This window comes from Citrobacter sp. wls711 (assembly GCF_005281055.1).
Taxonomy (GTDB): Bacteria; Pseudomonadota; Gammaproteobacteria; order Enterobacterales; family Enterobacteriaceae; genus Citrobacter; species Citrobacter gillenii.
Genome location: NZ_SZXC01000079.1, coordinates 114,689 through 230,031 on the forward strand (window position 1 = coordinate 114,689; position 115,343 = coordinate 230,031).

The 115,343-nt window shown below is 52.9% G+C and carries 108 protein-coding genes (2 of these 108 running past the window's edge); 54 read left to right on the forward strand and 54 right to left on the reverse strand.

What is annotated here, in order from left to right; all coding sequences use genetic code 11:
- The 8 genes from yicI to FDW98_RS22150 form a co-directional block, all read left to right on the forward strand.
- Positions 1-2,062: the 3' portion of an alpha-xylosidase gene (gene yicI, locus FDW98_RS22115; protein ID WP_096759053.1), read on the forward strand. The gene continues 257 nt to the left of window position 1, outside the view; 2,062 of the gene's 2,319 nt are visible here — the last part of the coding sequence; its start codon lies beyond the left edge, outside the window; the stop codon is at positions 2,060-2,062.
- Positions 2,063-2,397: 335 nt separating this feature from the next.
- Positions 2,398-3,951: a transcription antiterminator gene (locus tag FDW98_RS22120; protein ID WP_096759054.1), complete on the forward strand. Its 1,554-nt coding sequence runs from the start codon at positions 2,398-2,400 to the stop codon at positions 3,949-3,951.
- A 26-nt stretch (positions 3,952-3,977) separates the two neighbouring features.
- Positions 3,978-4,448 (forward strand): PTS sugar transporter subunit IIA, encoded by a 471-nt coding sequence (locus FDW98_RS22125; RefSeq protein WP_096759055.1) that lies wholly within the window; start codon positions 3,978-3,980, stop codon positions 4,446-4,448.
- A gap of 19 nt (positions 4,449-4,467) precedes the next feature.
- Positions 4,468-4,788 carry a PTS fructose transporter subunit IIB gene (locus FDW98_RS22130; protein ID WP_096759056.1) on the forward strand — a complete coding sequence of 107 codons (321 nt, stop codon included), beginning with the start codon at positions 4,468-4,470 and terminating at the stop codon, positions 4,786-4,788.
- 26 nt (positions 4,789-4,814) lie between these two features.
- Positions 4,815-5,906 (forward strand): PTS fructose transporter subunit IIC, encoded by a 1,092-nt coding sequence (locus FDW98_RS22135; RefSeq protein WP_096759057.1) that lies wholly within the window; start codon positions 4,815-4,817, stop codon positions 5,904-5,906.
- Between the two features lie 11 nt (positions 5,907-5,917).
- Entirely contained in the window at positions 5,918-6,769 is an 852-nt protein-coding gene (locus FDW98_RS22140; RefSeq protein ID WP_096759058.1) for a class II fructose-bisphosphate aldolase, read from the forward strand.
- 80 nt (positions 6,770-6,849) lie between these two features.
- Positions 6,850-7,710 (forward strand): ketose-bisphosphate aldolase, encoded by an 861-nt coding sequence (locus tag FDW98_RS22145; RefSeq protein WP_096759059.1) that lies wholly within the window; start codon positions 6,850-6,852, stop codon positions 7,708-7,710.
- Positions 7,711-7,759: 49 nt separating this feature from the next.
- The gene (locus FDW98_RS22150) at positions 7,760-8,452 is read left to right on the forward strand and encodes a D-lyxose/D-mannose family sugar isomerase (protein WP_096759060.1); all 693 of its coding nucleotides are present in this window, start codon (positions 7,760-7,762) and stop codon (positions 8,450-8,452) included.
- 47 nt (positions 8,453-8,499) lie between these two features.
- Here FDW98_RS22150 and FDW98_RS22155 read toward each other — a convergent pair whose 3' ends face one another.
- Both FDW98_RS22155 and xanP read right to left on the reverse strand, forming a co-directional pair.
- Positions 8,500-10,209 (reverse strand): AsmA family protein, encoded by a 1,710-nt coding sequence (locus tag FDW98_RS22155; protein WP_096759061.1) that lies wholly within the window; start codon positions 10,207-10,209, stop codon positions 8,500-8,502.
- A gap of 121 nt (positions 10,210-10,330) precedes the next feature.
- On the reverse strand, positions 10,331-11,722 hold the full coding sequence (gene xanP / locus FDW98_RS22160) for a xanthine/proton symporter XanP (protein WP_096759062.1): 1,392 nt from the start codon (positions 11,720-11,722) through the stop codon (positions 10,331-10,333).
- A 225-nt stretch (positions 11,723-11,947) separates the two neighbouring features.
- Between xanP and gltS the strand changes: the two genes are divergently transcribed.
- Positions 11,948-13,153: a sodium/glutamate symporter gene (gltS, locus tag FDW98_RS22165; protein ID WP_096759063.1), complete on the forward strand. Its 1,206-nt coding sequence runs from the start codon at positions 11,948-11,950 to the stop codon at positions 13,151-13,153.
- Between the two features lie 42 nt (positions 13,154-13,195).
- Here the strand turns inward: gltS and recG are convergent, their stop codons facing one another.
- The 5 genes from recG to gmk form a co-directional block, all read right to left on the reverse strand.
- Positions 13,196-15,277, reverse strand: a complete 2,082-nt coding sequence (gene recG, locus FDW98_RS22170; protein WP_096759064.1) for an ATP-dependent DNA helicase RecG — start codon at positions 15,275-15,277, stop codon at positions 13,196-13,198.
- Positions 15,278-15,282: 5 nt separating this feature from the next.
- Positions 15,283-15,972: a tRNA (guanosine(18)-2'-O)-methyltransferase TrmH gene (gene trmH / locus FDW98_RS22175; protein ID WP_096759065.1), complete on the reverse strand. Its 690-nt coding sequence runs from the start codon at positions 15,970-15,972 to the stop codon at positions 15,283-15,285.
- Between the two features lie 127 nt (positions 15,973-16,099).
- Complete coding sequence (spoT, locus tag FDW98_RS22180) at positions 16,100-18,214, reverse strand: bifunctional GTP diphosphokinase/guanosine-3',5'-bis pyrophosphate 3'-pyrophosphohydrolase (protein WP_096759066.1); 2,115 nt, start codon at positions 18,212-18,214, stop codon at positions 16,100-16,102.
- A gap of 18 nt (positions 18,215-18,232) precedes the next feature.
- Complete coding sequence (gene rpoZ / locus FDW98_RS22185; protein ID WP_002442542.1) at positions 18,233-18,508, reverse strand: DNA-directed RNA polymerase subunit omega; 276 nt, start codon at positions 18,506-18,508, stop codon at positions 18,233-18,235.
- A gap of 54 nt (positions 18,509-18,562) precedes the next feature.
- Entirely contained in the window at positions 18,563-19,186 is a 624-nt protein-coding gene (gmk, locus tag FDW98_RS22190; protein ID WP_005122601.1) for a guanylate kinase, read from the reverse strand.
- Positions 19,187-19,447: 261 nt separating this feature from the next.
- Here gmk and ligB point away from each other — a divergent pair, with 261 nt between their 5' ends.
- Positions 19,448-21,127: an NAD-dependent DNA ligase LigB gene (gene ligB / locus FDW98_RS22195; protein ID WP_096759067.1), complete on the forward strand. Its 1,680-nt coding sequence runs from the start codon at positions 19,448-19,450 to the stop codon at positions 21,125-21,127.
- On the opposite strand, the gene FDW98_RS22200 is transcribed toward ligB, so the two are convergent.
- A complete protein-coding gene (locus tag FDW98_RS22200) occupies positions 21,124-21,741 on the reverse strand; it encodes a trimeric intracellular cation channel family protein (protein WP_096759068.1) in 618 nt (205 codons plus the stop codon). The two genes, ligB and FDW98_RS22200, sit on opposite strands and share 4 nt — an antisense overlap.
- Before the next feature lie 547 nt (positions 21,742-22,288).
- On the opposite strand from FDW98_RS22200, the gene FDW98_RS22205 reads away from it, so the two are divergent.
- Both FDW98_RS22205 and FDW98_RS22210 read left to right on the forward strand, forming a co-directional pair.
- Entirely contained in the window at positions 22,289-22,960 is a 672-nt protein-coding gene (locus FDW98_RS22205; protein ID WP_096759069.1) for a hypothetical protein, read from the forward strand.
- Positions 22,961-22,973: 13 nt separating this feature from the next.
- Positions 22,974-23,414 (forward strand): hypothetical protein, encoded by a 441-nt coding sequence (locus FDW98_RS22210; RefSeq protein ID WP_096759070.1) that lies wholly within the window; start codon positions 22,974-22,976, stop codon positions 23,412-23,414.
- Between the two features lie 102 nt (positions 23,415-23,516).
- Here the strand turns inward: FDW98_RS22210 and FDW98_RS22215 are convergent, their stop codons facing one another.
- A complete protein-coding gene (locus tag FDW98_RS22215) occupies positions 23,517-24,380 on the reverse strand; it encodes a YicC/YloC family endoribonuclease (protein ID WP_096759071.1) in 864 nt (287 codons plus the stop codon).
- Positions 24,381-24,505: 125 nt separating this feature from the next.
- On the opposite strand from FDW98_RS22215, the gene rph reads away from it, so the two are divergent.
- A complete protein-coding gene (gene rph, locus FDW98_RS22220) occupies positions 24,506-25,222 on the forward strand; it encodes a ribonuclease PH (RefSeq protein WP_096759072.1) in 717 nt (238 codons plus the stop codon).
- Between the two features lie 65 nt (positions 25,223-25,287).
- Entirely contained in the window at positions 25,288-25,929 is a 642-nt protein-coding gene (pyrE, locus tag FDW98_RS22225) for an orotate phosphoribosyltransferase (protein ID WP_096759073.1), read from the forward strand.
- 88 nt (positions 25,930-26,017) lie between these two features.
- Here the strand turns inward: pyrE and slmA are convergent, their stop codons facing one another.
- The 3 genes from slmA to coaBC all read right to left on the reverse strand — a co-directional run bounded on the left by slmA (position 26,018) and on the right by coaBC (position 28,387).
- Positions 26,018-26,614: a nucleoid occlusion factor SlmA gene (slmA, locus tag FDW98_RS22230; RefSeq protein WP_096759074.1), complete on the reverse strand. Its 597-nt coding sequence runs from the start codon at positions 26,612-26,614 to the stop codon at positions 26,018-26,020.
- Positions 26,615-26,730: 116 nt separating this feature from the next.
- Positions 26,731-27,189 carry a dUTP diphosphatase gene (gene dut, locus FDW98_RS22235; protein WP_003827259.1) on the reverse strand — a complete coding sequence of 153 codons (459 nt, stop codon included), beginning with the start codon at positions 27,187-27,189 and terminating at the stop codon, positions 26,731-26,733.
- Positions 27,167-28,387 (reverse strand): bifunctional phosphopantothenoylcysteine decarboxylase/phosphopantothenate--cysteine ligase CoaBC, encoded by a 1,221-nt coding sequence (gene coaBC / locus FDW98_RS22240; protein WP_096759497.1) that lies wholly within the window; start codon positions 28,385-28,387, stop codon positions 27,167-27,169. Before coaBC ends, dut begins: the two co-directional genes overlap by 23 nt.
- A gap of 169 nt (positions 28,388-28,556) precedes the next feature.
- Here coaBC and radC point away from each other — a divergent pair, with 169 nt between their 5' ends.
- From radC to mutM, 4 genes are all read left to right on the forward strand, one after another.
- On the forward strand, positions 28,557-29,222 hold the full coding sequence (radC, locus tag FDW98_RS22245; RefSeq protein WP_096759076.1) for a DNA repair protein RadC: 666 nt from the start codon (positions 28,557-28,559) through the stop codon (positions 29,220-29,222).
- A 275-nt stretch (positions 29,223-29,497) separates the two neighbouring features.
- A complete protein-coding gene (rpmB, locus tag FDW98_RS22250) occupies positions 29,498-29,734 on the forward strand; it encodes a 50S ribosomal protein L28 (RefSeq protein WP_003024071.1) in 237 nt (78 codons plus the stop codon).
- 20 nt (positions 29,735-29,754) lie between these two features.
- The gene (gene rpmG / locus FDW98_RS22255) at positions 29,755-29,922 is read left to right on the forward strand and encodes a 50S ribosomal protein L33 (protein ID WP_003024094.1); all 168 of its coding nucleotides are present in this window, start codon (positions 29,755-29,757) and stop codon (positions 29,920-29,922) included.
- Between the two features lie 98 nt (positions 29,923-30,020).
- Entirely contained in the window at positions 30,021-30,830 is an 810-nt protein-coding gene (gene mutM / locus FDW98_RS22260) for a bifunctional DNA-formamidopyrimidine glycosylase/DNA-(apurinic or apyrimidinic site) lyase (protein WP_096759077.1), read from the forward strand.
- Between the two features lie 14 nt (positions 30,831-30,844).
- Here the strand turns inward: mutM and coaD are convergent, their stop codons facing one another.
- Both coaD and waaA read right to left on the reverse strand, forming a co-directional pair.
- Positions 30,845-31,324, reverse strand: coding sequence for a pantetheine-phosphate adenylyltransferase (gene coaD / locus FDW98_RS22265; RefSeq protein WP_096759078.1), 480 nt, complete (start codon positions 31,322-31,324; stop codon positions 30,845-30,847).
- An 8-nt stretch (positions 31,325-31,332) separates the two neighbouring features.
- On the reverse strand, positions 31,333-32,610 hold the full coding sequence (waaA, locus tag FDW98_RS22270; RefSeq protein ID WP_096759079.1) for a lipid IV(A) 3-deoxy-D-manno-octulosonic acid transferase: 1,278 nt from the start codon (positions 32,608-32,610) through the stop codon (positions 31,333-31,335).
- A 405-nt stretch (positions 32,611-33,015) separates the two neighbouring features.
- On the opposite strand from waaA, the gene rfaQ reads away from it, so the two are divergent.
- The 6 genes from rfaQ to FDW98_RS22300 all read left to right on the forward strand — a co-directional run bounded on the left by rfaQ (position 33,016) and on the right by FDW98_RS22300 (position 39,716).
- On the forward strand, positions 33,016-34,083 hold the full coding sequence (rfaQ, locus tag FDW98_RS22275; RefSeq protein ID WP_096759080.1) for a lipopolysaccharide core heptosyltransferase RfaQ: 1,068 nt from the start codon (positions 33,016-33,018) through the stop codon (positions 34,081-34,083).
- Entirely contained in the window at positions 34,080-35,204 is a 1,125-nt protein-coding gene (locus tag FDW98_RS22280; protein ID WP_096759081.1) for a glycosyltransferase family 4 protein, read from the forward strand. Before rfaQ ends, FDW98_RS22280 begins: the two co-directional genes overlap by 4 nt.
- The gene (gene rfaP, locus FDW98_RS22285; protein WP_096759082.1) at positions 35,197-35,997 is read left to right on the forward strand and encodes a lipopolysaccharide core heptose(I) kinase RfaP; all 801 of its coding nucleotides are present in this window, start codon (positions 35,197-35,199) and stop codon (positions 35,995-35,997) included. Before FDW98_RS22280 ends, rfaP begins: the two co-directional genes overlap by 8 nt.
- A gap of 121 nt (positions 35,998-36,118) precedes the next feature.
- On the forward strand, positions 36,119-37,504 hold the full coding sequence (locus tag FDW98_RS22290) for an O-antigen ligase family protein (RefSeq protein WP_096759083.1): 1,386 nt from the start codon (positions 36,119-36,121) through the stop codon (positions 37,502-37,504).
- Positions 37,501-38,538, forward strand: a complete 1,038-nt coding sequence (locus FDW98_RS22295; RefSeq protein ID WP_096759084.1) for a glycosyltransferase family 9 protein — start codon at positions 37,501-37,503, stop codon at positions 38,536-38,538. The genes FDW98_RS22290 and FDW98_RS22295 overlap by 4 nt, the downstream gene beginning before the upstream one ends.
- A gap of 71 nt (positions 38,539-38,609) precedes the next feature.
- Complete coding sequence (locus FDW98_RS22300) at positions 38,610-39,716, forward strand: glycosyltransferase family 9 protein (RefSeq protein ID WP_096759085.1); 1,107 nt, start codon at positions 38,610-38,612, stop codon at positions 39,714-39,716.
- Positions 39,717-39,755: 39 nt separating this feature from the next.
- On the opposite strand, the gene rfaC is transcribed toward FDW98_RS22300, so the two are convergent.
- Genes rfaC through rfaD form a run of 3 tightly spaced genes read right to left on the reverse strand, consistent with a single transcriptional unit; the run spans position 39,756 to position 42,703 of the window.
- Positions 39,756-40,718, reverse strand: a complete 963-nt coding sequence (gene rfaC, locus FDW98_RS22305; protein WP_096759086.1) for a lipopolysaccharide heptosyltransferase RfaC — start codon at positions 40,716-40,718, stop codon at positions 39,756-39,758.
- A 3-nt stretch (positions 40,719-40,721) separates the two neighbouring features.
- A complete protein-coding gene (rfaF, locus tag FDW98_RS22310; protein WP_096759087.1) occupies positions 40,722-41,768 on the reverse strand; it encodes an ADP-heptose--LPS heptosyltransferase RfaF in 1,047 nt (348 codons plus the stop codon).
- 2 nt (positions 41,769-41,770) lie between these two features.
- A complete protein-coding gene (gene rfaD, locus FDW98_RS22315) occupies positions 41,771-42,703 on the reverse strand; it encodes an ADP-glyceromanno-heptose 6-epimerase (protein WP_096759088.1) in 933 nt (310 codons plus the stop codon).
- Positions 42,704-42,917: 214 nt separating this feature from the next.
- Here rfaD and kbl point away from each other — a divergent pair, with 214 nt between their 5' ends.
- Positions 42,918-44,114, forward strand: coding sequence for a glycine C-acetyltransferase (gene kbl / locus FDW98_RS22320; RefSeq protein WP_096759089.1), 1,197 nt, complete (start codon positions 42,918-42,920; stop codon positions 44,112-44,114).
- 9 nt (positions 44,115-44,123) lie between these two features.
- A complete protein-coding gene (gene tdh, locus FDW98_RS22325) occupies positions 44,124-45,149 on the forward strand; it encodes an L-threonine 3-dehydrogenase (RefSeq protein ID WP_096759090.1) in 1,026 nt (341 codons plus the stop codon).
- Between the two features lie 58 nt (positions 45,150-45,207).
- On the opposite strand, the gene FDW98_RS22330 is transcribed toward tdh, so the two are convergent.
- Positions 45,208-45,894, reverse strand: coding sequence for a lipopolysaccharide core heptose(II) kinase RfaY (locus tag FDW98_RS22330; protein WP_096759091.1), 687 nt, complete (start codon positions 45,892-45,894; stop codon positions 45,208-45,210).
- 485 nt (positions 45,895-46,379) lie between these two features.
- Here FDW98_RS22330 and FDW98_RS22335 point away from each other — a divergent pair, with 485 nt between their 5' ends.
- Entirely contained in the window at positions 46,380-47,414 is a 1,035-nt protein-coding gene (locus tag FDW98_RS22335; RefSeq protein WP_096759092.1) for a glycosyltransferase, read from the forward strand.
- Here the strand turns inward: FDW98_RS22335 and FDW98_RS22340 are convergent, their stop codons facing one another.
- Genes FDW98_RS22340 through gpmM form a run of 3 tightly spaced genes read right to left on the reverse strand, consistent with a single transcriptional unit; the run spans position 47,415 to position 51,188 of the window.
- Positions 47,415-48,347, reverse strand: coding sequence for a divergent polysaccharide deacetylase family protein (locus FDW98_RS22340; RefSeq protein WP_096759093.1), 933 nt, complete (start codon positions 48,345-48,347; stop codon positions 47,415-47,417). It lies immediately after the preceding gene.
- 3 nt (positions 48,348-48,350) lie between these two features.
- Positions 48,351-49,610, reverse strand: coding sequence for a murein hydrolase activator EnvC (envC, locus tag FDW98_RS22345; protein WP_232058724.1), 1,260 nt, complete (start codon positions 49,608-49,610; stop codon positions 48,351-48,353).
- 33 nt (positions 49,611-49,643) lie between these two features.
- Positions 49,644-51,188 carry a 2,3-bisphosphoglycerate-independent phosphoglycerate mutase gene (gpmM, locus tag FDW98_RS22350; RefSeq protein ID WP_096759095.1) on the reverse strand — a complete coding sequence of 515 codons (1,545 nt, stop codon included), beginning with the start codon at positions 51,186-51,188 and terminating at the stop codon, positions 49,644-49,646.
- Between the two features lie 248 nt (positions 51,189-51,436).
- Between gpmM and FDW98_RS22355 the strand changes: the two genes are divergently transcribed.
- The 5 genes from FDW98_RS22355 to cysE all read left to right on the forward strand — a co-directional run bounded on the left by FDW98_RS22355 (position 51,437) and on the right by cysE (position 54,584).
- Positions 51,437-51,868 (forward strand): rhodanese-like domain-containing protein, encoded by a 432-nt coding sequence (locus FDW98_RS22355; RefSeq protein WP_096759096.1) that lies wholly within the window; start codon positions 51,437-51,439, stop codon positions 51,866-51,868.
- 28 nt (positions 51,869-51,896) lie between these two features.
- Positions 51,897-52,148, forward strand: coding sequence for a glutaredoxin 3 (gene grxC / locus FDW98_RS22360; RefSeq protein WP_003024152.1), 252 nt, complete (start codon positions 51,897-51,899; stop codon positions 52,146-52,148).
- A 47-nt stretch (positions 52,149-52,195) separates the two neighbouring features.
- Positions 52,196-52,663, forward strand: a complete 468-nt coding sequence (secB, locus tag FDW98_RS22365) for a protein-export chaperone SecB (protein ID WP_096759097.1) — start codon at positions 52,196-52,198, stop codon at positions 52,661-52,663.
- Positions 52,663-53,682, forward strand: a complete 1,020-nt coding sequence (gene gpsA, locus FDW98_RS22370; RefSeq protein ID WP_096759098.1) for an NAD(P)H-dependent glycerol-3-phosphate dehydrogenase — start codon at positions 52,663-52,665, stop codon at positions 53,680-53,682. Before secB ends, gpsA begins: the two co-directional genes overlap by 1 nt.
- An 80-nt stretch (positions 53,683-53,762) precedes the next feature.
- The gene (gene cysE, locus FDW98_RS22375; RefSeq protein WP_096759099.1) at positions 53,763-54,584 is read left to right on the forward strand and encodes a serine O-acetyltransferase; all 822 of its coding nucleotides are present in this window, start codon (positions 53,763-53,765) and stop codon (positions 54,582-54,584) included.
- Between the two features lie 180 nt (positions 54,585-54,764).
- Here cysE and trmL read toward each other — a convergent pair whose 3' ends face one another.
- From trmL to FDW98_RS22405, 6 genes are all read right to left on the reverse strand, one after another.
- Positions 54,765-55,238, reverse strand: coding sequence for a tRNA (uridine(34)/cytosine(34)/5-carboxymethylaminomethyluridine(34)-2'-O)-methyltransferase TrmL (gene trmL / locus FDW98_RS22380; protein ID WP_003827329.1), 474 nt, complete (start codon positions 55,236-55,238; stop codon positions 54,765-54,767).
- Between the two features lie 46 nt (positions 55,239-55,284).
- Complete coding sequence (locus FDW98_RS22385) at positions 55,285-56,625, reverse strand: aromatic acid/H+ symport family MFS transporter (RefSeq protein WP_096759101.1); 1,341 nt, start codon at positions 56,623-56,625, stop codon at positions 55,285-55,287.
- 211 nt (positions 56,626-56,836) lie between these two features.
- Positions 56,837-58,027: an FMN-dependent L-lactate dehydrogenase LldD gene (lldD, locus tag FDW98_RS22390; RefSeq protein ID WP_096759102.1), complete on the reverse strand. Its 1,191-nt coding sequence runs from the start codon at positions 58,025-58,027 to the stop codon at positions 56,837-56,839.
- Positions 58,024-58,800, reverse strand: a complete 777-nt coding sequence (lldR, locus tag FDW98_RS22395; protein ID WP_096759103.1) for a transcriptional regulator LldR — start codon at positions 58,798-58,800, stop codon at positions 58,024-58,026. The genes lldD and lldR overlap by 4 nt, the downstream gene beginning before the upstream one ends.
- Complete coding sequence (gene lldP, locus FDW98_RS22400) at positions 58,797-60,452, reverse strand: L-lactate permease (RefSeq protein ID WP_096759104.1); 1,656 nt, start codon at positions 60,450-60,452, stop codon at positions 58,797-58,799. Before lldP ends, lldR begins: the two co-directional genes overlap by 4 nt.
- Positions 60,453-60,713: 261 nt before the next feature.
- On the reverse strand, positions 60,714-61,076 hold the full coding sequence (locus FDW98_RS22405) for a YibL family ribosome-associated protein (protein WP_096759105.1): 363 nt from the start codon (positions 61,074-61,076) through the stop codon (positions 60,714-60,716).
- Between the two features lie 292 nt (positions 61,077-61,368).
- Here FDW98_RS22405 and FDW98_RS22410 point away from each other — a divergent pair, with 292 nt between their 5' ends.
- Positions 61,369-61,575 carry a hypothetical protein gene (locus FDW98_RS22410; protein ID WP_096759106.1) on the forward strand — a complete coding sequence of 69 codons (207 nt, stop codon included), beginning with the start codon at positions 61,369-61,371 and terminating at the stop codon, positions 61,573-61,575.
- 12 nt (positions 61,576-61,587) lie between these two features.
- Here the strand turns inward: FDW98_RS22410 and mtlR are convergent, their stop codons facing one another.
- The 3 genes from mtlR to mtlA all read right to left on the reverse strand — a co-directional run bounded on the left by mtlR (position 61,588) and on the right by mtlA (position 65,365).
- On the reverse strand, positions 61,588-62,178 hold the full coding sequence (gene mtlR, locus FDW98_RS22415; RefSeq protein WP_096759107.1) for a mannitol operon repressor MtlR: 591 nt from the start codon (positions 62,176-62,178) through the stop codon (positions 61,588-61,590).
- Complete coding sequence (gene mtlD, locus FDW98_RS22420; protein ID WP_096759108.1) at positions 62,175-63,323, reverse strand: mannitol-1-phosphate 5-dehydrogenase; 1,149 nt, start codon at positions 63,321-63,323, stop codon at positions 62,175-62,177. Before mtlD ends, mtlR begins: the two co-directional genes overlap by 4 nt.
- A 128-nt stretch (positions 63,324-63,451) precedes the next feature.
- A complete protein-coding gene (mtlA, locus tag FDW98_RS22425) occupies positions 63,452-65,365 on the reverse strand; it encodes a PTS mannitol transporter subunit IICBA (protein ID WP_096759109.1) in 1,914 nt (637 codons plus the stop codon).
- Between the two features lie 531 nt (positions 65,366-65,896).
- On the opposite strand from mtlA, the gene FDW98_RS22435 reads away from it, so the two are divergent.
- From FDW98_RS22435 to FDW98_RS22475, 9 genes are all read left to right on the forward strand, one after another.
- The gene (locus tag FDW98_RS22435; protein ID WP_096759110.1) at positions 65,897-66,253 is read left to right on the forward strand and encodes a DUF3302 domain-containing protein; all 357 of its coding nucleotides are present in this window, start codon (positions 65,897-65,899) and stop codon (positions 66,251-66,253) included.
- Positions 66,254-66,255: 2 nt separating this feature from the next.
- Positions 66,256-67,392, forward strand: a complete 1,137-nt coding sequence (locus FDW98_RS22440) for an HlyD family secretion protein (RefSeq protein ID WP_096759111.1) — start codon at positions 66,256-66,258, stop codon at positions 67,390-67,392.
- Between the two features lie 70 nt (positions 67,393-67,462).
- Positions 67,463-68,071, forward strand: coding sequence for a glutathione S-transferase (locus FDW98_RS22445; RefSeq protein WP_096759112.1), 609 nt, complete (start codon positions 67,463-67,465; stop codon positions 68,069-68,071).
- 97 nt (positions 68,072-68,168) lie between these two features.
- Positions 68,169-69,560 (forward strand): L-seryl-tRNA(Sec) selenium transferase, encoded by a 1,392-nt coding sequence (gene selA / locus FDW98_RS22450; protein WP_096759113.1) that lies wholly within the window; start codon positions 68,169-68,171, stop codon positions 69,558-69,560.
- Positions 69,557-71,401, forward strand: coding sequence for a selenocysteine-specific translation elongation factor (selB, locus tag FDW98_RS22455; protein ID WP_096759114.1), 1,845 nt, complete (start codon positions 69,557-69,559; stop codon positions 71,399-71,401). Before selA ends, selB begins: the two co-directional genes overlap by 4 nt.
- A gap of 190 nt (positions 71,402-71,591) precedes the next feature.
- Positions 71,592-72,440, forward strand: coding sequence for an iron-containing alcohol dehydrogenase (locus tag FDW98_RS22460; RefSeq protein ID WP_096759115.1), 849 nt, complete (start codon positions 71,592-71,594; stop codon positions 72,438-72,440).
- A 92-nt stretch (positions 72,441-72,532) separates the two neighbouring features.
- On the forward strand, positions 72,533-74,071 hold the full coding sequence (gene aldB, locus FDW98_RS22465) for an aldehyde dehydrogenase AldB (RefSeq protein ID WP_096759116.1): 1,539 nt from the start codon (positions 72,533-72,535) through the stop codon (positions 74,069-74,071).
- A gap of 249 nt (positions 74,072-74,320) precedes the next feature.
- Complete coding sequence (locus FDW98_RS22470) at positions 74,321-74,644, forward strand: DUF3302 domain-containing protein (protein WP_096759117.1); 324 nt, start codon at positions 74,321-74,323, stop codon at positions 74,642-74,644.
- 5 nt (positions 74,645-74,649) lie between these two features.
- Entirely contained in the window at positions 74,650-75,786 is a 1,137-nt protein-coding gene (locus tag FDW98_RS22475; protein ID WP_096759118.1) for an HlyD family secretion protein, read from the forward strand.
- A 16-nt stretch (positions 75,787-75,802) separates the two neighbouring features.
- Here FDW98_RS22475 and FDW98_RS22480 read toward each other — a convergent pair whose 3' ends face one another.
- The gene (locus FDW98_RS22480; RefSeq protein ID WP_096759119.1) at positions 75,803-76,756 is read right to left on the reverse strand and encodes a LysR family transcriptional regulator; all 954 of its coding nucleotides are present in this window, start codon (positions 76,754-76,756) and stop codon (positions 75,803-75,805) included.
- Between the two features lie 121 nt (positions 76,757-76,877).
- Here FDW98_RS22480 and FDW98_RS22485 point away from each other — a divergent pair, with 121 nt between their 5' ends.
- Positions 76,878-77,618: a MipA/OmpV family protein gene (locus FDW98_RS22485; protein ID WP_096759120.1), complete on the forward strand. Its 741-nt coding sequence runs from the start codon at positions 76,878-76,880 to the stop codon at positions 77,616-77,618.
- 100 nt (positions 77,619-77,718) lie between these two features.
- Here the strand turns inward: FDW98_RS22485 and FDW98_RS22490 are convergent, their stop codons facing one another.
- A complete protein-coding gene (locus tag FDW98_RS22490) occupies positions 77,719-79,674 on the reverse strand; it encodes a glycoside hydrolase family 127 protein (RefSeq protein ID WP_137398957.1) in 1,956 nt (651 codons plus the stop codon).
- Between the two features lie 10 nt (positions 79,675-79,684).
- Complete coding sequence (locus FDW98_RS22495; protein WP_096759122.1) at positions 79,685-81,085, reverse strand: MFS transporter; 1,401 nt, start codon at positions 81,083-81,085, stop codon at positions 79,685-79,687.
- Positions 81,086-81,337: 252 nt separating this feature from the next.
- On the opposite strand from FDW98_RS22495, the gene FDW98_RS22500 reads away from it, so the two are divergent.
- Positions 81,338-82,153 (forward strand): helix-turn-helix domain-containing protein, encoded by an 816-nt coding sequence (locus FDW98_RS22500; protein ID WP_096759124.1) that lies wholly within the window; start codon positions 81,338-81,340, stop codon positions 82,151-82,153.
- A gap of 39 nt (positions 82,154-82,192) precedes the next feature.
- Here the strand turns inward: FDW98_RS22500 and araD are convergent, their stop codons facing one another.
- The 8 genes from araD to yiaK form a co-directional block, all read right to left on the reverse strand.
- A complete protein-coding gene (araD, locus tag FDW98_RS22505) occupies positions 82,193-82,891 on the reverse strand; it encodes an L-ribulose-5-phosphate 4-epimerase (RefSeq protein ID WP_096759125.1) in 699 nt (232 codons plus the stop codon).
- Positions 82,885-83,745 carry an L-ribulose-5-phosphate 3-epimerase gene (locus FDW98_RS22510; protein ID WP_096759126.1) on the reverse strand — a complete coding sequence of 287 codons (861 nt, stop codon included), beginning with the start codon at positions 83,743-83,745 and terminating at the stop codon, positions 82,885-82,887. Before FDW98_RS22510 ends, araD begins: the two co-directional genes overlap by 7 nt.
- Entirely contained in the window at positions 83,738-84,400 is a 663-nt protein-coding gene (ulaD, locus tag FDW98_RS22515; RefSeq protein WP_096759127.1) for a 3-keto-L-gulonate-6-phosphate decarboxylase UlaD, read from the reverse strand. The genes FDW98_RS22510 and ulaD overlap by 8 nt, the downstream gene beginning before the upstream one ends.
- Positions 84,397-85,902, reverse strand: coding sequence for an FGGY-family carbohydrate kinase (locus FDW98_RS22520; protein WP_096759128.1), 1,506 nt, complete (start codon positions 85,900-85,902; stop codon positions 84,397-84,399). Before FDW98_RS22520 ends, ulaD begins: the two co-directional genes overlap by 4 nt.
- A gap of 101 nt (positions 85,903-86,003) precedes the next feature.
- Positions 86,004-87,323, reverse strand: a complete 1,320-nt coding sequence (locus FDW98_RS22525; protein ID WP_096759129.1) for an MFS transporter — start codon at positions 87,321-87,323, stop codon at positions 86,004-86,006.
- A 31-nt stretch (positions 87,324-87,354) separates the two neighbouring features.
- A complete protein-coding gene (locus FDW98_RS22530) occupies positions 87,355-88,287 on the reverse strand; it encodes a DUF4862 family protein (RefSeq protein WP_096759130.1) in 933 nt (310 codons plus the stop codon).
- A gap of 23 nt (positions 88,288-88,310) precedes the next feature.
- Positions 88,311-88,775 carry a YhcH/YjgK/YiaL family protein gene (locus FDW98_RS22535; protein ID WP_096759131.1) on the reverse strand — a complete coding sequence of 155 codons (465 nt, stop codon included), beginning with the start codon at positions 88,773-88,775 and terminating at the stop codon, positions 88,311-88,313.
- A gap of 11 nt (positions 88,776-88,786) precedes the next feature.
- Entirely contained in the window at positions 88,787-89,785 is a 999-nt protein-coding gene (gene yiaK / locus FDW98_RS22540) for a 3-dehydro-L-gulonate 2-dehydrogenase (protein ID WP_096759132.1), read from the reverse strand.
- A gap of 217 nt (positions 89,786-90,002) precedes the next feature.
- On the opposite strand from yiaK, the gene yiaJ reads away from it, so the two are divergent.
- Positions 90,003-90,818 carry an IclR family transcriptional regulator YiaJ gene (gene yiaJ / locus FDW98_RS22545; protein WP_096759133.1) on the forward strand — a complete coding sequence of 272 codons (816 nt, stop codon included), beginning with the start codon at positions 90,003-90,005 and terminating at the stop codon, positions 90,816-90,818.
- 34 nt (positions 90,819-90,852) lie between these two features.
- On the opposite strand, the gene avtA is transcribed toward yiaJ, so the two are convergent.
- Both avtA and malS read right to left on the reverse strand, forming a co-directional pair.
- Positions 90,853-92,103: a valine--pyruvate transaminase gene (avtA, locus tag FDW98_RS22550; protein WP_096759134.1), complete on the reverse strand. Its 1,251-nt coding sequence runs from the start codon at positions 92,101-92,103 to the stop codon at positions 90,853-90,855.
- A 176-nt stretch (positions 92,104-92,279) separates the two neighbouring features.
- Positions 92,280-94,310 (reverse strand): alpha-amylase, encoded by a 2,031-nt coding sequence (malS, locus tag FDW98_RS22555; protein ID WP_096759135.1) that lies wholly within the window; start codon positions 94,308-94,310, stop codon positions 92,280-92,282.
- Between the two features lie 316 nt (positions 94,311-94,626).
- On the opposite strand from malS, the gene FDW98_RS22560 reads away from it, so the two are divergent.
- Positions 94,627-95,451 (forward strand): protein bax, encoded by an 825-nt coding sequence (locus FDW98_RS22560; protein ID WP_096759137.1) that lies wholly within the window; start codon positions 94,627-94,629, stop codon positions 95,449-95,451.
- Between the two features lie 85 nt (positions 95,452-95,536).
- On the opposite strand, the gene xylR is transcribed toward FDW98_RS22560, so the two are convergent.
- Positions 95,537-96,715 carry a D-xylose utilization transcriptional activator XylR gene (xylR, locus tag FDW98_RS22565; RefSeq protein ID WP_096759138.1) on the reverse strand — a complete coding sequence of 393 codons (1,179 nt, stop codon included), beginning with the start codon at positions 96,713-96,715 and terminating at the stop codon, positions 95,537-95,539.
- A 362-nt stretch (positions 96,716-97,077) separates the two neighbouring features.
- Between xylR and xylA the strand changes: the two genes are divergently transcribed.
- The 3 genes from xylA to yiaB all read left to right on the forward strand — a co-directional run bounded on the left by xylA (position 97,078) and on the right by yiaB (position 100,443).
- A complete protein-coding gene (gene xylA / locus FDW98_RS22570; RefSeq protein WP_096759139.1) occupies positions 97,078-98,400 on the forward strand; it encodes a xylose isomerase in 1,323 nt (440 codons plus the stop codon).
- Positions 98,401-98,472: 72 nt separating this feature from the next.
- The gene (gene xylB, locus FDW98_RS22575; protein WP_096759140.1) at positions 98,473-99,927 is read left to right on the forward strand and encodes a xylulokinase; all 1,455 of its coding nucleotides are present in this window, start codon (positions 98,473-98,475) and stop codon (positions 99,925-99,927) included.
- Between the two features lie 168 nt (positions 99,928-100,095).
- The gene (yiaB, locus tag FDW98_RS22580) at positions 100,096-100,443 is read left to right on the forward strand and encodes an inner membrane protein YiaB (protein WP_096759141.1); all 348 of its coding nucleotides are present in this window, start codon (positions 100,096-100,098) and stop codon (positions 100,441-100,443) included.
- Between the two features lie 13 nt (positions 100,444-100,456).
- Here the strand turns inward: yiaB and FDW98_RS22585 are convergent, their stop codons facing one another.
- Positions 100,457-101,452 carry an acyltransferase gene (locus FDW98_RS22585; protein WP_096759498.1) on the reverse strand — a complete coding sequence of 332 codons (996 nt, stop codon included), beginning with the start codon at positions 101,450-101,452 and terminating at the stop codon, positions 100,457-100,459.
- A 175-nt stretch (positions 101,453-101,627) separates the two neighbouring features.
- Here FDW98_RS22585 and FDW98_RS22590 point away from each other — a divergent pair, with 175 nt between their 5' ends.
- From FDW98_RS22590 to glyS, 3 genes are all read left to right on the forward strand, one after another.
- Positions 101,628-101,936, forward strand: coding sequence for a YsaB family lipoprotein (locus FDW98_RS22590; protein WP_096759142.1), 309 nt, complete (start codon positions 101,628-101,630; stop codon positions 101,934-101,936).
- A 95-nt stretch (positions 101,937-102,031) separates the two neighbouring features.
- A complete protein-coding gene (gene glyQ, locus FDW98_RS22595; protein WP_001168551.1) occupies positions 102,032-102,943 on the forward strand; it encodes a glycine--tRNA ligase subunit alpha in 912 nt (303 codons plus the stop codon).
- 9 nt (positions 102,944-102,952) lie between these two features.
- Positions 102,953-105,022: a glycine--tRNA ligase subunit beta gene (gene glyS / locus FDW98_RS22600; protein WP_096759143.1), complete on the forward strand. Its 2,070-nt coding sequence runs from the start codon at positions 102,953-102,955 to the stop codon at positions 105,020-105,022.
- Between the two features lie 63 nt (positions 105,023-105,085).
- Here glyS and cueP read toward each other — a convergent pair whose 3' ends face one another.
- The 3 genes from cueP to FDW98_RS22615 form a co-directional block, all read right to left on the reverse strand.
- Positions 105,086-105,625 carry a copper-binding periplasmic metallochaperone CueP gene (gene cueP / locus FDW98_RS22605; RefSeq protein ID WP_096759144.1) on the reverse strand — a complete coding sequence of 180 codons (540 nt, stop codon included), beginning with the start codon at positions 105,623-105,625 and terminating at the stop codon, positions 105,086-105,088.
- Positions 105,626-105,811: 186 nt separating this feature from the next.
- The gene (gene cspA, locus FDW98_RS22610; RefSeq protein ID WP_004126446.1) at positions 105,812-106,024 is read right to left on the reverse strand and encodes an RNA chaperone/antiterminator CspA; all 213 of its coding nucleotides are present in this window, start codon (positions 106,022-106,024) and stop codon (positions 105,812-105,814) included.
- Positions 106,025-106,305: 281 nt separating this feature from the next.
- Positions 106,306-106,596 carry an HTH-type transcriptional regulator gene (locus FDW98_RS22615; RefSeq protein WP_096759145.1) on the reverse strand — a complete coding sequence of 97 codons (291 nt, stop codon included), beginning with the start codon at positions 106,594-106,596 and terminating at the stop codon, positions 106,306-106,308.
- A 378-nt stretch (positions 106,597-106,974) separates the two neighbouring features.
- Between FDW98_RS22615 and FDW98_RS22620 the strand changes: the two genes are divergently transcribed.
- Entirely contained in the window at positions 106,975-107,685 is a 711-nt protein-coding gene (locus FDW98_RS22620; RefSeq protein WP_096759146.1) for a DUF3053 domain-containing protein, read from the forward strand.
- A 58-nt stretch (positions 107,686-107,743) separates the two neighbouring features.
- Here the strand turns inward: FDW98_RS22620 and ghrB are convergent, their stop codons facing one another.
- The 6 genes from ghrB to FDW98_RS22650 form a co-directional block, all read right to left on the reverse strand.
- A complete protein-coding gene (ghrB, locus tag FDW98_RS22625) occupies positions 107,744-108,718 on the reverse strand; it encodes a glyoxylate/hydroxypyruvate reductase GhrB (RefSeq protein WP_096759147.1) in 975 nt (324 codons plus the stop codon).
- 22 nt (positions 108,719-108,740) lie between these two features.
- On the reverse strand, positions 108,741-110,021 hold the full coding sequence (locus FDW98_RS22630) for an MFS transporter (RefSeq protein WP_096759148.1): 1,281 nt from the start codon (positions 110,019-110,021) through the stop codon (positions 108,741-108,743).
- A 64-nt stretch (positions 110,022-110,085) separates the two neighbouring features.
- A complete protein-coding gene (locus tag FDW98_RS22635; protein ID WP_096759149.1) occupies positions 110,086-111,024 on the reverse strand; it encodes a sugar kinase in 939 nt (312 codons plus the stop codon).
- A 3-nt stretch (positions 111,025-111,027) separates the two neighbouring features.
- Positions 111,028-111,777, reverse strand: coding sequence for a sugar phosphate isomerase/epimerase (locus FDW98_RS22640; RefSeq protein WP_096759150.1), 750 nt, complete (start codon positions 111,775-111,777; stop codon positions 111,028-111,030).
- A 100-nt stretch (positions 111,778-111,877) separates the two neighbouring features.
- On the reverse strand, positions 111,878-112,894 hold the full coding sequence (locus tag FDW98_RS22645; RefSeq protein WP_096759151.1) for a LacI family DNA-binding transcriptional regulator: 1,017 nt from the start codon (positions 112,892-112,894) through the stop codon (positions 111,878-111,880).
- A gap of 101 nt (positions 112,895-112,995) precedes the next feature.
- Positions 112,996-113,658, reverse strand: a complete 663-nt coding sequence (locus tag FDW98_RS22650) for an OmpA family lipoprotein (protein ID WP_096759152.1) — start codon at positions 113,656-113,658, stop codon at positions 112,996-112,998.
- Positions 113,659-113,818: 160 nt separating this feature from the next.
- Between FDW98_RS22650 and FDW98_RS22655 the strand changes: the two genes are divergently transcribed.
- On the forward strand, positions 113,819-115,343 hold the 5' portion of the coding sequence (locus FDW98_RS22655; RefSeq protein ID WP_096759153.1) for a molybdopterin guanine dinucleotide-containing S/N-oxide reductase. 809 nt of this gene lie beyond the right edge of the window; the window shows 1,525 of its 2,334 coding nt (coding positions 1-1,525); it begins with the start codon at positions 113,819-113,821; the stop codon falls past the right edge of the window.

Genomic DNA, 115,343 nt, shown 5'->3' on the forward strand with positions numbered 1-115,343 from the left:
GCTGCAGGACGTGAAGGTTGAGATGTGCGATAACGCCGACTTTGCCGAATTGAAGAGCGGTAATTTAAGTGTGCGCGTAACCAAAGGCGAATTCTGGGCCCTCGATTTTTTACGCAACGGGGAGCGCATTACCGGTAGCCAGTTGAAAAATAATGGCTACGTGCAGGATGCTAACAGCGATCGCAACTATATGTTCGAGCGCCTGGATCTGGGTGTCGGCGAAACGGTGTACGGGCTTGGCGAACGCTTTACGTCGTTGGTGCGTAATGGTCAGACGGTCGAGACCTGGAACTGCGATGGCGGCACCAGTACCGAGCAGTCTTACAAGAACATCCCGTTCTATGTCACCAATCGTGGTTACGGCGTGCTGGTGAACCATCCGCAGTGTGTGTCGTTTGAAATTGGCTCCGAGAAGGTGTCAAAGGTGCAGTTCAGCGTGGAAAGCGAGTATCTGGAATACTTCGTGATCGACGGCCCGACCCCGAAAGCGGTGCTGGATCGCTATACCCAGTTTACCGGTCGCCCGGCACTGCCGCCTGCGTGGTCGTTCGGTCTGTGGCTCACCACCTCGTTCACCACCAACTACGATGAAGCGACGGTGAACAGCTTTATCGACGGCATGGCCGAGCGCAATCTGCCGCTGCACGTTTTCCATTTCGACTGCTTCTGGATGAAGGCCTTCCAGTGGTGTGATTTTGAGTGGGACCCGGTGACGTTCCCGGACCCGGAAGGCATGATCCGCCGTCTGAAGGAGAAAGGCCTGAAGGTCTGCGTGTGGATCAACCCGTACATCGGGCAGAAATCGCCGCTATTCAACGAACTGAAAGAAAAAGGCTATCTGCTTAAGCGGCCGGACGGATCGGTGTGGCAGTGGGATAAATGGCAGCCGGGGCTGGCGATTTATGACTTTACCAATCCAGAGGCCTGCGAGTGGTATGCCAACAAGCTGAAAGGCCTGGTAGATATCGGCGTGGACTGCTTCAAGACCGATTTTGGCGAGCGTATCCCGACGGATGTGCAGTGGTTTGACGGCGCTGACCCGCAGAAAATGCACAACCATTATGCGTTCATCTACAACGAACTGGTGTGGAACGTGCTGAAAGAGACCGTGGGGGAAGAAGAGGCGGTGCTGTTCGCCCGTTCTGCTTCCGTGGGCGCGCAGCAGTTTCCGGTGCACTGGGGCGGCGACTGCTACGCCAACTACGAATCAATGGCAGAAAGCTTGCGCGGTGGCTTATCCATCGGCTTGTCCGGCTTTGGCTTCTGGAGTCACGACATCGGCGGCTTCGAGAATACCGCCCCGGCGCACGTCTACAAACGCTGGAGTGCGTTTGGGCTGCTCTCCAGCCACAGTCGTCTGCACGGCAGCAAATCCTACCGCGTACCATGGGCGTACGACGACGAGTCCTGCGATGTGGTGCGTTACTTCACCGAGCAGAAATGCCGCATGATGCCGTATCTGTATCGCGAAGCTGTGCGCGCCAGCGAGTATGGCACGCCGATGATGCGTGCGATGATGCTCGAATTCCCGGACGATCCGGCGTGTGATTACCTCGACCGTCAGTACATGCTGGGCGACAGCGTGATGGTGGCCCCGGTGTTCTCTGAAGCGGGAGATGTGCAGTTCTACCTGCCGGAAGGTCGCTGGACGCACCTGTGGTGTAACGACGAGATTGTGGGCAGCCGCTGGCATAAACAGCAGCATGACTTCCTGAGCCTGCCGGTCTACGTGCGTGACAACACCCTGCTGGCGCTGGGCAGCAATAACCAGAAGCCGGATTACGCCTGGCATGAAGGCACTGCGTTCCAGCTGTTCCATCTGGAGGAGGGTCGTGAAGCCGTCTGTGACGTGCCGGCCGCTGACGGCTCGGTTATCTTCACGCTGAGGGCGAAACGTGTGGATAACACCATCACCGTGACGGGGGAGGGCGAGGCGCGCAACTGGACGCTGTGTCTGCGTAACATCCCGCAAATTGGCGGCGTGAAGGGCGGTTCATCTACAGGGAGCGAGTGGGGTGTGGTGATTGCAGCAGAAGGCAATGTGTTGACCATTACCCTGTAAGTGCATGTGAACGTGGTGCCGGATGGCGATGCAGTGCGTCTTATCCGGCACCACGGTGCGTGCAGCGTTCCAGAACTGAAAATTAAAAACATCCTGACTTAATCTTTTTACCTGTCCATATTTGCGAGCGCAATCACTCTACTTCCCACGAAAAATGTGATCTGCGCCGTAAATATCTCACTATTTCCCTTTTTTGTCTTATTTCTGTCCGGAATACAGGACACGATTTAGTATTGTTGCCGCATCGTAGTCCTTTTATATTTATCATCACGGATTACACGTGGCGCGTAAGCGCTTCTTTCGATATTTAATCTGGTGTGTGATAAGGGTAAATAATGCAAATGATTACCTCGCGACAAAACAGATTATTAAAATTCCTTCTGTCCCGGAAAGAATATGTCACGCTGCTGAAAATCGCCGAACATTTAACGGTTTCAGAGAAGACTGTGCAGCGCGATCTACGGCTACTGGAACAGTGGTTATCGGAATGGAAAATAACTATTGATAAACGCGCCGGGGCTGGCGTGATGCTAAGTGTTGATAATATTACCGATCTTTTATCGCTGGATCAGTTATTGGGCGCAGAGGGTGATGACGCTGATGGTATGATGAATAATTCACGGCGCGTAAAAATAGCATCGCAATTATTAAGTGAAACGCCGCACGAAACGTCCATCAGCAAATTATCTGAGCGCTATTTTATCAGCAGCGCATCGATTGTGAACGACCTGAAAGTGATTGAATCATGGATAACCCCGCTGGGATTATCTCTGATCCGTAGCCAGAGCGGGACGCACATTGAAGGCAGTGAGAGCGGTGTACGTCAGGCCATGGCTTCACTGATTAACGGTGTAATTAACCATAATGAACCCGGTGGCGTCGTTTATTCACGCCTTGATCCTGGCAGCTATAAAGCGTTAGTACATTACTTTGGTGAAGAAGACGTTTTATTTGTGCAAACGCTGCTACAGGAAATGGAGAACGATTTGTGCTGGTCGCTGGGCGAGCCTTATTACGTCAATATCTTTACCCATATATTGATCATGATGTATCGCATCACCCGGGGCAATGCGTTGCCGAGAAAAGAGGAAAATATAAACTCCTTTGATGAAAGCATCTTTTCTATTGCGAACCGAATGATTCAGCGTATCGAAAAACGCATTGTACATCCGCTACCGAAAGATGAAGTCTGGTTTATTTATCAATATATTATCTCCTCTGGCGTAATGATAGAAGAGCATAACGACGTCAGCGCTATCGGTCATATGCACTCCAGCGATGAAGCGCGGCTGATTACCCATCGGCTGATCGCGATTTTTGCCGAGATGGTCGACAGTGACCTCAGCGAGGATACCGCGCTGTATGACGGATTACTGATTCATATTAAGCCGCTGATTAACCGGCTGAACTATCAGATCCGTATTCGTAACCCGCTACTGGACGATATTAAAGGCGAACTGCAGGACGTCTGGCGTTTAACGCTTTGCGCGGTTAATCGGGTGTTTAGCGGCTGGGGCGAGCGTGCCGTGTCGGAAGATGAGGTCGGGTACCTAACCGTGCATTTTCAGGCCGCTATGGAGCGGCAGATTGCCCGCAAGCGCGTGCTGCTGGTTTGCTCAACCGGTATTGGTACGTCTCATTTACTTAAAAGTCGCATTCTGCGCGCCTTCCCGGACTGGACCATCGTGGGTGTGGTATCAGCGGGCAGTTTACCCTCCATACTGACGGACGATATTGAACTGGTGGTGTCGACAATCAATCTACCTACTATTGCGATGCCCGTCGTGTATGTCACCGCCTTCTTCAATGATGCGGATATTAAAAGGGTAACAGAAACGGTTATCACCGAAAAATTACATCGAGCGACGTCGCTGGTCGTCGAAAATTAATGTCTGAACTCCATGAGGTATGATTGATGGACATCACGAAAATACTCAATACAAATCGCGTTATTTTAGATATGAAGGCTACAAGTAAAACGGAGGTTATTGAGGAACTGACAGATATTCTGCAAAAGGATGGCGCAATTAGCTGTCGGGAAACGTTTATTCAGGATGTCTGGCAGCGTGAGTCAGAGGGTTCAACCGGCTTTGAAAATCATATTGCGATTCCACACGGAAAATCTTCGGCGGTGGTGAATACCACGCTGGCCATCGGCCGTACGCGCCAGGATATTCCCTGGGAAACTCTGGACGGTAGCAATGTACGGTGCATTATATTGTTTGCCGTCCGCCTTGAAGATCAAAACACTACGCATATTCGCCTGCTCTCGCAGGTTGCCGGAGCGCTGGCGGATGATGAAATTATTGAACAATTATTGGTTGAGAGTAGTCCACAGAAAATTATTGAGCTGTTTAGTCAATATGCTGAATCCAATGTTTGCTAAATAAAATATGGAGCATGCTATGAATATTGTTTGTGTTGCCGCCTGTACGGCGGGTATTGCGCACACCTATATTGCCCGCGAGAAGCTAATTAAAGGGGCAAAGGCGCTTGGTCATAATATTAAGGTTGAAACGCAGGGTACCATCGGAACGGAAAACGAATTACTGATGGCGGATATTTCTGCCGCTGACGTCGTGATTCTGGCGGTGGATGTGAAAATAAAAGGAGAAGAACGCTTTTCTAATAAACGCATTGTGCGGGTGAAAACAGAAATTGTTATTAAATCGCCTATTCAGTTTCTTGAAAAGGTTGAAAAATCGCTGGTTACGACAAACCAGTAGCGATCCTCATTCTGGAGGGAACTCACATGAGTGAAAATACAGTTCCACTATCACAGGAAATAAAAAGACATTTATTAACGGGGATTTCGTGGATGATCCCGTTAATCGTTGCCGCAGGGATTTGTATTGCCCTCGGGCAAATACTCGGTGGCACTAACGTCGGTGAGAAAACCGGAACCATACCCTGGATGCTCAACCAGATTGGCGGTTGGGGAATGGGGCTAATTGTTCCGTTAATCAGTGCGGCGATTGCCTATTCCATTGCCGATCGCCCCGGCTTTGCGCCAGGTCTGATTGTTGGTTATGTCTGCGGCGAAATTCATACCGGTTTCATTGGCGGGATGCTGGGCGGATTTCTGGTGGGTTACACCGTGTTGCTGCTGAAACGCTACATCCGTTTGCCGCAGTCGATGCAGGGGTTGATGCCCATCATGGTGCTGCCGGTGCTGAGCACGGTGATTGGCGGCCTGTTGATGATGACGTTAATTGGCAAGCCGATTGCTTGGCTGCAGGACGCGTTAATTCATCTGCTGGAGTCCATGCAGGGTGGGTCACGCTTTCTGATGGGCGCGATCCTCGGCGCGATGGCGACGTTCGATTTCGGCGGGCCGGTGAATAAAACCATGTCGCTGTTTGCGGACGGTATGCTGGTCAGCGGCGTGTACGGCCCGGAGGCGGTGAAATTTGTCGGTTCGATTATCCCGCCGTTTGGCATCACGCTCTCCTTCCTGCTGACGAGGCATAAGTACACCCGTGCTGAACGCGAAGCGCTGAAGGCGGCATTCCCGATGGGGATTTGCATGATAACCGAAGGGGTTATTCCAATTGCTGCACGCGACCTGCTGCGCGTGGTGGGCTCCTGCGTGGTGGCCTCTGCAGTAGCGGGTGGATTGATTATGGTGTGGGGCGTCGAAAGCCCGGTCCCGCACGGCGGCATGTTTGTCGTCCCACTCTTTACCCATCCGCTGTTGTTTTGCCTGGCACTGGGCATTGGCACGGCGATCTGCGGGGTCATGCTGTCGCTGTGGAAGAAACCGGTGACCGAGCGAGACGAAGAGTTTGACGAGCTCAGCGATCAAAAGCTGAAAGACGAAGAGATCACCTTCACCCTCGAATAACCGGAGGCCGTATGTTTGCCGATATGAAAAGCATGCTGACGAAAGCCTGGCGTGAACAATACGCGCTGCTGGCGATCAACTGTATGAACCTGGAAAGCGCCCGGGCGGCGGTACGGGTAGCAGAGAAACACCGTGCACCGATCATTCTGAATCTGTATCAGGGGCATCTGGAGCATTTCCCTGCATCAATAGCGGCAGCGGTGGTGAAAACTCTGGCGGAAGGCGCCTCCGTACCGGTTGCTCTGGCGCTGGACCACGGCAAAGATCCGGCACGCATTCGCCAGGCGTTCCGCGCTGGATTCAGTGGCTTGATGATCGACGCCTCCGCGTTTGCGCTGGAAGAGAATATCCGTCAGACCCGCGCGGTGGTGGAACTTGCCGCCAGCGTGCAGCTGTGTGTGGAAGGGGAACTGGGCCACCTCGCGGATGCGCCGTGCTATGACCATGCTGCTAACGTTGACTTGATGACCCAGACCGCCGACGTGGTGCCATTTATCCAGCAGACCGGGATCGACTTGCTGGCCGTTTCGGTGGGGACGGCGCACGGCATGTATGCCCCGGGAGTGACCCCGGCCATCGATTTTCAGCGTCTGGAGGCGATAGCGCATTTATCGACGGTGCCACTGGCGCTGCATGGCGGTAGCGGTACGCCGTTCGATCAGCTCCGACGCTGTCCGACGTTTGGCGTCGCCAAGATTAACGTAGGCGCGGCGGTCTTCGAAGCTGGAAAGGCTGCATTGCTACATACCCTTTGTCGGGACCAATCCTGTGAGCTCGTTGCTGCCCTGGCGGTGATGGAACAAGCCTGCGAGGAAGCCATTATTCCTTACCTACAGGCAAGCGGCGCTATCGACAAAGCCTGATTCATTTTCTGTAACGCCTTCTATGCCTCTGCGATGACGCACTGGCAGGGCTTTCTACACCCTGAAACTGGAGAATTAACATGTTAGTTTCGATGAAAGAAATACTGCAACCGACCCGTCAGCACGGTTTTGCCATTGGCGCATTTAACGTCGCGGACAGCTGCTTCGTGCGCGCCGTGGTGGAAGAAGCAGAAGCAACCAACACGCCAGCAATTATCTCTATTCACCCCAGTGAGCATGATTTCCTCGGTGATGCGTTCTTTAGCTATGTCCGCGATATCACCCTGCGCAGCCCGGTGCCGTTCACGCTGCATCTGGATCACGGCGCGTCGGTGGAGCATGTGCTGCGGGCGATTCAGTGTGGGTTTACTTCGGTGATGATTGACGGCTCGCTGTTGCCGTATGAAGACAATGTGGCGTTAACGAAGGAAGTGGTCCGACTGGCGCATGCAGTAGGCGTTTCGGTGGAGGGGGAACTGGGAACGATTGGCCAAACCGGAACCTCAGTGGAAGGCGGTGTGTCGAAAGTCACCTATACCGACCCGGCCCAGGCAGAGGACTTTATCGCCCGTACCGGTGCGGACACGCTGGCGGTGGCGATTGGTACCGCGCATGGGATCTATCCGAAAGGGATGCAGCCTGAGCTGCAAATGAACATCCTGCGCGATATCGCCGGACGACTGGATATTCCCCTGGTGCTGCACGGCGGTTCAGCGAACCCGGATGCAGAAATCGCCGAGTCCGTCACGCTGGGCGTGGGCAAAATCAATATTTCCAGCGACATGAAATACGCCTACTTCCAGAAAGTCCGCGAAATCCTGGCGAAAGAGACCTGGTGGGATCCGAACGTGATCTACCCGGAAGCAATCAGCGCCGCGCGGGATGTGATCCGCCACAAAATGAAGCTGTTCGGCTCTACCGGAAAAGCATCACTTTACTAACGGCATGCAGGCGGGGTGACCCGCCTCTTTCGCGACAAGGAAAAGTGGAATGAAGCGTTCTCAGATTAATTATGCCATTGATAAAGCGCATGCCATCGCCGAAACCTTTCGACTGTGCCTGCCCGATTTTGCATATTTCACCGCCGATGCCTGGCGACAGCAGGATTGGGCTAAATGGCGTGAAGTGCGTGATCTCCAGCTGGGATGGGACATTACCGACTTTGGCCGCGGGGATTTTGCGCAAACCGGGCTGACGTTGCTGACGTTGCGTAATGGTTTGTTGGGTTCAGCAAACTATCCCAAGCCCTATGCCGAAAAAATGCTACAAATTCAGCAAGATCAACAAACACCGTGGCATTTTCATACGCATAAAATGGAAGACATTGTGAATCGTGGCGGCGGTGATTTATGTATGCAGCTGGCGTGGGCGACACCCGATGCGCAGTATGACGGTCAGCGAGCGGTTGAGGTCAACGTGGATGGTCAACGGCGCAGCTGCAAACCTGGTGATACGCTGGTACTGAAACCGGGGCAGGGCGTGTGCCTGCCGCCGCGCTTGTATCATCGCTTCTGGGCCGAGAAAGCGTTTGTGCTGGGCTGGGAAATCTCGATGGTGAATGACGACCAGCACGATAACCACTTCCTCGAACCGGGCGGTCGCTTCCCGGCGATAACAGAGAACGAGCCGGTAAAATGGCTGTTATGCGGCGAATATGATGGTTTACGGGGAGAGGGTGTGTAAGCCCGACAGCATTCGCGCTATCGGGTGATACTTTCCTGGGTAATAGATTACTGGGCAGCCGGCGGGGCGGTGACGTTACTGCCCGACACAACGCCCGCCTGCATGGTCTGTGTCACCTGCTGCTTGTCGGCATTCACCGCATGCAGTTGACCGTTCACCGTGGGCTTCAGCGGCGTATCTGCCTGCAGAGTGCCGCTGGCAGTCAGCTGGATGTTACCGTCGCCGGAAATCGGCAGCGCAGGCCATCCCCACTGTTGCAGGATAGTCATTGGCACACCGCGCCCGTTCAGGCTGACCTGCGTCTGGCGCTGCGGAAGTTGTGAGATGCTGGCGGTAGCCTCCAGCAACCCTTTCTCGGTATACGCGCTCAGTTCGTTGATATTGATCGTGCTGCTGTTGGCCGTAAGCGTCAGCGAAGGGCGGCGTACGTCGGTGCGGTTAAACGTGGCGGCCGCGGCGTTGAGCGTGGCGCTGCCGCTCCAGATCCCCCACTGGTGATTTTGCACCAGTCCGAGGTTGGCACCGTAACCGTCCAGCGCGGTGAGCTGCCACGGGAAGGCTGGGTCGATATCAATCACCAGATTGCGGCTGGCGCTGAATTTCTTCAGCGTCAGGCTGTTGAGCCAGGTGGGCAAGGGCTTCATCCACATCGGTTTCCAGTTTTCCGGTAGCGTGTATTCCAGCCCGGCAACTGCGGCATCGTCGAGAACAAGCGCTTTGCTATTGCGCAACCAGTTGCCGGAGGTTCTGACCATACCGCCTTCCCAGCGGGTGGTGAACTGGCGCAGCGCAATGCCCTGTGGCGAGAACTCAGCGTTGAGAATAGGATCGAAGAAGTGCAGCGAGCCGTAGATAAACTCGCTGGCGTTCATCGACAACTTACCTTCCTGGGTTTGCCAGTCGTCCTTACTGAAGGTCATGTTGCGCAAGCTGAGATCGAGATCCGTTACCGCCCAGTCAGGGCCTTGTAGACGGGCATCTGTCACCTCAAGACGACCAATTTGCAGCGAGGGAATGGTGGTGAGCGGCGCAAAAAAGTCGGTTAACGATTTATCGCTTTGCAACCGAATGTCGTTTAGCCGTAGATTCTCCACCACCCAACTGCCGTCGGGGTTTCGCTGCGCCACGCCGGTCAATGCGCCGCGCGCCACATCGGCGCCAATATTGCTTAACGTGACGCGATCGTTATCGATACTGCCTTCAATCAGCACGTTAGTCGTAGGAATATCGTTCAGCGTTAACGAGCTGGCGCTGAGCTGGATCTGCGCTTTACTGCCGAGTATTTTTCCGGCTTCAGGGCTCCAGGGGATCACGCCGCCATTCACGCGCTGCGCACTGAGGTTCCACTCGCTGCCGGGGCTGTTGAGTGCCATATCCTGTAGCTGCAGGCGATCGGCCTGGAACGGCAGCGGTGCAGTTTGTGGAGAAAGATTCAGCGTACCGTTTTGCAACAGGATGGTATCGACGTGCAGCGGGTCGGTGATTTGACGACTGCTCAGCCCAATATCAACGTTTTTTGCTACCAGGGTGGCGGGCTTGCCATCCCGACCAAAGGTGACGTTCTCCAGCAGAATGTGGGAGGGCGAAGAAAACCGGTGATCGATGGCATCAAACGTCAGGTGGTAGCTGCTGTTCTCTGACACCCAGGCGCTGATATGCTCTGCGCCCCAGCGGGTTTGCAGTAGAAAATAGAGACCGAGGATCGCCACTGCAAGGGCGATCAGCACGTAAAGAAGCAGCTTTCCAATAAATTTCATGGTCTTCCATCCCGCAAAGTACATGTAGTCAAGTTATGCACGATTTACGCGCAATCCTCAAGGCGGGAATGGTGAAAGAGCGTAACAGCGGCGTTGATTCAGAATCAACGCCGCATGTCGCTTACTGTTTTTCTGGTGGGAAAACGAGGTTCAGAACGATAGCGGTAATACCGCCTGCGGCAATCCCGGAAGAGAGCAGGTTTTTCACCCAGTCCGGGGCGAACTGCAGGATCAGCGGCTGCTGGGAGACGCCCAGGCCAACGGCCAGCGACAGCGCAATAATCAGAATGGCGCGGCGATTCAGCGGCTCGCGAGAAACAATGCGCACCCCGGAGGCGGCGATGGTACCGAACATCACCAGCGTGGCGCCGCCCAGAACCGGCTCAGGGATGTGCTGTACAAACCCACTGACCGCCGGGAACAGACCCAGCGCGATCAGCATCAGCGCGACTACAAAGCCAACATAGCGGCTGGCTACGCCGGTCAACTGAATCACCCCGTTGTTCTGCCCGAAGCAGGAGTTCGGAAAGGTATTGAACACGGCGGAAACAAACGAGTTCAGGCCATTAGCCAGAACGCCGCCTTTCAGACGCTTCATGTACAGCGGGCCGGAGACCGGTTGTTCGGAGACATCGGAGGTGGCCGTAATATCGCCGATGGTTTCCAGTGAGGTGATCATAAAGACTAGCATCAGTGGCAGCAGTAAGCTCCAGTCGATGCCCAGGCCATAATATAGCGGCGTTGGTACCATGATGAAGTCCTGGCTCACCGGTGCGGTGTTTTGCGGCAACATGTCCATAAACCAGGCCAGCAGATAGCCTGCGGCCATGGCAATCACCAGTGATGCCACGCGCAGGTACGGGTTACGCTGGCGGTTAAGAAGAATAATGAGCGCCAGTACAACGCCGGCCAGCATCAGATTCTTCGGTGCGCCGAAGGTGTTGTCGCTCATTGCGGCATAGCCGCCACCGATTGACGTCAGGCCTACCTGAATCAGCGACAGGCCGATAATCATCACCACCACACCTGAGACCAGCGGGGTAATAATACGGCGCGCCAGATGCAGTACGCGCGAGATAACCATTTCCGTGCAGCTCGCCAGCATCAGCGTACCGAACAGTGCCGCCATCATGGTCGGGACATCTGCACCGCCGGTTTTCAGCGCCGTGCCTCCCATAATCAGCGGTGCTACAAAGTTAAAGCTGGTGCCCTGAATAGATAATAGCCCTGAGCCAACCGGCCCCCAGGCTTTAATCTGAATGATGGAGGCTACGCCGGATGCGAACAGCGACATACTGATAATGTGTTGAGTATCCTGAGCCGGTAAACCGAGCGCCTGACAGATAAGCAGGGCTGGCGTGATCACCGCGACGAACATCGCCAGCAGGTGCTGGCAGGCGGCAAACAGGGTCTGGGCTAACGGGGGGCGATCTTCAAGACGGTAAATCAGTTCACTGTTGTGAGCCTGCGCAACCGGTTGCGCATTTGTTGGCTCTACGGCGTTAACGGACATCAGAGGCAATCCCATGGTGGAAAAGCGGTGATTTTATCTGACCAGGACAGAAAAGCAAACGTTTGCTAGCAGGTATTCTTAATATTTAAAACCGATGAACTCACCTTTTTATATAACTTTTTGTCATTTTCTGCTTAAAATCCACCCCGAAAACCTAAAAAGACCTAAAAATCGATCTGGAATACATCGTGCGTGATTGTGCTAAACGCACTAATGGAGCTGTCTATGTTTTACCTCGATACGTTATCTACATTGGTTGCGGCAACGCTGGTGTTGCTGCTGGGACGTAAGCTCGTCCAGTCTGTTCCCTTCCTGAAGAAATACACGATACCTGAGCCCGTTGCGGGTGGTTTACTGGTGGCGATCGCACTGCTGGTACTGAAAAAGAGCATGGGCTGGGAAGTTAATTTCGATATGACGCTGCGTGACCCGCTGATGCTGGCGTTCTTTGCCACTATCGGCCTGAACGCCAACATCGCCAGCCTGCGCGCCGGTGGCCGCGTGGTGGGCATTTTTCTGATTGTGGTGGTGGGGTTGCTGTTGATGCAGAACGCCATTGGGATCGGGATGGCGAGCCTGCTGGGTCTTGACCCGTTGATGGGGCTGATTGCCGGTTCGATTACGCTTTCCGGTGGACACGGTACGGGTGCGGCGTGGAGTAAGCTGTTTATTGAGCGCTACGGTTTTACCAATGCCACCGAAGTGGCGATGGCGTGCGCAACATTTGGCCTGGTGCTGGGTGGACTGATTGGCGGCCCGGTCGCGCGCTATCTGGTGAAGCACTCCACTACGCCTGACGGTATGCCGGACGATCAGGCCGTGCCGACTGCGTTTGAAAAACCGGACGTCGGGCGCATCATCACCTCTCTGGTGCTGATTGAAACCATCGCGCTGATCGCTATCTGTCTGACGGTGGGCAAAATCGTTGCGCAATTGCTGGTGGGTACCGTGCTGGAACTGCCGACCTTCGTCTGCGTGCTGTTTGTTGGGGTGATCCTCAGCAATGGCCTGGCGTTAATGGGCTTTTATCGGGTGTTTGAACGCGCGGTTTCCGTGTTGGGTAACGTGAGTCTGTCGCTGTTCCTGGCGATGGCGTTGATGAGCCTGAAGCTGTGGGAACTGGCTTCGCTGGCGCTGCCGATGCTGGCGATTCTGGTGGTGCAGACGATCTTCATGGCGCTGTACGCCATATTTGTCACCTGGCGCATGATGGGCAAGAACTACGATGCCGCCGTGCTGGCAGCCGGGCACTGTGGTTTTGGTCTCGGCGCAACGCCGACGGCGATTGCCAACATGCAGGCGATTACCGAGCGTTTTGGTCCATCGCATACTGCATTTTTAGTCGTGCCGATGGTAGGGGCGTTCTTTATCGACATCGTTAACGCGCTGGTGATTAAGCTGTATTTGCTGTTGCCAATTTTTGCGCAATAAAGGCCGTGCGGCGGTGTGACAACCGCCGCCGCTATTTATCGATTACGCGTTGGAATAGCGTTCGGTTTCCGGCATCCAGCGCTCAATCAGCGCCACTGCCTGTTGTGGGTAACGTTCGTGAATATGACGAGCAATGCGCTGAACTTCCGGAATAATTGCCTGATCGCGTAGTAAATCCGCTACTTTGAATTCCGCCGTCCCCGTCTGACGTGTCCCCAGTAATTCTCCGGGGCCGCGAATCTCCAAATCCTTTTGCGCAATCACAAATCCGTCGTTACTGTCTCGCAGGACCTGCAGGCGTTTCTGCGCGGTTTTTGACAGCGGTGATTTGTAGAGCAGCACGCAGTGGGAGGCCACCGCGCCACGACCGACGCGGCCGCGTAGCTGATGCAGCTGGGCCAGACCTAAACGTTCCGGGTTTTCGATAATCATCAGGCTGGCGTTGGGGACGTCCACGCCGACTTCAATCACCGTGGTGGCGATCAACAGATGCAGTTCTCCCTGCTTGAAGGCAGCCATCACCGACTGCTTCTCGGCGGGCTTCATGCGTCCGTGCACCAGACCAATATTGAGTTCCGGTAGGGCAATTTTCAGCTCTTCCCACGTGGCTTCTGCCGCCTGGGCTTCTAACAATTCAGACTCTTCAATCAGCGTGCAGACCCAGTAAGCCTGACGTCCTTCATGGGTACAGGCGTTGCGCACGCGATCAATAATATCGCTGCGACGGGTATCCGGGATGGCGACCGTGGTGACCGGCGTACGACCCGGCGGAAGTTCGTCTATCACCGAGGTATCGAGATCGGCGTAGGCGGTCATTGCCAGCGTACGCGGGATCGGCGTGGCAGTCATGATCAGCTGATGCGGATGGAAACCCTGCTGCTGACCTTTTTCCCATAGAGCCAGACGTTGATGAACGCCAAAGCGGTGCTGTTCGTCGATAATCACCAGCGCCAGACCATTGAACTGAACCTGCTCCTGAAAAATGGCGTGTGTACCGACAATCATCTGTACCTGCCCGCTGGCAATGGCTTCCTGTTGGGCAAGACGCGCTTTACCTTTCTGCTTACCGGCCAGCCAGCCGACTTCAATGCCAAGTGGGGCAAACCAGCTACGGAAGTTATTCGCATGCTGTTCGGCCAGCAGTTCGGTTGGTGCCATCAGCGCTACCTGCTGACCGTGGGCAATAGCCCGTAGGGCAGCGAGCGCGGCGACCAGGGTTTTACCAGATCCGACATCACCCTGTACCAGGCGCATCATCGGGACATCCAGCGCCATGTCGTGTTCGATCTCAGCGGTCACCCGCGCCTGTGCGGCTGTGGGTTTGAAGGGTAATGCGGCCAGCAGCTGGTTTTTCAGCGTATCGTTGGCACTCAGCGACTGGGCATGAAAACGCTGTGCCCCGGCGCGCAATGCCAGCATACTGAGGTTATGGGCTAAGAGCTCTTCGAGGATCAGGCGCCGCTGCGCCGGATGTTGTCCGGTTTCTAGATCGCTGAGCTGTAACGATGGCGGTGGACGATGCAGCGTGCGCAGCGCTTCCGGTAGGCTCATCATGCCCTGTAACAGTTCGGGCGGCAGCAGTTCGGCAATGGCGCAGGTATCGAGCAAATCCAGCGCCTGATCGGTAAGTTTACGCAGCGTAGCCTGCTTAACCCCTTCCGTAGTCGGGTAAACTGGTGTGAGCGTTTCCTGCAGTTCCGGGGTGCTGAGATCGCCCTGTACGCGGTATTCCGGGTGGATCATCTCTGCCCCGTATTTCCCGCGCTTGGCTTCACCGTAGGCCAGCACTCGCCGACCTGTCGCCAGGCTATTTTTCATTGCTGCGCTGAAGTTGAAAAAACGCATCGTCAGGATGCCAGAACCGTCGCTTATCTGGCAGGTCATCATTCGCCGACCACCGAAGGTGACAGTGCAGTTCAGCACTTCTCCTTCTACAGTGGCGTAGACGCCCGGCAAAAGCTCGCCAATTGGGTACAGATGCGTGCGGTCTTCATAACGCAGAGGAAGGTGTAACAGGAGATCCTGTACGGTGTGCAGGCCGATTTTAGCCAGTTTACTGCTTTGCGCTGCGCCAACGCCCGTCAGGGAATTAAGTGGAATGGCATCCAGTAAACGGCCTTTCATCGGATTTATCTCGCTGACTGCATAGTGGCCCACCACGCGGCATCGGCTTCAATTTCGCCCTGCGTATTGACGTGGGGGTAAGGGAGACCTTTGCGCTTTGCGACGTTGGCCAGCACCGGATAACCCCCTTCGAAAAGCAGGCGCTGCTGCTCGTCTTCCGGCAGCATGCTGTTATCTCGCTGGTACATGCCGGCGTTTTGCCGCTGGCGCTGTGCTTCATACAGAATGAGTGCGGAGGCAACCGAGACATTCAATGACTGCACCATGCCGGTCATAGGAATGATGATATCCCGATCCGCAAGGTCTAACGCTTCCTGGGTGATGCCGGTTTTTTCCTGACCCATCAGGATGCAGGTGGGGCGCGTGTAATCAATTTCGCGGAAATCGACAGCCTTATCAGAGAGATGCGTCGCCAGAATCTGCATGCCCTGATTTTTTAAATGGGTGACCGCATCGCCAATAGTCGGGTGGGTCTTGACTTGCACCCAGCTGTTACTGCCTGCGGCAGAAGAGAGCATGGTGCGCATGCGGCTACCCGGCCAGACGGCGTGGACTTCGTGCACGCCGACCGCGTCTGCGGTACGAACGATCGCAGAAACATTATGAGGTTTATGGACCTGCTCCATGCAGACGGTCAGATCGGGCTGACGCCTGGCGAGCATTTCACAAATACGCGCATAACGGTTTGAGTTCATTACACTTCATCCTTCGAACTGCCTCGGCGTTGGCTGCACTCACTTACCCCAGTCACGTACTTCTGTACGCTCCTGGGGATTCATTCGCTTGCCGCCTTGATGCAATTCGAATGATTTTGTGTAAGCGCTAATTTCTATTACGTGTGACTTTAATAACGTCCGGCATTACGCGGATTTTGCGCATGATATTCGCCAGATGCACGCGATCGCGAGCGGTCAGGCGGATAAAGGCGCTGTAGACGCGACCGTCTTTTTCTTCCGTATTCAGGCTTTGAATATTGGAAGTCGTGGTGTTGATTGCCGCCGTCAGGTTAGCCAGAGCACCCTGGTGGTTAAACATCTCCACCTTGATTTCGGTGATGAATTCCTGCTCCGTTTCTTTGTCCCATTCCACAGCCATAAACTTCTCCGGCTCTTTCTGGTAACCACGGATGTTACGACAGGATTCATGGTGAATGACCAGACCTTTCCCCGGGCTGACGTGGGCGATAATCGGGTCACCTGGGATGGGACGACAGCATTTCGCGAAGGTGATCAGCACACCATCAGCGCCTTTGATCGGCAGATGGCCGTGGCCGGATTGCGCAGGAACATTCGCAGATGCGTCACCCTGCTGGAGGTTCTTCGCTACCACCACGCTCATGGCATTCCCCAGGCCGATTTCCGCGAGCAGATCGTCAAGCGTGGCGAGCTTCATGCGCTCAAGCTCACGCTGGATGCTCTCCTGCGGGATCTCAGCCAGTTTACGGCTGCCGCCTAAGGCATGGTTAAGCAGACGGCGACCCAGGCTAACGGAATCATCGCGCTTGAGGTTTTTCAACAGCTGGCGAATTTTGGCGCGGGCTTTCGAGCTAACGACAAAGTTGAGCCACGCCGCATTCGGACGCGCGCCCGGAGCGGTAATGATCTCAACAGTTTGGCCGCTGGAAAGCGACTGCGAAAGCGGGTAAGGCTGTCTGTCGACGCGTGCACCGACGCAGGCATGACCGATGTCGGTATGCACGGCATAAGCGAAATCGACAGGTGTTGCACCGGCAGGCAGTTCAACAATGCGCCCTTCCGGTGTGAAAACATAAATCTCATCCGGGAAGAGATCAGATTTGACGCTTTCAATAAATTCAAATGAGCTACCGGCACTCTGCTGCAGTTCCAGCAGGCTTTGCATCCAGCGCTGCGCGCGGATTTGCGCTGTGGTGCTGCTTTCACCGCCGTGCTCTTTATATGCCCAGTGCGCAGCAACCCCCATCTCCGCCATTTGGTCCATGTCTTCAGTACGAATTTGTACTTCAACCGGAACCCCGTGCGGACCGATCATCGAGGTGTGCAAAGACTGATATCCGTTCGCTTTCGGAATGGCGATATAGTCTTTCACGCGACCAGGACGGGGTTTGTACAGGCTGTGCATTTGGCCAAGTACGCGATAACAGGTGTCGGCGTCGTGGACGATAACGCGAAACGCGTAGATGTCCATGATCGAGTGAAAACGCTGCTCTTTGAGCACCATTTTGCAGTAGATCGAGTACAGGTGTTTCTCGCGACCGCTTACGCGGCACGGAATGCCTGCTTCCTGCAAACGCCCTTCGATTTCCGAGAGGATTTTTTGAATCATCTCTTTGCGGTTGCCGCGTGCGGCTTTAACCACTTCTTTAATCACGCGATAGCGGTTCGGGTACAGCGCTTCAAAACCCAGCTCTTCCAGCTCGGTTTTAATGTGATGTATACCTAAACGGTGCGCCAGCGGACTGTAGATTTCGAGGGTTTCGCGGGCAATACGGCGACGTTTGTCCGGGCGTAATGAGCCCAGCGTTCGCATATTGTGGGTACGGTCGGCAAGTTTGATGAGAATGACGCGGATATCCTGCACCATCGCCATAATCATCTTGCGAAAGTTTTCGGCCTGCGCCTCTTTCTTATCGCGAAACTTAAGCTTATCAAGCTTCGATACCCCTTCAACCAGTTCTGCAACGCTTTTACCAAAAAGCTGTTCCATGTCCTGGTAGGTAGCGGGGGTATCTTCAATCACGTCATGCAGCAGCGCAGCCATTAGCGTTTCATAGTCGAGTTTCATCTCGGCCAGAATGCAGGCTACTGCTACCGGGTGCGTGATATAGGGTTCACCGCTTGAACGTGTCTGGCCCTCGTGAGCGTCACGTGCAACGAGATACGCCTGCCGAAGACGCTTAATCTGGTCTTCCGGCAGGTAGTTTTGAATCAGTTGATTCAGGCTTTCAAACAGATACAAGGGCGACCCGCTTTGTGATTAACGACGACCTTCAGCAATAGCGGTAACGGCTTGTAATTCAGCGGCTTCCTGCTCTTGCTGTTCCTGGCGCTCACGCACGTCGAGGATCTGGTTGTTGATCAGACCTTCTTCGATTTCGCGCAGCGCGATTACGGTAGTTTTATCGTTTTCTTCTGGTACAAGCGGATCCTTTCCGCCTGTCTGCATCTGACGAGCGCGACGCGCGGCGACCAGTACCAGGTCAAAACGGTTACCAATTTTCTCTACAGCGTCCTGAACAGTTACGCGTGCCATACTTAAAATGCTCCACAGGTGAAGAAATGACTGGGCATGATACTGAATGTGGGTTCAGTCTGCCAACAGTTTGCTGATTAAAGCGTCATGGCGCTGCTTTTGGCGGCTCATGCGCAGACGTTCGGCGCGAATGATCGTTTTCAAATCGCCCAGGGCAGTATCAAAATCATCATTCACAATCAGATAATCATATTCGGCGTAATGGCTCATTTCTGCAACAGCTTGTGCCATACGTTTTGCGATCACTTCTTCACTATCCTGACCACGCCCACGCAGGCGACGGTCCAGTTCAATCTTAGAAGGCGGCAAAATAAAAATACTGCGTGCATGCGGCATTTTTTCACGAATTTGCTGCGCACCTTGCCAGTCGATATCTAAAAAGACATCTACGCCCGATGCCAGTACTTGCTCAATTGCCTCACGCGAGGTGCCGTAGTAATTGCCGAATACCTCTGCGTGTTCCAGAAACGCATCTCTGCCAATCATGGTCCTGAATTCATCATGGTTCACAAAGAAATAGTGTTCACCATGCACTTCCCCCGGGCGCGGTGCGCGCGTGGTGTGCGAAACAGAAACCTGGGTGTCATACAACGGTTGGGTCTTTAATAAAGCCTGAATCAGGCTGGATTTACCCGCGCCACTGGGGGCCGAAACAATATAAAGCGTGCCTTGAGCCATGAGTATCTTATGTATGTGATTGTCGAAAGAGAGCCTACATACGAGCTTATTATACACGTAGCCGCTATACGACGTAGTCTTTGTCACACTTTTTGCGCAGGATTATTGCGTTTTGCGTATCTTTTTCCTGTTTTATCGCAGAGTTGCTGCAACAAGTAAAAATGACCGGAAAGCACCTCGCAGGATGGCTTTTTACCACTCGGATTCTCTACCGCTTCGCGCTATACCTGCCGCGTAATACAACCTACAGCGGAGGTAGTGATGGCAATAAGGAAATACATGGTGCTGATTTTGCTGCTAGGGCACTTACCCGTATGGGCTGAGTGCCCGGTCTGGTCGCCAGCCAGGGCTCATGAGGAAATTTCACAGCTACAACAGCAGATAACCCAGTGGGATGCCAGCTACTGGCAGCAGGGCGTCAGTGCCGTAGACGATGGTGTTTATGACCAACTCAATGCGCAATTACGGCAGTGGCAGCGCTGTTTTGGTGAGGAGCCTCAAGCCGAGATGACTGCTCCACCGATTAGCGGGACGATATCGCATCCCATTCCCCATACCGGTGTCCGTAAACTTGCAGATAAACCCGCGATAAAGCAATGGTTACGTAACCGTAGCGATGTATGGGTACAACCGAAGGTCGATGGGGTTGCGGTGACGCTGGTTTATAAGGATGGCAGTCTTATCAGGGCGATTAGTCGCGGAAATGGACTTAAGGGGGAAGACTGGACCCAGAAGGTTCGCCGGATCCCTTCCATACCGCAGACCACTAAAGGTCTGCTGGCGAACAGCACCTTGCAGGGGGAAATATTTTTACAGCAGGAGGGGCATATCCAGCAAAAGAGAGGCGGAAGGAACGCCCGCTCGAAGGTGGCAGGAATGCTGATGCGTCAGAATAATCCAGAGTCACTACACTCCCTGGCTGTTTTCATCTGGGCCTGGCCTGATGGCCCAGAGGCGATGCAGGAAAGACTCACGCTGCTCGCTGATGCGGGGTTCGGTTTTACGCAACACTATACTCAGCCCGTGAATAATGCAGATGAGGTCGAGCGTGCCCGTACACATTGGTGGACTTCCAAATTGCCTTTCGTGACGGATGGTGTGGTGGTGCGCATGGGAAAAGAGCCGCCAGCGCGAAACTGGTTACCCGGACAGGGCGATTGGGTGGTGGCCTGGAAATATTCTCCGGTCGCTCGCGTGTCCGAGGTCATGGATATTCAGTTTTCTGTTGGTAAAAGTGGGAAAATTGCCGTGGTCGCAATACTGGCTCCTGTCATGCTGGATGATAAACGGGTGCAGCGTGTCAACGTCGGCTCTATAAGGCGCTGGAATGAATGGGATATTGCCCCAGGCGATCACCTCCTGATAAGCCTGGCCGGACAGGGCATTCCTCGCATCGATGAAGTTGTCTGGCGCGGCACTCAACGTACTAAACCTACGCCCCCAGAGGGGCACTTCAATTCATTGACCTGTTTTTATGCCACGCCTGAGTGTCAGCAACAATTTGTTGCCCGACTAGTCTGGCTGAGTGCAAAAGAGGTGCTGGATCTTGAGGGTATCGGCGAGGCGGGATGGCGGGAACTCCATCAGGCGTATCGCTTTGAACATATCTTTTCCTGGCTGGCATTAACCCCAGAGCAATTACAGTCCGCGCTTGGGGTAAGCAAGGGAGAGAAGCTGTGGCATCAATTCAATCTGTCACGGCAGCGTCCTTTTACTCGCTGGCTAATCGCCATGGGCATACCGTTAACACAGGTAACACTTAACGCCAGTCACGAGAGTTCCTGGCGGCAATTACAGGCGTGCGATGAGAGCCGTTGGCGCCAGCTTCCCTCCACGGGAGAGCGTCGTGCCAGGCAGGTGATTCAATGGCGGGATAATCGGCAAGTCAACGCACTGAGCAACTGGTTAGCCGCTCAGCGCGTTACCGGATTTATGCCTTAATGACCTTCATGGTGATAATAGAACACCGGCAGCCCTAGCTTCAGGCGCAGCGCCAATAATCGCGCAGTAAAGCCGAATAGCAGGGTGGAGATAACGACCACATCGTGATTGGAAACATAATGTTGTAGCACGATGTACAGTACGGCAGCGGCAAATGACACCCCGGCATACAGTTCTTTCTGGAACACCAGCGGAATGCGTTTGCAGAACATATCGCGCAATACGCCACCAAAGACACCGGTGGTTACTGCTGCTACAACGGCAATGATTGGTCCATGTCCCATATCAAGTGCAACCTGTGCGCCGATAATCGAGAACACCACCAGACCTAGTGCATCCAGTACGAGGAAAATCTTGCGCAGGTAGGGCATGACGGGAGCAATAATTGTGGTTAGCACCGCGGCGGTCGCCACAATAATGACGTACTCAGGATGTTTCACCCAGCCGAGAGGATAATGGCCGAGAAGAATATCACGGACGGACCCGCCGCCAATGGCGGTCGCGGTGGCAATAATAATAACGCCAAATGTATCCATGCGACGACGGCCTGCCGCCAGTGCACCCGTCATGGCTTCAGCAGTGATGCCAATTAAGTATAAAACGTGTAACAGCATGTATTCCCCCTGATTTCCTGGGGGCTAAGGTTAGCGATTTGTGCTCGTTGTCACGATTGAGATTTTCTAAGGCGAAGTGGTTTTAATAACTGCAGCTAATGCGAATTTACTATAAGTGCGTTGTAGTATACGCTTTGCACTGTATGCAGCCATAAAAAATGGTGAGAAAATGTAATTCGAAATGAATGGATGAGAACTGAAGCGTCGGGAAAGCGATGTAGCCCCGCCGTTTATTGGCGATCTACGTATGATATTTCACCAATACTATCACCCCTGATCATCGGACAAGTTGGAATTCAGGTTCGCCTTTAATCATACCTGGAATATTGAAATTTGGGATAGGGAGGAGTTGTATGTACTTTGGTGCGCTGCAAAAGGTATTTCTTACGACTACTAAACCCCAGAGACCATTGCGGAAGTTTGTCTGAGTAAATTCTGATATTCAACGGCTTCAATTCTGAAAAACGACAGTCTCGTTTATTGCTTCTATGCGTGTAGGCGCATTTACAGCAAAATAATCAGTATTTCGTTAATCGGAGTGGTAGGGATGAGTGTAAGGGAAGAAATACAGGATGGCGGAGAGGCCGGAAATTTAAGAAGTGGGATAATCTACACCGAAGTTTTGGGCTGGATAGATATGGGGCATGCTCGAGGTGATGACGTCAGAAAATTACTCTTGGATATGCATCAAGGTGAGTGTTCGGGAAAAGATTATTACGATGTAAAATATACTCAGGGTATGGGGAAGGGAGGGTTCACAATTGGGAAGTTCATTAGATGGAGAATTAAAAAAGGGCGCAGTTTATGTGAACGACATAGTATAGCGCTTTCCATGATGAGGGCACTCGCTCATCGTTTTGAAGGTTTACAGTCAAATTTCCCCTTTTATCTTTACGCTGATAGCGGTTTTAGTGGTGAGGATTTAGTATCCGATTTGCTGGGATTTTACCGCGTAGTTTCATATAGTAACCCATTCACGCTATTGCAGCCCGTAAGCAAAGAGGACGCTCTCAGACGTTGGGATTACTATGGTCCAATAGGCTCTTTTAAAAACACCTCATTCCAACCGATTTTATTTCCTGATCCGGTAAAAGCCACTTCTGCCTCTCCAATAAAAGGTGTTTTGCCCTCATTCATGAGAACAGTGATACCTTACAGCGACTTTAGGTCTGGTAACGTTAAAATAGTTTCCAGAGATGGCTCAGTCGTTAACTGGTAAAAAAGGGAAACATATGAAACAGGCAGTCATAATAGTGCTGATGGTAATAGCTATATGCAGCTCTTATTTCTGGCCTAATATTAAAATGAGACTTGCAGGTAACGCACAATATACAGAGTTTGATAAAGCCAAATATGATTATTACACTCCCCAAGTTTTAAAAAAAATGCCGAGAATATCCCAAGTGTATGACTTTAATTATACGAACATTTCTGGCCCTAAGGCTGATGTATGGAGTGTGACGTTCCATGATACCAGGGATACGTGGAAAATTAGTGAATATCTCTCAATGGTGGGCTATGAAAAACAGGAAAAATGCGATATAGGGGCAGAATGCTGGCGCCTCAGGGGATCTGATGAAGTACTGACAGTGGTGAAGATGAACAGCAGCAACGCTGTTCGGGTTGATATTCTGAAGAGTCTTTATAACGACAAATATATGCCAGATAAATAATTACTCCAATTTTATATCAATCAGCACTTATTGACGGTAGGGATAGCCCGCATTTAGCAGGCTATCCTGTGCTTTACGATAGCATAAGAATGGTATGCAAAATTATTCGATATTCTGAATCTGCTCGCGCATTTGCTCGATCAATACCTTCAGCTCAATGGCTGAGTTAGTCACTTCGGCATTGATGGATTTAGAGGCGAGGGTGTTCGATTCACGGTTGAATTCCTGCATCATAAAGTCCAGACGACGGCCGACCGCCTCTTTTTTCTTCAGGATGTTGTAGGTTTCTTTAACGTGGGCTTCCAGACGATCTAATTCTTCCGCCACATCGATACGCTGCGCCATCAGCACCAGCTCTTGTTCAAGACGGTTATTTTCCAGCTGAACCTGTGCGTCTTCGAGTTTGGCAACCAGACGTTCACGCTGCCACTGCAGGATTTCCGGCATATGCGCGCGGACTTTCGCCACTTCGGTGCTGACGCCTTCCAGACGTTGTTCGATTAACGCTTTTAGCGCCTGGCCTTCGGTTTCACGTGCGACAATAAAGTCGTCCAGCGTGCCATCGAGCGCGGCAAGGATCTCTGCGGCAATAGCGTCCAGGTCTTGTTCCTGGGCCGCCATAACACCCGGCCAGCGCAGGATATCAACCGGATTAATTTCGCCTTCATCGCTCTGCATCTTGACCCAGTTTGCGGCGGTGACGAGCTGTTTAGCGAGTTTTTCATTCAGGAGCAACTCACCTTGCGCGCTGGCATCAGGCTCAAAACGCAGCGTACATTCGATTTTACCGCGCGTCAGACGCGTGCGGATGCGTTCGCGTACAACAGGCTCAAGACTACGGAACTGTTCCGGCAGGCGAAAATAGGTTTCCAGATAACGCTGGTTTACCGAGCGCATTTCCCAGGTAGCGCTACCCCATTCACCCTTGATTTCACGCCGGGCGTAGGCGGTCATGCTGCGGATCATAGACGTTCCTGTTTTTGAAGATGAGATGGGAGGATTATAGCCATCCATGTCTTGTCAGGATAGGAATAACCGTCGGAACTCCGTATAATGCGCAGCCACATTCGTTTCAAGCCGGAGATTTTATCATGCGTCCAGCAGGTCGTAGTGCCAACCAGGTGCGTCCCGTCACCCTGACCCGTAATTATACAAAACACGCTGAAGGCTCCGTGCTGGTCGAATTTGGTGATACCAAAGTACTGTGCACCGCCTCGATTGATGAAGGCGTGCCGCGCTTTCTGAAGGGCCAGGGGCAAGGCTGGATCACCGCAGAATATGGCATGTTACCGCGTGCGACTCATACCCGTAACGCACGTGAAGCGGCGAAAGGTAAGCAGGGCGGCCGTACCATGGAAATTCAGCGTCTGATCGCGCGTGCGCTGCGCGCCGCCGTTGACCTGAAAACGCTTGGCGAATTCACCATCACCCTGGACTGCGACGTGATTCAGGCAGACGGCGGTACCCGTACTGCATCCATTACCGGTGCTTGTGTTGCGCTGGCTGATGCGCTGAACAAACTGGTTGCCAGCGGTAAGCTGAAAACCAACCCAATGAAAGGGATGGTTGCTGCAGTGTCCGTGGGTATTGTGAATGGCGAAGCGCTCTGCGATTTAGAGTACGTTGAAGACTCTGCGGCAGAAACCGACATGAACGTGGTGATGACCGAAGACGGTCGCATTATTGAAGTGCAGGGCACGGCGGAAGGCGAACCGTTCAGCCATGAAGAACTTCTCACCCTACTGGCGCTGGCCCGAGGGGGCATTGAATCCATCATAACGACGCAGAAGGTGGCGTTAGAAAATTGATTTTAAAGGCGACTGATGAGTCGCCTTTTTTTTGTCTGTTATAAAGTGAGATGAGGAGCGAATCCATGAAACCGTATCAGCGCCAGTTTATTGAGTTTGCGCTTAGCAAGCAGGTACTAAAGTTCGGCGAGTTTACGCTGAAATCCGGGCGTAAAAGCCCCTATTTCTTCAACGCTGGACTGTTTAATACCGGGCGTGACCTGGCACTGTTAGGCCGTTTTTATGCCGAAGCGCTGGTGGATTCCGGTATTGAATTCGATTTACTGTTTGGCCCGGCGTACAAAGGTATTCCTATTGCCACGACGACCGCCGTTGCGCTGGCAGAACACCACGATAAAGACTTGCCGTACTGCTTTAACCGTAAAGAGGCGAAGACCCACGGCGAAGGCGGTAACCTGGTTGGTAGCGCATTGCAGGGCCGTGTGATGCTGGTTGATGATGTGATCACCGCCGGTACGGCGATTCGTGAGTCGATGGAGATAATCCAGGCAAATAGTGCGATGTTAGCTGGGGTTCTGATTTCTCTCGATCGTCAGGAACGGGGTCGTGGTGAGATTTCCGCTATCCAGGAGGTGGAGCGTGATTATGGGTGCAAGGTTATTTCAATCATTACCCTGAAAGACTTGATTGCGTATCTGGAAGAGAAGCCGGAGATGGCGGAACATCTGGCCGCAGTGCGGGCGTATCGCGAAACATACGGCGTATAATCAGAACTGCCGGATGGCGCTACGCTTATCCGGCTACGCACTTTCTGTAGACCCGGTAAGCGTAGTAGCGCCACCGGGCAATCAGCGATTACTGCAATTGTGCGACTATCAGCGGCCAGCGGATGTCAAAATCGTCCGTTGGACGGTATTTAAATTCGCTGCGCACAAAACGAGACAGCATACCTTCACAGAAAGCCAGTAACTGGCTGGCCAGTAGCGTTTCATCCATGGCGTAACCTTCACCTTCACGCATCCGTTTTTCTCGCAGAACCTGGCGCAGCTGGGCCTCGATGCGTTCAAACAACTGATTAATGCGGCCCTGCAGACGATCTTGCTCAAACATCAGTGCGTGACCGGTCAGAATACGCGTCAGGCCGGGGTTACGTTCACCGAACCCTAAAATCAGCAACACGATCAGACGCAGGCGTGCGCCGGTGTCTTTTTCATCTTTCAAAATCAGGTTGATACGGGTAATCAGACTATCTTCGATAAACTCAATCAGGCTATCGAACATGCGGGTCTTGCTGGGAAAATGGCGATACAATGCCGCTTCGGAAACGCCAACAGAGGCTGCCAGTTTTGCTGTCGTAATGCGTTGGCTTCCATCGCTGGATTCCAGCATCAGCGCCAGAGACTGAAGTATTTCTTCGCGACGATTCCTTTTCGCAGTTTGCTTTTCTACCATGTTACAAAATACCCCTGAAAATAAGCACTTGCCAGGCAGGCATCCACACAGCGACCGCAAACAACTGTTTGCGGTATGTTATTGCGTTATTACGCTGTGGGATACTTCTCTACGGGTTACTTGCGCCCGGAATGGCCGAAGCCGCCTTCGCCACGATCGGTGGCTTCAAATTCTTCCACCAGATTAAATTCAGCCTGCACGACCGGCACAAAGACCATCTGTGCAATACGCTCACCCGGCTCGATAGTGAAGCTGTCCTGGCCACGGTTCCAGACAGATACCATCAGTTGGCCCTGATAATCGGAGTCAATCAAACCGACCAGGTTGCCGAGTACGATACCGTGCTTATGGCCCAACCCGGAGCGTGGAAGCATTACCGCCGCCAGCGAAGGGTCGGCGATATGAATGGCTAACCCGGTTGGCACCAGCGTCGTCGCGCCCGGAGCCAGTTCTACGGCGTCATCAAGACAGGCGCGCAGGTCAAGTCCGGCAGAGCCTGAGGTGGCGTACGTCGGGAGCGGAAATTGTTGCCCTACGCGTGGGTCCAGAATCTTAACGTCGATTTTTTTCATCATAACGGGTCACGATCTCGTCGAGTAATAATTGGCCCAGGAGTTCTTTACGCTCAAGCGGTAAGACTTTATCTCCATCCTGCCAGAAAAGGTGTAATGCGTTGCTGTCGCTGTTAAATCCTTGAGTAGATAGTGAAACATCGTTTGCACAAATCACATCAAGGTTTTTGCGGATACGTTTTTGCCGGGCATATTCTTCCACATTATTTGTTTCGGCGGCAAACCCAACGACAAAAGGACGATTAGCATTGAGTGCTGCAACCCCGGCGATAATATCCGGGTTTTTGACCATTTTTACTGTGAATTCATCACCCTGCGTCGCCTGCTTTTTGATTTTTTCATGGGCTACGGTTTCTGCGCGATAATCAGCGACGGCGGCACAGCCGATAAAAATATGCTGTTGCTGTACGGCTGATTGCACGGCAGCTTCCATTTCGAGCGCCGTAACGACATCAATACGCTGCACCAAAGGCGGCGTGGCTAATGACACGGGACCTGACACCAGCGTGACATTAGCGCCGCGCTTTGCTGCCGCAGCGGCGATGGAGAAACCCATCTTTCCGGAACTGTGGTTAGAAATGTAGCGCACCGGATCAAGCGGCTCGCGTGTTGGGCCAGCCGTAATCATGATGTTGAGATGTTGCAGAGAATTGACAGGTGAAAAATGTTCCGCCGCCATATCCACAATGGTTAACGGATCCAGCATACGGCCAGGGCCAACATCGCCACAGGCCTGGCTGCCGCTGTCGGGTCCCCAGATGAGCAAGCCACGTGACGCGAGAACGCCGAGATTGTGCTGTGTTGCGGCGGCGCGGTACATCTGCTGGTTCATGGCCGGTAAGACGGCAACAGGCGCAGGCGTTGCCAGGCAGATCGTTGACACCAGATCGTTGGCCATGCCAGCGGCAACGCGCGCAATCAAATCAGCCGTGGCGGGGGCCAGGATAACTAAATCGGCCCATTTCCCGAGTTCAATATGACCCATCGCAGCTTCTGCTGCGGGGTCAAGCAAGCTGTCGGAAACGGGGTAGCCCGAAACCGCCTGTAAGCTCAGGGGCGTAATAAACGCTTTTGCCGCCTCGGTCATTGCCACGCGGACGTCTGCGCCACGTTCCCGTAAACGGCGTACCAGCTCGGGGGTTTTGTATGCAGCAATACCGCCACTGACACCAATTACGATTTTTTTACCGGCCAGGCTCATCATGATCTTTCCTGTTGGATTTCACCAGAAGGCGGATATTTTATCACAATCCTCAATGCGACGTGCTTTTGCCGGGAAGCACTTTGCGAGGCGTCACGAAGAAGTGAAAACAGGACGTCGCTTCATGGCGGGTGTTATGTAACCATTCGCGGGCTAAGGGAGGAGAAGCATGGAAGAGATGGAATGTTCGATGCCCCGGGAAAAAATGATGGCGCTGGGGGTAGATTCGCTGACGGATGTTGAGCTATTGGCACTTTTTTTACGTACCGGTTCGCGAGGGAAAGATGTCCTGACGCTGGCAAAAGAGATACTGCAAAATTTTGGTTCTCTGTATGGTCTGTTATCGGCCGATTACATGGATTTCAGCCAGGTTCAGGGTATTGGCGTGGCGAAGTATGCCCAGCTAAAAGGTATCGCCGAATTGGCAAAGCGTTACTACAACGTGCGCGTGATGGAAGAACGTTCGCTACTGAGTCCCGAAATGGCGCGTGAGTTTCTGCAAAGCCAGTTCTCGCAAGAGGAACGAGAGATCTTTCTGGTGATCTTTCTTGATGCTCAGCATCGTGTGATTAAACACAGCACACTTTTTTCTGGCACGCTCAGCCATGTCGAGGTACATCCGCGAGAAATTGTCCGTGAGGCGATAAAAATGAATGCGTCGGCGCTGATCCTTGCGCATAATCACCCTTCGGGGTGTGCAGAGCCGAGTAAAGCAGATAAACTTATCACCGAGCGTGTTGTGAAATGCTGTCAGTTCATGGATGTCCGGGTGCTTGATCATCTAGTAATTGGGCGCGGAGAGTACGTTTCTTTTGCGGAACGCGGTTGGATTTAACGCACTTTACGCGATCCATCGGGATCTTTGTCTGTTCGGGACTTGAGCACATCGCTGACTCAGCGTATACTACGCCACCTTTGAGAATCTCGGGTTTGGCATTTGGGCCTGGCAATCGAGAGTTCGCAAATATACGAAATCATTCATTCGGTATCCAACGTTGATGCAGTATGAAAGATTGAGTGTATTGAACTGCGATAACCGGGCTGAGAAGCCTGACGAGGCGCCAATACCCCATACGAAGCTCGAGCTAATTTGATTTTTGGAGAATAGACATGTCCCGAGTCTGCCAAGTTACTGGCAAGCGTCCGGTGACCGGTAACAACCGTTCCCACGCACTGAACGCGACTAAACGCCGTTTCCTGCCTAACCTGCACTCTCACCGTTTTTGGGTTGAGAGCGAGAAGCGTTTTGTCACCCTGCGTGTATCTGCTAAAGGTATGCGTGTTATTGATAAGAAAGGCATCGAAACAGTTCTGTCTGAACTGCGTGCCCGTGGCGAAAAGTACTAAGTACTAAGAGGAAATAAATCATGGCTAAAGGTATTCGTGAGAAAATCAAGCTGGTTTCTTCTGCTGGTACTGGTCACTTCTACACCACCACGAAGAACAAGCGTACTAAGCCGGAAAAACTGGAACTGAAAAAATTCGATCCAGTTGTCCGTCAGCACGTTTTATACAAAGAAGCGAAAATCAAATAATTTTCGCTTTGATGTAAAGAAAAACCCTGCCTCGGCGGGGTTTTTTGTTTTCTGGCCGTCCCCATATTAATGAGACCTGATACACCGCCGGAGATGCTATGCCTGAATTACCTGAAGTCGAAACCAGTCGCCGTGGTATTGAGCCGCATCTCGTTGGGGCAACGATTCTGCACGCCATTGTGCGTAATGGTCGTCTGCGTTGGCCGGTATCAGAAGAAATCTATCGTCTTAGTGATAAGCCTGTGCTTAGCGTACAACGTCGTGCGAAGTATCTGCTTTTAGAGCTAGCGGATGGCTGGATTATCATTCATCTGGGCATGTCAGGCAGTTTACGTATTCTTCCTGAAGAACGCCCGGCAGAAAAACACGACCATGTGGATTTGGTGATGAGCAATGGCAAAGTCCTGCGCTATACCGATCCCCGGCGGTTTGGGGCGTGGCTATGGACCAAAGAACTGGCGGGACACAATGTTCTCGCGCATCTTGGCCCGGAGCCGCTGAGCGATGATTTCAACGCCAGTTACCTCCAGCAGAAATGCGCGAAGAAGAAAACGGCGATTAAACCCTGGCTGATGGACAACAAGTTAGTGGTGGGGGTTGGCAACATCTATGCCAGCGAGTCGCTGTTTGCGGCTGGTATCCATCCTGACCGCCTGGCATCGTCGCTGTCGGTATCTGAGTGTGAGCTGTTGGTGCGCGTTATCAAGGCGGTTTTGCTACGCTCTATCGAGCAAGGGGGAACGACGCTGAAGGATTTTCTGCAAAGTGACGGCAAGCCGGGCTATTTTGCCCAGGAGTTGCAAGTCTATGGGCGAGAAGGTGAGCCTTGCCGTGCATGCGGCGCGCCGATCGTTGCGACAAAACATGCACAGCGAACGACATACTACTGCCGTCGCTGTCAGAAATAGCGTCGATAACGCCTTTACTTCAGCTTGGCCATTAACGCCTGGTGCACGTTCGCCGGTAAAAAGTGGGTCACGTCCCCCTGATGGCGGGCGACTTCTTTAACCAGCGATGATGAGATAAATGACCATTCTTTGGAAGGCATCAAAAAGACGCTTTCCAGCTGCGGCATCAGGTGGCGATTCATGTGCGCCAGTTGCATTTCATACTCAAAATCTGCCACGGCACGCAGCCCACGAATCAGAACATTTGCTTGTTTATCGCGGGCGAAGTTTGCCATTAAGTCGCTAAACCCCAGTACTTCGACATTGTCGAGATGCGCCGTTGCCTGCTGTGCCAGCTCAACACGCTCTTCCAGAGTAAACATCGGTTTTTTACTGGGACTTGCGGCAATCGCCAGAATCACGTGATCGAACATGCTTGTTGCACGCGTCACGATATCGATATGGCCGTTAGTAATGGGATCGAAGGTTCCTGGATAAATTGCCCGTTTTTGCATGACAACCCTCAGTGCGTTTTGGGTGGCAGGTAAGGTTCCAGCAGCTGCAGCAGACGCTGTAGCGCGCCCTGGTTTTGATACAGAACTTCAACTGCATGACGACCATAGAAATTACGATAATCTGCATCGGTCAGCAACGACGAGATCTCTTTCACCAACGTGGTGGTATCGGTGACGGTGATCAATCCACTTGCCTGCTCAAGTCGGGCGCAAATATCTTTAAAATTAAAGGTATGTGGTCCCATCAGTACGGGAATCGCATGCGCTGCAGCTTCTAATGGGTTATGACCCCCACGTTCAACCAGTGAGCCGCCGACGAACGCCAGGTCGGCAATGCCGTACAGCAGCATCAGTTCGCCCATCGTATCGCCAATAACCACCTGAGTACCTGAAGACGGGACTTCTCCCGAGGACCGTGTGGTATAGCTTAGCCCAGCCTGGCGTACGAGGTTAATGGCATCCGGAAAACGTTCCGGATGTCGTGGAACCAGAATCAGTAACAGATTCGGGAACTGATTTAATAATGCCTGGTGCGCGGCGACGATAATGCTTTCTTCACCATCGTGCGTGCTGGTAGCAATCCATACGGGGCGATGTGGTGCCCACTGGCGACGTAACGTGATCGCTTTAGCGGCCAACTGCGGTGTGACGGAAATATCAAATTTCAGACTGCCGGTGACGGTCACTTGATTGCTCTTTGCGCCAAGCGTAATAAAGCGTGCACCATCTTCTTCATTTTGTGCGGCAATCAGCGTAATACGACGTAGTAATCGGCCAACAAATTTACCCAGTTTCGCGTAGCCTGCGGCCGAGCGGGCGGAAAGTCGGGCGTTAGCAATGACCAGAGGAATATGACGTTTGTGGAGTGCCGCGATCAGATTCGGCCACAACTCGGTTTCCATGATTAACACCAGTTTGGGGTCAACTTTGTTCAGGAAACGGTTGAGTGCATCGGGTAAATCGTAAGGTAAATAGACGTGTTGAACGTCAGTACCAAATGCAGACTGGACGCGCTCTGAGCCAGTTGGTGTCATGGTGGTAACCGTGATCGACAGGTCCGGATAACGATGTCGCAGGGCGCGGACTAATGGGATCGCCGCCAGCGTTTCGCCCACGGACACAGAATGCAGCATGATGCCGCCTGGCTTTAGCGGACGACGATAAAATCCGTAGCGTTCACCCCAGCGTTTACGGTAGGCCGGAGCCTTACGACCGCGCACCCAAAGCCGTATCCAGATCAAGGGCTGAATAAGGTAGAGCAATGTGGTGTAAAGCAACTCAAGCATGGGCGTTAGCTGGCTAATGGATGTGCTGTGGATTCTATGTATTTACCCGGTGCTTTGCTATTACTTTTGCCATTCAGGGACCAATTAGACGCTAAAGTGGTCAATCTGACGTGTGAGAGACCATTATGTTGCATTCTGGTGTAACTCTTTGAAATTAAAGTCAGGGGCTAGAGAAGATAACAAATTGGTTCTGAAGTTGGCATCAATCTACGCTAATGAATTGATTGGAAAGACGAAAAGAAAATGTGCTTAACTTTTATTCGTATCGGATTGCCACTAAAGAAGTGGTACACTAGCGCGCAAAATTTAAGTGCGATATCAGTAATCAGGCAACTGTTGAGCTTGGGGCGGTAGCGTGCTTTTTTTGCTTAACGGTATCGGACACTCTCAACAAAAGAGCTGCTTGTGGAAAAGTTATTCAGAAATATCCTGGTCATTAAGATGCGTTTTCATGGCGATATGCTGTTGACAACCCCCGTCATCAGTACATTAAAACGTAACTATCCCGATGCTAAAATCGATGTGCTCCTTTACGAAGATACAAAGCCGATTTTATCTGAGAATCCGGAAATTAATGCGCTATATGGAATCAGTAAGAAAAACGCCACAACAAAAAAGAAAATCGCTAACTTCATTTTATTAATAAAAAAATTACGCCAAAACCAATATGATTTAGTGATCAACTTGACCGATCAGTGGCTGGTTGCATTATTGGTCCGTTTTTTGACCGCTGGCACAAAACTTTCCCCTGATTTCCCGCACCGTCAGAAACCTTTCTGGCAGAAGAGCTTTACACATCTTGTGCCAATTACTGGCAATCATATCGTCGAGCGTAACCTGTCGATTCTGAATCCGCTTGGGCTTAACACGATCAATCACGAACTGTCCATGCACTACGCTCCTTCCCATTGGAAAAATATCCATGAACAGCTAAAACAGCTCAACGTGGGTGAGCGCTATGTGGTTATTCAGCCAACCGCACGTCAGATTTTTAAATGCTGGGATAACGAGAAATTTTGTGAGGTTATTGATGCCTTACAGGAACAGGGTTATCCGGTTGTGCTGACCTCTGGACCAGGGAAGGAAGACCAGGAATGTATCCATGATATTGCTGAGGGATGCAAATTATCTCCCGTCACCGCGCTTGCGGGTAAAACGACGTTTCCTGAATTGGCGGCTCTCATTGATCATGCGGCATTGTTTATCGGTGTTGACTCCGCTCCTATGCATATTTCCGCTGCGGTGAAGACCCCTATCATTTGTTTGTTTGGCGCGACGGATCATATCGCGTGGCGACCATGGGCGGAAAATGTCACGCTGCTATGGGCTGGCAACTATCAGCCGGTACCGCCAAGAGATCGGCTGGACCGCAGTTATAAATATCCGTCAGTGATCCCTGCGGCGGATGTTATTAACGCCGCCTGGCGAGTGCTCAATGGCGCAGCACCAGAAGTCGAGGTAAATGCACAATGATTGTTGCCCTCTGTCTGTACAAATATTTCCCTTATGGTGGGTTACAGCGTGACTTTATGCGTATCGCTAAAACGATTGCGGCGCGCGGGCATCATGTCCGGGTCTATACACGAGCCTGGCAAGGGGAGCGCCCGACGGAATTTGAGTGCGTTGATGTCCCGGTTACCGCACATTCTAACCATGGACGAGATAAACAGTACCAGATGTGGGTTCAGCAGCATTTAACTCAGCACCCGGCAGACCGCGTCCTGGGCTTTAACAAAATGCCGGGGCTGGATTATTACTACGCAGCGGATGTGTGTTATGCGGCGAAGGTAGCGAAAGAAAAGGGATTCTTGTATCGCTTAACGGCACGATACAGTCACTACGCAGCCTTTGAGCAAGCGGTGTTTAAACCAGGAGCGAAGACAAAGCTGCTGATGTTAACGACAAATCAAATTTTTGATTTTAAGAAATATTACCATACGGAAGACGATCGCTTTCAGCTCCTTCCGCCCGGCATCTATCCCGATAGAAAATACAGTAGCCAGGCCCCCGGTAGCCGTGAACGCTATCGTGAAGCCAACGGCATCACCCCGGAGCAGTTCTTATTGCTGCAGGTTGGTTCTGATTTTTCACGTAAAGGGGTCGGCCGCTCAATTACTGCTGTTGCCGCACTGCCTGAGGCTATCCGTCGTCAAACCCAGCTCTTTGTTGTTGGTCAGGATAAACCGCGCGCATTCGCTGCGCAGGCAGAAAGAATGGGTGTGAAAGAGAACGTCCATTTCTTTGCTGGGCGTGATGATGTTGCTCATCTGATGGCGGCCGCGGACGTGTTATTACATCCGGCGAAGCAGGAAGCTGCGGGAATTGTACTGGTTGAAGCTATCGCGGCGGGTTTGCCTGTGCTCGTGACGGAGGTCTGCGGATACGCGCCTCACGTAGCGGCGGCAGGATGCGGTGCTGTATTGTGTGAACCTTTTGAGCAACATGCGCTTGATGGCAATTTGCATAAGGTTCTGACGGATAGTTCTCTTCGTGAAGAGTGGGCGCGAAATGCGCGGCATTATGCGGATACGCAGGATCTTTATAGTTTGCCAGAACATGTTGCGGATATTATTACAGGTGAATTGCATGGTTGAGTTAAATGAACCCTTTGCCACATTGTGGAAGGGAAAAGACCCATTCATCGAGGTTAGAAAGCTTCAGGGTGAGGTCTTCCGGGAACTAGAAACCCGTCGCACACTTCGTTTTAGCGTTGCTGATAAGAGCTATTTTTTGAAGTGGCACCGAGGTACCACTTATAAAGAAGTTATTAAAAACCTACTGTCACTGCGCATGCCGGTACTGGGCGCCGACCGTGAGTGGAATGCTATACACCGTTTAGCCTCTTTGGGTGTTGATACGATGCATGGCGTTGCATTTGGCGAAACAGGTTGGAACCCGGTAAAGAAAACCTCCTTTATCATTACCGAAGATTTAACGCCAACTATTAGCCTGGAAGATTATTGTGCGAACTGGCGTGTTGACCCCCCGCTGCCACACGTAAAAAGAATGCTGATTCAACGTGTAGCCAATATGGTTCGTACGATGCATCTTGGCGGTGTTAACCATCGAGATTGTTATATTTGTCATTTCTTACTTCATCTTCCATTTGATGATAGAAATGAAGATGAACTGAAAATTTCGGTGATCGACCTGCATCGAGCACAAATTAGAAATAAAGTTCCTTTACGCTGGCGTAATAAAGATCTTACCGGGCTTTTTTTCTCATCTGATAATATTGGATTAACGAACCGTGATTACTACCGATTTTTGAAGATATATTTTAATTGTAGCCTGAAGGACGTTGTTAAGAACGAAAGTACGTTCATTGAACAGGTTGAAGGAAAGGCCAAACTTATTCGCGAAAGAACAATCCGCAAATCATTGTAGCGTTAACTACAAAGAATGATTGTAAGTGAAGTTTGTATTTCATGACATGAAACGACACTATGTCTCTTCCCGCATATTTAATTTGTAAATATCTTCTAGATTTTGTTGTAATAGGGTTTATATGAATTCAAGCACACAGGCAAAATATCCATCTAAAGGCATTTTAGCTTATTTTTTGTTATTTTCTTTTTGTGTTTTATGTTTTGTCTGGCCTATCCAGAACTCAATTTTGCCAACCAATAGAAATCTCTTCATATACTTAAGTGCGGCATTAACGCTATACTTTTGTGTCCGTAAAAAGTATATGCCCATTGAGCTTAGCCGGCTGGCTAAATATGCCATCGCTTTAATTATTTTTTTCCTGGGATTCACATTGGTCAATGGGTTATTCGTTGCAGCTGATGTGGGGAAAATGCTCCGTAGCTGGCAGGGACAATACCTGCGTGCGGGGCTATTATTCTTTGTTGGACTCTTTTTGTATCCAATCTGTAAGTATCATTTTAAAAATATAAAGGCCAATAAGATATTGTCTTTAGTTGTTCTGTGTTTGCTAGGGGTGATATTTATTCACCTGCTGCAGAATATCTATTTTTATATCAAGACAGGCACGATACTCTGGGGGGAAACGTGGATCGTGCCATCTCGCACCGAGATGAGCTTCCAGATAAACATGGTTACGGGAATTTTACTGGCAGAAATTGCCTGTCGACTGTTCCTGGGCCGTAAGTATCTCATCTTCAGCAACAAACTGATGGCTGCCTTTATTTTGCTGTGCTTCATCTGTTCAGCATTAGCGAAGACCCGCTGGGGCACTATTGGTCTGATTGGCAGTACGATTTCTATCTGCGTATTTATTGCCTTAAAAGCGATTAGCCGGAAGAACTTGCCGAAGCTTTGCCTGGCCACGCTGGTTATTGCGATGGTAGTAGGCATTGTAGGCTACACTTCATGGCATCAGGACTCCCGCTGGAAAAGCCTAAGCATGGATATGGTCGCTGGCTGGGATCTGGGTATGCACAGTCGTTGCTATAACGGTTTTGATGGTCCGTTGATGCAGGACAGCACTGGTCGCATAATGGATGATTCGAATAGCTGCCGGGCGTCGTTCTTCCGTCAGGGAACCGAACTGATCGCTGAATATCCGTTTGGTGCGGGTCCGCGAAAAGATGCATTCTTAGTGCTGCTGCAGGAAAAATATCACGACCCTATTATTCAGCAATCTAACAGCCATTACGGGTTGATTGATGTCACGCTTCAGAACGGTGTCCTTGGGCTTATCAACTGGCTGGCATTTGTCATGTTGATGATCCTTATTGGCTGGCGTGCATTCTCTCGAGATTTAATTATTCCGGGTTTGTACTTGTCTCTTTTCACGGTGAGTTTCTTGTTCCGTAGCGGTGTAGATAACATGATGCGCGATCACTACCTTGAGCAAAACCTTGCGTTATCAGGTTTAATGCTAGGGCTGATCTTTACGAGTAATAAAATATCACGGGCTAAAAAATGAAAGTTTTAATTATCCGTAGAGACAATATTGGCGACTTGATACTGACAACGCCGCTGATCTCGACTATTGCAAAAGACATGAATTGTAAAGTTGATTTGTTAGTTAACACCTATAATCAATCGATTATCGAGAATAATCCTCATGTTGGTAAGGTTTTCTTATACAGCAAGCTGCACCACCGTTCTAAAGGTACATCTAGCCTTAAGGTGTTGTTTCAGCGACTGAAGACGATTATTGATCTGCGTCGTGCTAAATATGATGTTGCGATTATTGCCAAAGAGCATTGGGATAAGCGTCCTTTACAATGGGCAAAATTAGCGGGCGCCAAAAGAATTATTGCTATTGGTAATGACTGTCCTGACATTATCACCGATGCTATTCCTGAAACTCAGGAGCAGATTCATCTGGTCAATTTACTGGATAGGTTAACGGGACCGCTAGGCTGTACTTCTAAACCCGGCCCGCTGGAGCTGTATGTCACACCACAAGAACTGGCTGACATAAAAGCAAAGATAGAATTTCCCCAGGATAATTTGCCTGTTTATGGGTTGCAGATAAGCTCCCGCAGAGAAGAACAGCAATGGCAGAAAGAAAAGTTTGTTGAGCTTGCGCATAAACTTGCGGGCATACAGGCGTGCCATATCCTGTTATTCTGGTCTCCAGGGAAATCAGATAATAAATTACATCCTGGTGATGACGATAAGGCTGATTTTATCAGCGCGCAGTGTGCCGATCTGCCGATTATTCCAGTAAGAACGAACAGCGTTCGTGAGCTGATGGCCGGTATGTCATTATGCGATCAGATTGTGACCAGTGACGGCGGTGCCTTGCATATTGCTGCTGGGGTGCACAAACCAGTGGTGGCGCTGTTCGGCAACAAGGCTGCATGGCTATGGACTCCATGGGGTGTGCCGTACGAAATGCTGCAAGGAAAAGATTATGATGCTCGCAATATTAGCGTCGATGATGTATTCAAGCGGTTTATAAGCCTGCAGGAGCAGGTGCGTAAAAATACGTCAATGGATGAAGCATAAGCTTACTTATTGCTATAGGTAAGTTGATATATTGATCTCTATCTGGCGATAGATTAAATAGGTTTTATTTAATGATTAGAGCATTGAAAAAAAGAATTCAGCTATTACTGGTTAATCTTTTTTTAATGATGTATACCCGTAAGAAAGATTTTTCTTTTAGTCAGCAAGAATTTGAAAATCAGGATAAAAGTCAGCTGAAGAATATTCTGATTTATTCTTCAACGGCGCTGGGTGATTTCATGATGAACTCTCCAGCAATTCATGCGCTCCGCCAGACATATCCTTCTGCGGCAATCACCTTGATATGCCACAAAAAGATGTATGACTTCCTCAAAGGGGGAAGTGACTGGGACGATCTTATCTCATGGGATAATAAACTCACTACCCTCCCTGTATTAGTTAAAGAGATCAAAAAACGTGGAACGCCAGATCTGACTGTAATTCTTCACTCACATACACCTTACGATTTCCTTAGCGCCATCATTGCGGGCACAAAGTATGTCTTTGTAGATAACGATAAGCAGGACATCCCACTCGTGAGTAAATGGGCGACCAACAGAATCAGTAAGTTTGTTGGGCATACTATTCAGCGAAAGCTGGAGCTCATTATGCCTTTGCTGAATGAAAAGCCTGACAACAGTATGCACCTGCCGTTTCCTGTCGAACGAACGGTGAGCGAGGAAGATTCAAAGCTGCGCTGGATTGGTTTTCAGATGGGGGCATCATCCTTTAAGAAATGCTGGCCTGTTGAGCGATTTGTCACTTTCGCAAACCAGCTTTTTGACCATGATGATGTGCGTGTCGTCCTAATTGGCGCGCCGAATGAGGTGCCTCTGCAGGACGAATTTTTGCAAAAGCTGGATAGCCGCTTTCATGACCGCGTAAAACCGCTTATCGGTAAAACGACGCTTAAGGGGCTGATTCAGGAAGTGAAGAATATGGATCTGCTGGTAACATCGGATACGGGTCCTATGCACCTTGCTGTGGCAATGCGGGTACCGACAGTGAGTATGTATGTGATCACCTCACCCTATCTGTATGGCCCCTATCAGGACCCTCAATTGCACAAAGTAGTTTACAAAGCCTATACGACGCTGGATGAAATTAAGTACCGTTCAGCGCTCGAGAAGGTGAGTTGTGAAGAGATTATGGTGTATGTAAAACCATTCTTGCGGTAAGTTTACCGACGCTCTGCATGTTCTGATAAGCGTGCAGATCTATACGTCGGACGGCAGGTGTGCTAGTACTTGCGGAGCGGTGAGTAACGACAGTTTCCCTTCTGGAGCAATGCACATTAATTGGTTCTTACCGTAGCCACCAATGAGCCCCGGGTCAGTGGGGCCATACAGTGTAACGTTTGGCCGATCGAGTGCGGCGGTCAGGTGACTAAGACCTGTATCAACCGAAACCACAAATTCAGCACCAGCCAGGATACGCGCAATTTCCTCAAGACTCATCCGCGGCAATACATCGACATTATCAAATCCTTCCGCAATTCTTCTTGCTCTTTCCTCTTCATGCGCTGCTCCCCAGGGAAGCTTGATGCGAATCCCTGTCTTCGGTATCAGCGCAATAAGGTCCCGCCAGTGCGCTTCTGTCCAATGCTTATCATCTCGCGTGGTAGCATGTAAAAATACGGCGTAGGGCTGCGAATTAGACGTCTGCTGTTTTACAAAATGCTGCGCGATAGCATAATCGCCCTGCGACTGCGGTTTAGTATACCCCAGACTTTTCGCAAACAGTTCCCGCGTACGTTCAACGGCATGCTGCTGCCTGGCAATATGATGCTTACGGTTATAAAACAGGCTTGCCAGCGGTTCTCGGGCCGTGCTCCAGTCCATGCCGTGCTTGACGCCGCGCCCCAGACGCGTCACCAGCGCGGCACTTTTAACCAGACCTTGGGCATCGATTATCGCGTCATACTGCTGTAAACGCACCACATCGCGAAACGCTTTACGCTCGGCTTTAATCGGTGCTGAAAACCAGGCTTTACGCCAGCGGCGAATCGCCACGGGGATCACCCGGTCAACGGCTGAATGCCAGGATGGGATTTGCGCGAACCCTTCTTCAACCACCCAGTCAAACTGAATACCTGGAATTGCCCGCTGCGCATCGGTTAGCGCAGGCAACGTATGCAGTACATCGCCCATCGACGATGTTTTAACGATCAGAACCCGCATCCGTCAGGCTTCCTCTTGTAACAACAGTTCGTTCAGTTCTTCCAGAACGCGCTGAGGAGTGATGTCAATCAGGCTCTGATGATACCCTTGCGCCGCATCGCCCTTACGCACTTTGTGATAACCCGTTATCAGGCGAATCACACGTGCTTTATGGGAAAGAGGCGGAGTAAAGTCTGGGCTGCTGGGGCCGTACAGGGCGACCAGCGGACGGTTCAGCGCGGCGGCTACGTGCATTAATCCTGAGTCATTGGTGACTACCGCTTTACAGGCGGCGAGAAGAATAACGGCCTGCTCGAGCTGCGTTTCACCCGCCAGATTACGGCACCATGCCTGCTGTTCGGTGTTGAGTGTCGCCAGAATTTCATTACCGGCTTCATGATCTTTGGCTGAGCCAAACAGTACGATCTGATGACCTTCGTCGATCAGCTGTTTTGCCAGTTCCGCATAGTGATAATGCGGCCAGCGTTTGGCCGGGCCAAATTCTGCCCCAGGACAAAAACCGATGATCGGGCGTTCAGCAGAAAGAGAGAACTGGCTACAGGTCAGTGATTTTTCACCTTCACTGACCTGCAGCTGCGGCCATAACAGCGGCTGCGGTAAATCTTTCGCGGAAAGCATTACGCCTTTATCGTAAGCCAGCGCCACGTAGCGTTCGACCATCAGCGGCCAGGCTTCTTTATCCAGCACGCGTGCATCATTGAGCAGGCCGTAGCGCATCTCACCGCGCCAGCCGGTACGATGAGGAATGCCCGCAAAGAACGGCACCAGCGCTGACTTAAATGAGTTCGGCAGCACGAAGGCACGATCGTAGCGTTTGTCACGCAGACTGTGGCCGAGTTTACGCCGTTCACCGATCTCCAGCGCGCCGTGACCTAGCGGCATGGCAATCGCGTCGTTGACTTCAGGCATGCGCGACAGCAGCGGACGACACCATGCCGGTGCCATCACGTCGATTATCGCCTGGGGATAGCGCGCCTTGAGCGTGCGATAGAGACTTTGCGACATCATCATGTCGCCAACCCAGGACGGGCCAACCACCAAAATTTTCATACTTACGCGTCGCGGTTCAGCCAGGCCATATATTCCGTTACGCCTTCGGCCACGGTCTTAAACGGTTTGTCGTAGCCTGCTGCGCGCAGGTTAGTTAGATCCGCCTGAGTAAACGCCTGGTAGCGGCCTTTCAGTTTTTCCGGGAACGGAATGTACTCAATGCTGCCTTTTTTATGGTACGCCAGCGTAGCATCCGCCACGGCCTGGAATGATTCCGCGCGACCGGTACCGAGGTTAAAGATACCGGATACGCCGTTTTCCAGGAACCACAGGTTAACGGCGGCAACATCGCCAACATAGACGAAATCACGTTTGAAGTTTTCGCTACCTTCAAACAGTTTTGGCGTTTCGCCATTGTTGAGTTGGGTATTGAGATGGAAAGCCACGCTTGCCATGCTGCCTTTGTGGCCTTCACGCGGTCCGTAGACGTTGAAATAGCGGAAGCCGACAATCTGCGAATCCGCTTCTGGCAGGATCTGACGAACATACTCGTCGAACAGGAACTTTGAGTAGCCGTAAACGTTCAGCGGTTTCTCATATTCACGGGATTCGATGAAGTCAGAAGTGCGTCCGCCGTAAGTGGCTGCAGAAGAGGCGTACAGGAACGGAATTTCGCGTTCCAGGCAGTAGTGCAGCAGCTCTTTGGAGTATTGATAGTTATTGTCCATCATATACTTGCCATCCCACTCGGTGGTGGAAGAGCATGCGCCTTCGTGGAAAATTGCTTCGATATCGCCGAATTCTTCACCGGCCATAATCTGGATCAGGAAGTCTTCCTTATCCATGTAGTCAGCAATATTCAGATCCACCAGGTTAACAAACTTGGTGCCGTCTTTCAGGTTGTCCACCACCAGGATATCAGTGATGCCTTTATCATTCAGTGACTTAACGATGTTGCTGCCGATAAAGCCCGCGCCGCCGGTAACGATGATCATAAATGTAACCTTCGAATTATGGAGTCAGAGACAATCTCAGACACGAATACTTCTATCATATCACTACATGGCCCTGGCTTCAGCCATTCACCGACAAGCCGTGCGGATACACGTGATTTATGCTTCATTTTGAAGAAGTGATAACGCGTCATCTCGTATCAATGTATAGCTTTGGGTAATATGTGCTGAAATTTGCCCAGTCTGGAGAATTGCAATGCGTGGGAATTTTTACAAGCAGTTAACGAACGACCTGGAAACCGCACGTGCGGAAGGGCTGTTTAAAGAAGAACGCATTATTACGTCTGCGCAGCAGGCGGATATCACGGTGGCTGATGGAAGCCACGTGATTAACTTTTGTGCGAACAACTATCTGGGACTGGCTAACCACCCGGAACTGATTGCAGCGGCAAAAGCGGGTATGGATTCTCACGGGTTTGGCATGGCTTCGGTGCGCTTTATCTGCGGCACCCAGGACAGCCACAAGCAGCTGGAGCAAAAACTGGCGGCGTTCCTCGGTATGGAAGATGCCATTCTTTATTCTTCCTGCTTTGATGCCAACGGCGGCCTGTTCGAAACGCTGCTGGGCGCAGAAGATGCGATTATCTCCGATGCCCTGAACCACGCCTCTATCATCGACGGCGTTCGTCTGTGTAAAGCGAAGCGTTTCCGTTACGCCAATAACGATATGCAGGAACTGGAAGCGCGCCTGAAAGAAGCGCGTGAAGCTGGGGCACGTCACGTGCTGATAGCTACCGACGGCGTGTTCTCGATGGACGGCGTGATTGCCAACCTGAAAGGCGTCTGCGACCTGGCGGATAAGTACGATGCACTGGTGATGGTTGATGATTCCCACGCGGTGGGTTTTGTCGGCGAAAACGGCCGCGGTTCCCATGAATACTGCGAAGTGATGGGGCGTGTCGACATCATTACCGGTACGCTGGGTAAAGCACTGGGCGGCGCGTCCGGTGGTTATACCGCCGCGCGTAAAGAAGTCGTTGAGTGGCTACGTCAGCGTTCCCGTCCGTACCTGTTCTCCAATTCACTGGCTCCGGCGATTGTGGCGGCGTCCATTAAGGTGCTGGAAATGGTTGAGTCCGGCCATGACCTGCGCGATCGCCTGTGGGCAAACGCCCGTCAGTTCCGTGAGCAAATGTCCGCCGCTGGCTTTACGTTAGCCGGTGCCGATCACGCGATTATTCCGGTGATGTTGGGTGATGCAGTCGTTGCACAGCAGTTCTCCCGTGAACTGCAAAAAGAAGGCATTTACGTTACCGGCTTCTTCTATCCGGTGGTTCCGAAAGGCCAGGCGCGTATCCGTACCCAGATGTCTGCGGCGCATACCCCTGAGCAGATTACGCGTGCTGTTGACGCGTTCACACGCATTGGTAAACAACTGGGCGTTATTGCCTGAGGATGTGAAATGAAAGCGTTATCCAAACTGAAAGCGGAAGAAGGCATTTGGATGACCGACGTTCCTGAACCGGAAGTCGGTCATAACGATTTGCTGATTAAAATCCGTAAAACAGCCATCTGCGGGACTGACGTTCACATTTATAACTGGGATGAATGGTCGCAAAAAACCATCCCGGTTCCAATGGTTGTTGGGCATGAGTATATCGGCGAAGTGGTCGGCATCGGCCAGGAAGTGAAAGGTTTTAAAATCGGCGATCGCGTGTCGGGTGAAGGCCACATTACTTGCGGACATTGTCGTAACTGCCGCGGTGGGCGTACTCATCTGTGCCGCAATACGACCGGTGTCGGTGTAAACCGTCCGGGTTGTTTTGCTGAGTATCTGGTGATCCCGGCGTTTAACGCGTTCAAGATCCCGGATAACATCTCCGATGATTTAGCCTCAATCTTCGATCCGTTCGGTAATGCGGTACACACGGCACTGTCGTTCGATCTGGTCGGAGAAGATGTGCTGGTTTCCGGTGCGGGCCCTATCGGGATTATGGCGGCAGCCGTCGCCAAGCACGTTGGTGCACGCCACGTTGTCATTACGGATGTGAATGAGTATCGCCTTGAGCTGGCGCGCAAAATGGGTATCACTCGCGCGGTAAACGTAGCGAAAGAGAACCTGACCGACGTCATGGCCGAGTTGGGTATGACCGAAGGGTTTGATGTGGGTCTGGAGATGTCCGGTGCGCCGCCAGCGTTCCGCGCCATGCTGGACACCATGAACCACGGCGGTCGCATTGCCATGCTGGGTATTCCGCCGTCAGATATGTCCGTCGACTGGACGAAGGTTATCTTTAAAGGGCTGTTTATTAAAGGCATCTACGGTCGCGAAATGTTTGAAACCTGGTACAAAATGGCTGCACTGATCCAGTCTGGTCTGGATTTGTCGCCAATCATCACCCATCGGTTCTCCATCGATGAGTTCCAGCAAGGTTTTGACGCGATGCGTTCAGGTCAGTCAGGGAAAGTGATCCTGAGCTGGGATTAGTATTAAACAGGCAGGATGAATAGCTAATAGCCAGATATGATAAATATCTGGCTATTTTTTACTTGCTGCGAATTTTTCGTGAGAGTCGGCGAAACTTTTCTTTTAATAAAATCAGGTTATAAACGAAACCATGACCCTGAATATCGATATTATATTTATTACGGAGCGTGAGGATATCGTTCGCCTGACATATTTTCAGACTGCCTTTACATGAGAGATCGATAACTTTAAGTTCACCTGATGGTGTTCTAATAAAATTACCGGGGTGAATGTCATTCGAAGCCAGACCTGCATTGTGAAGTTTGATAATACAATTTTTTACATCCTGCGCGTTACTTTCGTTAATCTCAGTAAGGGGTTCACCGTCAATATATTCATGAATGGTAGATACTTCAATACACTGACGTAACTTACATTTTTCAGCCACATAGTACAGATCTGCGGTGCAGGCACGCTGCTCTGGTGTTAACCGCCCAAGCCGCTTAATCATATTTGAATAAAAAGGTCCGAAAATAAAGTTTAACACTTTTTTCTCGAAGCGATGGTCAATTTCGCGATCGTTCTTGACGATGAATTTTTTATTCTCGTATTCGACAAGAAAAACGCTGCGAAAACCATTTTCTGCATTCAGTGGTTTTCCTTTTATTTCATTGTGTGCTACTTTTTCCATCAATGAAGGGAAGTTGATATTTTTTTTCTTGAAATAGATGTTAAAACCATCTAATTCAGTTTTAATAATATCCATTAAATTCGCCTCCGTATATCTAATCTGGTAGAGATAATAATGCTTCGTATTATACAATAATTTACCACTAACGTTTAGTTAATACATGCTTTTATGCGAAGTGAACGAAAATAATGATTTTGCATTTTATCCATTTGAAAAATATGGGTTTATTCAATATGGCTATGAAGATATCTCGACGTAAAGTATCGAGGCCACAAGGATGACCTGGCCATCATCGCCAGCGTATTGTTCATTTTGTGAGAGAGATCAAATCCGCATTCCAAAAATCCTTGACCACACTCAGATAACAACTGAGTTAGCTATGTGTGCTATTTTCTGTAACTCAGACTTGTAAAACAATAAGTTATGAAGTGGTTAATAAAATTTAGTAGGAATATGTGCCTATTTTTCGATAAATTGTGCGTCGTTTTAAACCTTAATAATATCTTAATAATCGGGTGATAGAGTAACGACCATCCCATAGATTAGCTGATTACCCTACTATGCAAAGTAAATATAAATTAAGCGTTATTATTCCGCTATATAATGCCGGTAGTTACTTTCGTGACTGTATGGAGTCGTTAATTGCGCAGACCTGGAAAAATCTCGAAATCATTATTGTGAATGATGGTTCTACGGACTGCTCAGTCGATATTGCGCAACGCTATGCGGATAAGTACCCCCATGTTCGGCTGCTACATCAGATCAATCAGGGCGTCTCCGTCGCGCGTAACCTTGGTCTGGATGTCGCCGTGGGGGATTACATCGCATTCGTTGATGCCGATGATGAAGTCTATCCGGAAATGTATGAGACGTTGATGGGGATGGCTTTGCAGGACAATCTTGACGTTGCACAAGGCAATGCAGACTGGAGTTCGCGGGAAACATCCCGAGTCTGGATATCCATTCCAACCGATCGCCTGCGCTCTACTGGTATCCTTTCCGGCCCGGACTGGTTGCGTATGGGGCTTGCTTCGCGCCGCTGGACGCATGTTCTCTGGATGGGGGTATATAGAAATGACCTCATTAAAGAACACAATATAAGATTTATCCCTGGGTTACATCATCAGGATGTCATGTGGAGTACGGCATTTATGTTTAATGCCACTCGTGTGAAATATACGGAAAAACCGTTATATAAATACTACCAACACGACGGTTCAATTAGCCACATGAAGCGGCAGGGTGAAGCGAATTTAAATTATCAACGGCACTATATTAAGATAACTCGCCTGCTGGACGAGCTTAATCATAGCTACGCTAACCGTATCCCTATCTATCCTGAGTTTAAGCAGCAGGTGATTTACGAAGCGTTGCGGGTGTGCCATTGCATCCGTAAAGAGCCAGACGAAAAGATTCGCCAGCGCATGATTGCCGAGGTGTTTGTATCGGGTATGTTCAAGCGAATGGTGAGCAATATTTGCAGCGTTAAGCTGGGTTATCAGGTGCTGTTGTGGGCCATCCGGTTTAGCAAGTGGCGCGATAAATCACTGACGCCGCGCCGTCTGGCCCATGCCACGCTGGGTCTGAAAGACTGATTACGACCAGCCCTGCCACTGCAGACGCATATATTGTACCAGCGTGCTTTGGGTGATGCTCTCACTGAGCACGCTAAAGAATCGGCTGGCGTAAACGGGTTCTAACGGTTGCTTCGGTTTGCACAGTTTCACCCCGCGGAAAGGATTACGCGGCGCATCAGGCGTGCTGTTTTTCGGTGGCGTCAGATTTGGCGTAGAGGTATCTACCTGTGGTTCATTGAGCAGGCTGCTTGGGCGAACCAGCGTAATGTCGGCGGGCAGGTTATAAACCATTTGCTGTAATACGCGTACCGTCGAAGGATGAGGGTGCCCAATCGCGATGGCGGAACCGTTGCGGCGTGCCAGTTCGACCGCGCGGTTAAACTGGCGGCGAATGTCCGCTTCGTTTTGCGTGTCGTCGAGGAAGACTTTGCGTTTGATCACTTTCACGCCCGTTCCTCCTGCCGCACGCATGGACTGGCTGTTACCGATGGTCATACTGTCCAGGAAATAAAGATCGTACCGTTCCAGTGCCTGCATCACTTTCTGCATGCCAAACAGGCTGGAGGTCATCGCGCTGCCCATATGGTTGTTAAGCCCGACGGCATACGGCACTTTGCTTACCGCATCGCGAATAATCCGCTCAATCTCGTCGCTGCTCATCTCCGGGCGCAGGGTATCTTTCTCAAGCGGCTGTTTGCTGAGAGGCGCCATCGGCAGATGGATTAAGACTTCATGTCCGCTGTTATGTGCTTTGGTCGCCATCTCCCGTGCATGTGGTGCATTGGGCAGAACGGCAACGGAGATCGCAGAAGGCATCGCCAGCACCTGATTCTCGTTGTGCGGACGATAACCGAAATCGTCGATCACGATGGCAAGCTTACCGGCAAAAACAGAGGGAGCGAATGCCAGCAGGCTGGCGAGTGATAATATTATGCGGCGAAACTGAGGCAAAACTTATCTTCCCAACCACGGCTGTGGATTGACCGCCTGACCCTGGCGACGAATTTCGAAATAGAGTGCGGGTCTGCCCTGACCGCCGCTGCTACCCACCAGGGCAATCGGCTGTCCGGCACGCACCTGCGTACCTACGCTGACCAGCGCGCTTTGGTTATAGCCGTACAGGCTCATATCGCCTTTACCGTGCTCAACCACGACCACCAGGCCATAACCCTGAAGCCAGTCGGCCAGAATAACGCGACCGTCGGCAATGGCTTTCACTTCGGTGCCTTCAGATGCGCCAATGACCATCCCTTTCCAACGTAGCTCACCTTGCAGCTGTTCGCCATAACGATGCAGCGTTGGGCCACGGACGGGCCAGAATGCCTGACCGCGCGGCGAACCTAACCCCCCGGTACGGGACATCAAGGATTTTTCGTTTTCGGTCGGCTTGTAGGTCGACCCTTTGCGCGAGGCATCCTTTTGCTTATCGCGCACCGCCTGTGCTTCGCGGGCTTCACGTTCAGCGCGCGCTTTGGCGGCGGCCTCGGCCCGTGCAAGGCTGCTGCGTAGGCGGGATTCGTTGGCGCGCAGTTCGCTGAGCTGCTGCTGGCCCTGCTGAATGGAGGACTCCAGCCCTGCGAGCGTTTTTTGGCGCTCGTTACGCGCCTGTTCCAGCTTGGCCTGTTGAGCGCGCTGCTCGTACAGCAGCGTTTGCTGCTCACTCTGTTTATCTTCCAGCTCGGCCTTCTGCGAATCGACCTCTTCGCGGGTTTGCTTCAACTGGGCGATGGTTTCCTGCCGCGCCTGGTTCAGATAGCCAAAATAGGCCTGCAGGCGTTGCCCGCGCTGACTCTCTTCGCCACTGAGGATTAACTGAATGCCGGTGTGCTCACCCTGACGAAACGCGGCGTCCAGTTGGGCGGCCAGGCTGCGTTCCTGCGCTGCTCGCTGCTTTTCCAGCTTCGCGAGGGCGGCGTTCATTTCGGCAATTTGCGCATTCAGTTGCGCCAGTGAATTTTGCGTTTCGCGCAGCTGTCGTGCCGCAACGGCGATGGCCTGTTCCTGGGCTTTAAGCTGGGCGAGGAGGGTGGAGCGTTGCTGTTGTTGCTGGCGTACCGCGCGTTCTTTTGCCGCGATATCGGCCTGAATAGATTTGAGCTGGTCGCGTTCGTCCGCGTGGGCGGAAAAGGCGCACAACAATACGCCAGCGCTAATCACGCTGGCGTATAACAAGGGCCTGACTGAAAACCTACGCGGTTTTGCGGCCCATGTGATGGTATTAATCGCCTTTCCCCTCATGGGGAGGGATTATTCCACGATGAACAGCGGCTTACCAGTCATCTCTTGCGGGATTTCCATGCCCATCAGCGTCAGCATGGTCGGGGCGATATCGGAAAGTTTACCGCCATCGACAGCTTTGACGTTTTTACCACCGACATAAATCAGTGGAACCGGCAGGTTGGTATGTGCAGTATGTGCCTGACCGGTAGACGGATCGCGCATTTGCTCAGCGTTACCGTGGTCTGCGGTGATCAGCAATTGGCCGCCAACGGACTCAACCGCTTTGGCCACTTGCTCAACGCAGTGATCCAGCGCTTCAACCGCTTTAACCGCAGCATCCATTACCCCGGTATGACCGACCATGTCGCCGTTCGGGTAGTTACAGATGATGGTGTCGTATTTCCCGCTCTCAATCGCGGCAACCAGCTTCTCGGTCAGCTCTGCGGAGCTCATTTCTGGCTGCAGATCGTAGGTGGCTACTTTCGGCGAGTTGATCAGGATACGGTCTTCGCCTTTGAACGGCTCTTCTACGCCACCGTTGAAGAAGAAGGTCACGTGTGCATATTTTTCAGTTTCGGAAATACGCAGCTGGGTTTTGTCGTGCTTCGCCATCCACTCGCCGAGGGTATTCGCCAGAGACGTTGGTGGGTAAGCTACCGCTGTTTTGATGTCGGCCGCATATTCGGTCAACTGCACAAAGTTGAGGTTAACCACTTTCTTACGCGCGAAGCCATCGAAGTCAGCGTTCACAAACGCGCGGGTGATTTCACGCGCACGGTCAGCACGGAAGTTCATGAAAATCAGCGTATCGCCGTCTTCCATTGCGGCATCGGCCTGGCCTTCTGCGCGGATCACGGTCGCTTTTACGAATTCGTCGTTTTCATCACGAGCATAAGCGGCCTGCAGACCTGCTACTGCGGTGTCAGCCTGGAATTCACCCTGGGCCAGCGTCATCAGGTCATACGCTTTTTCAACGCGATCCCAACGGTTGTCGCGGTCCATGGCGTAGTAACGACCAATAATAGACGCAACGCGACCTTTGCCCAGCGCGGCAAATTTTTCTTCGAATTTTTGCAGCGACTTTTCAGCGCTGCGCGGTGGGGTGTCACGGCCATCGAGGAAGGCGTGCAGATAGATTTTTTCTGCGCCGCGTTCTGCCGCCAGCTCAACCATTGCCAGGATGTGATCTTCGTGGCTGTGTACGCCGCCCGCAGACAGCAGACCCATGATGTGTACTGCTTTGCCGCTATTTTTCGCCTGGTCGACCGCATCGGTCAGTACCGGGTTAGTGAAGAAAGTCCGTTCTTTAATTTCAACATCCAGACGGGTCAGGTCCTGATACACGATACGGCCCGCGCCCAGGTTGACGTGACCCACTTCGGAGTTACCCATCTGGCGGTCAGGCAGGCCGACTTCCAGACCAGATGCGTCAATCAGGGTATGTGGACGTTTGGCCCACAGAGCATCCATAACCGGGGTTTTAGCATTAAAAATGGCGTTATCCTGGCTGTCTTCGCGATAGCCGTAGCCATCAAGAATCACCAGTACCATAGGTTTTTTAGAAACCGACATTGCGACAACCTCACACTTAATAGATAAAAATAATTGCGTAATTTTACTACAGCTGAATCGATAAAGTAGCCCCCGAAGATCAAATAATGGGGTATAGCACGTCAGGGAGGACTCGGATTTACGTTTTTTTTTCCGTAGCGCCCCGCAAAAATGCAATCCAATGCACGCTCTGGCTGTATTTGCGCCAACGCGCAGGTATACTCTTTCCCTGGTTTTTTTAATCACTGAGTCGGGAGTTGTTACCCCCCATGCAAGAAATTATGCAATTTGTTAGTCGCCACCCTGTCTTGAGTATCGCCTGGATTGCGTTACTGGCGGCTGTATTATTTACGACCATCAAAAGCCTGACCTCGAAAGTGAAGGTGATTACCCGCGGCGAAGCCACTCGTCTTCTCAATAAAGAAGATGCGGTTATTGTGGATTTACGTCAGCGTGATGACTTCCGCAAAGGCCATATCGCCGGTTCAACTAACCTGCTGCCGAGCGAAATTAAAGCCAACAACTTCGGCGAGCTTGAAAAACACAAAGCCAAACCGGTTATTGTGGTTGACGGTTCTGGCATGCAGTGCCAGGAATCTGCAACTGCGCTGATTAAAGCGGGTTTTGAGCAGGTGTCCGTGCTGAAAGACGGCGTAGCAGGCTGGAGTGGTGAAAACCTCCCGCTGGTACGTGGCAAGTAACACCGTAAGTTAATATCGGAGATAAGTCATGGCCAACATCGAGATCTACACCAAAGCAACCTGCCCATTTTGCCATCGCGCAAAAGCGCTATTGAACAGCAAGGGCGTGAGTTTCCAGGAACTTCCGATTGACGGCGACGCCGTGAAGCGCGAAGAGATGATCAAACGCAGTGGTCGTACGACGGTTCCGCAGATTTTTATTGATGCACAGCACATTGGTGGTTGTGACGACTTGTATGCGTTGGATGCGCGTGGTGGACTGGATCCCCTGCTGCGTTAAGGCGTACGGATAGTATTTAAAGGACAACACTAAAGGGTTTTCTAAACATGTCAGAACAAAATAACACTGAAATGGCTTTCCAGATCCAACGTATTTATACCAAGGATGTGTCTTTCGAAGCGCCAAATGCACCGCATGTTTTCCAGAAAGATTGGCAGCCAGAGGTTAAACTTGATCTTGATACCGCATCTACCCAACTGGCAGATGACGTGTATGAAGTTGTGCTGCGTGTCACCGTAACGGCTTCTCTGGGTGAAGAAACGGCGTTCCTGTGCGAAGTTCAGCAGGGCGGGATTTTCTCCATCAGCGGAATTGAAGGGACTCAGATGGCGCATTGCCTGGGTGCATACTGCCCGAACATCCTGTTCCCGTATGCCCGTGAATGCATCACCAGCCTGGTATCACGCGGTACGTTCCCGCAGCTGAACCTTGCACCGGTCAACTTTGATGCGCTGTTCATGAACTATTTACAGCAGCAGACTGGCGAAGGTACTGAAGAACATCAGGATGCCTGATGAATCAAAGTAATGCTTCAATGACTGTGATTGGTGCCGGCTCGTACGGCACCGCTCTTGCCATTACCCTGGCAAGAAACGGCCACCCGGTTATCCTGTGGGGCCACGATCCCAAACATATCGCAACGCTCGAGCACGATCGCTGCAACGTTGCGTTCCTTCCTGATGTGCCTTTTCCCGATACGCTGCGCCTGGAAAGTGATTTAGCCACTGCGCTGGCCGCTAGCCGTAATATTCTGGTGGTGGTGCCGAGCCACGTCTTTGGCGAAGTGCTGAGTCAGATCAAACCGTTGATGCGTTCTGATGCGCGCCTGGTTTGGGCGACAAAAGGTCTGGAAGCAGAAACGGGACGCCTGTTACAGGATGTCGCGCGTGAAGCGTTGGGGGATGCCATTCCGCTGGCGGTGATTTCCGGTCCTACGTTTGCCAAAGAACTGGCTGCAGGCATGCCTACGGCGATTTCGCTGGCGTCTACGGACGAGACGTTTGCTGACGATCTCCAGCAACTGCTGCACTGCGGCAAAAGTTTCCGCGTTTACAGTAACCCGGACTTCATTGGTGTACAGCTTGGCGGCGCGGTGAAAAACGTGATTGCCATTGGCGCAGGGATGTCTGACGGCATCGGTTTCGGTGCTAATGCCCGTACGGCATTGATCACCCGTGGGCTGACCGAAATGTCACGCCTTGGTGCGGCGCTGGGTGCCGATCCGGCGACCTTCATGGGCATGGCGGGTCTGGGCGATCTGGTGCTGACGTGTACCGACAACCAGTCGCGTAACCGTCGTTTTGGCATGATGCTCGGTCAGGGCATGGATGTTCAGGGCGCGCAGGACAAGATTGGCCAAGTGGTTGAAGGCTATCGCAATACGAAAGAAGTTCGTGAATTGGCGCACCGTTTTGGTGTCGAAATGCCAATAACCGAGGAAATTTATCAAGTATTGTATTGCGGAAAAAATGCGCGCGAGGCAGCATTGACGTTATTAGGTCGTGCACGCAAGGACGAGCGGAGCAGCCACTAGCCGTAAGGAACCGTTTTACTATAACGACCCGACCCGCGTAGAACGGGTTGGTCGTTTTGCTACCTTCTGTGGAGTACGCAATGCCGTGTGAAGAACTGGATATCGTCTGGAAAAATATTAAAGCAGAAGCCCGGGCACTGGCGGATTGTGAGCCAATGCTGGCCAGTTTTTACCACGCAACGCTGCTCAAGCATGAGAATCTCGGCAGCGCGCTAAGCTATATGCTGGCGAATAAGCTTGCGTCGCCAATCATGCCGGCGATTGCTATTCGTGAAGTGGTGGAAGAAGCCTACGCCGCCGATCCGGAAATGATTGCCTCGGCGGCCTGCGATATCCAGGCAGTGCGCACGCGTGACCCGGCTGTCGATAAATATTCCACCCCGCTTTTGTACCTGAAGGGCTTCCATGCGCTGCAGGCTTACCGCATCGGCCACTGGCTGTGGCATCAGGGGCGTCAGGCACTGGCGATCTTCTTGCAAAATCAGGTGTCCGTGACTTTCCAGGTCGACATTCATCCGGCGGCAAAAATTGGTCGTGGGATCATGCTCGATCACGCCACCGGAATTGTGGTGGGTGAAACCGCGGTGATCGAAAACGACGTCTCGATCCTGCAATCCGTCACCTTAGGCGGGACCGGTAAAGCGGGCGGCGATCGTCACCCAAAAATTCGTGAAGGCGTGATGATTGGCGCGGGCGCAAAAATTCTCGGCAACATCGAGGTTGGGCGCGGGGCGAAAATTGGCGCGGGTTCTGTCGTCTTACAGCCCGTACCGCCGCACACCACCGCCGCAGGCGTTCCGGCACGGATTGTCGGTAAACCTGACAGCGATAAGCCGTCCATGGATATGGATCAGCATTTCAACGGGATACATCATACGTTCGAATGCGGCGACGGCATCTGATTTCGAGCTATCTTACTTACCATATTGAACCTGGGCTGTGCTCGTCATCCTCACGTACTGCGTGTACGCGCAGGTCGGCAAGCGCAGTCCGTGTTCAATCTGTCTGCGCCGATAACGCTCGAAACGAATAATATCAAATTAACGTAGGTCGGATAAGGCGCTAGCCGCATCCGACGTAAATCAACTGCGTAATACCGCGCCCGGATACCCCAGCTGGCGCCAGGCCTCATACACCACCACCGACACCGCGTTAGACAGGTTCATGCTGCGGCTGTCCGGCATCATCGGAATACGAATTTTTTGTTCTGCAGGCAGCGCGTCGAGAATGCTGGCGGGCAGGCCGCGCGTTTCCGGGCCAAACATCAGATAATCACCATCCTGATAGCTTACCGCGCTATGGGCCGGCGTCCCTTTGGTGGTCAGCGCAAAAAGACGTTGCGGATTTTCTGCAGCCACAAAGGCGGCGTAATCAGGGTGGCGCAGTACGGCGGTAAATTCGTGATAATCCAGCCCCGCGCGCCGCAGGCGCTTGTCGTCCCAGGTAAAGCCCATGGGCTCAATAATATGCAGACGAAAGCCGGTATTGGCGCATAGGCGGATGATATTGCCGGTATTTGGCGGGATTTCTGGTTCGAATAAAACGATGTTAAGCATACTGCCCCCTTAATAACGGGGGGCAGGATAGCAGAAAGGACGGGTACTATGCGACGGTCAGAGGCTGCGGTTTATAGCGTTGCAGCTTATAAAGCGTTGCGGCAGCAGCCAGCAGCGCGGGAACGCTGAGGAACATCAATATGCTGTCAGCCTGCCATTGCAGAGAAAGTAATTGGGCGCTGGTCATGGTCCCGGCGACGCCACCAAAGCGGCCCACGCCCTGCATCCAGGCAATACCTGTTGCGCGACAGTGGGTCGGGTAAAACGTTGCCGCCAGCGTCTGTAGTCCGGACTGTGCACCGTTCATGGTGATCCCCATCAGGAAGATCAGGGCGCCAAACAGAATGATGTGGTTATGTTCAAACCCGAGCGCCAGTGCAAACAGCATTGTCAGGATAAAACCGATGGAGACGACTTTGTGCGCTTCCCTGCGATCCATCAGCCAGCCGGCCAGCAGGATCCCCGCGGTACCGCCGAAGGTGAACAGTGATGTCAGCCAGGCAGATTCTGCCAGCGGGTAACCCATTCCCAGCATCAGCGTCGGCATCCAGCTCAGCAGCACATAATAGATAACCAGCCCCATAAAGTAGGTCATCCACAGCATCAACGTGCCCGGCAGCCACGGCATGCTGAACAACTGCGCCACGCTGCCTTTTTTGACGTCAGTCCGTTCTTCATCCAGATAAAAATGGGTGACCTGGTTTATATCACCTGGCATAAAGCGACGGGCAATTCGTTTGACTTGCGCGATCTCTTTCCCGCGATGGACCAGATACTTGACCGACTCCGGCAGAAATAACACCAGGAGGATGGTCAGCGCCAGCGGGGCAATTGCCCCGGCGAGCAGGACGCTGTGCCAGCCGTAGTTAGGAATCAGCCAGGAGGAGATAACCCCGCCACCTGCTGCACCGAGCGGGAAACCGCAGTACATGGTGTTAATCGCCATCGAGCGGCAGCGTTTTGGCGCAAATTCTGACACCAACGTGATGGCGTTCGGCATTGCTGCACCCAGCCCGAGTCCGGTGAGAAACCGCCAAAACGTTAACATATTCAGCGTCTGGGCATAGGCGGTGCCCAGACTGGCGAGACCAAAGAACAGGCAGGAAAAAACCAGTACGCGTTTACGTCCCATGCGATCGGAAATTGGCCCGGCCAGCAGGGCGCCAAATGAGAGCCCCAGCAGCGCGGCGCTTAATACCGGCCCGAGATCTTGTTTCTTGATCCCCCAGTCGGCTGAGAGGGTAGGGGCAATATATCCCATCGCCGCCGTGTCGAAGCCATCAATGGCCAGCACCAGAAAGCCAAGGACGATGATGACCCAATGAAAGCGTGAAAAAGGACTGTCATCTATTGCCTGCTGGATATTCACTTTACCGGAATAAACCATGTCACCCTCGCCCGTTATGATGGTTGTTGTCGTGTGGATTATTATTGTGTGGGTTGTTGTTGTATTAGCTTGTATATACATTTGGCAGGTGAATAAAAAGTTGTCAAATATATTGAGTGTAAATGTTAACTGGTCGTTATTTTTTGCATAAAAAATGGCCGGGCTGAGAACAGGCCGACCATTCAGAGTGTAGGGTTTTGCGGGGGTACGGTTACGCGGCGCTACCTTGGACGAGAGGTGCCAGTGCGGCGGGCAGTTGCTTTCCCAGCTCTTGTACCAGTGAGTCACGGCTGATTTCACGAATGGATTTTGCACCGGTCAGCGTCATCGCCACTTTCATTTCTTTCTCAATAAGGTTCAACAGGTTAGCGACGCCTGCCTGACCGTGGGTCGCCAGTGCATACAGGTAAGCACGACCCAGCAGAACGGTATCCGCACCCAGTGCAATCATGCGCACCACGTCCAGGCCGTTACGGATGCCGCTGTCTGCCAGAATCGCAATATCGCCTTTCACCGCGTCGGCAATGGCGGGTAGCGCACGTGCAGAAGACAGCACGCCGTCCAGCTGGCGGCCGCCGTGGTTCGAGACCACGATGCCGTCGGCGCCAAAGCGTACGGCGTCGCGGGCATCTTCTGGATCGAGGATCCCTTTGATCACCATCGGACCGTCCCAGAATTCACGGATCCACTCGAGGTCTTTCCAGGAGATGGACGGATCGAAGTTGTTTGCCAGCCAGCCGATGTAATCCTCCAGGCCGGTGGGTTTACCCAGGTAGGTCGAGATATTGCCTAAATCATGCGGACGACCGTTCAGGCCAACGTCCCACGCCCACTGCGGATGGGTTACCGCCTGCCAGTAACGGCGTAGCGCGGCATTCGGACCGCTCATCCCGGAATGTGCGTCACGGTAGCGTGCGCCGGGCGTGGGCATATCGACGGTAAAGACCAGCGTGGAGCAGCCTGCTGCTTTAGCACGTTCCAGCGCGTTACGCATAAAACCGCGATCGCGCAGTACGTACAGCTGGAACCACATCGGACGCTTGATGGTCGGGGCAACTTCTTCAATCGGGCAGACGGAAACCGTCGAAAGCGTAAACGGAATGCCTTTGGCGTCAGCGGCAGCGGCGGCCTGAACTTCGCCCCGGCGGGCATACATGCCGCACAAGCCAACCGGCGCTAATGCCACCGGCATCGACAGTTTTTCGTTGAACAGGGTGGTTTCCAGACTCAGGTCGGCCATGTTCTTCAGCACGCGCTGGCGTAGTGCCACCTCCGATAAATCTTCGACGTTACGGCGCAGGGTATGCTCTGCATAGGCACCACCGTCGATGTAGTGGAACAGGAAGGGGGGCAGAATGCGCTGGGCTGCGGCGCGATAATCGCTGGCTGCTGAAATAATCATGAGTTGTTCTCCCTGCTAATTTCATTATGGTCACCGGGCAGACGGGTAATACGCGCCTGGCGGGCCTGGTCTTCATCAAAGCGTTTAATGGTGGTGTGGACAAAGCTGAGGTGCGCCATCATCGCCTTACGCGCGCCATCAGCGTCCCCGGCGACAATCGCGTCCAGCACGGCAAGGTGCTGTGCTGTGAGCTGTGAAAACACAGGTGGCACCAGGTACATACGCTGGCGGCTCTGTTTTACCGAGGACTGCAATACGTCGAAGAAACCGCGCATGGTCTGGAGCAGCACCACGTTGTGCGACGCTTCCGCAATGGCGAGGTGAAAGCGAACGTCTGCTTGTGAGGCGAGATCCGGGTCCTCACTCTGCGTGGCCTCAAAACAGAGCCTGATTTTCTCTTTGTCGGCAGTTGTGGCGCGCATCGCGGCATGCCACGCGGTGCTGGCCTCAATGGCGTGGCGGGCTTCGAGAATATCGAAGCTGTAATCCGGGTCATCCGCCATCAGGCTTTTCAGCGGCTGAACGATGTTTTGTTCGGACCAGGCTTCATGCTGCCAGCGGACAAACGTCCCGCCGCCGCGACGGCTGAGCAGTACGCCTTCACTGACCAGCTTTGCCAGCGCCTCGCGCAGTGAATTGCGCGACACGCCGAGCTGTACGGCCAGCTGGCGCTCGGCGGGCAACTTCATGCCCGCCTCCAGCTGTTGTTCTTCAATCAGCGCCCGCACGCGAGTAGCGACCTCGTCGGACAGGCGTCTGGGCATCACTATCATGGGATCATCCAGGTTAAGACATAGGCCTGAAGCGTGGTAATCACACCCACCATACAGGTGAATATCAGGCTGTGTTTCACGGTAAAGCGGAACAGGTCAGACTCTTTACCCACCAGTCCCACTGCCGCACAGGCGATGGCGATAGATTGCGGGGAGATCATTTTGCCGGTTACGCCACCGGTGGTATTTGCCGCCACCAGCAGTACATCGGAGACACCGATTTGCTGCGCTGCCGTTGCCTGTAGGGCCGCGAACAGTGCGTTAGAAGAGGTATCTGACCCGGTCAGGAACACGCCCAGCCAGCCGAGGAACGGCGAGAAGAAGGTAAAGGCGCTGCCGGTGTGTGCCAGCGCTAATGCCAGCGTCGAAGACAGGCCTGAGTAGTTAGAGATAAATGCGAATGCCAGTACCATCCCGATGGAATAGATGGGCAACGCCAGCTCTTTCAGCGTGCTGCCGAAGGTTTGCAGGGCGGCAGAGGGCTTCATTTTCAGCCAGACGATAGACAGCAGGGCGGCAAACAGAATGGCGGTGCCGGTCGCTGAGAACCAGTCAAACTTGTATACCGCCGCGTAGGCCGTGGCTTCGTGTACCACCGGCGGCATGCGGGCCACCAGTTTGTCGAGGAACGGTACCGGAACATTCACCACCCAGTGATACATCGCGCCGCCAGGGGCAAACAGCGCTTTAAACGGTGGGATGCTCCACAGCGTGACCGTTGCTGTCAGAAACAGGAACGGTGACCAGGCGCGAACCACCTGGCCGGCGGTGTAGTGAGTGCGGGCCAGCGTTTGATCGACCTGTGAAGCACCCATGTCGCCAAAGCGGAAGATGCGCACCGGCTGCCAGCGTTTCAGGAACAGCGTCAGACACACCAGTGACACCAGAGAAGAGATGATGTCCGGCAGTTCTGGCCCGATAAAGTTAGAGCTGAGGTACTGCGCGATGGCAAAGGAGCCGCCTGCGACCATTACCGCCGGCCAGGTCTCTTTCACGCCACGCCAGCCGTCCATAATCGCCATGATCCAGAACAGCACGATAATCGTCAGGAACGGCAGCTGGCGGCCTACCATCTGGCCGATTTCAAAACTGTCCAGCCCGGTAACCTGACCAGCAACCAGGATCGGAATACCCATTGCGCCAAACGCCACCGGCGCGGTGTTTACAATCAGGCACAGACCTGCGGCGTACAGCGGGTTGAAGCCCAGGCCAACCAGCAGTGCGGCGGTAATCGCCACCGGGGCGCCAAATCCTGCAGCCCCCTCGAGGAATGCGCCAAAGCAGAAGCCGACAATCAGCATCTGCAGACGCTGGTCCGGGGTAATCGACAGGATTGAGGAACGGATAATGTCGAACTGCCCGGTCTTGACCGAAATCTTATAGACGAATACGGCGGCGATGATTATCCAGGCAATCGGCCACAGACCATAGAAGAAGCCGTACACCACGGATGCCAGCGCGTGATCGACCGGCATTTTGTAGAACAGCAAGGCGACCAACAGGGCAATCCCTACCGTCCACGTCGCAGCGACATAACCTTTCAGCTTGAGCTTAATCAGCGCGAAGAAAAAGAACAGAATAGGGAGTGAGGCAATCAGGCTTGAAAGCCAGATGTTACCGGCCGGGTCGTAGTTTTGTTGCCAGAGATTCATTGCAGGTCTCCTGGGGGCCGCCGACATAATGCAATGAGTCTGTGCTCATCTCGTCGTCACACTATGTGTAAAAGTGGCCCTGCCAATATTGTTGTGTAGGGGTAATGACAACGAATGGTTAATCAAATGTTATTTATTGGCAACGACATTGTAAGTTATTTTTAACGAAATGTGAGGGGGTATTCGGATCTGGCTAAAATTGGTAGGGCCAATTGGCGGAGAAATAGGAGACCGGGCAAACGGACGTTGCCCGGAGGGTGATCAAAACTCAGTCTTTGAAAAGCCAGTCATCTCTTTCAGGCCCATTTCACGACCCAGTTCGGTCATCGGGTGTACGATCACCAGACCGCGCACGCTTTTCTTCAGCTTGCCCATGTCGGCCTGCTCTTTTTTGGTGATGGCGCGACGGAACGGGAGCTTGCTGAGCTTTTGTGCTTCTTTGCTCAACTTCTGACCGTGAACTTCACGCAGGCGCACAATCTCGGCTTCCAGCGTTTCTTTTTCTTTTTCCAGCTCGGCATATTTGTCGGCGGCTTCAACCAGTGACAGGTCTGCCTGCTGGTGGCGGATGGCGTCCAGGCGATCGCTCAGACGTTTAATTTCGTTTTTTTCGACTTCTTTCATAGGATAGCTTCTGCTAAAAATAGGATGAATATCCTATAGTATGCGCGCAGAGGGGGATTATTCTCAACTAATCGAAGATAAATAATCAAATGCTGCAAGTATTATTTCGCTAATGAAAATGTTAGCTGTTTGATTAAAAAGGGATTTTAAGAAATAAGATCGTTGATGGTGCTTTTTGTCGGTGGCGGCATAGTGAAGCACGTTTTCCTCAATATAATTAACCATCCGATCCTAAACTTAAACCATCGACCGCGCAGGCGGGTCGCGGATAATACATGGAGGATGAATCATCATGGCGAAAATAGGCGAGAACGTTTCGATTCTTATTGATAAAACCATCGATTTTATGGCGTCAAGCCAGGCTTTTCGTGAGTACTTGAATAAAACGCCGCCGCGTAACACGGTGCCTTCTGAGGTCCCGCAGGAAAACGTGCCGCTGTATCTGCAGCGTCTGGAGTACTATCGCCAGCTGTATCGACCGCAGCAGGATGAGAAGTAAATCGGTATGACGTTATTTCTGAAAGGCTTTCTTTAAGCTGATTTTAGAAATCAGCTCGGTCAGAGAGAGCACCATGGTTGAGCGTACCATTTGCTGGTAGCGCTGGATTTGCATGGCGTACAAACCCGAGTCTGAGGTATCAAACTGGGGCGGGGGCGGGAGCGCCGTCACGCAGTGCAGTTCACCAAATGGTCCGAGAATTTCGTCGTCGGTGAACGCATATTCATTACCGTCGTGATTCAATTCCTCACGCAGCGCCATCAGCAGTTCCGCATCTTCATACTCAGGGCGGCTGAGCACACCCAGGCCGTAGATCAGCTTCAGACGGACCGACAGATCGCCCAGCGGCCCGTCGCCGTCGAGCAACGGTTCCACTGCATATTTAACCGCGTAGTCGTCTTTGCGAAATACCTGAAGCACCAGGATATTCACCGCCTCGGTGAGTAAATCTACGGCGGTGATGAGGAAGCTGCGTACGGTTTTGCCAGCATTCAGACGCTCAAGCACACGATTTTCAAAGGCCTGCGTTTGTTCCATTATTGCCTGCATATCTGACAATCTGATATTCGGGCGCAGGCTGACCTGCGCCGCACTGTGGATCATTTGGTTGCGTTATATGCGTTAACCGCCTCCGCCACCACGTCGCTGTTGGCATCCAGCCCGGAAACCTGTGCCAGCGCGGCCTGTGGGCCTTTTTCGTCAATCAGCGCTGCCAGTTCCTGCGCCTGCGGGTCTTCTTCACTGCGGTAATGCATCGCCGCAGCAATACCCTGCACCAGATTAACGTGCGGCAGGCCGTACTCCAGCGTGCCGAGCAGCGGCTTGATTAAACGGTCGCCTGCGCTCAGTTTACGCAGCGGCTGGCGGCCCACGCGCTCAACGTCATCTTTCAGGTACGGGTTTTCGAAACGACTGAGGATTTTCTGAATGTATGCTGCATGTTTTGCCGCATCAAAGCCATAGCGTTTGATCAGTACCGCGCCGCTCTCTTCCATCGCACCTTTTACCACTGTGCGGATTTTCTCGTCGAGAATCGCGTCACGGATGGTCTGATGACCGGTCAATTTTCCGAGGTACGCGGTTATAGCATGCCCCGTGTTCAGCGTGAAGAGCTTACGTTCGACAAATGCCATCAGGTTATCAGTTAATTCCATTCCCGGGATGTTTGGCAACTCGCCTTTAAACTGGGTTTTGTCGACAATCCACTCGCTGAAGGTTTCTACGGTTACTTCCAGTGGGTCATTGGTGGCAGAGGCGGAAGGCGGAACAATACGGTCTACGGCAGAATCGACAAAACCAACGTGTTCTTCAACCCAGGCTTTATCCGCATCGTCCAGCGCGTTCAGCACGTGGCCTTTCAACTGGGTGGTGCCACGCACCATGTTTTCGCAGGCAATAATATTCAGTGGAGCGCTAATACCCTGCGCTTTACGCTTGACCAGCCCTTTGGCGATGGCAGGCGCAATGCGTTCCAGCACGACCGGACCAACCGCGGTGGTCACGAGATCAACCTGGGCAATCAGTTCAACGACATCGTCGCCGATGCTGCTGACGGCGTTAACGCCGGAAACGGTATCAACCTGCTCATTTTCACCGACAACATGAACCTGATAGCTATGACGGGCATTCAGGGCGTCGAGAACCACCTGATTTACATCCGCAAACGTCAGTTGTATCCCCGCGTCTGCCAGCAGTTTGCCGATAAAGCCACGACCGATATTACCTGCGCCAAAATGTAATGCTTTCATAGTATTAACCTTCATTAATGTTTTTACCCAAGAGGGCTGGGGTGAGGCTTTTCCCTCACCCTAACCCTCTCCACAAGGGAGAGGATTTTGTAGGCCCGGTAAGCATGAGTCCTACCGGGCAATAACGCTTACTTACGACCTGCCAGCAGTTCCAGCACTTCATCTACGCTGGTGGTTTTTGTCAGACGTTCAATCACGGATTCATCATCCAGCGCGTTGGTCAGGCTGGTGATCACCTGGATGTGCTCATTGTTACGCGCGGCAATACCAATCACCAGGCGGGCAATATCATCTTCTTCTTCACCGAAGCGCACACCTTCCGGGTACTGACAGAACACGATGCCGGTTTTCAGCACGCGATCTTTAGCTTCGATGGTGCCGTGCGGTACCGCAATGGACTCACCCAGGTAGGTAGAGGTAAGTTTTTCGCGATCCAGCATTGCCTGGACGTATTCCGGCTCAACATAGCCGCCTTTCACCAGTTGCTCACCGGCAAACAGAATGGCTTCTTCTTTGTTGGTGGCTTTACGGCCAAGGAAGATATTCTCCGCACCCAGTTTGAACAGGTTGTTATCACCTTCATCAAAACTGTCTTTCAGGTGGTCACGTACCTTCTCTTCGTTAACGTTGTGGCGCTGTGCGGCAACCAGACGCTCGGTCAGGCTGGTGTACAGACCGCTGTCGAGGAAGTTGGTCAGCGAAATGTGCTGCGCCTGCGGAACCTGGCGCATAGCGCGTTCGGTCAGGTCACGGTGTGTAATGACCAGATCCACATCCGGCGGCAGATTGTTAATCGCGCTGTTGGTGACGGAGATCTGAGACAGACCGGCATCCTGCACTTTCTTGCGCAGTACGCCTGCACCCATTGCGCTGGAGCCCATACCGGCATCACAGGCAACGATGATTTTACGCACATGGCTCAGGTCGTTGGTGACATCGCCCGCAGACAGCGGAGATGAACCTTTGGATTCTGCTTTCATGTCGTGCATGCGACGGGTCGCTGCATCAATGTCATCTTCTTCTTTCACTTTGCTGGTTTTCAGCAGAATGGCTGAGACCACAAAGGAGACCGCCATGGCCGCACAGATTGCCGCGATGTTAGCGAAGTACGCGCCTTTTGGCGTCATGGCCAGTACGGCCAGGATAGAGCCCGGAGAGGCCGGAGAAACCAGACCGCCGCCGAGGATAGTCAGCGTAAATACGCCGGTCATACCGCCGAGGATAACGGCCAGGATCAGACGTGGGTTCATCAGCACGTACGGGAAGTAGATTTCGTGGATACCGCCCAGGAAGTGGATGATAGCCGCACCGCCCGCAGACTGTTTAGCGCTACCGCGACCGAAGAACATGTACGCCAGCAGGACGCCCATACCCGGACCCGGGTTTGCTTCAATCAGGAAGAAGATGGATTTGCCCATCTCATGGGACTGCTGAATGCCCAGCGGTGAGAAAATACCGTGGTTGATGGCGTTGTTGAGGAACAGGATTTTCGCCGGTTCAACAAAGATAGACGCCAGCGGCAGCATGTCATGGACAACCATGAAGTTAACGCCTGCTGCCAGAATTTTGGACAGGGCTTCAACCAGTGGGCCAATGCCGAGGAACGCCAGGATAGCGAGGATCATCCCGATGATGCCGGCGGAGAAGTTGTTCACCAGCATCTCAAAGCCGGATTTAATCTTACCGTCAACCCAGTTATCGAAGTGTTTAATCGCCCAGCCGCCCAACGGACCGGCAATCATTGCGCCGAGGAACATCGGCATATCGGCACCGACGATCACACCCATTGTGGTGATGGCACCGACCACACCGCCGCGATCGCCACCCACTAATTTACCGCCGGTATAACCAATCAGCAGCGGCAGAAGATAGGTGATCATAGGGCCAACGAGCTTCGCCAGCGTTTCGCTCGGCAACCACCCTGTCGGAATGAATAATGCGGTGATAATACCCCACGCGATAAACGCGCCGATATTCGGCATCACCATGTTGCTGAGGAATCGACCAAAGCTTTGCACTTTGATCTTAATATCGGATGACATAAAAACACCCCTTCTTATGTTTGCTATCGCGCAGGCTGAAAGCCCGAGGTTTGTTAATGTAGCGGCAGGAGGTAGCCGGACCCTGTAGATACTGCGAAATCTGGCACTGAATCGTTCAACTGTCCAGTCGACGCCTTTTTATGTGATATTCGTCACGTAAATATAGGGTGTATGGCGGTAGTTAATGTGATATTCATCACAAAATGCCAGTACAAAAAAACACCTCACGGTTAGAATTCACCCAAAAAGGCAAAAAAATGTGAATTGGCTCACGTTTTATGTTGGCGTGTTTGTTGAGTCTTTGTGATCTGAGTCACAAGATATTTTCATCTGATTTTTCCCCAATGTGATCTGTAGCAGATTCTCCCCTCGCGCATTTTCTATGGGAAATAAAGCAATTTTTACCCAGAAAATATATTTTTTTTGTGGTATGGCAAAAAACGCTAACTCCAGTTATGTTCAAGACATCAGCCAGGGTACATACGGCTGCCAGCACAAAAAAACTCTAATTAGTGTGAATTCGAGGCAGGTATGTTTCTAAATTATTTCGCGTTGGGCGTGCTTATTTTCGTTTTTCTGGTTCTGTTTTACGGAATCATCGCCATCCATGATATTCCCTACAACATGGCTAAAAAGCGTAACCATCCTCATGCCGATGCAATTCATACGGCGGGCTGGATTAGCTTGTTTACGCTCCATGCTATTTGGCCGTTCCTGTGGATTTGGGCCACGCTCTACCAACCCGAACGCGGCTGGGGAATGCAAAATCACATTCAGCCAACGACGGGCAACCCTGATATTGACGCCCTTGCGCAACGCGTAGCCGATCTGGAACAAAAACTGGCTGCGGTGCAACCCGCCGCTGATAAGAACACGCTGGAGCGCTGATCATGGATCTGTTGATTGTTTTGACCTACGTGGCATTTGCCTGGACCATCTTCAAAATATTCCGTATCCCGGTAAACCAATGGACGCTTGCTACCGCAGCTTTAGGTGGCGTGTTTATTGTTGCGGGCCTCATTTTATTAATGAACTATAACCACCCGTATACCTACACTGCGCAAAAAGCGGTGATCTCCATTCCAATTACGCCGCAGGTTACGGGGATTGTGAGTGAGGTTACCGATAAAAATAATCAGCTGATTAAAAAAGGCGAGGTGTTGTTCAGACTCGATCCAGGCCGCTACCAGGCGCGCGTCGACAGGCTGCAGGCCGACCTGGTTACCGCAACGCACAATATCGATAATTTAAAAGCGCAACTTTCGGAAGCAGTCGCCAACACCACGCGAGTGTCTGCCGAGCGCGATCGTCTGTATAAAGATTATCAACGCTACCTGAAAGGCAGCCAGGCGAAGGTTAACCCGTTTTCTGAAAGCGATATCGACAACGCCCGCCAAAACTACCTGGCACAAGATGCGCTGGTGAAAGGCTCCGTTGCGGAACAAACCCAGATCCAAAGTCAGTTAGACAGCATGGTTAACGGTGAGCAGTCGCAGGTTGCCTCTCTGCGTGCTCAGCTTGCTGAAGCCAAATACAATCTGGATCAGACCGTCGTGCGTGCGCCAAGTAATGGCTATATCACGCAGGTGCTGATCCGTCCGGGGACCTATGCTGCTGCGCTGCCTCTGCGACCGGTGATGGTCTTTATTCCGGAACAGAAACGCCAGATTGTGGCCCAGTTCCGCCAGAACTCATTGCTGCGTCTTGAACCGGGCGATGAAGCGGAAGTGGTGTTTAATGCGCTACCAGGCCAGGTTTTCTCCGGTAAATTGACCAGCATTCTGCCGGTTGTGCCGGGAGGTTCTTATCAGGCTCAGGGTGCATTGCAGTCCTTAACGGTGGTGCCGGGTACCGATGGCGTGCTGGCAACGATCGAACTGGAGCCGAATGCCGAAGTTGACGCCTTGCCGGACGGCATTTATGCCCAGGTGGCGGTTTACTCCGACCATTTCGCCCACGTGTCGGTGATGCGTAAAGTACTGCTGCGTATGACCAGCTGGATGCATTACCTTTATTTAGATCATTGAGACCGTCGTCACCTGCCATTTGCCGTGGCCTGAGCCATACTGATATTTTTGTTGGCAAAAAGGACACGGCATGAAACTCATTGGTAGCTACACCAGCCCTTTTGTGCGAAAAATCTCTATTCTGTTGCTGGAAAAGGGCATTACCTTCGAATTCGTTAATGAACTCCCCTACAACGCCGAAAACGGCGTGGCGCGCTACAACCCGTTAGGAAAAGTGCCCGCGCTGGTCACCGATGAGGGCGAGTACTGGTTCGATTCACCCATCATCGCCGAATACATTGAGCTACTGGATATTGCGCCAGCCATGTTACCGCGCGATCCGCTGGCGGCGCTGAAGGTGCGTCAGATTGAAGCGCTGGCGGACGGTATTATGGATGCTGGACTTGTCTCCGTACGTGAACAGGCCCGGCCAGCCGCACAGCAATCAGAAATCGAACTGCTGCGCCAGCGTGAGAAAATTACCCGCAGCCTGGATGTGCTGGAAGGCTATCTGGCAGACGGTACCCTGAAAACGGACACGGTGAATCTGGCCACCATCGCCATCGCCTGCGCCGTGGGTTATCTCAATTTCCGCCGCGTCGCACCCGGCTGGTGTGTTGACCGACCGCGACTGGTCAAACTGGTGGAAACGCTCTTTCAGCGTGAAAGTTTTGCCCGCACAGAACCGCCAAAGGCTTGATACACGTTATACTCGCCTGAGCAAAGTCACGATACAATCCCCCCATATTGCTATCCCTCTCCCCGGCGGAGAGGGCCACCAACAGCCAGGCCCTTTCATGACAACCGACATGCGTTCACTCTACAGCCAGCTTCCTGCGATCGATCGTTTATTGCGCGACAGCGCCTTTCTTGCCTTACGTGAGTCTCACGGCCATACCCGGGTGGTGGAGCTGCTTCGCCATATGCTCGACGAAGCCAGGGAAACGATTCGCGACGCGCAGGCGCTCCCGGCGTGGAGTGACAACTGGGCGCAAGAAGCCAGCGCCCGGCTGGAACGCGAGTCGCACAGCGCGCTGCGTCCGGTTCTCAACCTGACGGGTACGGTGCTGCACACCAACCTTGGCCGTGCGTTGCAGGCGCAAGAAGCGATTGAGGCGGTGATGCAGGTGATGCACGCGCCGGTGACGCTGGAATATGACCTCGACGGCGCTGGTCGCGGGCATCGCGATCGTGCGCTGGCGGACCTGTTGTGTCGCATTACGGGAGCCGAAGACGCCTGTATCGTCAATAACAATGCGGCAGCGGTGCTGCTGATGTTGGCTGCAACTGCTAATGGCAAAGAGGTGGTGGTTTCACGCGGTGAGCTGGTGGAAATTGGCGGCGCGTTTCGTATTCCGGACGTGATGCGCCAGGCCGGGTGCGTTCTCCATGAGGTCGGTACCACTAACCGGACGCACGCCAGCGATTATCGTCAGGCAGTGAATGAAAATACCGGTCTGTTGATGAAAGTGCATACCAGCAATTACAGCATTGAAGGCTTTACCAAAACGGTGGATGAAGCCGAGCTGGCGGCGATCGGTCATGAGCTGGATGTTCCGGTGGTGACGGATCTGGGCAGCGGCTCGCTGGTGGATCTCAGCCTGTACGGTTTACCCAAGGAGCCGATGCCGCAGCAGTTGATTGCCGCGGGTGTTAGCCTGGTCAGCTTCTCGGGCGACAAGCTGCTGGGCGGGCCGCAGGCCGGAATTATCGTCGGTAAGAAAGAGATGATTGCCCGGCTGCAGCGCCATCCGCTGAAACGTGCGCTGCGGGCCGATAAAATGACCCTGGCGGCACTGGAAGCCACGCTGCGGCTCTATTTACACCCGGAAGCACTGGCGGAAAAATTACCCACGCTGCGCTTGCTCACTCGTAAGGAAGAGGCGATCCGCGAACAGGCCCAGCGCTTACAGGCACAGCTCGAACAACATTATGGCGGCGAGTTTGCACTGAACGTGATGCCCTGTCTGTCGCAGATTGGCAGTGGTTCGCTACCGGTTGATAGACTGCCCAGCGCGGCATTAACCTTTACCCCGCATGACGGGCGCGGTAGCCGCCTTGAGGCCCTGGCTGCCCGCTGGCGCGCGCTACCGGTGCCGGTCATTGGGCGAATTTATGATGGCCGCTTATGGCTGGATCTGCGCTGTCTTGAAGACGAGACCCGGTTTATGGAGATGATGCTGAAATGATTATTGCAACAGCCGGACACGTTGACCACGGAAAAACCACGTTATTACAGGCGATTACCGGTGTGAATGCCGATCGTCTGCCGGAAGAAAAAAAACGTGGCATGACCATCGATTTGGGCTATGCCTACTGGCCGCAGCCGGATGGCCGCGTGCTGGGGTTTATCGACGTTCCCGGACATGAAAAGTTTCTGTCCAACATGCTGGCGGGCGTCGGCGGCATCGATCACGCGCTGTTAGTGGTGGCCTGTGATGATGGCGTGATGGCGCAAACGCGGGAGCATTTGCAGATCCTGCAACTGACGGGCAATCCGCAGCTCACCGTGGCGCTGACCAAAGCCGATCGCGTGGATGACGCGCGTATTGACGACGTGCGTGCAGAGGTGCAGTCAACGCTGGCGAACTTTGGTTTTGCCGGGGCGACACTTTTCGTGACCGCTGCCAGTGAAGGGCTGGGTATTGATGCATTACGTGAGCATCTGCTGCAGTTGCCTGCGCGAGAGCTGGCCCGCAATCACACCTTCCGGCTGGCAATTGACCGCGCCTTTACGGTAAAGGGAGCGGGCCTGGTGGTTACCGGCACGGCGCTCAGTGGTGAAGTGAACGTTGGCGACACGCTGTGGCTGACTGGGGTCAATAAACCGATGCGCGTGCGTAGTCTGCATGCGCAAAACCAGGCCACTGAGTACGCTCATGCCGGGCAGCGTATTGCCCTGAATATTGCTGGCGATGCGGAGAAAGAACAGCTCACCCGCGGTGACTGGCTGTTGTCCGATGCACCGCCGGATGCCTTGACCCGCGTCATTGTCTCTTTAGAGCACGCCGCCCCGCTGACACAGTGGCAACCGCTGCATATTCACCACGCAGCCAGCCACGTGACCGGGCGTATTTCCCTGCTCGAAGGGACGCTGGCGGAGATGGTGTTTGATACGCCGCTGTGGCTGGCCGATAACGACAGACTGGTGCTACGCGATATTTCTGCCCGCACGACGCTTGCGGGTGCGCGCGTGGTGACGCTCAACCCGCCGCGTCGTGGCAAGCGTAAACCGGAGTATCTGCAGTGGCTATCGGCGCTGGAAAACGCACAGAATAACGGCGACGCGCTGGCAGTGCATCTGACGCGTGGCGCGGTGAACATCCCCGATTTCGCATGGGCGCGCCAGCTTAACGGCGACGGTATGCGCCCGTTGATTGAGCAACATGGTTTTATTCAGGCTGGATATAGCCTGTTGAATGCCTCTGTTGCCGCCCGCTGGCAGCGTAAAATTTTGGATACGCTGGCGACGTACCACGAGCAGCATCGCGATGAGCCGGGACCGGGGCGTGAGCGTCTGCGGCGCATGGCGCTGCCGATGGAAGACGAAGCGCTGGTCCTGCTGCTGATCGAAAAAATGCGCGATAGCGGCGTTATCCATAGCCACCATGGCTGGCTGCATTTACCGGACCATAAAGCCGGCTTTAGCGATGAGCAGCAGGCCATCTGGCAAAAAGTTGAGCCTCTCTTCGGCGATGAACCGTGGTGGGTGCGGGACCTTGCGAAAGAAACGGGCACTGATGAACAGGCCATGCGTCTGGCGCTACGGCAGGCGGCGCAGCAGGGCATCATTACCGCGATCGTCAAAGATCGCTATTATCGTAACGATCGCATCGTGGCTTTTGCCAATATGATCCGCGAACTGGATCTGGAAAGAGGATCAACTTGCGCCGCTGATTTCCGCGACAGGCTGAATGTGGGACGTAAACTCGCTATCCAAATTCTGGAATATTTTGACCGTATTGGGTTTACCCGTCGCCGGGGAAATGATCATTTATTACGTGATGCATTACTATTTCCCGAAAAGTAATGAAACAATTAATTCATATAAAATATGAATTAATACAAAGTAGCAGTTGATTTATATAAGCACATTAGATTTTAAATCTTAATGTGCTTTTTTAATTTCTGGTGTTATTAAAATAACAACCACGATCATATTTTGATGGAATTTTCACACGTATGCTGCCTACCTCTTTAGGGTAATTAAAGATTGTACAATGGCTGCTTCAACATTTTTTATTCCTTCCGTGAATGTAATTGGCGCTGATTCATTAAAGGATGCAATGAATATAATGGCGGAATATGGATTTCGCCGTACATTAATTGTGACTGATGCCATGCTAATAAAATTAGGCATGGCGAATGATATTCAAAAAGCCTTACAGGAACGTGATATTTTCAGTGTTATTTTTGATGGTACGCATCCTAACCCAACTACCAGCAACGTTGCGGCTGGCCTGAAACTTCTGCAAGAACACCAGTGTGATAGCGTTATTTCTCTGGGCGGCGGCTCACCACACGACTGTGCGAAAGGTATTGCGCTGGTGGCGGCTAACGGCGGCGACATTCGTGACTACGAAGGCGTTGACCGTTCGGCAAAACCACAGCTGCCGATGATTGCCATCAACACCATGGCGGGTACGGTATCTGAAATGACCCGTTTCTGCATCATCACTGATGAAGAACTCCACATTAAAATGGCGATTGTTGATAAGCACGTAATCCCGCTGCTGTCGGTAAATGATTCCTCGCTGATGGTCGGTATGCCGAAGTCTCTGACGGCGGCCACCGGTATGGATGCGCTGACCCACGCCATTGAAGCCTATGTTTCCACTGCCGCCACGCCGATTACCGATGCTTGTGCGCTCAAAGCGGTGACGATGATTGCTGAAAATCTGACGGTTGCCGTGGAAGAGGGCAGTAACGCGCAGGCGCGCGACCTGAACGTGAAGGAAGAAGATTTTGCTATTCTGGCGACCAACGCCCTGAAGGATGCCTGTGGTTTTACCAACCCGATTCAGGCGACGCATGAGGAAATCATGGCGATCTATCGCGCGGCAATGTAAACCGTGACATCTGTCGTAAAGCAGTAAATGACTGGCGAATAATTCGCCAGTCCCGTCTACCTTTGTAGTACCCCTACAGCAAGGAGACGGTCATGACCAATAACCCCCCTTCAACGCGTATTCATCCCGGCGAGTATGGTTATCCCCTGAAGTTAAAAGCCCGATACGATAACTTTATCGGCGGCGATTGGGTGGCACCGGTGGACGGTGAGTATTACCAGAACCTGACGCCGGTTACCGGGCAGTTACTGTGCGAAGTGGCCTCTTCCGGCAAAAAAGACATCGACCTGGCATTGGATGCCGCGCACAAAGTCAAAGATAAATGGGCGCATACGTCCGTCCAGGATCGTGCCGCGCTCCTGTTCAAGATTGCCGATCGCATGGAGCAAAACCTGGAGCTGCTGGCGACGGCAGAAACCTGGGATAACGGTAAGCCAATCCGCGAAACCAGCGCGGCAGATGTGCCGCTGGCCATTGACCATTTCCGCTATTTCGCCTCCTGTATTCGAGCCCAGGAAGGGGGGATCAGTGAAGTAGACAGCGATACGGTGGCGTATCATTTCCATGAACCGCTCGGCGTAGTCGGGCAAATTATCCCGTGGAACTTCCCGTTGCTGATGGCGAGCTGGAAGATGGCGCCGGCCCTGGCAGCGGGTAACTGCGTGGTGCTGAAGCCAGCTCGTCTGACGCCGCTGTCGGTGCTGCTGCTGATGGAAGTTATCGGCGATTTGCTGCCACCGGGCGTGGTGAACGTGGTCAACGGTGCAGGCGGAGAAATCGGCGAATATCTGGCGACATCAAAACGCATTGCGAAAGTGGCGTTTACCGGATCGACGGAAGTCGGCCAGCAGATCATGCAGTACGCCACACAGAATATTATCCCTGTCACGCTGGAACTGGGTGGCAAGTCGCCGAATATCTTCTTTGCCGACGTTATGGATGAGGAAGATGCGTTCTTCGACAAGGCGCTGGAAGGCTTTGCGCTATTTGCCTTCAACCAGGGCGAGGTGTGTACTTGCCCGAGTCGTGCACTGGTGCAGGAATCTATATACGAACGTTTTATGGAGCGAGCCATTCGCCGTGTGGAGAGTATCCGCAGCGGTAACCCGCTTGATAGCGTCACGCAAATGGGCGCGCAGGTCTCGCATGGGCAGTTAGAAACCATTTTGAACTACATTGATATCGGTAAGAAAGAAGGGGCGGATGTCCTGACCGGCGGGCGGCGTAAGCAGCTGGATGGGGAGTTAAAAGAGGGCTACTACCTCGAGCCAACCATCCTGTACGGCAAGAACAATATGCGCGTTTTCCAGGAAGAGATCTTCGGCCCGGTGCTGGCGGTTACAACCTTTAAAACTATGGAAGACGCGCTGGAGATTGCCAACGATACCCAATACGGACTGGGTGCCGGCGTCTGGAGCCGTAACGGTAATCTGGCCTACAAGATGGGACGTGGTATTCAGGCCGGACGCGTCTGGACCAACTGCTACCATGCCTACCCGGCACATGCGGCGTTTGGCGGCTATAAACAGTCGGGCATCGGGCGGGAAACTCACAAGATGATGCTGAACCACTACCAGCAGACCAAGTGCCTGTTGGTGAGCTACTCTGATAAACCGCTGGGGCTGTTTTAATCTCCTGTCACTTATTGCCCGGTATCGCATAGCGAGCCGGGCATCAAGTTCTGCTCTGTAGCTTACTCAGGTAAATGACTGGGGTGAGCGAACAGAAGCAGCTCAAAAGACGATGGGTATATATAAACCCATATAGCGTTATATAAATAAGGCAATTGCATCCAATCTGGTCATTCCACTATTATGCTCAAATCTATTATTTAAAACTAATAGCATACAAATTCTTTATTTTTAATCCCTGAGGCAAATATGTTTCTTGATTATTTTGCATTAGGAGTGCTTATTTTTGTATTCCTGGTCATTTTTTATGGGGTTATTATTCTGCATGATATTCCCTATCTAATTGCAAAAAAACGTAACCATCCTCATGCCGACGCTATCCATGTTGCGGGATGGGTAAGTCTGTTTACGCTGCATGTTATTTGGCCCTTTTTATGGATTTGGGCAACGCTTTACCGCCCGGAGCGCGGTTGGGGCATGCAAAACGCTGATTCTTCCCTGATTCAACTTCAGGAGCGGGTAGCCGATCTGGAAAAGAAACTGGCCGAGGTTAAGACCTCCCCGGCGGAGTAATATCGATGGATTTACTGATCGTTTTGACCTATGTGGCTTGTGCATGGTCTGTATTTAAAATTTTTAAAATTCCTGTAAATAAATGGACAGTACCGACTGCAGCACTGGGCGGTATTTTTATTGTTTGCGGGCTTATATTACTGATGAACTATAACCATCCGTATACATTTAAGGCGCAAAAGGCGGTTATTTCTATTCCCGTCGTGCCGCAGGTGACCGGGGTGGTAACAGAAGTCACGGATAAGAAAAACACGCTGATCAAAAAAGGCGAGGTGCTGTTTAAGCTTAACCCAGGGCGTTATCAGGCGAGGGTTGACCGCCTGAAAGCCGATATTGTCACGGCACAGCATAAAGAGCAGGCGCTGGTTGCGCAGTTAGATGAAATGAAAGCGAACACGCAGCAGGCAAAGGCCACGCGTGACAAGTTGGCAAAAGATTACCAGCGTTACGCGCAGGGTAGCCAGGCGAAGGTCAATCCTTTTTCTGAACGCGATATCGATGCGGCACGGCAAAACTATCTGGCGCAGGAAGCGTCGGTAAAATCGTCCCTCGCAGAGCAACAGCAAATACAGAGCCAGTTAGACAGCATGGTGATGGGGGAGCATTCACAAATTGCCAGCCTGAAAGCCCAACTGGCGGAAGCAGAATTTAACCTCGATCAAACCGTAGTTCGTGCGCCCAGCGATGGCTATGTTACCCAGGTGCTGATTCGACCGGGCACCTATGCCGCTGCGCTGCCGATGCGTCCGGTGATGGTGTTTATCCCGGATCAAAAACGACAGATTATTGCCCAGTTCCGCCAAAACTCACTTCTGCGACTGGAGCCAGGTGACGAAGCTGAAGTGGTATTTAACGCGCTACCGGGGAAAGTTTATAGCGGAAAACTGGCCGCGATTAGCCCGGCGGTTCCGGGTGGTACGTATCAGTCGAACGGCGCGTTGCAATCCTTAAACTCCACGCCGGGTTCGGAAGGGGTGATCGCCACGATTGAACTGAATGAGAATGTGGACGTCAACGCGTTGCCTGATGGTATTTACGCTCAGGTCGCGGTGTATTCGGACCATTTCGCCCATGTATCAGTGATGCGTAAGGTCCTGTTACGCATGACCAGTTGGGTGCATTACCTGTATCTCGACCACTAGGTGCAGACTATTTTACTTACTCAGGTGGCTGTTGTAGCACCTGAGTAAGCTGCTCGCGAATCTCCGCCAACATCTCATCCAGAATAAACTGCACTCGCCAGGGTTGGTATTCACGCTTACGGAAAATCGCGACCAGATCCAGCCACCACTCGTGCTGTTCAGAGAAGCACGGAACCAGCGCCCCGGCTTCAACATCGCGCAGAACGCTTTCATTGGGCGCAAAAACAATGCCCAGGTGATTACGTGCCAGCGCCAGCGCGGATTGCGTATTATCGCAGACGTAATTTCCTGTCACCCGATAGTCATGCATCTCCTTGCCACCGGCTGAATTGAATCGCCAAATATTGGCGTCATCAATCATCATTGAATCAATCAAAATACAGGAATGTTGCTCCAGTTCTTCAGGGCTACTGATGGGGTGTTTATCGAGATATCCCTGGCTGGCAAAAGCCGTAACCGCATATTTAGTAATGAAACTGGCAACCAGTGTTTCATCTTTGGGATGTGCGTAGGAAATTAAAACATCACAATCATCAGGGAATTCGACCCCTTCATAAAATGCTTTACGTTCCAGGTTATAGGTTTTCAGCGAGAGGCTAATTCCACCAATATTCTGAATTTTTGCAATAACATGTTGCGATAAGTAAGCAATAATTCCCGTCGGTGCATATACCGTGACCCGGCCACGTTTTTCATGCTTATAATCGGCAATAAAATTGTTCAGCTGATCGTTTCTGTCTAACATGTCATTGATGTAGGGTAGCAACGCGGTGCCAAAGGGCGTCAGGGTAAGTTGTCGGGTGGTTCTGTCAAACACCTTTAATCCAACTTTTGATTCAAAATCAGCAAGATATTTGCTGACGTTGGCCTGCGCAATGCCGAGTACGGTTGCAGCATGGCTGATGTTTTCACTGGCAGCAATGACCGAAATAATTTTCAGTTCCCGGTGTTTGAGTTGTAATTTGTTCATCGCTGAATCCAATATATATATGATTTTATATATTACTATATAAATATGCGTCTTGCACTGATGAAATTGTAAGCATTATTATGCGCCTGCTTTGTAGCTTATTTTAAAATGGAAAGTTGGCATGTTAATTAAACGCAATATTGCGGCGCTAGTTGCTTTGTCTTTTATGGCAAGTGCATCAGCTGCAGAATTTTCTCTTGGCGGTGGGGCTGTATATAACGAATCTCCTTATCGTGGATACAATGAAAATGTCCATGCAGTACCGCTTATCAGTTATGAAGGCGAATCATTTTATTTTAGGCAAACAACGCTAGGTTATATTCTGTCGAAGAGTGAAAGTAATGAATTTAGCATTACTGCTTCGTGGATGCCGCTTGAGTTTGACCCAGGCGATAACGACGATCATGCGATGAAGCAGCTCGACAAGCGTGACGCAACCGCAATGGCGGGGGCCGCATGGTATCACCATGAGAAATGGGGCAGCGTGAAAGTCTCTGCCGCAGCGGATGTAATGGACAACAGCAGCGGTTGGGCTGGCGAAGTTTCTCTGTTCCGTCCAATGCCGATGGGCAAGCTGACCCTGACGCCGTCCATTGGTGTGCTCTACTACGATGAAAAATTCAACGAATATTACTACGGCATCTCAGGCAATGAGTCTCGCCGTAGCGGGTTATCCAGCTATTCCCCAGGCGATAGCTGGACACCGTATGCCGGTCTGTCCGCAAAATATGCGTTAACCGCTAACCTGACACTGTTGGCCAGCGCCAACTATAGCGTGCTGCCAGATGATATTAAGGATAGCCCAATGGTTGATCGCGATGACAGCTTCACTTTCCTGTCAGGGGTGAGCTGGCGTTTCTGATTTAAATAAATGCCTGATGGCGCTTTGCTTATCCGGCCTACGTGGATGGGTGTTGTAGGCCGGATAAGACGCGAAGCGTCATCATCCGGCACGGGTTTAATTACTGCTCGTTGACCCAAATCCGCATTTCACCTTCACCACGGTTCGCCCAGCTAAACCACGGAATAAACGTCAGCGTATGCGTTTGCCGGGAAGCGGGGGAGACATCGTAGTGCCACAACGATTGCTGCGTGACATCATCAGCGCTTTGCTTCACCCCTTCCGTTTGAATCAGCATTTTATGGCTGAATAGCCCTTTCCCCTCAAAGACCCTGAATTCACTCTCTTTTGGCAGCCACAGGTTATGCAATTCCTCGCCGTTATCCGCCTGCTCCAGACAATAGACTAACGGTCCACGTTGAATGGCAACCTTACCGGCAACATGGCGAACCAGCGGATTGCCGTATACCCGACGCACCGGCATCGGGAGCGTCAGGCTCAGCGTATCCCCTTCTTGCCAGGTGCGGGTTATATGCAAATAGCCTTTGCGAACATCCTGCTCGACCGGCAGACCGTTCAGCATTACCTGCGGCGCGGAGCACCAGTCCGGCAGGCGTAGTGCCAGGGTGTAGTGTACTGGCTGCACGGAATCAATGGTGATATTAACCTGCTCATGCCACGGATAATCTCCGCTAATGCGGAGTTTCAGCGTCCCGTTTTCAACGGGTATTTCCATGCTGTTGCCCACATACATATTGATATACAGCGCGTCCTGGCGCGGCGTGTAGAGGTAATGGCCAATCGACGTTAACACGCGCGCGATATTCGGTGGGCAGCAGGCGCAGCCAAACCAGCGCTGGCGAATGGGCTTCACGTGGTCATAAATATGGTTAAATTTTAGAGATTTAGGATGCACTTCCAGCGGGTTAACGTAGAAAAAGTGTTTTCCGTCAAGCGCCATACCACCCAGTACGGTGTTATACAGCGCGCGTTCCATCACGTCGGCGTACTGACTGTCGGCCTCCATCTCCAGCATCCGGCGGGCGAACATCATCAGACCAATAGAGGCGCAGCTTTCTGCATACACAGAGTCGTTGGGCAGATCGTAGTCGCTGCTAAACGCCTCGCCGCTGCTTTGCGAGCCGATCCCGCCGGTAATGTACAACTGGCGCTGGACCATATTGTTCCACAGTCGCAGGCAGTCCTGGCGCTTGCCTTCGTCCTGGCTTAAGCGGGCCAGGTGGGCCACTCCGGTCATCAGGTAGACAAAGCGCACGGCGTGACCGATGGCGGTTTGCTGTTCAGATATTGGCTGGTGCGCCTGGCTGTAAGGCTTGTCTTTCACCATCCACGCCGGGCCGTAGGTGTGCCAGTAGGAGGTGCGACCGCGTTTTTCGTACTCTTCATCGTAGAAATGCGGCTGTGTGCCGCGCTGCTCAACAAAATAATTTACCAGCGTCATATACCGTGTTTGCTGAGTGACTTCATACAATCGCATGAGCGCCAGCTCAATTTCCGGGTGTCCGGGATAGCCATGCAGCTGGTTTTCACCGGGTCCAAAAACGTTGTCGATATGGTCTTCCAGACGACATACCACCTCCAGTAAGCGGCGTTTTCCTGTCGCCTGAAAGAAGGCCACACCCGCTTCTATCATGTGACCCGCGCAGTACAGCTCATGACATTCGGCCAGATTCGTCCAGCGTTCTTCAGGGGCCTTCACCGTAAAATAGGTGTTGAGATAGCCATCTTCGCACTGGGCGGCGGCGACCAGTTCAATCACCTCATCGGCGGTTTTTTCCAGCTCGGTATCCGGTTTCTGACACAGCGACCAGGCCACGGCCTCCAGCCATTTGGCCACGTCGCTATCCTGAAAAACCATGCCGTAAAACTCACCGGATTGCTGGCCCGCAGCAATGCGGAAATTCTCGATAGCGTGGCTAGGATCGGCTTCTGCAATGCGGTCATTGAGTGCATCCCACTGATAGGGGATCACCACGTCGCGCACCAGTTGCTGGTATTGTCCGAGGAACGGATCGCTGACCGTGAGCTTATGCAGGTCGACTTCCTGTGCGTTCATTTCGTGCTCCTTAAGGCTGTACATGACGCTGACGCAGATCGGTAGCAATGCGCGACATCATCGGGTTATTGAGTTTGCAAAGGCGGATAGACAGCGCCAGCAGTAGGTGGAACAGGGCGGGCAGCAGCGTCTCCATGGCGGTAATACCTTGCAGCGAACTGGCGGTTTGGTTGCCAGCGCCAGGCTGATAGGCGACAAAAATAAACAACACGCTGATGATCCCGGCACTGGAGGCCCAGGCCAGCTTGATGAAAAACAGGTTGAAGGCGAAATTCATGCCGGAGGAACGCACGCCGGTTTTCCATTCGCCGTAATCATCAGCAAAGGCCATCAGCGAGAAGTGCAGCGGCAACGTGAAGCCGAGAATAATGCCGTTGCCGAGAATCACCGCCAGCCATAACGTCTGGTGCGCTGGACCGGTTGGCAGGAACCACATTAACGCTGCCAGCGCCGCCAGTACCAGGTTGGTGTAGTAATAGAGTTTGACGGTGTCGATGCGTCGCGTCAGCGGGCTAACCACCACCGAACCGATAATCGAGGCGAAGGTGACCATGGTGAAAAACAGCGAGGTGTAAGCGGTACTGCCTTCCAGCACGTAGGTAATGAAGTACATGTACCCGCCGCCACGAATATTAAAGACATTGATCAGCAGGAAGGACATCACCAGCATCAGCAGCAGTTGGTCATTTTTACGCAGTCCGCCGATGTGTTCGCGTAGCGTAAATTTCCCCATCATCGCCAGCGGTACCCGCTCGCGCACCCAGAAGAAACAGCACAGGAACATGACGACTGCGATGGCACACAGGATGCCCACGCCAAACTGATAACCCTGCGCGGCATTGCCCTGACCGAGTATCTCCACCATCCACGGCAGTCCGACGGAGACTAAAAAACCGGCGACACCGCACAGCACAAAGCGCCAGGACTGGCAGGCGATCACTTCATTGTGGCGCGTCGTCATGGTGTTGATCAGCGCACAATACGGCACATTGATCGCGGTATAGCCGACGGAAAGCAGCAGATAGGTGCCAAATGCCCAGGCGATTTTTACCCCCATGCTGGCGTCCGGGACGGTAAAGGTCAGAACGCCAATAATGCCGATGGGAACGGCCACCCACAGCTGCCATGGGCGAAAGCGTCCCCAGCGGCTTTGCGTGCGGTCGGCGAGGACACCCATGATCGGGTCAGAAACTGCGTCAAATACGCGCAGGGCAATAAACAAGGTGCCGACCAGTGCGGGCGTTAAGCCAAACACATCAGTATAGAAAAAAGTCAGGAAGTTCATGATCAGGCAGGTAATAACGGTCCCGCCTGCATCGCCTAATCCGTAACCTATTTTTTCACGCAGAGATAATTTGTCGTCTTGTGCACGTTGTGCCAAATCGTTGGTCGTAATCGGAGCCGAAGTCATAAATAACTCCCGGAGAGGATGTTCAGAAAGTACCCCGCTACGTTGCGGGCTTTTATTGTGTCATTTGCAAAGTACGTTATTTATTCTGCACCAAATACACAGGCCAACAAGGGAAGGGAAAAGTATAAAAAGACGACAATTCCGACTTTATTGAAAAAGTGTGATTTCGATCCGACGAGATACTATTTTATCGTGAATAATCAAAGGTGAAGGCAGGTTTTTAGGGTGCTAAAAGCGGGAAATTGAATAGTTATGCTTGAATTATCCATGTCACTTCCGATTAAAGTACAAAATGGCGGGCTGTTTATTTCTCGTGGCGTGGGAAGTCATCCGGCGCGGCAACTTCATTCCTGGGAAATTATCTTTGTCGAAAAAGGGACATTAACGATTCGTGAAGGGAACGCTATTTTTAGCGTGCAGGCTGGAGAGAGTTTGCTGCTGTGGCCGCAGCGTTTACATGTCGGCGTGGGACAATTTCCGCCCGATTTAAAATTTTATTGGCTGCATTTTGAAGTGAAGTCCGGTGAGCGTGTTTCACCGCCTGAAGCGCTGCTTTCGATCCCGCAACAGACTCGGGTGAATGAGCCACAATATATTATTTCGCTGTTTCGCCAGTTTTTACGTGAGCAGGAGAATATCCATCGCAGCGTTGCGCTGGAGCTGATCCTGTTGCTGATTTTGCAGCAAATATCCGCTGCCGCCAGCGAACAACCTGCCGATACGCCCGGTAATGCGCTGGCGTGGAAAGCGCAGCAAATGATACATACGCAGTTCCATTTACCCCTTTCAGCCTCATTGCTGGCGAAAGAGCTGCATTGTAATGCAGACTATCTGGGGCGTGTATTCCGGGGTGTTTTTCGGCTGACGTTAACCGAAGCGCTGCATCGCCAGCGGGTGAGGGCGGCAGAAAAGCTGTTGATCAGTGATTCGCTGTCGCTGACCGAGGTGGCGTTTAAATGTGGATTTAACGACGTGGGGTATTTTCGTAAAATTTTCCGTACGCACACCAGCCTGACCCCGGCGGCGTGGAAGCGCCGCTACTGCAAGGAGCATATTAATTCGGCGTAGGTTAAGCCTCCTCTTGTTCAGAAGAGGCTTAACTCAGCGTCAGTTTTGCCCGTAATAGGCATTTGCCCCGTGCTTGCGCAGGTAATGCTTATCGAGCAGTTCGGACTGCATGTCAGGCAACTGCGGGGCGAGCTGACGCGAGAACAGCCCCATATAGGCACACTCTTCGAGTACTACGGCGTTGTGTACGGCGTCGGTAGCATCCTTACCCCACGCGAACGGGCCGTGCGAGTGGACGAGTACAGCCGGGACCTGCATCGGGTTCAGGTTACGTTGTTCAAAGGTGTTAATAATCACCTCACCGGTTTGATACTCATACTCGCCGTTAATTTCTTCGACAGTCATCAACCGGGTGCAGGGGATCGCGCCATAGAAATAGTCGGCATGCGTGGTACCCCAGGCGGGGAGATCGAGTCCGGCCTGCGACCAGATCGTCGCATGGCGGGAATGGGTATGCACGATCCCGCCGATCTGCGGAAAACGGCGATATAGCGCCAGATGGGTTGGCGTATCAGAAGACGGTTTCTTGCTGCCTTCGATCACCTTACCGCTGGCGACTTCCACCACCACCATATCGTCGGCGGTCATGACCTCATACTCGACGCCGGAAGGCTTGATCACCATCAGTTTGCGCGTTTCGTCCACTGCGCTGACGTTGCCCCAGGTAAAGGTGACTAAACCATGCACCGGGAGCGCCAGGTTTGCCGCTAATACCTCGGCCTTTAGTTTCTCTAGCATGTGAATCCTCCTTCCTGCATCCGCGCTTCTATCCAGCGTCGCGCCTGGATAATCTCCAGCACCGGCTCGTTGGCTTTTTCGGTCCACATTTCAATCAGAAACGCGCCGCGATAGTTCAGTTCATGCAATGTTTTAAAGATGCCAACAAAATCCACACAGCCTTCACCAAACGGCACATCGCGAAACTGACCAGGATGCGTTGCGGTCACTGGCAGCGTGTCTTTCAGGTGGATGGCGGCAATACGGTCGATGCCCAGCTGCAGTTCGGCGGTGACGTCGTTCCCCCAGGCGCTGAGGTTGCCGACGTCCGGATAGACCGTGAACCACGGTGACGAAAGCATCTCATCCCACTTTTTCCACTTGCTGATCGAGTTCATAAAGGCGGTATCCATGATCTCCACCGCCAGCATTACCTGCGCGGCGGCAGCCTGTTCCACCGCCCACGCCAGCCCTTCGGCAAAGCGTTGCTGGGTACCGTCGTCGTGCTCTTCGTAATAGACGTCGTAACCTGCCAGCTGGATGGTGCGGATACCGAGATCGCGCGCCAGGCGAATGGCTTTGGTCATGATTTCGCGCGCCCGCTCGCGTACCGCCTCATCGCGGCTGCCGAAAGGGAAGCGACGATGGGCTGACAGGCACATGGAGGGAATGGCAACGCCGGTTTCCAGCATTGCGCTGACCAGCGATGCGCGCTGGGCTGGCGTCCACTCCAGGCGTGACAGGCGTTCATCGGTCTCATCCACCGACATTTCGACGAAATCAAAGCCGCAGCTTTTCGCCAGCACCAGCCGTTCCGGCCAGGACAGATCTTTCGCCAGTGCTTTCTCATAGATACCTAAGGGATGATTACGCATGCTGTGTTCCCCAGATGGCGTCGATTTGTGCGTGGAATTCGCCAGCGACCTGCGCCGGATGGGCGGCGCCTGCCAGCGCGCGTCCGGCGATAAACGCTTTGACGTTAATGTCGCGGAACAGCGGCAGGTCGGCAGGGGTAATGCCGCCGGTAATCGACAGCTCAAGGCCGATATCGGATAGCGCCTTCATGCGCGCCAGATCTGCGTCGCCCCACTGCTGTCCGCTGGCCTGCGCGTCGCGTCCGCGATGGTAAATCGCCTGGCGAACGCCGACGCGATACCAGTCGCGGGCGTCGTCCAGCGTCCAGTTGCCGAACAGCTCCATCTGAATTTCACCCCCGCAGGCCTGCGCGACGGTGTGGCCTTTTTCGACCGTGGCGAGCGGCGCGGCGCAGATGATGGTCATCCAGTTGGCGCCAGCCCCAAAGGCCTGCTGCGCCAGCGTTTCTCCGGCATCCGCCACCTTCCAGTCGGCGACGATGATTTTATCCGGGCACTGGGCGCGCAGGGCTTTCACTGCGCTAAGGCCTTCGGTTAAACAGAGGATCGTGCCAGCTTCGACGATATCGACATGGTCCTGTAACAGGGCGACATCGCGCTGGGCTGCTTCCAGGCTGGTATGGTCGAGCGCCAGTTGCAGTAATGGTCGGCTCATAATGCGTGCTCCTTAATGCGGGCGTGATAGCCCTGTAGTGCGGTAATCAAATCCAGGTATTGGCGGTATTTGCGCTGATAGAGGGCGTGGGTGGTCATGTCCGGCAGCAGCGTGCGCACCGGGTGCTTCAGGGAGCGCTGGGCGTCGCTAAAGTTGTGGTAAACGCCGGTGCCGACACGTGCTGCGAGGGCTGCGCCAAAGCAGCCGGTTTCTTCTACCTGCGGCAGTTCGATGCGCAGGCCGCTGACGTCCGCCAGCATCTGCATCCAGACGTTGGAGTGTGCCGGACCGCCGGTCACGCGCAGGGTATGCACCTCGGTAAAGCGTTCACGCATGCGGTTGAGATGGGTCATATGGCTGAATACCACGCCTTCGTAAACCGCCTGCAACAGGTGCGCGCGAGTGTGCAGCGCCTGCATGCCGTAAAAGCCGCAGGTCATCTCCAGCCCGGCGTTGCTGCCGTAGAGAAAGGGCAGAAAAAAGATTTCGCTGCCTGCTTTCGGCAGGCTGGCAACGGCCTGATTGATCTCATCAAAGGAAATCTCGCCCCACTGGGCGGTGAACCATTCCAGATTGCCGGAAGAGGTCGGGCTGGCTTCGTGAACGATGTACTGCCCGTCATTAACGTAGCGGCCATAGACATAGGGATGCGCCTCCTGGTCGCGCAGGCCGTGAGCGATCCCGCTGGTGACCGCCCAGGTGCCCATTACCGCGTTGAGGGTGTATTCATCTTCAATACCGGCGCAGAGTGCGGTGGAAACCACGTCAAACAGACCGCCGACGACGGGCGTACCCGCCGCCAGACCGGTGATGGCGGCTGCCTGAGCGGTGATTTCCCCGCATATTTCTGCTGAGCCGACGATGGGCGGCAGCGCGTCATTGATTTCGCTGATGCCCAGCCACTCGGTCAGGTGCGGGTCGTACTGGCCCGTCGCCATGTTGTAGAGGTTGGATTCGGAGATATTGCTCTCTTCGCAACCCTTGACGCCGGTTAAACACCAGCGCAGATAGTCATGCCCCATCATGACGCAGCCAATTTGCGCGTAGCGTTGGGGGGTGTGCTCTTTTACCCAGCGCAGTAGAGATGCGGGATGCCCGGTCCACAGTGTCTGACGAGTGACCGGGTAGAGTTGTTCGGGGATCCCGTCCTGTTGCCAGCGCTGGACGATGTCCATCGCCCGGCGGTCAGAAGAGAGGATGGCATTGCCCAGCGGCTTATCCTGCTTATCGAGAAGAAAGAGTCCTTTACCCTGAGCAGAAATGCCGACGCCCTGAATTTGTTGTGCGGATACGCCGGTGCGGTGTAAGAGTCCGGCGATGGTGGCTGCGCAGTGCTGCCAGAGCTGGTGCATGTCACGTTCGGCGTAACCCGGCAAGGGCGACACCGTCTGCAACGATTGCCGGTGAATGCCGTGCTCATGACCTTTGGCGTCGTATAAACCGGCTTTCAGATACGTACCGCCACAATCGATACCCAGCCAGAAGGTCTCTTTTTCACTCATCTTTGATGTCTCAGCTTTGCCGGATGGCGCTGTGCTTATCCGGCCTACGGGTGTTTACGGATGTCGTTGGCCCGGTAAGCACAGCGCCACCGGGCAGGGTTTTACGCAGTGCGTTTATGTGGATTCAGTACTTTCAGTGGAGCAGCACCTGCATCACATTTTGCCGGCAGCAGTAATGCCATCAGTGCGGCCAGCGCCAGTGAGATAGCCAGGCAGTAAACACCGGCATCTTTGCTATAGAGAGTGATGAGCACGCCGACCGCGTAAGGACCGCAGAAACCGCCGAGGTTGCCCAGCGCGTTGATGACGCCACGCGCACCGCCTGCCATTTCAGCGCTGAACAGACGCGCCGGAATGGTCCAGAACACGCCCGCCGCCGATTGCAGGAAGAACCCGCAGCCAACCAGCGCGGAGTAGGCCAGCCAGACGTTATTTTTCAGCACCACGGAGAGGAACATGCACAAGGCAAAGCCAACCAGTGGCAGGCAAACAAACACTTTACGTTTGCCCGTCCGGTCAGAGAGGGTGGAGAACAGGAACATCCCGGCAATGGCGCCGACGTAAGGCAGAATGGCGAGCATGCCAACTTGCCCCATGCTGCTGTGGGTCAACTCTTTGAGGATGGTAGGCAGCCACAGGGTGTAACCGTAAATCCCGGTCTGATAGAAGAAATTCAGTGCGATAAGTTGCCACATAGTTTTGTCGGAAAGCACTGCGCTAAGAGAGGCGTTTTTCACCTCGGTTCCGGCAATCGCCCTTTGCTCTGCTGCCAGGGTCTCGACCAGATAGTTCTTCTCGGCGGCTGAAATCCAGCGGGCTTCCTGCGGACGGTCATAGACGGTATAGGCCCACAGTGCCAGCACAGCCACAGAGAGCAGACCTTCAATAATGAACAGCCAGCGCCAGTCCAGAACCGTAATGATCCAGCCGGATAGCGGTGCAGTAATGATCCCGGCAATTGGGACAAACATAATCACAATCGCATTGGCTCGACCGCGTTCGGCATCGGGGAACCAGTTACTGATCATCGTCAGCACCACGGGCAACATGCCACCTTCCGCCACGCCGAGTAAGAAGCGCAGAACCAGCAGTTGATACTGATTGGTGATCAAGCCCGTCAGAACGGAGATGACCGCCCACGCAACCAGCGACCAGCCGATAAATTTCTTGCCGCTGCCGTGCACCGCAATTTTTCCACCGGGAACCTGTAAAAACAGATAGCCGATAAAGAAAATACCGCCAGCCAGTCCCGCCATGGTGGCGGAAATACCTAACTCAGCATCCATTCCACCGGGCATCGCAAAAGCGATGTTGACGCGATCCATATAAGAAATAATACAGGCGATCAGAATTGGAGGAATAATTCTCAGCCAACGCTGGCGCGGCACATCATTTTGTGTAGAGCGAGAGGTCGTGTTCATATTAATATTCTCGTAGAGTCGTCTTTTATTTTTATAATTTTGCTTGGTTTAATGCAGTGATGCCGTCACGTAATATCGCTACGCGATGGTTAACGTCTGCATCGGCGTTTATTTCCAGCAATTTAATACCCGCAAACTGCAGGGGATCGGTTCCTGCACAGGTCAATAATTCGCTGGCATGTTCGGTGGTCATCAGACTCTGCGGGCAGAAAGGGGCAAACGGCGCGTGTAAGTCCTGCCATTCGCCATATTCTCCCGTCAGCGTGGTGCCGGAGAACATCAAGGCCCCCAGCTTACCAGCCTGTTTGGCCTGTCGGGTGTGGGCCAGTGGCAGGGTCGTGTTCTGCCCTTCAATGGCGGAACGCGCCCAGTTAATACACACGCTGATGTCGTAGTCGGTAATCACTTCCAGCACGTTTTCTAACGGCAGGAAACCTTTACGTGGTGCGGGGCCGGTCATGGCATCGCAGTGTTCCAGTACCAGATCGCAGGACCAGTCCCAGTTGGCAATCTCTTTAAGGGAACGGGCAAATGACTCGGTGGCCTGAACGACGTTCGGATTTCCCGCCAGCGGGGCGGCATGCAGCTCCAGCGCGATGACTTTCCCGGCGTTGGCGGCATTGATGTTAGTGATTTTCTGATGAAGATAGCGATAGTACTCCACGCAGGCTTTACGCTGATCTTCGTCGCTCGATGCCAGCCCAAAGCCGCCGTTAGTACCGCGACGGCGCATAGTCTCCATAATGGCCGTCACCACTATCTGCCAGCTACCCGGCGTATGGCGTAATAACCATTCATCACCCAACGGGTGAAGGTGTTCAAGACAAGGCTGCTCCAGGCCGCGAATATCCGGGGTATCTGAGAGTTGTCGCCAGAATTCCTTCTCGTCCTCTTCACTTTGTTGGTGAAATGAGGGTGCACAGGGGTACGCACCGATAATATAACCGGCATGCTTTACGTTCATTTTGTGCTCCTGAAAATAATTTTCTATAAAGAGTCTATTGCCACTTTAACCACTATTTTGCGGATCGGTGTTGCTACCGTTTTATGGCATCCGGGACGATGAACATCCTGCGGGAAAAATATGGCGTAGCTTCCCGGAACCATTTCAAAGAAAGATTCATGTTCACTGTCGTGATAAAAAATAATATCGCGCTGTGCTAATAACGATTCGCTGATTTGGTTATTCCCGGTATCAATGGCGATACCGATTTTTTCTTCACCCGAGGCCAGAAACTGAATATCCAGATAGCGGCGATGGACTTCGGGGCGATTTTCGGCAACGTCACGGGTGGTTAAATCGATAACCTGCGCGAAGATGTTTTTACCGTCGATCTCCACCACGCCGGGTTCCAGTTTGCTGAAGTCCGTGCTGCGCAGAAAGTCGAGTGCCCTCTCAATGGTGGCCGGAAGACGACACGGGTTTGGCTGAGCGATATGACCAAAGATCATGGTTTATCTCCTTATAACGCCTGGATTTTGGCCCACACGCTGTCATCAACGGTGATCCCGTTGCGGCGGTTTTCTTCCAGTAAGCGGGTGAACTCGTGACCGGGCAGACGGATTGGCGTGTCCTCATCGGCGCGTTCAGCGGTGGTGATGAAGTCCATAATGCGCTGCAGTTTGGCGTCGCGGGATGCGCCGTCGATCAACTTGTCTACTTCAATGGCGATGAAAATCTGCGAAATGCCGTACTCATCGCTGTTGTCTTCGGTGACTTCTGCAACGGAAGCACCGTCTGAAAGCAGGGTGGCAATCATGTCCAGCACGATCGACAGGCCGGAACCTTTCCAGTAGCCCATTGGCAAAATGCGGCGATTTTTCTCGATAACGGCAGGTTCTCTGGTGAGATTACCTTCATCGTCAAATCCGCCGTCTACCGGAAGTTCACGACCGGCCAGACGGTTAACTTCCAGCATGCCGTAGGAGAACATCGACATCGACATATCCACCATGGTGATCGGCGTTGATGGAATGGCGACAATCAGCGGGTTGGTGCCGATACAGCACTCTTTAGAGCCCCACGCAGGCATCACGGCGATGGAGTTGGTCCAGCAGATGCCGATGTAACCTTTTTCTGCCGCCTGCCAGCCATAGCTGCCGCCACGCATCCAGTGATTCGCATTACGCAGCGCCACCAGGCCAATGCCGTGATCGGAGGCCAGTTCGATGGCTCTGTCCATCATCTTTTTCGCGGTCAGGTTGCCAATAGAGCGTTGAGCATCCCACTGTTCAATCGCGCCCAGGCTGGTCGTGCGCTGCGGTTTGGCCTCAGGAATGATGTCGCCGTTATCCAGTTGCTGAATGAAGCGAGGAAAACGGTTCACGCCGTGCGAATAGACGCCGGACTCTGTGGTACGTGCGAACATTTCAGCACAGGCATCCGCGGTTTCAACGGCAATACCGCGCGCCAGCAGTACCCGATTGAACGCTTCTTTCAACTGCTCAAAAGTGACTTTCATTCCTGTTTCCTTAATTAAATTTGATCGCTTTTTTATCTCTAAATTTCACTATGCGAAATCTGATTTCAAATATAGCGATCAAATTTTGACAGATCAACGGGGTGGCCTGTTTTTTAAAATTATCAAAATCAAATGGTTATGTTTTTTCGGTTCAGATCGTGAACTGAAACACACTTTGCGCTACCATCAGAGCGCGACGAAAAGGGGAGCGGAAGCGATGGGCACAAAAGAAAATGAGATGACGCAAGAAAAAGAGAGGCCAGCCGGAAGTCAGAGCCTGTTTCGTGGTTTGATGTTGATTGAGATCCTGAGCAACTATCCGAATGGCTGCCCGTTGGCACACCTGTCTGAACTGGCGGGGCTGAACAAAAGTACGGTGCACCGACTGCTGCAAGGGTTGCAATCGTGTGGATACGTGACGCCTGCTCCTGCGGCTGGCAGTTATCGCCTGACGACCAAATTTATCGCCGTTGGGCAAAAGGCGCTTTCATCTCTGAATATCATCCATGTCGCCGCGCCGCACCTTGAAGCGCTGAACATCGCCACGGGTGAAACGATAAACTTTTCCAGCCGTGAAGATGACCATGCGATTCTGATTTATAAGCTGGAGCCCACTACCGGTATGCTGCGTACCCGTGCCTATATCGGCCAGCATATGCCGCTGTATTGCTCGGCGATGGGCAAAATTTATATGGCGTTTGGTCATCCGGACTATGTGGCTTCTTATTGGGAGAGCCACCAGGATCTGATTCAGCCGCTGACCCGCAATACCATCACCGGTTTACCGGCGATGTACGATGAGCTGGCGCAAATTCGTGAAAGCAGTATGGCGATGGACCGGGAAGAGAATGAGCTGGGCGTGTCCTGCATTGCGGTGCCGGTGTTTGATATTCATGGCCGCGTGCCGTATTCGGTCTCGATTTCTCTCTCTACTTCGCGTCTGAAGCAGGTCGGGGAGAAGAATCTACTCAAACCACTGCGGGAAACGGCTCAGGCAATTTCGAATGAACTGGGCTTTACCGTTCGCGATTAGGGGAATCCCGACCCGCATGGGGTCGGGATTTATGTCAGCCTTCACGCCAGGCGCGTTCTATCTCTTCAGCCAGAATCTTCACGCCAGCCTCGATTTTCTCCGGCTCCGGAACGTAGTTCATCCGCATGCACTGGTGGGTGTGCGGCCACGGCTTGTCCAGCCCCGGGAAGAAGTAATCACCGGGAACCATCAACACGCCGCGTGCTTTCAGGCGCTGATACAGCAGCTCGGTGGTGATAGGCAAGTCCTTGAACCACAGCCACAGGAAAATCGCCCCTTCTGGTTTATGGATCAGGCAGCGCTCTTCGGATAAGTAACGGCGAATGATCGCCACGGTCTCCTGAACGCGCTGATAATAAAACGGCTTGATCACGGTCTCCGACAGGCGCAGGAGATCGTTGCGTTTAATCATCTCGCACATGATAGCCGGACCCATACCGCCAGGGGCAAGGCTGATGATGCCGTTCATGTTGGTGATCGCGGTGATGATTTTTTCATTGGCGATAATAATACCGCAGCGCGAGCCCGGCAGCCCGAGCTTGGAAAGGCTCATGCACAGTACAATGTTGGGGTTCCACAGCGGACGGGCTTCGCTAAAGATAATGCCGGGGAACGGGACGCCGTAGGCATTATCAATGACCAGCGGAATACCGTGCTGATTGGCGAGACGGTCCAGCTTCAATAACTCTTCGTCAGTAATCACATTGCCTGTCGGGTTGGTGGGGCGCGACACGCAAATCATGCCGGTCTCTTCGCCAATGTGCAGGTGTTCAAAGTCAACGTGATACTTAAACTGACCTTCCGGCAGCAGCTCGATATTCGGGCGCGCAGAGACGAAGAGCTCCTCTTCCAACCCGGAATCGGCATAGCCAATGTATTCCGGTGCCAGTGGGAACAGGACTTTTCGGGTGGTCCCGTCGGCGCGACGTCCGGCGAAAAGATTGAATAAGTAGAAAAACGCGCTCTGACTGCCATTTGTCAGTGCAATATTTTGTGGTTCGATATCCCAGCCCAGCTTCTCGCGCAGCAGCGTGGCCAGTTCGGCCAGTAGCTCGGTTTTCCCTTGTGGACCGTCATAATTACAAAGCGCATCAGTGACTTTGCCGTTTTCCAGCATCTCGGCCAGCAGAGACTGGAAGTACTCCTGCATCTGTGGGATTTGCGCCGGGTTACCGCCGCCAAGCATGATCGCGCCGGGCGTACGTAAACCGTCGTTGAGGTCCTCCATCAGGCGGGTGATGCCTGAATGGCGGGTAAATTTGTCGCCAAAAAGTGAGAATGTCATAGCAGGTGGTCTGTCGAGCTGAGTAATAAAGTGGCTAACCATAGCGCTACCTATGGCGGGGTGCAAATCAGGCCTGTGAGACTAAATTGACGTTTTGTGCTATAAATTTGTAACAGGGTGGTGTTTTGTTTTGTATAACGCTTCTCGCCCCACCGGGTACGAGAAGCCTGGTGGGATTAGGGCTGACCTGCCCAGATGACCATCACTTTGTCGTCACCGTGCTCGCGGGAAAATCCGTATCCTTGTTTCAACGTCAGCGTGGTTTGTTTACCGGCACCGATGGCGGCATGTCTGGCCCTGAACTGGCTGATTTTCTGCCAGTGTGCGACGCTGGCGGCCGATTTACCGCTGACGTCCTGCCAGTTCATATCGGATCGCGTGCCTTGTAAAGGGTCTGAGCCGGTCGGGCCGAAAGGACGCGCGGATTCGTCACCGTAAAACAACTGCACCGCGCCCGGTGCCAGTAGCAACAGCTCGGCGGCTTTATCTCCACCTTCGCGGAACAGGCGCGTGTCGTGCGATGAGAGATAGCTCAGAACGTTAAAATCCTGCAATTTATCCGCCATCTGCTGCCAGGTGAGATCCATATTGGCCAGGCAGTCGACGGCGCTGGCCGCCTGTTCCTGATAATCAAAATTGATCATCGCATCAAAGCCATGGCGGTAATACTCACTGCGCATAACGCCGTGACCCCAGGCTTCACCAGTCATCCAGAACGGTTTATCATCCAGCGCTTTGTCCGGGTTAGCTTTCTTCCATTCGGTCAGTGCTGCGCTGGCCTGGGTTTTCAACTGCTGCCAGGCGGGAAGTTCGACGTGCTTGGCGGTATCGACCCGAAACCCGTCAATCCCGTAGTCGCGCACCCACTGACTGAGCCAGTGGGTCAGATAATCTCGTGGCGCGTAGCCCGCAATGGCTTTGGCGTGGGTATCCGGTTTGTTATTGTAAAACACCGGTAACCCGGAAGGCGTGTTGGACTCGGTTTTCAGATCGGGCAGGAAGGCCAGCGACATCGTCAGGTCGTCAAAACCGGGGCTGTCGTAGTCGCCGATGTCGGTACGGATCCAATTTTTCCCCCACCATTTTTCCCAGGCGGCTTTATCACTGAAATTGATGTAATCATTAAAGCTGTGCCAGCTCTGTCCGGCGGCGGGCTTCCAGTCCGTCCAGCGTTCACCGAGCGTATGTTTCAATTCATCGCCCGATAAATATAACGCGCCAAACTGATACGCCTGCATATCGGCCAGCGTCGCGTAACCGGCATGGTTCATCACCACATCGAACAGAATGCGGATACCGCGCTGGCGGGCGCCATCGACCAGCGCACGCAGATCGGCCTCGTTGCCCATATTGGCATCAAGCGTGGTCCAGTCCTGCGTGTAATAACCGTGATAGGCGTAGTGGGGGAAATCCCCTTTGGTGCCACCGCCTACCCAGCCGTGAATCTGCTCAAACGGAGCGCTAATCCACAGGGCGTTAACGCCTAACTGTTGCAGATAGTCGAGTTTGCTGGTGAGGCCGCGTAAATCGCCACCGTGAAACGTCCCAATCTCCTGCATGCCGTCGTTGTGGCGACCGTAGCTGTGGTCATTGGTCGGATCGCCGTTTTGAAAGCGATCCGTCAGTACGAAATACACTGTGGCGTTATGCCAGTCGAAGGGGGCAGGGGCGTCCGTTTCTGCGCGTTCAAGCAGTAATAGCCCGTTGCTACTGGCTGCGGGTTGGAGGGTGATTTGACCGTGCTTAACCATTGCCGTCTGCTGGCTGTAGTAATCACGCACCACGGCACCTTCAGGGAAAGTCTGACTCACATCCAGCGTCAGCGGTGAGCCATCCCATTTCGGACACTGGCGAATCAGGTTGCTCAACGGCTCAACGGCGGATGCTAGTGACAGCATCAACGTTGGCGTTCCGGAGCGGGTATCCACTTCCAGCGTGTAACTACCGTCTTTGAATAAACGCCACTGTGGTGGCTCGCCTGTGCAAGGTTTTAGCGACAGCATCTGGTTGAGTTTAATGGTTTCGGCAGGCTGCCAGCACTGTTGGTCAAAATTTAGTATTAAAGGACGGGTACCCTTCGTCAACGTTGCATGGCTGACAAACTTACCCGTACCCTCCACTTCGAAGGTGGGGAACCCTTGAGAAGTCCATGACGAGGCGATGGTGATGCCTGGCATAAGCGCCAGCGCAAAGGCGGCAAGTTTCATAACGCTGTCCTGAATGCTGCGATTTTAGCCAGTTTGCCAGCGAATTACGGTCGGAGACTCATCCTTTGGGTAGATTCCGCCAGGATGAGACGTGAGGGTGAGCGATCGTGCGCAAAAAACGGCATTATTTTGCGATAACACCCGCATTTTCTTCGAATTAATACCAATCTTAACCGTTAGCGCGTGACATGGTTTCGGAATTGGACTATTCCTTTGGGTGCTCTTGACGGCTATTTTTGCTATGATTTGAGATTCATCTCTCATTTTTATGAAAAATATAAGGTGTTGGAATGTATAAATCCGACCAGGAGACCTAATGATATTGACTCCCATTCGACGATATGGGGCCATGATTCTAATGTTACTCACCATTGCATTTTCCGGTGAGGTGCTGGCAAAGACACACACGGCAACAACGAGTCAGAAGCCCCAGGCAACCAAGACAAGTAATACACAGGTAAGCAGTAAACAAGAGTATTCTCGCAATAGTGCAAAGAGTAGTTCACTTCCTGATTTGCGAAAATACCCTTCCGGAACACCAAGGAAAAAAGCGTTTCTCCGGACGGTTATGCCTTACATTACTAGTCAAAATGCAGCCATTACCGCTGAACGTAACTGGCTGATTTCAAAGCAGTACCAGAATCGCTGGTCGCCGAGCGAGCGTGCGCGCATGAAAGATATCGCCAAACGCTACAAGGTGAGCTGGTCTGGCAACACGCGTAAAATTCCGTGGAACACGCTGCTTGAGCGCGTGGATATTATCCCTACCAGTATGGTGGCAACCATGGCTGCGGCAGAAAGCGGCTGGGGTACGTCGAAGCTGGCGCGTAGCAACAATAATCTGTTTGGCATGAAATGTGTCAAAGGTCGTTGCACCAATGCGCCGGGTAAGGTGAAAGGCTACTCTCAGTTTGACTCGGTGAAAGAGTCAGTGACGGCTTACGTCATTAATCTGAATACGCATCCGGCATACTCTTCTTTCCGTAAGTCACGCGCTCAGCTGCGTAAAACCGATCAGGAAGTCACCGCCACGGCGATGATTCATAAGCTGAAGGGGTATTCCACCCAAGGGAAGAGCTACAACAACTATCTGTTCGCGATGTACCAGGATAACCAGCGCTTAATTGCAGCGCATATGTAATTCCTGCGCCTGATGGCGCTACGTTTATCCGGCCAACCAGATGACTCGTCGGCCGGATAAGGCGCAGTCGTCATCCGGCAACACATCACATCAGCACTTCGCTGTTCACATCGCGGTATTCTTTTGGCGTCGTGTCGTACTCTTTCTTGAACACCGAATAGAAATACTGCAGAGACGGGTAGCCGCACATCTGTGAAATCTCGTAGATGGAAAGCGTGGTGGAAATCAGCAGGCTACGCGCTTTCTCCAGCTTTTCGGCATGGATCACCGCATGAATGGTCTCCCCGACCTCCTCTTTAAAACGCTTCTCCAGATTCGACCGTGAAATCCCCACCGAATCCAGTACCTGTTCGACCTTGATGCCCTTACAGGCATGGTTGCGGATGAAGTGCATCGCCTGAATAACAGCCGGATCGCTGAGTGAACGGTAGTCGGTTGAACGACGTTCTACGACGCGTACCGGAGGGACCAGAATGCGTTGTAGCGTCGGCTCTTCGTTCGCCAGCACGCGGTGCAGGAGTTTTGCGGCCTGATAGCCCATCTGACGAGCACCCTGAGCAACGGATGATAACGCCACGCGCGACAGGTAGCGGGTCAGTTCTTCGTTATCAATGCCAATGACGCACAGTTTCTCCGGTACCGGAATATGCAGATGTTCACAGGCCTGCAAAACGTGCCGTGCACGCGCGTCGGTGACGGCGATAATCCCGGTTTGCGGCGGCAGAGTTTGCAGCCAGTCGGCTAACCTATTTTGCCCGTGTTGCCAGTTTTCTGGTGCAGTTTCCAGGCCCTGATAGACCACTCCACGGTACTTTTCTTTCGCGACCAGTTGGCAAAAGGCATATTCACGCTCCTCGGCCCAGCGTTTGCCGCTGGAAGGTGGTAGACCGTAAAATGCAAAGCGGTTCACCCCTTTTTCTTTCAAATGCAGAAAGGCGCTTTCAACCAATGCGTGGTTATCGGTGGCAATGTAGTGGACCGGTGGATAATGTTCAGCAAGATGGTAAGAACCCCCGACGCCAACGATGGGGACATCGACATCGGCAAGTAATTGCGCAATGTCATCGTCGTCATAATCGGCAATAACACCGTCGCCTAACCAGTCTTTAATATTATCAATACGCGCGCGAAAATCTTCCTCGATGAATATATCCCATTCGGATTGCGACGCTTGCAAATATTCACCCACGCCCTCAACCACCTGGCGGTCGTAGGCTTTATTGGCATTAAATAAAAGAGTGATACGGTGACGTTTATCAAACATAAGAGCCTGTCCTGGAAAGGGTGAATATGGGCCTGTCGATACTACCAAAACCGTGGATAATGCTGCCTGATTATGTGTGACAAATTTTTGATTTGCGTAGCGCTACGCAAAACTCACATACCCTAAGCGGGAAGGCAATTGTCATATCTTATCCGCGGATTATGGTTTTTAGTTTATTCATCAGGATTCGATCCCGATCGTCTTTTTATTTCTTTATTTAGCGCGTTTTTTTGGGAGCTAGCGCACATTTGGGTATTCTCTTAATAGCGGTGTGAAATAACGTAATTGAGCAATAAATCAGGAAATTCCAGTATGGCGATATCGCAGTTTACTTGCCGTATTACCTGATTATGGAGCTTATTATGCAGGCTTATTTTGACCAACTCGACCGTGTTCGTTTTGAAGGGACAAAATCCACTAACCCGCTCGCATTTCGCCATTACAATCCTGATGAGAAAGTGTTAGGCAAGCGTATGGAAGATCACCTGCGTTTTGCCGCCTGCTATTGGCACACTTTCTGCTGGAATGGTGCAGACATGTTCGGCATGGGGGCCTTTGACCGCCCATGGCAGCAACCCGGTGAAGCGCTGGCGCTGGCGAAACGCAAAGCGGATGTGGCGTTTGAGTTTTTCCACAAGCTGAACGTGCCTTACTACTGCTTCCATGATGTAGATGTCTCGCCTGAAGGTGCTTCGCTGAAAGAGTACAAAAACAACTTCGCGCAGATGGTTGATGTGCTGGGCGCTAAACAGGAACAAAGCGGCGTGAAGCTGCTGTGGGGGACGGCAAACTGCTTTACTAACCCACGTTACGGCGCAGGTGCGGCTACCAACCCGGATCCGGAAGTGTTCAGTTGGGCGGCCACCCAGGTGGTGACTGCCATGGATGCTACGCATAAATTAGGCGGCGAGAACTATGTTCTGTGGGGCGGTCGTGAAGGCTATGAAACCCTGCTTAATACCGATCTGCGTCAGGAACGCGAGCAGATTGGCCGTTTCATGCAACTGGTGGTTGAGCACAAACACAAAACCGGTTTTCAGGGTACTTTGCTTATCGAACCGAAGCCGCAGGAGCCGACCAAACATCAGTACGACTACGATGCGGCGACCGTTTACGGCTTCCTGAAACAGTTCGGCCTGGAAAAAGAGATCAAACTGAATATCGAAGCCAACCACGCCACGCTGGCTGGCCACTCGTTCCACCACGAAATCGCCACCGCGATCGCGCTGGGCCTGTTTGGCTCTGTCGACGCCAACCGCGGAGATGCGCAGCTGGGCTGGGATACCGACCAGTTCCCGAACAGCGTGGAAGAGAATGCGCTGGTGATGTACGAAATCCTGAAAGCGGGTGGTTTCACCACGGGTGGCCTGAACTTTGATGCCAAAGTGCGCCGCCAGAGCACCGATAAATACGATCTGTTCTATGGTCATATTGGGGCGATGGACACCATGGCACTGTCGCTGAAAATCGCAGCTCGCATGATTGAAGATGGCGGCCTGGATCAGCGCGTTGCAAAACGTTATGCCGGTTGGAATGGTGAGCTGGGCCAGCAAATTCTGAAAGGCCAGATGACGCTGACTGAAATTGCGCAGTACGCTGAACAACATAATCTGGCGCCGGTGCATCAGAGCGGTCATCAGGAACAGCTGGAAAATCTGGTAAACCATTATTTGTTCGACAAATAACGGATCGTTAAGAACGTTCGTCAGCCCGGATAGCTTTGCGCTGCCGGGCATTTCTTTAAGGAACGATACCCTATGTATATCGGGATAGATCTGGGCACATCAGGCGTAAAGGCCATACTGCTGAATGAGCAGGGTGATGTTGTGGCCTCGCAGACGGAGAAACTCACGGTTTCGCGTCCTCATCCGCTATGGTCGGAGCAGGATCCTGAACAGTGGTGGCTGGCAACGGATCGCGCCGTCAAAGCACTGGCTCAGCAACATTCACTCAGTGAGGTGAAGGCGCTGGGGATTGCCGGTCAAATGCACGGTGCGACGCTACTTGATAATCAGCAGAAGGTATTGCGCCCGGCGATCCTGTGGAATGACGGACGCTGCGCACAAGAGTGCGAGATACTGGAAAACCAGGTTCCAGAGTCTCGCGGCATCACCGGCAATCTGATGATGCCGGGTTTTACGGCACCCAAATTGCTGTGGGTTCAGCGCCATGAACCGGATATTTTCCGCCAGGTTGATAAAGTCCTGCTGCCGAAAGATTACCTGCGTTTACGTATGACCGGGGAATTCGCCAGCGATATGTCTGATGCCGCCGGTACGATGTGGCTGGACGTTGCGAAGCGCGACTGGAGCGACGTCATGCTGGCAGCCTGTCACCTGACCCGTGCGCATATGCCTGCGTTGTTTGAAGGCTGCGAGATTACCGGCACGTTGTTGCCTGCGGTCGCGCAGGCCTGGGGCATGTCCGAGATCCCGGTGATTGCGGGTGGCGGAGATAACGCGGCAGGCGCGGTTGGCGTCGGTATGATGAATGCCGGTCAGGCGATGCTTTCGCTGGGCACGTCCGGTGTTTACTTTGCGGTAAGCGACGGATTCCTCAGTAAACCAGAAAGTGCGGTACACAGTTTTTGTCATGCTTTACCTGAAAGATGGCATCTGATGTCCGTTATGCTCAGTGCGGCATCCTGCCTGGACTGGGCGGCAAAATTAACCGGGCTGAGCAGCGTTCCTGCACTAATAACTGCGGCACAACAGGCGGATGAGCAGGCTGAACCCGTCTGGTTTTTGCCGTACCTGTCGGGTGAACGTACGCCGCATAATAATCCGCAGGCGAAAGGCGTCTTTTTTGGTCTGACGCATCAGCATGGGCCGGCAGAACTGGCGAAAGCAGTGCTGGAAGGCGTGGGATTCGCGCTGGCGGATGGTATGGATGTGGTGCATGCCTGTGGTGTTAAACCGGCCAGCATTACGCTCATTGGCGGCGGGGCTCGCAGCGAGTACTGGCGCCAGATGCTGTCTGATATCAGTGGGCTGCAGTTGGATTACCGTACCGGCGGTGATGTTGGTCCTGCTTTGGGGGCGGCACGTTTGGCACAAATTGCCATGAATACTGATAAGCCATTATCCGATCTGCTGCCTCAACTGGTGCTGGAACAGGCGCATTATCCTGGCGCAGAGCGCCATGCGCTTTATTTACAACGTCGTGAAACCTTCCGTCGTCTCTACCAGCAATTGCTGCCACTCATGTCCTGATCTTATTTCCCCTCTGCTAACTCGGAGGGGATTTTCATAATCTATTTATTTCCCAAATTAATAAATTACGTGCATGGATTTATTCTGAAAATCTAACCTGGTGCTATTTTTCAGTGTTGTCTTTAGTGGGTTATTCATATGGTATCCATGATGGATAAGGAGATCCCAATGAAGACGACAAGGCTTATGGCATGGCTATTATTCCTTTCGGGCGCGCTCATTTACGTTATTGGTTTATGGCGCGCATGTCCTTTGTTGAGCGGGAAAGGATACTTTCTGGGTGTTCTGATGACGGGGATGTTCGTGACGTACGCTTATCAGCGTGCTGAAAATCTCAATCAGAACGACGAACACTTCGCTTCCGTGTGTCAGATGGTGGCGCTCATAACGATCGGATTGTTGCTAGTGGGGGTGTGGAATACCCCGTTAGCACCCATCGAAATGGGGCTGTACCCGGCGGCATTCTTTGTGTGTTTAGCGGGGAAAATTATGCTGATGCGCCCGCTAAAGGAGTAACGACGGGTGAATGTTAACTCACCAGTCGGCGTGTATCGATGCGTTGCAGCAGAACCGAAAGTAGCAGGCTGCCCGCCAGCGTGGCGCTGAAAATCCACAGCATATCCAGCGGCGGCCAGTTCTGAAGTTCGATACCGTTAGTGCGCAGCGCATGAATGATCAGCGCGTGGAAGCCATAGATACCCAGTGAGTGGCGGGAAATCAGGCCCAGTACGGGGATAGTGCGTGCGCTGAGGGTGTTTTTGACCAGCGTCAGCAGCGAGACTGCGCAAATAAATACGGCTGGGCCGCAGTAGAGATACCAGGTATCGGCAAAATTTCCTCGCCAGCGGAGTTCATGCAACGTGCCCCGAGAAATAATAAACACTGCAGTGATGAACAACGCCGCACAGAGCCAGGTGAGCGCACGCTTTTGCGTATCCATCATGCCAATCGCCCGGCCTAGCATGCCATACAGGATGTAATAGACCGTGTCGCCGCTGATGTACAGGTTGATGGGCAGCCACTCAACGCCCCCCATTTTTAGCGAGACGGTGTTGGGATTAGCAAGGATGCCAAGCACCACCATCAGCGCCAGCAGCATTTTTCCGCTAATACTTTTCACTTGAATCAGCGGTGAGACCAGGTAGATGACGGCGATGGCGAAGAAAAACCACAGGTGATAGAACACCGGTTTTTGCAGCAAATTTTTCAAAGACAGCTCGGCGTTAATCGAGGTGAACAGTGAGATGTAGGCCAGTGCGACGGCGCTATAAAACAGAACGCAGAGCGCAATACGGAGAAAATGTCGCGGCTGGGCGCTGCGCTCGCCAAAGAAAAGAAAGCCTGAAATCATGAAAAACAGCGGTACGCTGACGCGTGAAGCTGAATTGAGTACATTGGCAAGATCCCAGGCTAACGGGCTGACGCTGTGCGCATTGGTGATGTACCAGGTGGTGGTATGGATCATAACCACCATTAAACAGGCAATCCCGCGCAGGTTATCAATCCAGAAAATTTTGGGCTGCATCAGTTCCTCTGTTTCCATTAAAAAAAGTCTGACTGGCATTTCGCGGATGTATCTCACTGGAATAATCTGAGTTTTTACGCTAAAGCTTGTGATGGTCCGATGAGATTCTCAAAATAGGATCCGTTTCCAGACAGTAATAATAATAAGACTGACCCGCAAATCAGAGGGTAATAAAATGATGATGAAGTATTTCTTTCCCGCGATGGCTGCCCTCCTGCTGGCAGGATGCGCGGACCCACAGCCGCCAGCACCGGCTCAGAACGCGCAAAAGGCCAAGGTGAGCTCTTCACGTTCGTTGGATATGGAAGCATTATGCAAAAATGAAGCGGCTGAACGTTATAACACCGGGATGCAGAAAATAGACGTTACCGGCTTCGAACAGTTCCAGGGCAGCTATGAGATGCGTGGTTCTACCTTCCGTAAAGAGAGTTTTGTCTGCTCATTTGACGCAGACGGGCAGTTTTTGCATCTTTCCATGCGCTAAGTTCCTCCTTTTTCCCGTTTCGTACTGTATATCTTGCAGCCAGCGGGTATACTGATCGCTTCCTTTAAATCCACACGTATCCAGCACGAAATAATATGCAAAAGTTTGATACCAGGACCTTCCAGGGCTTGATCCTGACCTTACAGGATTACTGGGCTCGCCAGGGCTGCACCATTGTTCAACCATTGGACATGGAAGTCGGCGCGGGTACTTCTCACCCAATGACCTGCCTGCGCGCGCTGGGGCCGGAGCCGATGGCGACTGCTTATGTGCAGCCTTCTCGTCGTCCGACCGACGGTCGCTATGGCGAAAACCCGAACCGCTTACAGCATTACTATCAGTTCCAGGTCGTCATTAAGCCGTCCCCGGACAACATTCAGGAGCTGTACCTTGGTTCGCTGAAAGAGCTGGGTATGGATCCAACCATTCACGACATCCGTTTCGTGGAAGATAACTGGGAAAACCCAACGCTGGGTGCCTGGGGTCTGGGTTGGGAAGTGTGGCTGAACGGCATGGAAGTGACGCAGTTCACCTACTTCCAGCAGGTTGGTGGTCTGGAATGTAAGCCTGTGACCGGAGAAATCACTTACGGTCTGGAACGTCTGGCGATGTACATTCAGGGCGTAGACAGCGTTTACGACCTGGTCTGGAGCGACGGCCCGCTGGGTAAAACCACTTACGGCGATGTGTTCCATCAGAACGAAGTCGAGCAGTCGACTTACAACTTTGAATACGCTGACGTGGACTTCCTGTTCACCTGCTTCGAGCAGTATGAGAAAGAAGCCCAGCAGCTGCTGGCGCTGGAAAACCCACTGCCGCTGCCTGCTTACGAACGTATTCTGAAAGCCGCCCATAGCTTCAACCTGCTGGATGCGCGTAAAGCCATCTCCGTCACCGAGCGTCAGCGTTATATTCTGCGCATTCGCACCCTGACCAAAGCAGTGGCAGAAGCTTACTATGCTTCCCGTGAAGCCCTTGGCTTCCCGATGTGCAACAAAGACAAATAAGAGGCGGCCATGTCTGAGAAAACTTTTCTGGTGGAAATTGGCACTGAAGAGCTGCCACCAAAAGCACTGCGCAGCCTGGCTGAGTCCTTTGCTGCGAACTTTACTGCGGAGCTGGACAATGCTGGCCTCGCACACGGCAACGTAGAGTGGTTTGCTGCGCCGCGTCGTTTGGCGCTGAAAGTGGCTGCCCTTGCTGAATCGCAACCTGACCGTGAAGTAGAAAAGCGCGGCCCGGCGATTGCCCAGGCGTTTGACGCGGAAGGTAAACCGAGCAAAGCGGCAGAAGGTTGGGCGCGCGGTTGCGGTATCACCGTTGATCAGGCTGAACGCCTGACCACCGACAAAGGTGAATGGCTGCTGTATCGTGCGCATGTGAAAGGCGAAAGTGCAGAAACGCTGCTGCCAAACATGATTGCCACGTCACTGGCTAAGCTGCCGATCCCGAAACTGATGCGCTGGGGCGCGTCTGACGTCCATTTCGTGCGCCCGGTTCATACCGTCACGTTGCTGCTGGGCGACAAAGTCATCCCGGCAACGATTCTGGGTATTCAGTCCGATCGCGTGATCCGCGGCCACCGCTTTATGGGCGAGCCTGAGTTCACCATCGACAATGCCGACCAGTATCCTGAAATCCTGCGCCAGCGCGGTAAAGTCATTGCCGATTACGCCGAGCGTAAGGCAAAAATCAAGGCCGATGCCGAAGAGGCGGCGCGTAAGATTGGCGGCAACGCTGACCTGAGCGAAAGCCTGCTGGAAGAAGTCGCGTCTCTGGTTGAATGGCCGGTGGTGCTGACGGCGAAGTTCGAAGAAAAATTCCTCGCAGTGCCGTCAGAAGCGCTGGTTCACACCATGAAAGGTGACCAGAAGTACTTCCCGGTGTACGCGAACGACGGCAAACTGCTGCCGAACTTTATCTTCGTCGCTAACATCGAATCGAAAGATCCGATGCAGATTATTTCCGGTAACGAAAAAGTGGTTCGTCCGCGTCTGGCGGATGCCGAATTCTTCTTCAATACTGACCGCAAAAAACGCCTGGAAGATCATCTACCACGTTTGCAAACCGTGCTGTTCCAACAGCAACTGGGTACCCTGCGTGACAAGACGGATCGTATTCAGGCACTGGCGGGCTGGATTGCCGAACAGATTGGCGCTGACGTCAACCACGCCACCCGCGCGGGCCTGCTGTCCAAGTGTGACCTGATGACCAACATGGTCTTCGAGTTCACCGACACCCAGGGCGTGATGGGCATGCACTACGCACGTCATGATGGTGAAGCGGAAGATGTAGCGGTAGCGCTGAACGAGCAATATCAGCCACGCTTTGCCGGTGATGACCTGCCGTCTAACCCGGTTGCCTGTGCGGTAGCCATTGCCGATAAAATGGACACCCTGGCGGGTATCTTCGGTATTGGCCAGCATCCAAAAGGTGACAAAGACCCGTTTGCACTGCGTCGTGCTGCGCTGGGCGCGCTGCGTATCATCGTTGAGAAGAACCTGAACCTCGATCTGCAAACGCTGACCGAAGAAGCGGTACGTCTTTACGGTGACAAGCTGTCCAACGCGAACGTAGTGGATGATGTCATCGACTTTATGCTGGGTCGCTTCCGTGCCTGGTATCAGGACGAAGGCTACACCGTTGATACCATTCAGGCGGTGCTGGCGCGTCGTCCGACTCGTCCGGCTGATTTCGACGCACGTATGAAGGCGGTTTCGCACTTCCGTACGCTGGAAGCCGCGTCTGCGCTGGCTGCGGCCAACAAACGTGTTTCTAACATCCTCGCGAAAACGACAGAGCCGCTGAACGACCGTGTGAATGCAGCAACGCTGAAAGAGCCGGAAGAAATTACGCTGGCGATGAAGGTTGTGGTACTGCGTGACAAGCTGGAGCCTGCGTTTGCTGAGGGTCGCTATCAGGAAGCGCTGGTCGAACTGGCCGAACTGCGCGAACCGGTTGATGCGTTCTTCGAGAAAGTAATGGTTATGGTGGAAGATAAGGATTTACGTATCAACCGTCTCACCATGCTCGAAAAACTGCGTGAGCTGTTCCTGCGCGTGGCGGATATTTCGCTGCTGCAGTAACCGTCTGTATTGACGTAAAAAATGCCGGATACGCAATTGCTTATCCGGCATTTTTTTATGTCGCTAGCGCAGCTGCAATTCGGTCAGACAGGTCTGGCTGTCATTCATCGTTTTGATGGCGTGAGACGCTTTTTTTCCGTTGTAGCTCACTTCAATTGTGCCTTCCATATTGCGTGGCAGCCATACGCCGATAAAACCATTGCGGTAGCTGGTCATTGCTTTCTGCACCACCACGTCTCCCTTGCTATCCGTCACTTTGACATCAAAGGTCTTCTCGGGCATTTCTCCCTTGCAGCCAGAAAGGCTGTGGTTAAAGCAGGGGTGAGTTTGCCATTCGTACGGGGCAAAGGAGAGATAGAACTTGTCACCGAGCGGGAGCGTATAAACCTGTTCACCGGAAGAGAGCTTTAGTTCGGTGCTGGTGATGGAGGCAGAATAGGGCAGTGGTCGACTCTGAGGCGACTGGTCAATGGCGTCGACAATTTGCTCAACGGATTTCCCGCTTAGCCCATGTTGCGCCAGAAAGGTTGATTCCGGGGTAGCAGCGAATACGCTACTTGTGGTGAGTAAACCTAATAACAGCAACAGTGAGGTTTTCGACATAGCTTCAATTCCTTGTGAAAATTGTGGAATACATGCCGACGTACTATAAAGCTTACCCTTAGGGAAAGGTCAAAGGTGCGGTGGGTAAAGTAATGCAAAGAAGAAAGCTGGGGAAATTATTGCGAGAGACAGATAAAAAAAATCCCCGCCGTTTGGCAGGGATCCAGAATTTTGAGCTTTTTAAGCTTACAGGCTGGTTACGTTGCCAGCTGCCGGGCCTTTAGCGCCGCTTTCGATGGTGAAGGAAACTTTCTGACCTTCGTCCAGAGATTTGTAGCCTTCGTTCTGGATAGCAGAGAAGTGTACGAACACGTCTTTTGAGCCATCGTCAGGAGTGATGAAACCGAAGCCTTTATCAGCGTTGAACCATTTTACGATACCAGTCATTTTACCGGACATAGTGTATTACCTTTTAAAAAATAAGTGTGCCTTACGGCGATATGGCGTGCTTTACAGATTTTTTAACAGTAAAGGAAAATGCTCACTACGAAGGGTATCAATGATAACTCTTGAAGGGACTTGCCTTACTAAACTGCTGTAATGGTCTGTACGTCAAACCGTTGAGTGCATTAACTCATTTTACGCCGGAGGATGCAACTACTATTTACTTTTTTGTTGTTGGAGCTGGTGGTAGAACGGTCCCTTTACAGGACCGTTCTGAAGAGAAACCAGAAAAAATATCACTCCATCAACTGCTTACTTAATCTCGGGTCGGCCTGAATCAGGCGCATCAATTTCAATTCGGTACTGGACGGCTTTATGCGTTTAGACTCCCACTCATGAACCATCGCAACCGTTACGCCCATTACTCGGGCAAAATCATCTGTTTTTAAACCCGTCCCTCGTCGTAGCTGTTCAAATTCGGTAAACGGGTTGGCTTTTTGCGTCAAGGTGACGGTCTGCGATACATCTTTAAAAACAATCTGTTCCAGACTGCTAAGCAGTTCAAGCATAGGATCTTTATATTCCATTGAGGACTCCTAAAATCACACAGCGGGATCGTGAATTTCATCGAAGCTCATTAAGAATAGTCGCAAAAAAAGACGCCGGGCGTGGCGCGCGCGCGGTGGGCGCGTTTCAGCGGATCGCGGTGGCCGACCTGTAGTTTGCTAACGATCTGATAACGGTCGGGATCTCCTCTCGGCCAAACTCATTTGTAAAGATGACAAAATTTTTACGCCATTCGGCTGATGGCGCATTGTTCAGCAAAACGCAGGGCCACCGAAACGGGTATTTTCCCCGACAAGATTACGCGGAAAGGGTATCTTGCGGGGCTGACCTGGACTATCCTTGTCATCGTCAGGCACGCGGGTGTCGTTGTGCGCATTTTTGGGTGAAGGAGTATTAAAATGGCGACAGGTAAGTCCTGCTCTCGCTGGTTTGCGCCTGTTTTGGCGCTCTTAATGGTAGTTGGCCTGAGTGGGTGTTTTGATAAAGAAGGCGATCAACGCAAAGCGTTTGTCGATTTCCTGCAGAATACTGCAATGCGTAGCGGAGAGCGTTTACCGACGCTGACCGCCGATCAGAAAAAACAGTTTGGCCCGTTTGTCTCCGATTACGCGATTCTTTATGGTTATTCACAGCAGGTGAATCAGGCGATGGACTCCGGTCTGCGCCCGGTTGTGGATAGCGTAAATGCCATCCGTGTTCCTCAGGATTACGTGACTCAGCGTGAACCGCTGCGTCAGGCAAATGGTGCGCTGGGCGTGTTAGGGCAACAGTTGCAGAATGCGAAGCTGCAGGCCGATGCCGCACGTGGTGCGCTGAAGCAAAGCGAGGATCTGAAACCCGTCTTTGATCAGGTCTACAGCAAAGTCGTGACCGCACCGTCAGAGGCGCTACAGCCGCTGATTCCTGCCGCGCAAATCTTTACGCAGCAACTGGTACAGGTGGGTGATTTTATCGCGCAGCAGGATACGCAGGTGAGCTTTGTAGCGAACGGTATCCAGTTCCCGACCTCACAACAGGCAAGCCAGTACAACACGCTGATTGGCCCGCTGGCAGCCCAGCATCAGGCATTCAATCAAGCCTGGACTGCTGCGGTGAACGCAGCCCAGTAATTCAGGGAATAACGATATACAGAATGCCGGGTACGCAGTAGCGCCACCCGGCATTTTTTTATCCTGCTACCTGCGGATTCACACAGTTCTTCTCGACGTTCCCTTGCAGTGCATCAATTAAGTTATCTACCGCACAGGCCGCCATGTTGTAGCGGGTTTCATGGGTTGCTGAACCAATATGCGGTAGCGCCACCACGTTTGGTAACGACAGCAGCGGGGAGTCTACCGGCAGCGGTTCCTGCTCAAACACATCCAGACCGGCAGCATGAATTTCCCCGCTTTGCAGGGCGGCAATCAGTGCGGTTTCGTCCACGACCGGGCCACGTCCAGCGTTGATGAAAATGGCGGATGACTTCATTTTGGCGAACTGCGCGGCGCCAAACAGATGGTGAGTCTCATCCGTTAGCGGCAGGATCAGACAGACAAAATCCGATTCCTGCAACAGCGTATCCAGATTGCAGTAGCGCGCGTTGAAGCGCTCTTCCGCTTCCTTATGCTGGCGGCGTGCATTGTAGAGAATGGGCATGCCAAAGCCGAAATGGGCGCGTTGTGCCAGTGCGAGGCCGATGCGGCCCATACCGACAATCCCCAACGTTTTGTGATGTACATCGGTGCCGAACCAATCCGGCCCGATGCTCTTGGTCCATTCACCTACTTTCACGCGTTCAGCCACCTCGACTACGCGGCGAGCCGTGCTTAACACCAGTGCCATTATCGTATCCGCCACGGTTTCGGTCAGTACGGTTGGGGTGTGCATCAGTAAGACATTACGGGCGTTAAGCGCCTCGACGTCGAAATTGTCATAGCCTACGGAGATTGTTGAGGTTGCGCGCAGCCTGGGCATGTTCTCCAGCAGGGCGCTATTGACGGTTTCGCTGGAGCCCAGCAGACCTTCCGCACTGGCGAAGGCCTGCGCGTGCTGTGCGACCGTTTCCGGGCGCAGGTTAGGGACTTGAGTCACCGAAAAATGTGCTTCCAGGCGCTGCAGTAAATCGTCAGGTAACGCTTTGTAGAGAATAATGGACGGCTTCATGCGAATCTCCGTAAGTTAAAATTTAAGCGTGGCGTGCGCCAACCGGAATGCGGGTATTATTAGCAGGCTTAACAATCAGAGTTAGCCACACTGAGACAAAAAGCGCCACCCCCATAAAAATGTACGAGGCGGACGGGCTGCCGGTGGTGCCATTGAGGTAGCCAACAAACCAGGAGCCAAAGAATGACCCCAGCGCGCCCATACTGTTAATCAGCGCCATGGCGCCCCCGGCGACGTTACGCGGCAGCATTTCAGGAATGATGGCGAAGAAGGGACCATACGGGGCGTACATCGCCGCACCGGCTATCACCAGCAGGGTGTAAGACATCCAGAAGTGGTCAGCGCCAACGGCCCAGGAGCCGATAAAGGCACACGCGGCGATCAGTAACAGCGGCCAGACAAACAGCTTACGGTTTTGCAGTTTGTCGGAAGCCCATGAGGCCAAAATCATCGCGACGGTGGCGGCCAGATACGGGACCGATGAAAGCCAGCCCACTTCCACCATGCCGAGATTCGCGCCGCCGCTGCGGATAATTGACGGCAGCCACAACACAAAACCGTAAACGCCGATACTCCAGGTAAAATACTGCATACACAGCAGGATCACATTGCGTGAGCGGAAGGCCTCACCATAGTTACGCACGGCTTTAATTCCCTGCTGCTCTTGTTCCAGCTGTGCCTGCAGCGCGCTTTTTTCGGACTCCGTCAGCCAGCCCACCTGGGAAGGTTTGTCTTTGACCAGCACCCACCAGCAGAACGCCCAGATGACGGCCGGAAAGCCTTCGATGATGAACATTTCACGCCAGCCGAGCGCCTGAATCAAATAACCAGAGACGACGGACATCCACAGCACGGTGACCGGGTTACCGAGGATCAGGAAGGTGTTGGCGCGTGAACGCTCGGATTTGGTAAACCAGTTGCTGATATAAATCAGCATCGCGGGCATGACGGCGGCTTCTACGACGCCAAGAATAAAACGGATGGCGGCAAGCATGGGGATGTTACTGACCATACCGGTCAGCGAGGCGCACCCGCCCCACAGGATCAGGCAGATAAAAATGAGTTTTCGTACGCTGCGGCGCTCGGCGTAAATTGCGCCTGGGATCTGGAAAAAGAAATAGCCGAGGAAAAACAGGGCACCCAGCAGGGAAGAGATCCCTTTGGTAATGCCAAGATCCTCGTTAATGCCTGCGGCGGAGGCGAAGCTGAAGTTCGCGCGGTCGAGATACGCCAGGCTGTACGTGATAAACACGACCGGCATGATGTACCACCAGCGTTTTGCTGCATTGGTTGAGCTATTCATAGACTGCCCTCTGGTTATGCTGTTACGCCGCTTCTGTATGTAGGGTACAGAGTGGGCCGGGGGTTTATTCCCCTAATTTTTCACGTGTGGGTAATCCTTCGCTGTCGCCCTGAACCTGTATGGCCAGGGCGCCAATTTTATTGCCTCGGGCCACCGCCTGATGCAGTGAGTGCCCTTCCAGCAGGGCGCTGATGACGCCGACCGCAAAGCCATCGCCCGCGCCGACGGTATCGACCACGTTGTCTACCTTCACCGGTGCGACGCAGCCCTGCTCGCCGTTGGCTGCCTTATACCAGGCGCCATCGGCACCCGTTTTAACAATCACTGCCTTCACGCCGTGGCGCAGATAAAAGTCAGCGATGCCTTCAGGCGTCTGTTGTCCCGTCAAAATCATGCCCTCTTTTAACCCCGGCAGAACCCAGTCGGCCTGGAATGCGAGTCGGTTGAGTTTCTCCACCATCTCCGCTTCGCTGTTCCACAGCACCGGGCGTAAATTGGGATCGAACGAGAGAGTCTTTCCCTGGGCTTTCATGGTGCGGGCGGTATGGGCCAGCAGTTCGTAAGAACTGGCGGACAGCGCTGCCGCCACGCCACTCAGGTGCAGGTGGCGTGCGCTGGAGAAGTACGCTTCGTGATAATCCTCCATGCCAAGATGGCTGGCGGCTGAGCCTTTGCGAAAATATTCCACGATGGGATCGGTTCCATTTTCGACTTTAGATTTCAGCTGAAAGCCGGTTGCGTAGCGTCCATCCTGGGTGACTCCCTGCGCATCAATCCCTTCTTTTGCCAGCGACTTAATAATAAAACGGCCAAAACTGTCGTGACCTACGCGACTCACCCAGCCGACTTTCAGGCCCAGACGAGCAAGGCCGGTTGCCACGTTAAGCTCTGCGCCCGCGACCCGTTTGATAAATGTCTCTACATCCGCCAGTTCGCCGGTTTGCGTGGCGACAAACATCGTCATTGCTTCGCCAATGGTGACGACATCCAGTGAATTTTTCATGTGTTACTCCTCGCGTAGCAGTTCGACGTAGTGACGGGTCACCGCCGCTAAATCGTGCCCTTCCAGGGGGAATTCAATGCCGCGCGGGACGTCCGTGGGCAGCGTGTTTAACAGTGCCAGCCAGCGCGGGTCTGCCCAATCGGGCGCAACGGCACGGAAGCTGTCGAGATGCGGAGTGGCGGCCTTCACATGGATATATCCCACGGTTGAGGCGAGCGCCTGCGCGGCGTCTTCGGGGGAGTCGCCGACCCACAGCCAGTTGCCCATATCAAAGGTCAGGGATACCGGCAGATCCTGCGTCTGGCAGGCATCCCTGAAATGCAGCATAGGCTGCAGGCGTCCGCAGGACGTTTGATCGTTCTCGACCACCAGTTCCATACCGCTGTCGTTGAGCCACTCACGCAGTGTGTCGAATTGCTGAGTATGGGAAAAATGACCCAGGGAGACTTTTAACCATAACGCCTGCAACGTTTGGGCTTCCTGAAGGAGCGCCGGCAGGTGGGGATTGAGATGACCATCTTGTAGAAATAGCGGTTCTGGCGCGGAGTAGCAGGCCAGCAGGCCGAAGATTTCAATCGCAGATGCCAGGGTTGGCAGCGTTTTAAGCTCGGCGTCGCTCAGCATTTCGCGGCGGATTTCAACGCCGTCAGCTCCGGCTTCAGCAATAATAGGCAGCATGGCAGTTTGCCCGCCAGCTGCATGCACCTGGTCGTAGCCGTAAGCGGCGGTGACCACCATAATTTTTCTTTTCATGGAAACTCCAAATCGTGCGTTCTTGCTATAACGCTAGATGGAACCGGTTCCAAAGAAAAGACTATGATGCCGAATTTATGATCACCATCACGAAGGAAATTTAACGGGCGGTAGACCCGCGAACGATCAGCTCACCGGAGAAAACCTGTTCCTGAACAGCATCCGATTTACCATCGATCCGGCGTACAACCTGCTCGACGGCGGTATAGCCAATCTGCCAGGTGGGCTGCTTCAGGGTGGTGATGCCGACGCCAGCCAGTTCGGCCCATTCCAGTTCGTCAAAACCGAGCAGGCCGATGTCGCTGCCCCAGTTGAGGCCAATACGCTTCAGCGAGCGGGCCACCTGCAGCGTGAGCGCGCCGTTGGCAGAGATAACGGCCTTACGCATTCCGCGATGCTGCTGATGAAACTGACGCAGCGTGTCATCCAGTTGCGTATTTTCCGCCAGCGAAACCTCGGCATTTTCGGCGATAACGCCGGGATATCGCGCCAGCGTGGCGCGAAAAGCAGTCAGACGTTCGCGTCGGGTGTTAACCATCCCCAACGGCTCGCTGAGGAACAGAATAGCTTCGAAGCCTTGTTCAATCAGGTGCTCAGTGGCAACTGTCGCCGCCTGGGTGTTATCCAGACCGACCATATCACAGGCGAAATCCGGAATTTTACGGTCAATCAACACCATCGGTAGTGCAGACTGTTGCAGGCGGTTCAGCCCTTCTTCGCGCATGCCGACGGCATTCACCACAATCCCCTCAACCTGATAGCTGCGCAGCAGATCGAGATAATGCAGCTCCTGGTCCACTTCGTTATTGGTATTACAGACCAGCGGGGTAAAGCCTTTTTCGCGACAGGCAGCTTCGATACCGCTTAACACGTTAACGGAGTAGGGGTTGGTAATGTCGGCGATAATCAGGCCTATCAGGCGGGTACGGCCATGCTTCAGGCCTCGTGCCATCAGGCTGGGGCGATAGTCGAGTTCGGCAATGGCGTGTTCAATGCGGGCCAACAGCGCGTCGGAGAGCAGATGCTTCTCACCGTTGAGGTAGCGTGAAATGCTGGTCTTACCCGTTTTTGCGGCTTTCGCCACATCGCTGATGGTGGCACGTGTTGATTTGCTCATCGCTGATTTCCCTGAATTTAGTGTGAACACCTTATCGTGAAAATCAACGTTGGCAAGTGCTTCATGCCGGATAAGGCGCAGCCTGTCTCCGGCACAAAACGTTACTGAATTGGACTCAACGTGATCTCTACGCGGCGGTTTTGTGCTTTACCTTCCGCGGTGCTGTTGCTGGCTATTGGATTCGCCGGGCCCATTCCACGGGTGCGGATACGGTTAGCTTCCACACCCTGAGTGATCAGGGCGCTGGCAACGGAGTCCGCACGCTGCTGTGACAGACGCATGTTCAGATCCTGGCTGCCGGTGCTGTCGGTGAAGCCCAATACGTTGACCGTGGTTTTATTGTACTCTTTCAGCACCATAGCCACGCCGGTCAGGGTGTTGGCCCCGGCAGGTTTCAGGTTGGCGCTGCTGCTGTCGAAGGTGACGTTGTTGGGCATATTCAGAATGATGTTATCGCCACTGCGCGTCACGCTCACGCCGGTTCCCTGCATTTTTTCGCGCAGTTTTGCTTCCTGCACGTCCATGTAGTAACCGATACCACCACCCACGGCGGCACCTGCGGCTGCGCCAATCAACGCGCCTTTGCCGCGATCTTTCTTCGACGAGGAGAGCGCGCCAATGCCCGCACCCACCAGCGAACCAATGCCCGCCCCCATGCCGGATTTACCCGCTTCGCGTTCACCGGTGTAAGGGTTTGTTGTGCAGCCAGAAACCGCCAGGGCACCGCTCACGATGGCAGCAATCACAAATACACGTTTCTTCATCTTAATTCCTTAATGACTTTTTTATTCTTTACCACAGCGACTGTGGCGGTTGATTATGACGTGTGAACATGAAGAAAATTCCAGGGAAGACTCTGAAATTTGTAAGTAACATTGAACGGCATAATAAATAAGCCGTCACATCGCATTCAGGAGCGCCATCTTGGCTAATTCACCCGCACATTACTCGGTATTAACCGCCGCCCACTGGGGACCCATTGTTGTTGAAACCGATGGCGACACGGTTTTCTCCTCGCGTGGCGCATTGCCCACTTCACAGCCCAATTCGTTGCAGACCGTGGTGCGCGATCAGGTACACAGCAAAACGCGGGTGCGTTTTCCGATGGTGCGTAAAGGCTTTCTGGCCTCGCCGGAGGCCCCACAGGGTGTGCGCGGGCAGGATGAGTTTGTCCGTGTCAGCTGGGATGAGGCGCTGAATCTGATCCATACCCAGCATAAGCGCATTCGCGACAGTTACGGTCCGTCCTCCATTTTTGCCGGTTCGTACGGTTGGCGTTCGAACGGTGTGTTACACAAGGCCGCGACCCTGCTGCAGCGGTATATGGCGCTGGCGGGTGGTTATACCGGCCATTTGGGGGATTACTCAACGGGGGCGGCGCAGGCCATCATGCCGTACGTCGTGGGCGGGAACGAAGTCTATCAGCAGCAGACCAGTTGGCCCGTCGTACTGGAGCACAGCGACGTGGTGGTGCTTTGGAGCGCGAATCCGCTCAACACCCTGAAGATTGCCTGGAACGCCTCTGATGAGCAGGGGCTCGCGTACTTTGAGGCGTTACGCAACAGCGGTAAACGCCTGATCTGCATTGATCCGATGCGATCGGAGAGCGTGGATTTCTTTGGTGACAAAATGGAGTGGGTCGCCCCGCATATGGGAACCGATGTCGCCCTGATGCTCGGCATTGCCCATACGCTGGTGGAAAACGGCTGGCACGACGAGGCGTTTCTTGCCCGCTGTTCCACCGGTTACGAACGATTTGCCGACTATCTTGTGGGGAAATCCGATGATGTCGCCAAAACGGCAGAGTGGGCTGCGGAGATTTGTGGTGTACCTGCGGCGAAAATACGTGAACTGGCAGAAATATTTCACCAAAATACCACCATGCTGATGGCCGGGTGGGGTATGCAACGTCAGCAGTATGGTGAACAAAAGCACTGGATGATCGTCACGCTGGCCGCCATGCTCGGGCAAATTGGCACGCCTGGCGGTGGTTTTGGTCTCTCTTATCATTTTGCTAACGGCGGCAATCCGACGCGTCGCGCGGCGGTGCTCGCCTCCATGCAGGGGAGCGTAAAAGGTGGCACCGATGCGGTGGATAAAATCCCGGTTGCGCGCATCGTTGAGGCTCTGGAAAACCCCGGAGGGTTCTACCAACACAACGGTATGGACCGCCATTTCCCGGACATCCGTTTTCTCTGGTGGGCGGGCGGAGCAAACTTCACCCATCATCAGGATACCAATCGTCTGATTCGCGCCTGGCAAAAGCCAGAGCTGGTGGTGATCTCCGAGTGTTTCTGGACGGCGGCGGCGAAGCATGCCGATATCGTCTTGCCCGCCACCACCTCTTTTGAGCGCAACGACCTCACCATGACCGGTGATTACAGTAACCAGCATCTGGTACCGATGAAGCAGGTCGTGCCGGCACGCGATGAGGCGCGCAATGATTTTG

Coding starts and splice junctions, on each gene's coding strand:
- dut (WP_003827259.1), bottom strand. CDS start 27,189: ATGATGAAAAAAATCGACGTTAAGATTCTGGACCCACGCGTAGGGCAA.
- FDW98_RS22295 (WP_096759084.1), top strand. CDS start 37,501: ATGAAAGTTTTAATTATCCGTAGAGACAATATTGGCGACTTGATACTG.
- yiaK (WP_096759132.1), bottom strand. CDS start 89,785: ATGAAAGTCACTTTTGAGCAGTTGAAAGAAGCGTTCAATCGGGTACTG.
- FDW98_RS22120 (WP_096759054.1), top strand. CDS start 2,398: ATGCAAATGATTACCTCGCGACAAAACAGATTATTAAAATTCCTTCTG.
- FDW98_RS22435 (WP_096759110.1), top strand. CDS start 65,897: ATGTTTCTAAATTATTTCGCGTTGGGCGTGCTTATTTTCGTTTTTCTG.
- FDW98_RS22145 (WP_096759059.1), top strand. CDS start 6,850: ATGTTAGTTTCGATGAAAGAAATACTGCAACCGACCCGTCAGCACGGT.
- FDW98_RS22520 (WP_096759128.1), bottom strand. CDS start 85,902: ATGAGTGAAAAAGAGACCTTCTGGCTGGGTATCGATTGTGGCGGTACG.
- avtA (WP_096759134.1), bottom strand. CDS start 92,103: ATGACATTCTCACTTTTTGGCGACAAATTTACCCGCCATTCAGGCATC.
- FDW98_RS22535 (WP_096759131.1), bottom strand. CDS start 88,775: ATGATCTTTGGTCATATCGCTCAGCCAAACCCGTGTCGTCTTCCGGCC.
- FDW98_RS22500 (WP_096759124.1), top strand. CDS start 81,338: ATGCTTGAATTATCCATGTCACTTCCGATTAAAGTACAAAATGGCGGG.
- FDW98_RS22215 (WP_096759071.1), bottom strand. CDS start 24,380: ATGATCCGCAGCATGACCGCCTACGCCCGGCGTGAAATCAAGGGTGAA.
- trmL (WP_003827329.1), bottom strand. CDS start 55,238: ATGCTTAACATCGTTTTATTCGAACCAGAAATCCCGCCAAATACCGGC.
- pyrE (WP_096759073.1), top strand. CDS start 25,288: ATGAAACCGTATCAGCGCCAGTTTATTGAGTTTGCGCTTAGCAAGCAG.
- FDW98_RS22560 (WP_096759137.1), top strand. CDS start 94,627: ATGATATTGACTCCCATTCGACGATATGGGGCCATGATTCTAATGTTA.
- FDW98_RS22355 (WP_096759096.1), top strand. CDS start 51,437: ATGCAAGAAATTATGCAATTTGTTAGTCGCCACCCTGTCTTGAGTATC.
- FDW98_RS22280 (WP_096759081.1), top strand. CDS start 34,080: ATGATTGTTGCCCTCTGTCTGTACAAATATTTCCCTTATGGTGGGTTA.
- mtlA (WP_096759109.1), bottom strand. CDS start 65,365: ATGTCATCCGATATTAAGATCAAAGTGCAAAGCTTTGGTCGATTCCTC.
- FDW98_RS22635 (WP_096759149.1), bottom strand. CDS start 111,024: ATGAAAAATTCACTGGATGTCGTCACCATTGGCGAAGCAATGACGATG.
- selA (WP_096759113.1), top strand. CDS start 68,169: ATGACAACCGACATGCGTTCACTCTACAGCCAGCTTCCTGCGATCGAT.
- FDW98_RS22650 (WP_096759152.1), bottom strand. CDS start 113,658: ATGAAGAAACGTGTATTTGTGATTGCTGCCATCGTGAGCGGTGCCCTG.
- FDW98_RS22440 (WP_096759111.1), top strand. CDS start 66,256: ATGGATCTGTTGATTGTTTTGACCTACGTGGCATTTGCCTGGACCATC.
- FDW98_RS22290 (WP_096759083.1), top strand. CDS start 36,119: ATGAATTCAAGCACACAGGCAAAATATCCATCTAAAGGCATTTTAGCT.
- secB (WP_096759097.1), top strand. CDS start 52,196: ATGTCAGAACAAAATAACACTGAAATGGCTTTCCAGATCCAACGTATT.
- cueP (WP_096759144.1), bottom strand. CDS start 105,625: ATGTCGAAAACCTCACTGTTGCTGTTATTAGGTTTACTCACCACAAGT.
- FDW98_RS22155 (WP_096759061.1), bottom strand. CDS start 10,209: ATGAAATTTATTGGAAAGCTGCTTCTTTACGTGCTGATCGCCCTTGCA.
- FDW98_RS22630 (WP_096759148.1), bottom strand. CDS start 110,021: ATGAATAGCTCAACCAATGCAGCAAAACGCTGGTGGTACATCATGCCG.
- FDW98_RS22205 (WP_096759069.1), top strand. CDS start 22,289: ATGAGTGTAAGGGAAGAAATACAGGATGGCGGAGAGGCCGGAAATTTA.
- FDW98_RS22410 (WP_096759106.1), top strand. CDS start 61,369: ATGGCGAAAATAGGCGAGAACGTTTCGATTCTTATTGATAAAACCATC.
- ligB (WP_096759067.1), top strand. CDS start 19,448: ATGGCAATAAGGAAATACATGGTGCTGATTTTGCTGCTAGGGCACTTA.
- FDW98_RS22300 (WP_096759085.1), top strand. CDS start 38,610: ATGATTAGAGCATTGAAAAAAAGAATTCAGCTATTACTGGTTAATCTT.
- FDW98_RS22125 (WP_096759055.1), top strand. CDS start 3,978: ATGGACATCACGAAAATACTCAATACAAATCGCGTTATTTTAGATATG.
- FDW98_RS22150 (WP_096759060.1), top strand. CDS start 7,760: ATGAAGCGTTCTCAGATTAATTATGCCATTGATAAAGCGCATGCCATC.
- xylA (WP_096759139.1), top strand. CDS start 97,078: ATGCAGGCTTATTTTGACCAACTCGACCGTGTTCGTTTTGAAGGGACA.
- mutM (WP_096759077.1), top strand. CDS start 30,021: ATGCCTGAATTACCTGAAGTCGAAACCAGTCGCCGTGGTATTGAGCCG.
- coaBC (WP_096759497.1), bottom strand. CDS start 28,387: ATGAGCCTGGCCGGTAAAAAAATCGTAATTGGTGTCAGTGGCGGTATT.
- FDW98_RS22495 (WP_096759122.1), bottom strand. CDS start 81,085: ATGACTTCGGCTCCGATTACGACCAACGATTTGGCACAACGTGCACAA.
- FDW98_RS22510 (WP_096759126.1), bottom strand. CDS start 83,745: ATGCGTAATCATCCCTTAGGTATCTATGAGAAAGCACTGGCGAAAGAT.
- FDW98_RS22140 (WP_096759058.1), top strand. CDS start 5,918: ATGTTTGCCGATATGAAAAGCATGCTGACGAAAGCCTGGCGTGAACAA.
- radC (WP_096759076.1), top strand. CDS start 28,557: ATGGAAGAGATGGAATGTTCGATGCCCCGGGAAAAAATGATGGCGCTG.
- lldR (WP_096759103.1), bottom strand. CDS start 58,800: ATGATAGTGATGCCCAGACGCCTGTCCGACGAGGTCGCTACTCGCGTG.
- grxC (WP_003024152.1), top strand. CDS start 51,897: ATGGCCAACATCGAGATCTACACCAAAGCAACCTGCCCATTTTGCCAT.
- FDW98_RS22480 (WP_096759119.1), bottom strand. CDS start 76,756: ATGAACAAATTACAACTCAAACACCGGGAACTGAAAATTATTTCGGTC.
- FDW98_RS22460 (WP_096759115.1), top strand. CDS start 71,592: ATGGCTGCTTCAACATTTTTTATTCCTTCCGTGAATGTAATTGGCGCT.
- xylB (WP_096759140.1), top strand. CDS start 98,473: ATGTATATCGGGATAGATCTGGGCACATCAGGCGTAAAGGCCATACTG.
- yiaJ (WP_096759133.1), top strand. CDS start 90,003: ATGGGCACAAAAGAAAATGAGATGACGCAAGAAAAAGAGAGGCCAGCC.
- glyS (WP_096759143.1), top strand. CDS start 102,953: ATGTCTGAGAAAACTTTTCTGGTGGAAATTGGCACTGAAGAGCTGCCA.
- ulaD (WP_096759127.1), bottom strand. CDS start 84,400: ATGAGCCGACCATTACTGCAACTGGCGCTCGACCATACCAGCCTGGAA.
- gpmM (WP_096759095.1), bottom strand. CDS start 51,188: ATGTCGGTTTCTAAAAAACCTATGGTACTGGTGATTCTTGATGGCTAC.
- FDW98_RS22200 (WP_096759068.1), bottom strand. CDS start 21,741: ATGCTGTTACACGTTTTATACTTAATTGGCATCACTGCTGAAGCCATG.
- FDW98_RS22445 (WP_096759112.1), top strand. CDS start 67,463: ATGAAACTCATTGGTAGCTACACCAGCCCTTTTGTGCGAAAAATCTCT.
- FDW98_RS22530 (WP_096759130.1), bottom strand. CDS start 88,287: ATGAACGTAAAGCATGCCGGTTATATTATCGGTGCGTACCCCTGTGCA.
- mtlD (WP_096759108.1), bottom strand. CDS start 63,323: ATGAAAGCATTACATTTTGGCGCAGGTAATATCGGTCGTGGCTTTATC.
- FDW98_RS22135 (WP_096759057.1), top strand. CDS start 4,815: ATGAGTGAAAATACAGTTCCACTATCACAGGAAATAAAAAGACATTTA.
- xanP (WP_096759062.1), bottom strand. CDS start 11,722: ATGTCCGTTAACGCCGTAGAGCCAACAAATGCGCAACCGGTTGCGCAG.
- FDW98_RS22210 (WP_096759070.1), top strand. CDS start 22,974: ATGAAACAGGCAGTCATAATAGTGCTGATGGTAATAGCTATATGCAGC.
- coaD (WP_096759078.1), bottom strand. CDS start 31,324: ATGCAAAAACGGGCAATTTATCCAGGAACCTTCGATCCCATTACTAAC.
- FDW98_RS22130 (WP_096759056.1), top strand. CDS start 4,468: ATGAATATTGTTTGTGTTGCCGCCTGTACGGCGGGTATTGCGCACACC.
- gltS (WP_096759063.1), top strand. CDS start 11,948: ATGTTTTACCTCGATACGTTATCTACATTGGTTGCGGCAACGCTGGTG.
- rfaP (WP_096759082.1), top strand. CDS start 35,197: ATGGTTGAGTTAAATGAACCCTTTGCCACATTGTGGAAGGGAAAAGAC.
- trmH (WP_096759065.1), bottom strand. CDS start 15,972: ATGAACTCAAACCGTTATGCGCGTATTTGTGAAATGCTCGCCAGGCGT.
- FDW98_RS22470 (WP_096759117.1), top strand. CDS start 74,321: ATGTTTCTTGATTATTTTGCATTAGGAGTGCTTATTTTTGTATTCCTG.
- rpmG (WP_003024094.1), top strand. CDS start 29,755: ATGGCTAAAGGTATTCGTGAGAAAATCAAGCTGGTTTCTTCTGCTGGT.
- FDW98_RS22335 (WP_096759092.1), top strand. CDS start 46,380: ATGCAAAGTAAATATAAATTAAGCGTTATTATTCCGCTATATAATGCC.
- FDW98_RS22640 (WP_096759150.1), bottom strand. CDS start 111,777: ATGAAAAGAAAAATTATGGTGGTCACCGCCGCTTACGGCTACGACCAG.
- yiaB (WP_096759141.1), top strand. CDS start 100,096: ATGAAGACGACAAGGCTTATGGCATGGCTATTATTCCTTTCGGGCGCG.
- rph (WP_096759072.1), top strand. CDS start 24,506: ATGCGTCCAGCAGGTCGTAGTGCCAACCAGGTGCGTCCCGTCACCCTG.
- gpsA (WP_096759098.1), top strand. CDS start 52,663: ATGAATCAAAGTAATGCTTCAATGACTGTGATTGGTGCCGGCTCGTAC.
- FDW98_RS22475 (WP_096759118.1), top strand. CDS start 74,650: ATGGATTTACTGATCGTTTTGACCTATGTGGCTTGTGCATGGTCTGTA.
- FDW98_RS22645 (WP_096759151.1), bottom strand. CDS start 112,894: ATGAGCAAATCAACACGTGCCACCATCAGCGATGTGGCGAAAGCCGCA.
- slmA (WP_096759074.1), bottom strand. CDS start 26,614: ATGGTAGAAAAGCAAACTGCGAAAAGGAATCGTCGCGAAGAAATACTT.
- glyQ (WP_001168551.1), top strand. CDS start 102,032: ATGCAAAAGTTTGATACCAGGACCTTCCAGGGCTTGATCCTGACCTTA.
- xylR (WP_096759138.1), bottom strand. CDS start 96,715: ATGTTTGATAAACGTCACCGTATCACTCTTTTATTTAATGCCAATAAA.
- FDW98_RS22585 (WP_096759498.1), bottom strand. CDS start 101,452: ATGCAGCCCAAAATTTTCTGGATTGATAACCTGCGCGGGATTGCCTGT.
- lldP (WP_096759104.1), bottom strand. CDS start 60,452: ATGAATCTCTGGCAACAAAACTACGACCCGGCCGGTAACATCTGGCTT.
- tdh (WP_096759090.1), top strand. CDS start 44,124: ATGAAAGCGTTATCCAAACTGAAAGCGGAAGAAGGCATTTGGATGACC.
- FDW98_RS22615 (WP_096759145.1), bottom strand. CDS start 106,596: ATGGAATATAAAGATCCTATGCTTGAACTGCTTAGCAGTCTGGAACAG.
- FDW98_RS22330 (WP_096759091.1), bottom strand. CDS start 45,894: ATGGATATTATTAAAACTGAATTAGATGGTTTTAACATCTATTTCAAG.
- FDW98_RS22405 (WP_096759105.1), bottom strand. CDS start 61,076: ATGAAAGAAGTCGAAAAAAACGAAATTAAACGTCTGAGCGATCGCCTG.
- FDW98_RS22490 (WP_137398957.1), bottom strand. CDS start 79,674: ATGAACGCACAGGAAGTCGACCTGCATAAGCTCACGGTCAGCGATCCG.
- mtlR (WP_096759107.1), bottom strand. CDS start 62,178: ATGATCCACAGTGCGGCGCAGGTCAGCCTGCGCCCGAATATCAGATTG.
- rfaC (WP_096759086.1), bottom strand. CDS start 40,718: ATGCGGGTTCTGATCGTTAAAACATCGTCGATGGGCGATGTACTGCAT.
- ghrB (WP_096759147.1), bottom strand. CDS start 108,718: ATGAAGCCGTCCATTATTCTCTACAAAGCGTTACCTGACGATTTACTG.
- aldB (WP_096759116.1), top strand. CDS start 72,533: ATGACCAATAACCCCCCTTCAACGCGTATTCATCCCGGCGAGTATGGT.
- lldD (WP_096759102.1), bottom strand. CDS start 58,027: ATGATTATTTCAGCAGCCAGCGATTATCGCGCCGCAGCCCAGCGCATT.
- rpmB (WP_003024071.1), top strand. CDS start 29,498: ATGTCCCGAGTCTGCCAAGTTACTGGCAAGCGTCCGGTGACCGGTAAC.
- rfaD (WP_096759088.1), bottom strand. CDS start 42,703: ATGATCATCGTTACCGGCGGCGCGGGCTTTATCGGCAGCAACATCGTT.
- cspA (WP_004126446.1), bottom strand. CDS start 106,024: ATGTCCGGTAAAATGACTGGTATCGTAAAATGGTTCAACGCTGATAAA.
- rfaF (WP_096759087.1), bottom strand. CDS start 41,768: ATGAAAATTTTGGTGGTTGGCCCGTCCTGGGTTGGCGACATGATGATG.
- kbl (WP_096759089.1), top strand. CDS start 42,918: ATGCGTGGGAATTTTTACAAGCAGTTAACGAACGACCTGGAAACCGCA.
- rpoZ (WP_002442542.1), bottom strand. CDS start 18,508: ATGGCACGCGTAACTGTTCAGGACGCTGTAGAGAAAATTGGTAACCGT.
- recG (WP_096759064.1), bottom strand. CDS start 15,277: ATGAAAGGCCGTTTACTGGATGCCATTCCACTTAATTCCCTGACGGGC.
- FDW98_RS22620 (WP_096759146.1), top strand. CDS start 106,975: ATGGCGACAGGTAAGTCCTGCTCTCGCTGGTTTGCGCCTGTTTTGGCG.
- malS (WP_096759135.1), bottom strand. CDS start 94,310: ATGAAACTTGCCGCCTTTGCGCTGGCGCTTATGCCAGGCATCACCATC.
- araD (WP_096759125.1), bottom strand. CDS start 82,891: ATGCTAGAGAAACTAAAGGCCGAGGTATTAGCGGCAAACCTGGCGCTC.
- FDW98_RS22485 (WP_096759120.1), top strand. CDS start 76,878: ATGTTAATTAAACGCAATATTGCGGCGCTAGTTGCTTTGTCTTTTATG.
- selB (WP_096759114.1), top strand. CDS start 69,557: ATGATTATTGCAACAGCCGGACACGTTGACCACGGAAAAACCACGTTA.
- FDW98_RS22590 (WP_096759142.1), top strand. CDS start 101,628: ATGATGATGAAGTATTTCTTTCCCGCGATGGCTGCCCTCCTGCTGGCA.
- waaA (WP_096759079.1), bottom strand. CDS start 32,610: ATGCTTGAGTTGCTTTACACCACATTGCTCTACCTTATTCAGCCCTTG.
- FDW98_RS22385 (WP_096759101.1), bottom strand. CDS start 56,625: ATGGTTTATTCCGGTAAAGTGAATATCCAGCAGGCAATAGATGACAGT.
- gmk (WP_005122601.1), bottom strand. CDS start 19,186: ATGGCTCAAGGCACGCTTTATATTGTTTCGGCCCCCAGTGGCGCGGGT.
- FDW98_RS22525 (WP_096759129.1), bottom strand. CDS start 87,323: ATGAACACGACCTCTCGCTCTACACAAAATGATGTGCCGCGCCAGCGT.
- cysE (WP_096759099.1), top strand. CDS start 53,763: ATGCCGTGTGAAGAACTGGATATCGTCTGGAAAAATATTAAAGCAGAA.